This is a genomic window from Rhizobium sp. SRDI943 (genome assembly GCF_057653695.1).
Map to the genome: position 1 here is coordinate 568790 of NZ_JBYGKN010000002.1, position 114602 is coordinate 683391.

The 114602-nt window shown below is 61.6% G+C and carries 102 protein-coding genes and 2 pseudogenes (2 of these 104 running past the window's edge); 39 read left to right on the top strand and 65 right to left on the bottom strand.

The genetic code is table 11. The annotated features are described in order from the left end of the window. Positions 1-384, top strand: partial view of an ABC transporter ATP-binding protein gene (locus AC245Y_RS26790; RefSeq protein ID WP_012763210.1) — the 3' end only. The gene continues 750 nt to the left of window position 1, outside the view; only the last 384 of its 1134 coding nucleotides appear in the window; its start codon lies off the left edge, out of view; the stop codon is at positions 382-384. A gap of 305 nt (positions 385-689) precedes the next feature. On the opposite strand, the gene AC245Y_RS26795 is transcribed toward AC245Y_RS26790, so the two are convergent. The 4 genes from AC245Y_RS26795 to AC245Y_RS26810 all read right to left on the bottom strand — a co-directional run bounded on the left by AC245Y_RS26795 (position 690) and on the right by AC245Y_RS26810 (position 5984). Beyond that, positions 690-2396: an adenylate/guanylate cyclase domain-containing protein gene (locus AC245Y_RS26795; RefSeq protein ID WP_017996937.1), complete on the bottom strand. Its 1707-nt coding sequence runs from the start codon at positions 2394-2396 to the stop codon at positions 690-692. A 498-nt stretch (positions 2397-2894) separates the two neighbouring features. Next, positions 2895-3995: a D-TA family PLP-dependent enzyme gene (locus AC245Y_RS26800; RefSeq protein WP_017996936.1), complete on the bottom strand. Its 1101-nt coding sequence runs from the start codon at positions 3993-3995 to the stop codon at positions 2895-2897. Continuing rightward, a complete protein-coding gene (locus AC245Y_RS26805) occupies positions 3996-5471 on the bottom strand; it encodes a M81 family metallopeptidase (protein WP_017996935.1) in 1476 nt (491 codons plus the stop codon). Between the two features lie 30 nt (positions 5472-5501). Next, positions 5502-5984, bottom strand: a complete 483-nt coding sequence (locus AC245Y_RS26810; protein WP_017996934.1) for a hypothetical protein — start codon at positions 5982-5984, stop codon at positions 5502-5504. Between the two features lie 111 nt (positions 5985-6095). On the opposite strand from AC245Y_RS26810, the gene AC245Y_RS26815 reads away from it, so the two are divergent. The 5 genes from AC245Y_RS26815 (at position 6096) to AC245Y_RS26835 (ending at position 10732) form a co-directional block, all read left to right on the top strand. Further along, entirely contained in the window at positions 6096-6485 is a 390-nt protein-coding gene (locus tag AC245Y_RS26815; RefSeq protein ID WP_017996933.1) for a RidA family protein, read from the top strand. A gap of 21 nt (positions 6486-6506) precedes the next feature. Then, the gene (locus tag AC245Y_RS26820; RefSeq protein WP_012763204.1) at positions 6507-7370 is read left to right on the top strand and encodes a MurR/RpiR family transcriptional regulator; all 864 of its coding nucleotides are present in this window, start codon (positions 6507-6509) and stop codon (positions 7368-7370) included. A 25-nt stretch (positions 7371-7395) separates the two neighbouring features. After that, the gene (locus tag AC245Y_RS26825) at positions 7396-8172 is read left to right on the top strand and encodes an SDR family oxidoreductase (RefSeq protein ID WP_020487132.1); all 777 of its coding nucleotides are present in this window, start codon (positions 7396-7398) and stop codon (positions 8170-8172) included. Between the two features lie 61 nt (positions 8173-8233). Next, positions 8234-9433 carry an MFS transporter gene (locus AC245Y_RS26830; RefSeq protein WP_017996931.1) on the top strand — a complete coding sequence of 400 codons (1200 nt, stop codon included), beginning with the start codon at positions 8234-8236 and terminating at the stop codon, positions 9431-9433. A 96-nt stretch (positions 9434-9529) separates the two neighbouring features. After that, entirely contained in the window at positions 9530-10732 is a 1203-nt protein-coding gene (locus tag AC245Y_RS26835) for an ROK family transcriptional regulator (RefSeq protein WP_017996930.1), read from the top strand. Positions 10733-10767: 35 nt separating this feature from the next. Here the strand turns inward: AC245Y_RS26835 and AC245Y_RS26840 are convergent, their stop codons facing one another. Further along, positions 10768-11679, bottom strand: coding sequence for a DMT family transporter (locus tag AC245Y_RS26840; protein ID WP_017996929.1), 912 nt, complete (start codon positions 11677-11679; stop codon positions 10768-10770). 154 nt (positions 11680-11833) lie between these two features. Between AC245Y_RS26840 and AC245Y_RS26845 the strand changes: the two genes are divergently transcribed. Then, positions 11834-12697 carry a helix-turn-helix domain-containing protein gene (locus AC245Y_RS26845; RefSeq protein ID WP_012763199.1) on the top strand — a complete coding sequence of 288 codons (864 nt, stop codon included), beginning with the start codon at positions 11834-11836 and terminating at the stop codon, positions 12695-12697. Between the two features lie 105 nt (positions 12698-12802). On the opposite strand, the gene AC245Y_RS26850 is transcribed toward AC245Y_RS26845, so the two are convergent. Together AC245Y_RS26850 and AC245Y_RS26855 are read right to left on the bottom strand one after the other, a co-directional pair. Then, complete coding sequence (locus AC245Y_RS26850; RefSeq protein ID WP_017996927.1) at positions 12803-13804, bottom strand: NADP-dependent oxidoreductase; 1002 nt, start codon at positions 13802-13804, stop codon at positions 12803-12805. Positions 13805-13846: 42 nt separating this feature from the next. Continuing rightward, positions 13847-14662 (bottom strand): oxidoreductase, encoded by an 816-nt coding sequence (locus AC245Y_RS26855; RefSeq protein ID WP_017996926.1) that lies wholly within the window; start codon positions 14660-14662, stop codon positions 13847-13849. A gap of 90 nt (positions 14663-14752) precedes the next feature. Here AC245Y_RS26855 and AC245Y_RS26860 point away from each other — a divergent pair, with 90 nt between their 5' ends. Then, entirely contained in the window at positions 14753-15229 is a 477-nt protein-coding gene (locus AC245Y_RS26860) for a winged helix-turn-helix transcriptional regulator (protein WP_012763196.1), read from the top strand. Between the two features lie 85 nt (positions 15230-15314). Here the strand turns inward: AC245Y_RS26860 and AC245Y_RS26865 are convergent, their stop codons facing one another. After that, positions 15315-17336, bottom strand: a complete 2022-nt coding sequence (locus AC245Y_RS26865; RefSeq protein WP_017996925.1) for a beta-N-acetylhexosaminidase — start codon at positions 17334-17336, stop codon at positions 15315-15317. Positions 17337-17920: 584 nt separating this feature from the next. Between AC245Y_RS26865 and AC245Y_RS26870 the strand changes: the two are divergent. After that, positions 17921-18815, top strand: a pseudogene (locus tag AC245Y_RS26870) (flagellin N-terminal helical domain-containing protein). A 237-nt stretch (positions 18816-19052) separates the two neighbouring features. After that, on the top strand, positions 19053-20594 hold the full coding sequence (locus tag AC245Y_RS26875) for a DHA2 family efflux MFS transporter permease subunit (RefSeq protein WP_017996924.1): 1542 nt from the start codon (positions 19053-19055) through the stop codon (positions 20592-20594). 105 nt (positions 20595-20699) lie between these two features. Here AC245Y_RS26875 and AC245Y_RS26880 read toward each other — a convergent pair whose 3' ends face one another. The 4 genes from AC245Y_RS26880 to AC245Y_RS26895 all read right to left on the bottom strand — a co-directional run bounded on the left by AC245Y_RS26880 (position 20700) and on the right by AC245Y_RS26895 (position 23796). Beyond that, complete coding sequence (locus AC245Y_RS26880; RefSeq protein WP_012763192.1) at positions 20700-20996, bottom strand: PRC-barrel domain-containing protein; 297 nt, start codon at positions 20994-20996, stop codon at positions 20700-20702. A 222-nt stretch (positions 20997-21218) separates the two neighbouring features. Further along, positions 21219-21479: a hypothetical protein gene (locus tag AC245Y_RS26885; RefSeq protein ID WP_012763191.1), complete on the bottom strand. Its 261-nt coding sequence runs from the start codon at positions 21477-21479 to the stop codon at positions 21219-21221. 48 nt (positions 21480-21527) lie between these two features. After that, entirely contained in the window at positions 21528-22316 is a 789-nt protein-coding gene (locus tag AC245Y_RS26890; protein ID WP_012763190.1) for a DNA polymerase III subunit epsilon, read from the bottom strand. 811 nt (positions 22317-23127) lie between these two features. Next, the gene (locus AC245Y_RS26895; RefSeq protein ID WP_017996922.1) at positions 23128-23796 is read right to left on the bottom strand and encodes a hypothetical protein; all 669 of its coding nucleotides are present in this window, start codon (positions 23794-23796) and stop codon (positions 23128-23130) included. Positions 23797-24137: 341 nt separating this feature from the next. Here AC245Y_RS26895 and AC245Y_RS26900 point away from each other — a divergent pair, with 341 nt between their 5' ends. After that, positions 24138-27422 (top strand): GH36-type glycosyl hydrolase domain-containing protein, encoded by a 3285-nt coding sequence (locus AC245Y_RS26900; protein ID WP_017996921.1) that lies wholly within the window; start codon positions 24138-24140, stop codon positions 27420-27422. A gap of 27 nt (positions 27423-27449) precedes the next feature. Here the strand turns inward: AC245Y_RS26900 and AC245Y_RS26905 are convergent, their stop codons facing one another. From AC245Y_RS26905 to AC245Y_RS26945, 9 genes are all read right to left on the bottom strand, one after another. Beyond that, positions 27450-28190: a FadR/GntR family transcriptional regulator gene (locus AC245Y_RS26905; RefSeq protein ID WP_012763187.1), complete on the bottom strand. Its 741-nt coding sequence runs from the start codon at positions 28188-28190 to the stop codon at positions 27450-27452. A 213-nt stretch (positions 28191-28403) separates the two neighbouring features. Beyond that, a complete protein-coding gene (gene kduD / locus AC245Y_RS26910; RefSeq protein ID WP_017996920.1) occupies positions 28404-29168 on the bottom strand; it encodes a 2-dehydro-3-deoxy-D-gluconate 5-dehydrogenase KduD in 765 nt (254 codons plus the stop codon). Then, positions 29165-30001, bottom strand: a complete 837-nt coding sequence (gene kduI, locus AC245Y_RS26915) for a 5-dehydro-4-deoxy-D-glucuronate isomerase (protein WP_017996919.1) — start codon at positions 29999-30001, stop codon at positions 29165-29167. The genes kduD and kduI overlap by 4 nt, the downstream gene beginning before the upstream one ends. 631 nt (positions 30002-30632) lie before the next feature. After that, entirely contained in the window at positions 30633-30779 is a 147-nt protein-coding gene (locus AC245Y_RS26920; RefSeq protein ID WP_003594835.1) for a DUF1127 domain-containing protein, read from the bottom strand. A 180-nt stretch (positions 30780-30959) separates the two neighbouring features. Continuing rightward, positions 30960-31940, bottom strand: coding sequence for a 3'-5' exonuclease (locus AC245Y_RS26925; RefSeq protein WP_017996918.1), 981 nt, complete (start codon positions 31938-31940; stop codon positions 30960-30962). A gap of 197 nt (positions 31941-32137) precedes the next feature. Beyond that, positions 32138-33517 (bottom strand): ATP-binding protein, encoded by a 1380-nt coding sequence (locus AC245Y_RS26930; protein ID WP_017996917.1) that lies wholly within the window; start codon positions 33515-33517, stop codon positions 32138-32140. Further along, positions 33514-34188: a response regulator transcription factor gene (locus tag AC245Y_RS26935; RefSeq protein WP_017996916.1), complete on the bottom strand. Its 675-nt coding sequence runs from the start codon at positions 34186-34188 to the stop codon at positions 33514-33516. Before AC245Y_RS26935 ends, AC245Y_RS26930 begins: the two co-directional genes overlap by 4 nt. A gap of 135 nt (positions 34189-34323) precedes the next feature. Continuing rightward, the gene (locus AC245Y_RS26940) at positions 34324-34587 is read right to left on the bottom strand and encodes a hypothetical protein (protein WP_017996915.1); all 264 of its coding nucleotides are present in this window, start codon (positions 34585-34587) and stop codon (positions 34324-34326) included. A gap of 96 nt (positions 34588-34683) precedes the next feature. Beyond that, on the bottom strand, positions 34684-35574 hold the full coding sequence (locus tag AC245Y_RS26945) for a haloalkane dehalogenase (protein WP_017996914.1): 891 nt from the start codon (positions 35572-35574) through the stop codon (positions 34684-34686). Between the two features lie 90 nt (positions 35575-35664). On the opposite strand from AC245Y_RS26945, the gene AC245Y_RS26950 reads away from it, so the two are divergent. The 3 genes from AC245Y_RS26950 (at position 35665) to AC245Y_RS26960 (ending at position 38685) form a co-directional block, all read left to right on the top strand. Further along, the gene (locus tag AC245Y_RS26950; protein WP_017996913.1) at positions 35665-36087 is read left to right on the top strand and encodes a MarR family winged helix-turn-helix transcriptional regulator; all 423 of its coding nucleotides are present in this window, start codon (positions 35665-35667) and stop codon (positions 36085-36087) included. Positions 36088-36150: 63 nt separating this feature from the next. After that, the gene (locus AC245Y_RS26955) at positions 36151-37422 is read left to right on the top strand and encodes a flavin monoamine oxidase family protein (protein ID WP_017996912.1); all 1272 of its coding nucleotides are present in this window, start codon (positions 36151-36153) and stop codon (positions 37420-37422) included. Between the two features lie 231 nt (positions 37423-37653). After that, positions 37654-38685: an aldo/keto reductase gene (locus AC245Y_RS26960; protein ID WP_017996911.1), complete on the top strand. Its 1032-nt coding sequence runs from the start codon at positions 37654-37656 to the stop codon at positions 38683-38685. Between the two features lie 157 nt (positions 38686-38842). On the opposite strand, the gene AC245Y_RS26965 is transcribed toward AC245Y_RS26960, so the two are convergent. Next, on the bottom strand, positions 38843-40627 hold the full coding sequence (locus AC245Y_RS26965) for a trimethylamine N-oxide permease (protein WP_017996910.1): 1785 nt from the start codon (positions 40625-40627) through the stop codon (positions 38843-38845). Positions 40628-40877: 250 nt separating this feature from the next. Between AC245Y_RS26965 and AC245Y_RS26970 the strand changes: the two genes are divergently transcribed. The 4 genes from AC245Y_RS26970 (at position 40878) to AC245Y_RS26985 (ending at position 44608) form a co-directional block, all read left to right on the top strand. After that, on the top strand, positions 40878-43247 hold the full coding sequence (locus AC245Y_RS26970) for a trimethylamine N-oxide demethylase (protein ID WP_017996909.1): 2370 nt from the start codon (positions 40878-40880) through the stop codon (positions 43245-43247). Between the two features lie 281 nt (positions 43248-43528). Beyond that, positions 43529-43738: a cold-shock protein gene (locus AC245Y_RS26975; protein WP_003548109.1), complete on the top strand. Its 210-nt coding sequence runs from the start codon at positions 43529-43531 to the stop codon at positions 43736-43738. 129 nt (positions 43739-43867) lie between these two features. Next, positions 43868-44092 (top strand): hypothetical protein, encoded by a 225-nt coding sequence (locus tag AC245Y_RS26980; RefSeq protein ID WP_012763174.1) that lies wholly within the window; start codon positions 43868-43870, stop codon positions 44090-44092. Between the two features lie 135 nt (positions 44093-44227). Then, positions 44228-44608 carry a DUF6481 family protein gene (locus AC245Y_RS26985; RefSeq protein WP_012763173.1) on the top strand — a complete coding sequence of 127 codons (381 nt, stop codon included), beginning with the start codon at positions 44228-44230 and terminating at the stop codon, positions 44606-44608. Positions 44609-44649: 41 nt separating this feature from the next. On the opposite strand, the gene minE is transcribed toward AC245Y_RS26985, so the two are convergent. From minE to AC245Y_RS27065, 16 genes are all read right to left on the bottom strand, one after another. Beyond that, positions 44650-44910: a cell division topological specificity factor MinE gene (gene minE / locus AC245Y_RS26990; RefSeq protein ID WP_003574994.1), complete on the bottom strand. Its 261-nt coding sequence runs from the start codon at positions 44908-44910 to the stop codon at positions 44650-44652. Next, the gene (gene minD / locus AC245Y_RS26995; RefSeq protein WP_025397600.1) at positions 44907-45722 is read right to left on the bottom strand and encodes a septum site-determining protein MinD; all 816 of its coding nucleotides are present in this window, start codon (positions 45720-45722) and stop codon (positions 44907-44909) included. The genes minE and minD overlap by 4 nt, the downstream gene beginning before the upstream one ends. Before the next feature lie 85 nt (positions 45723-45807). Continuing rightward, positions 45808-46527, bottom strand: coding sequence for a septum site-determining protein MinC (minC, locus tag AC245Y_RS27000; protein ID WP_012763172.1), 720 nt, complete (start codon positions 46525-46527; stop codon positions 45808-45810). A 208-nt stretch (positions 46528-46735) separates the two neighbouring features. After that, positions 46736-47338: a methyl-accepting chemotaxis protein gene (locus AC245Y_RS27005; protein WP_012763171.1), complete on the bottom strand. Its 603-nt coding sequence runs from the start codon at positions 47336-47338 to the stop codon at positions 46736-46738. A gap of 112 nt (positions 47339-47450) precedes the next feature. Next, a complete protein-coding gene (locus AC245Y_RS27010; RefSeq protein ID WP_017996908.1) occupies positions 47451-48788 on the bottom strand; it encodes an NAD(P)-binding domain-containing protein in 1338 nt (445 codons plus the stop codon). 40 nt (positions 48789-48828) lie between these two features. Further along, a complete protein-coding gene (locus AC245Y_RS27015; RefSeq protein ID WP_012763169.1) occupies positions 48829-49869 on the bottom strand; it encodes a heme-dependent oxidative N-demethylase family protein in 1041 nt (346 codons plus the stop codon). A gap of 31 nt (positions 49870-49900) precedes the next feature. Further along, positions 49901-50866 carry a PDR/VanB family oxidoreductase gene (locus AC245Y_RS27020; protein WP_017996907.1) on the bottom strand — a complete coding sequence of 322 codons (966 nt, stop codon included), beginning with the start codon at positions 50864-50866 and terminating at the stop codon, positions 49901-49903. After that, positions 50863-51468, bottom strand: a complete 606-nt coding sequence (locus AC245Y_RS27025) for a dimethylamine monooxygenase subunit DmmA family protein (RefSeq protein WP_017996906.1) — start codon at positions 51466-51468, stop codon at positions 50863-50865. Before AC245Y_RS27025 ends, AC245Y_RS27020 begins: the two co-directional genes overlap by 4 nt. An 11-nt stretch (positions 51469-51479) precedes the next feature. Then, a complete protein-coding gene (locus AC245Y_RS27030; RefSeq protein WP_012763166.1) occupies positions 51480-52613 on the bottom strand; it encodes an aminomethyl transferase family protein in 1134 nt (377 codons plus the stop codon). A gap of 149 nt (positions 52614-52762) precedes the next feature. Continuing rightward, positions 52763-53647 (bottom strand): formyltetrahydrofolate deformylase, encoded by an 885-nt coding sequence (purU, locus tag AC245Y_RS27035; RefSeq protein ID WP_017996905.1) that lies wholly within the window; start codon positions 53645-53647, stop codon positions 52763-52765. A gap of 192 nt (positions 53648-53839) precedes the next feature. Then, on the bottom strand, positions 53840-55147 hold the full coding sequence (gene glnT, locus AC245Y_RS27040) for a type III glutamate--ammonia ligase (RefSeq protein WP_017996904.1): 1308 nt from the start codon (positions 55145-55147) through the stop codon (positions 53840-53842). Between the two features lie 83 nt (positions 55148-55230). Continuing rightward, the gene (locus AC245Y_RS27045; protein WP_003548137.1) at positions 55231-56559 is read right to left on the bottom strand and encodes an FMN-binding glutamate synthase family protein; all 1329 of its coding nucleotides are present in this window, start codon (positions 56557-56559) and stop codon (positions 55231-55233) included. A gap of 14 nt (positions 56560-56573) precedes the next feature. Continuing rightward, positions 56574-57260 carry a GltB/FmdC/FwdC-like GXGXG domain-containing protein gene (locus AC245Y_RS27050; protein WP_026157661.1) on the bottom strand — a complete coding sequence of 229 codons (687 nt, stop codon included), beginning with the start codon at positions 57258-57260 and terminating at the stop codon, positions 56574-56576. 38 nt (positions 57261-57298) lie between these two features. Beyond that, complete coding sequence (locus AC245Y_RS27055) at positions 57299-58207, bottom strand: class II glutamine amidotransferase (protein ID WP_012763162.1); 909 nt, start codon at positions 58205-58207, stop codon at positions 57299-57301. Positions 58208-58295: 88 nt separating this feature from the next. Beyond that, the gene (locus tag AC245Y_RS27060; RefSeq protein WP_017996902.1) at positions 58296-58979 is read right to left on the bottom strand and encodes a helix-turn-helix domain-containing protein; all 684 of its coding nucleotides are present in this window, start codon (positions 58977-58979) and stop codon (positions 58296-58298) included. A gap of 78 nt (positions 58980-59057) precedes the next feature. Next, the gene (locus AC245Y_RS27065; RefSeq protein WP_017996901.1) at positions 59058-60017 is read right to left on the bottom strand and encodes a GlxA family transcriptional regulator; all 960 of its coding nucleotides are present in this window, start codon (positions 60015-60017) and stop codon (positions 59058-59060) included. Positions 60018-60103: 86 nt separating this feature from the next. Between AC245Y_RS27065 and AC245Y_RS27070 the strand changes: the two genes are divergently transcribed. The 5 genes from AC245Y_RS27070 (at position 60104) to AC245Y_RS27090 (ending at position 65620) form a co-directional block, all read left to right on the top strand. Next, positions 60104-61354 (top strand): sarcosine oxidase subunit beta family protein, encoded by a 1251-nt coding sequence (locus tag AC245Y_RS27070; protein ID WP_017996900.1) that lies wholly within the window; start codon positions 60104-60106, stop codon positions 61352-61354. An 11-nt stretch (positions 61355-61365) separates the two neighbouring features. Continuing rightward, entirely contained in the window at positions 61366-61647 is a 282-nt protein-coding gene (locus AC245Y_RS27075; RefSeq protein ID WP_017996899.1) for a sarcosine oxidase subunit delta, read from the top strand. After that, positions 61644-64601, top strand: a complete 2958-nt coding sequence (locus AC245Y_RS27080; protein WP_017996898.1) for a sarcosine oxidase subunit alpha family protein — start codon at positions 61644-61646, stop codon at positions 64599-64601. The genes AC245Y_RS27075 and AC245Y_RS27080 overlap by 4 nt, the downstream gene beginning before the upstream one ends. Further along, positions 64594-65139, top strand: a complete 546-nt coding sequence (locus AC245Y_RS27085) for a sarcosine oxidase subunit gamma (protein ID WP_017996897.1) — start codon at positions 64594-64596, stop codon at positions 65137-65139. Before AC245Y_RS27080 ends, AC245Y_RS27085 begins: the two co-directional genes overlap by 8 nt. A 172-nt stretch (positions 65140-65311) precedes the next feature. Beyond that, complete coding sequence (locus AC245Y_RS27090) at positions 65312-65620, top strand: hypothetical protein (protein ID WP_172643742.1); 309 nt, start codon at positions 65312-65314, stop codon at positions 65618-65620. 108 nt (positions 65621-65728) lie between these two features. On the opposite strand, the gene AC245Y_RS27095 is transcribed toward AC245Y_RS27090, so the two are convergent. Beyond that, positions 65729-67042 (bottom strand): TadA family conjugal transfer-associated ATPase, encoded by a 1314-nt coding sequence (locus tag AC245Y_RS27095; RefSeq protein WP_245274060.1) that lies wholly within the window; start codon positions 67040-67042, stop codon positions 65729-65731. 468 nt (positions 67043-67510) lie between these two features. Here AC245Y_RS27095 and AC245Y_RS27100 point away from each other — a divergent pair, with 468 nt between their 5' ends. The 11 genes from AC245Y_RS27100 (at position 67511) to AC245Y_RS27150 (ending at position 77951) form a co-directional block, all read left to right on the top strand. Then, positions 67511-67714, top strand: a complete 204-nt coding sequence (locus AC245Y_RS27100) for a hypothetical protein (protein WP_003548168.1) — start codon at positions 67511-67513, stop codon at positions 67712-67714. 13 nt (positions 67715-67727) lie between these two features. Beyond that, complete coding sequence (locus tag AC245Y_RS27105; RefSeq protein WP_017996893.1) at positions 67728-68291, top strand: A24 family peptidase; 564 nt, start codon at positions 67728-67730, stop codon at positions 68289-68291. 5 nt (positions 68292-68296) lie between these two features. Beyond that, entirely contained in the window at positions 68297-69094 is a 798-nt protein-coding gene (locus AC245Y_RS27110; RefSeq protein ID WP_017996892.1) for a TadE/TadG family type IV pilus assembly protein, read from the top strand. Next, positions 69091-70728, top strand: coding sequence for a TadE/TadG family type IV pilus assembly protein (locus tag AC245Y_RS27115; RefSeq protein ID WP_017996891.1), 1638 nt, complete (start codon positions 69091-69093; stop codon positions 70726-70728). The genes AC245Y_RS27110 and AC245Y_RS27115 overlap by 4 nt, the downstream gene beginning before the upstream one ends. Then, a complete protein-coding gene (locus tag AC245Y_RS27120; RefSeq protein ID WP_017996890.1) occupies positions 70700-71380 on the top strand; it encodes a TadE/TadG family type IV pilus assembly protein in 681 nt (226 codons plus the stop codon). The genes AC245Y_RS27115 and AC245Y_RS27120 overlap by 29 nt, the downstream gene beginning before the upstream one ends. A 1-nt stretch (position 71381) precedes the next feature. Beyond that, a complete protein-coding gene (locus AC245Y_RS27125; RefSeq protein ID WP_017996889.1) occupies positions 71382-72320 on the top strand; it encodes a hypothetical protein in 939 nt (312 codons plus the stop codon). Next, complete coding sequence (gene cpaB / locus AC245Y_RS27130) at positions 72317-73273, top strand: Flp pilus assembly protein CpaB (protein ID WP_017996888.1); 957 nt, start codon at positions 72317-72319, stop codon at positions 73271-73273. Before AC245Y_RS27125 ends, cpaB begins: the two co-directional genes overlap by 4 nt. 20 nt (positions 73274-73293) lie before the next feature. After that, positions 73294-75192: a TadA family conjugal transfer-associated ATPase gene (locus AC245Y_RS27135; RefSeq protein ID WP_012763626.1), complete on the top strand. Its 1899-nt coding sequence runs from the start codon at positions 73294-73296 to the stop codon at positions 75190-75192. Between the two features lie 112 nt (positions 75193-75304). After that, entirely contained in the window at positions 75305-76168 is an 864-nt protein-coding gene (locus AC245Y_RS27140; protein ID WP_012763625.1) for a type II secretion system F family protein, read from the top strand. Continuing rightward, positions 76168-77070: a type II secretion system F family protein gene (locus AC245Y_RS27145; RefSeq protein WP_012763624.1), complete on the top strand. Its 903-nt coding sequence runs from the start codon at positions 76168-76170 to the stop codon at positions 77068-77070. The genes AC245Y_RS27140 and AC245Y_RS27145 overlap by 1 nt, the downstream gene beginning before the upstream one ends. Before the next feature lie 2 nt (positions 77071-77072). Further along, positions 77073-77951 carry an FHA domain-containing protein gene (locus AC245Y_RS27150; protein WP_017996887.1) on the top strand — a complete coding sequence of 293 codons (879 nt, stop codon included), beginning with the start codon at positions 77073-77075 and terminating at the stop codon, positions 77949-77951. Between the two features lie 267 nt (positions 77952-78218). Here AC245Y_RS27150 and AC245Y_RS27155 read toward each other — a convergent pair whose 3' ends face one another. The 10 genes and pseudogenes from AC245Y_RS27155 to AC245Y_RS27200 form a co-directional block, all read right to left on the bottom strand. Further along, entirely contained in the window at positions 78219-78530 is a 312-nt protein-coding gene (locus tag AC245Y_RS27155) for a type II toxin-antitoxin system RelE/ParE family toxin (RefSeq protein ID WP_017996886.1), read from the bottom strand. Beyond that, entirely contained in the window at positions 78520-78801 is a 282-nt protein-coding gene (locus AC245Y_RS27160) for a type II toxin-antitoxin system ParD family antitoxin (RefSeq protein ID WP_017996885.1), read from the bottom strand. The genes AC245Y_RS27155 and AC245Y_RS27160 overlap by 11 nt, the downstream gene beginning before the upstream one ends. Before the next feature lie 174 nt (positions 78802-78975). Then, a complete protein-coding gene (locus AC245Y_RS27165) occupies positions 78976-79287 on the bottom strand; it encodes a DUF982 domain-containing protein (protein ID WP_017996884.1) in 312 nt (103 codons plus the stop codon). 271 nt (positions 79288-79558) lie between these two features. After that, positions 79559-81964 (bottom strand): protein kinase domain-containing protein, encoded by a 2406-nt coding sequence (locus tag AC245Y_RS27170; protein ID WP_017996883.1) that lies wholly within the window; start codon positions 81962-81964, stop codon positions 79559-79561. 42 nt (positions 81965-82006) lie between these two features. Further along, the gene (locus AC245Y_RS27175; RefSeq protein WP_017996882.1) at positions 82007-83191 is read right to left on the bottom strand and encodes a serpin family protein; all 1185 of its coding nucleotides are present in this window, start codon (positions 83189-83191) and stop codon (positions 82007-82009) included. 13 nt (positions 83192-83204) lie between these two features. Then, positions 83205-85729: pseudogene (locus AC245Y_RS27180) on the bottom strand (trypsin-like serine protease). Then, positions 85726-87342, bottom strand: coding sequence for a caspase family protein (locus AC245Y_RS27185; RefSeq protein ID WP_017996880.1), 1617 nt, complete (start codon positions 87340-87342; stop codon positions 85726-85728). The pseudogene AC245Y_RS27180 and the gene AC245Y_RS27185 overlap by 4 nt, the downstream one beginning before the upstream one ends. A 23-nt stretch (positions 87343-87365) precedes the next feature. Then, positions 87366-89324, bottom strand: coding sequence for a DUF4384 domain-containing protein (locus AC245Y_RS27190; RefSeq protein WP_017996879.1), 1959 nt, complete (start codon positions 89322-89324; stop codon positions 87366-87368). A 210-nt stretch (positions 89325-89534) separates the two neighbouring features. After that, entirely contained in the window at positions 89535-89912 is a 378-nt protein-coding gene (locus tag AC245Y_RS27195) for a hypothetical protein (RefSeq protein WP_012763616.1), read from the bottom strand. Positions 89913-90204: 292 nt separating this feature from the next. Next, entirely contained in the window at positions 90205-90795 is a 591-nt protein-coding gene (locus AC245Y_RS27200; RefSeq protein WP_012763615.1) for a hypothetical protein, read from the bottom strand. 260 nt (positions 90796-91055) lie between these two features. Here AC245Y_RS27200 and AC245Y_RS27205 point away from each other — a divergent pair, with 260 nt between their 5' ends. After that, positions 91056-92666, top strand: a complete 1611-nt coding sequence (locus AC245Y_RS27205; RefSeq protein ID WP_012763614.1) for an NHL repeat-containing protein — start codon at positions 91056-91058, stop codon at positions 92664-92666. Between the two features lie 12 nt (positions 92667-92678). Here AC245Y_RS27205 and AC245Y_RS27210 read toward each other — a convergent pair whose 3' ends face one another. After that, positions 92679-93893 carry a methyltransferase family protein gene (locus AC245Y_RS27210; RefSeq protein WP_017996876.1) on the bottom strand — a complete coding sequence of 405 codons (1215 nt, stop codon included), beginning with the start codon at positions 93891-93893 and terminating at the stop codon, positions 92679-92681. Between AC245Y_RS27210 and AC245Y_RS27215 the strand changes: the two genes are divergently transcribed. After that, positions 93885-94235 (top strand): hypothetical protein, encoded by a 351-nt coding sequence (locus tag AC245Y_RS27215; protein ID WP_157628377.1) that lies wholly within the window; start codon positions 93885-93887, stop codon positions 94233-94235. The two genes, AC245Y_RS27210 and AC245Y_RS27215, sit on opposite strands and share 9 nt — an antisense overlap. A 20-nt stretch (positions 94236-94255) precedes the next feature. Here AC245Y_RS27215 and AC245Y_RS27220 read toward each other — a convergent pair whose 3' ends face one another. The 3 genes from AC245Y_RS27220 to AC245Y_RS27230 all read right to left on the bottom strand — a co-directional run bounded on the left by AC245Y_RS27220 (position 94256) and on the right by AC245Y_RS27230 (position 99184). Next, on the bottom strand, positions 94256-96835 hold the full coding sequence (locus AC245Y_RS27220) for a caspase family protein (protein ID WP_017996874.1): 2580 nt from the start codon (positions 96833-96835) through the stop codon (positions 94256-94258). A 244-nt stretch (positions 96836-97079) separates the two neighbouring features. Then, entirely contained in the window at positions 97080-98357 is a 1278-nt protein-coding gene (locus tag AC245Y_RS27225) for an L-fuconate dehydratase (RefSeq protein ID WP_012763610.1), read from the bottom strand. Between the two features lie 92 nt (positions 98358-98449). Then, positions 98450-99184: an SDR family oxidoreductase gene (locus AC245Y_RS27230; RefSeq protein ID WP_017996873.1), complete on the bottom strand. Its 735-nt coding sequence runs from the start codon at positions 99182-99184 to the stop codon at positions 98450-98452. A gap of 473 nt (positions 99185-99657) precedes the next feature. Here AC245Y_RS27230 and AC245Y_RS27235 point away from each other — a divergent pair, with 473 nt between their 5' ends. The 3 genes from AC245Y_RS27235 to AC245Y_RS27245 all read left to right on the top strand — a co-directional run bounded on the left by AC245Y_RS27235 (position 99658) and on the right by AC245Y_RS27245 (position 101979). Further along, entirely contained in the window at positions 99658-100443 is a 786-nt protein-coding gene (locus AC245Y_RS27235) for an IclR family transcriptional regulator (protein ID WP_012763608.1), read from the top strand. Between the two features lie 92 nt (positions 100444-100535). Further along, positions 100536-101372 (top strand): amidohydrolase family protein, encoded by an 837-nt coding sequence (locus AC245Y_RS27240; RefSeq protein ID WP_017996872.1) that lies wholly within the window; start codon positions 100536-100538, stop codon positions 101370-101372. Positions 101373-101574: 202 nt separating this feature from the next. After that, complete coding sequence (locus AC245Y_RS27245; protein WP_017996871.1) at positions 101575-101979, top strand: helix-turn-helix domain-containing protein; 405 nt, start codon at positions 101575-101577, stop codon at positions 101977-101979. Positions 101980-102060: 81 nt separating this feature from the next. Here AC245Y_RS27245 and AC245Y_RS27250 read toward each other — a convergent pair whose 3' ends face one another. From AC245Y_RS27250 to AC245Y_RS27305, 12 genes are all read right to left on the bottom strand, one after another. Beyond that, positions 102061-102327, bottom strand: coding sequence for a hypothetical protein (locus AC245Y_RS27250; RefSeq protein ID WP_012763605.1), 267 nt, complete (start codon positions 102325-102327; stop codon positions 102061-102063). Positions 102328-102393: 66 nt separating this feature from the next. Further along, positions 102394-103137: a TfuA-like protein gene (locus AC245Y_RS27255; protein ID WP_012763604.1), complete on the bottom strand. Its 744-nt coding sequence runs from the start codon at positions 103135-103137 to the stop codon at positions 102394-102396. Continuing rightward, the gene (locus AC245Y_RS27260; protein WP_017996870.1) at positions 103134-104396 is read right to left on the bottom strand and encodes a YcaO-like family protein; all 1263 of its coding nucleotides are present in this window, start codon (positions 104394-104396) and stop codon (positions 103134-103136) included. Before AC245Y_RS27260 ends, AC245Y_RS27255 begins: the two co-directional genes overlap by 4 nt. Positions 104397-104409: 13 nt before the next feature. Continuing rightward, positions 104410-104553: a hypothetical protein gene (locus tag AC245Y_RS27265; protein WP_012763602.1), complete on the bottom strand. Its 144-nt coding sequence runs from the start codon at positions 104551-104553 to the stop codon at positions 104410-104412. Between the two features lie 105 nt (positions 104554-104658). Continuing rightward, complete coding sequence (locus tag AC245Y_RS27270; RefSeq protein WP_050563551.1) at positions 104659-106584, bottom strand: AfsR/SARP family transcriptional regulator; 1926 nt, start codon at positions 106582-106584, stop codon at positions 104659-104661. Between the two features lie 404 nt (positions 106585-106988). Further along, positions 106989-107843 (bottom strand): NmrA family NAD(P)-binding protein, encoded by an 855-nt coding sequence (locus AC245Y_RS27275; RefSeq protein WP_017996868.1) that lies wholly within the window; start codon positions 107841-107843, stop codon positions 106989-106991. Positions 107844-108083: 240 nt separating this feature from the next. Then, the gene (gene nadC, locus AC245Y_RS27280) at positions 108084-109007 is read right to left on the bottom strand and encodes a carboxylating nicotinate-nucleotide diphosphorylase (RefSeq protein ID WP_017996867.1); all 924 of its coding nucleotides are present in this window, start codon (positions 109005-109007) and stop codon (positions 108084-108086) included. Then, a complete protein-coding gene (locus AC245Y_RS27285) occupies positions 108985-110526 on the bottom strand; it encodes an L-aspartate oxidase (RefSeq protein ID WP_017996866.1) in 1542 nt (513 codons plus the stop codon). Before AC245Y_RS27285 ends, nadC begins: the two co-directional genes overlap by 23 nt. Continuing rightward, positions 110523-111494, bottom strand: a complete 972-nt coding sequence (gene nadA, locus AC245Y_RS27290; protein ID WP_017996865.1) for a quinolinate synthase NadA — start codon at positions 111492-111494, stop codon at positions 110523-110525. Before nadA ends, AC245Y_RS27285 begins: the two co-directional genes overlap by 4 nt. A gap of 69 nt (positions 111495-111563) precedes the next feature. Further along, positions 111564-112562: an NUDIX hydrolase gene (locus AC245Y_RS27295; protein WP_017996864.1), complete on the bottom strand. Its 999-nt coding sequence runs from the start codon at positions 112560-112562 to the stop codon at positions 111564-111566. 29 nt (positions 112563-112591) lie between these two features. Beyond that, positions 112592-113407 (bottom strand): 3-methyl-2-oxobutanoate hydroxymethyltransferase, encoded by an 816-nt coding sequence (locus AC245Y_RS27300; protein WP_017996863.1) that lies wholly within the window; start codon positions 113405-113407, stop codon positions 112592-112594. Positions 113408-113446: 39 nt separating this feature from the next. Continuing rightward, positions 113447-114602 carry the 3' portion of an NAD(P)/FAD-dependent oxidoreductase gene (locus AC245Y_RS27305; protein WP_017996862.1) on the bottom strand. 71 nt of this gene lie beyond the right edge of the window, so the window shows 1156 of its 1227 coding nt (coding positions 72-1227); the start codon falls outside the window, past its right edge; it ends in the stop codon at positions 113447-113449.

Below are 114602 nucleotides of genomic sequence, written 5' to 3' on the forward strand. Positions count from 1 at the left end.
GCCAATGGTGTCGAAGTTGATTATCAGGGTCAGACAGCCGTTCTGCCCGTGACGCCGCGTGACGGTATGGTCGGCAAGGCTTTGACGCTCGGCATCCGGCCGGAACATATCCAGCTTGGCGGCGGCGATATCGTCTTTACCGTGACGCCGACGGTCATCGAGCGCCTTGGAGCAAATACGGTCGCTTACGCTTCGCTCAATGGAGAGTCCGAGAATTTCTGTGCCATGCTGCCAGGAAGCGTCGGCATCCGTGCGGACGCGCCGGTTGCAACCGGCATCAATGCCGCAGATTGCCATCTCTTCGACGAGGCGGGCATAGCCTTTGAGCGGCGGGTTGAACTGACCGAAATCGATATGAACGTGATCAACCCGACGGCGGCGTGAACCGGCGGCCAGGTCGGCGTTTTTCCTACCGGGGGCGGCACCGGATAGGGGCCAAACGACGCCCTAAGCAATTTTGGCTGCTCGCCGGTAGGGTTCGGGGTGATTTTCACCCCACGAACGTCGTTGGACAATCTCCTGCAGATGGCAGAGGCCGGCCTATTTGAAGTCATGCAAGACTCGGGCTGATTGACGCGTTTTGTGGAGCGTCTGAAGAAGCCGGGCACTGCGATCCAGACCGCCGTTCTCGCACAGCGCATATCCGTTGATCAAGTCCTCGAACGCGTCGGGATTGTGCCCACCCGCTGTCACATCTCCGGCAGGCCGGCCTTTCGGAAGCCGTCAACAAAGTGGTCTTGTACAGATGCATCGCGCAGCGGCTGGGAGCTGAGCCAATGGCCGATCGTGAAATGAGGGTGGGCGATCAGGAACAATTCTGCTTCTCGCCGCGCCTCCTCACGGTGGCCCAACTGCACAAGCGTAGCAGCCAGGAATTTGCGTGAGTTGGTACGATACGTGTCTTTCCTGCGGAGCGTAGCGGCTGCCGCCTCATAGTCATGCGCGGCGTATTGCGCCTGCCCAAGATGACAAAGATACCAGCAGGCTGGGTAGGGATTGAGCCGCAGAGCTTTTTCAATCTGCGCCAGTCCGTCGGCAACCCTGCCGTCCAGCACGGACATGTCCGACATGGCGGCCCAGGTGTCGGCGTGGTTGGGGTCCAGCTCCAGGGCCTTGGCGAAGGCGGCCTCCGATTCCTCCCATCGCCGCTCATAAGCCAAAATGGTCCCCAGAACGTAACGGCAGCCGGCATCGTTGGGATCCAGGCCGACCGCCTTCTGCGCGAACGTCGCCGCCATCCGACGATTAGGATCTTCGGGCTCGCCGAAATGAGTCCAGGCAAGCCAACGGTTATAGGCGAGCAGACCGAGCGCCTCGGCATATGATGGCTCGAGCTCAACCGCGCGTTGGAGCAGCATATAGGCCTCACGCTCAGTTTGCGGCGACTCTTCCGTCAGGAGGCGGGCGCGCACACACAGATCGTACGCCTCAAAGTTCTTCGGCCGATTGCGCGGCGTCGGGATGGTCAGCCGGCCGACGAGGGCTTCAACAATCTTGGCGTTAACTTCATCCTGTAGTTCGAAAACATCTTCCACCGTCCTGTCAAACCGGTCGGCCCACAAGTGCTGGCCGGCAAGCGTGTCGACCAATTGGGCATTGATGCGGACACGGCCCATTGCGCGTCTGGCGCTCCCCTCGAGGACATAGCGGACGCCGAGTTCCTGGGCGACCAGCCGTACGTCGACCGGTTTGCCCTTGTAGACGTACACGGAATTGCGCGCGATGACGAACAGACCAGCCGTACGGGAAAGGTCGGTGATCAGGTCTTCAGTCAAGCCGTCGACGAAAGGCGCGTCCGCATCATCCCCACTCATATTCGTGAACGGCAATACAGCAATCGAGGGACATTCGGGCAGCGGCAATATGCTCTGCAGCGCATCCGGCCAATGCCACACGTGGACCGGGCGAGTCAGGTTCTTCAGGTAGCGTTCGCCTGCATCAAAGAACCGGTCGCTAATCTTGCCGACGATCTCGCCGTGAACATTGGCTGAAATGCAGATACCTCCCGGTGCGGCCTGCGTCTGGAGGCGCGCCGCGACATTGACGTCGTCGCCGAGGACGTCTGAACCGTCGTCAATGACATCTCCCAGATTGACGCCTACACGCAAAAGCAGGCGCCGGTCTCCGGAAGCTTCAACAGCAGTGGTGGCCCGTTGCATTTCCAACGCTGCTGCGACCGCGTCCACTGCGCTACCGAATTCGATTAGGAACCCGTCGCCCATGACCTTGAAGATGCGACCGTGGTTGCGCATCACAGCCGGCTCGATAACGCCGGAACGGAGTTCCCTGAGGGTCGCCAGCGTTGCGACCTCATCAGCCTCCATCAGGCGTGAGTATCCCACCACATCGGCAACGACGATGGCGGCAAGGCGACGCTGAATAGATTGATCCGTCATGTGAGGACAAGCCTAACGACCGAATTAGCAAGTTATTGTTCAACCGCGGGTGAGTCAACAAGTGGTAAAGAGGTAATGCCCAGGCGATCTCCACCTCCATCGAGCCGTCATCCTTCTTTGTGACCGACGGCGTCGAGGTGGACGACACGGAAATGAGTATCCACGGAAAGCGGATGGTTCTTGAACGTCTGGTGATGGGCGGCGAGCGGGGGCCTCGGCGGAAGTGCCCAGTTCTGTCCCGGGGAGCCCGAACTGCAACTGCGCTAAGTCTGCATTTCTGGCTAACTCTCCAGATGCGGCCAGTCTCCTTCCGGCCCCAAATCGGTCACTCACTCAATCTCGCCAAATGTCAGCTCTTGGCGCAACCAGGTCATCCCTTTGCGCGCACGTCTCGCAACATCGGCTACTGTATTTTGCTGATACCGAGATCGCGAGCGATCCACCGATAACCGCAGCCTTCGGCAATCGGTATCATTTCGCTCCAACCGGAACCGCCCCCTACCAGACGAGACCGCGGGCGGCGACCTGCTCGACGCGGGTGACGACGCCGCCCCGATGGAAGACCATGGTGTCGAACAGGTTCGACACGACGCAGGTGTGGTTCGGGATGATGAACAGCTTCTGGCCGATCTGCGGCCGGGGGCCGGTACAATTCGACAGGTCGATCACGCCGTGTTCTTCCGAGAGGCTGCTGATCCGCGCCTCGGGATAGCCGACCACCAGGCCGTAATCGCTAAAACCCTGAAGATCCGATGTCAGAGCCTTCGACCCGGCATCGATGACGGCGCGGTCGGCGTTTGGCCGTGACACGACGGTCGCCAGCACGTGCATGGCGCAATTGTCCTCGGTGCAATGGCCCATGCGCACCATCTGGCGATCGTTGTAGATATAGGTGCCGGCGCGGTGTTCCGTGGCCGAGGTGACGAGATGCGCCTCGAAGAGGCTTGGCGTTCCGCCATTGCTGACGATCGGGCAGGTTATGCCCTCGGCTTTCAGCTGTGCCAGCGTTTCGGCAATGAAGGCTTCGACGGCGGCGGCCGATTGCGGTTTCGGATAGGTCACGATGCCGCCGAAGGTGAGGCCGTCGGAAGCGGCGATGCGCTTGGCGAGCGAGGCCGCCTCATCTGGTGTCTGCACGCCGCACCGACCGCCGCCGGTATCGCATTCGACCAGCACGTTCAGCGGCTTGTGGCCGGAGAAATGTGCCGCCAGCCCGTCGACCGTCACTTCACTGTCGGCGACGACCTTGAGGGCCGAAATCTTCTCGTTCAATTTGGCCAGGCGCTCGAGTTTCTGCGGTCCGAGGATATTGAAGGTGATGAGGATGTCCTCGAAGCCGGCTTCGGCAAAGACTTCGGCTTCCGTCACCTTCTGGCAATTGATGCCCTTGGCGCCGGCGGCAACCTGCGCGACAGCGAGAGCCGGAATCTTGTGCGTCTTGATATGCGGGCGGAAGTTCAGCCCGTGCTGATCCATATAGGATTGAACGCGGCCTATGTTTGCAGCCAGCCTATCTTCGTCGATAACAGGACGCGGCGTCGAGAGATCGGCGATCCTGTCGCCTGCCTTGGCGACGACGGCAAACCTGTTGTCATGCATCTAGGCGGCTCCGCGTTCTGGTCCGTGTGGATCGGCGACGATCGGCCATATGGCCTTCGGTGCCCGCTTGTACGGCGTCGTTGCCGGATTATTGGGATAGGGCGTTCCGGCGGAGCAGTAAAGGATCTCCGCCGCGATCTTCGAGAAGGACGCGAAGAAGTGGTTGGTGGATTTGATCACCAGGATCTTCTGCCTGGCGGGATCGATGCCCATCGCCGAAAAAAGGCTCGGATCGAAGCTTTGAGCGCGCGTCGAATTGAGGATGATATCGATGCCGCCAAGCACGATATGTGCGGCATCGCCGAAAGGTGCGAGGCTCTCGCCGAACTGCATCTCGGCATTCTTCACCAGCTTGACGACCTTGACGGTGCCGTCGACGGGATTGCCGGTGCCGGGCGCCGACTTGGCGCCGAAGCGCAGTGGAATTTCCGCCCCCTCGCCCGCCGCAAAACAAATCTGGACGGCCACCGGATCCCAGATGGTGCCGATCGCAGCACTGGTGACGCCGCGGGCGATCAGCTCCCCGAGGATGACGGTCGCGTCCCCTGCCGTGCCGCCACCCGGATTATCCCAGACATCGGCGATGACAACCGGCCATGCGGTGGCAGTCATCGCGCGTGAGACGGCTTCCTTCTCGTCGATCTGCGGGACCATGAAGGTGCCGCGCTTCGAAAATAGCTCAAGGCCGAGTTCGCGGGCCAACGCCGCGCCCTTCTCCGGCTTATTATCAGTCACGACAAGCAGCTTCGTTCCCATTTCGGGAACGTCGCCGACCATGAACCCATGGATCACCGAGATCGACAGGACGTCCGGATCATCCTTCTCGATCTGCATGATCTTGTCGACGAAGGAACGCATGGGCTCGCGCGATGTCGGGAAGACGTCGATCATCTTGCAGTCGAACACCGACATATCAGGCTTGATCCGGCCCTCGAGCGTCGCGACCGCAATGCGCCAGAGGTCCTCGGCGCGGTCGACGAAGTCCGTGTGCGGAAACTCTTTGAAATAGACGGCGAAATCGAGAGCGGCGACACGTTTTGCAGTGAGATGGCTGTGCGGATCGAGCTCGGCGCAGATGAGGACATCAGGCCCGACGATCTCGCGGATGCGCGAGAGAAGATCGCCTTCGGTATCCTCGTATCCGGCGGCCACCATGGCGCCGTGCAGGCCCATGACGACAGCGTCGACCGGCATTGCTGCGCGGAGTTGGCCGAGGATTTCGTCACGCAATTCTTCGTAGGTCGCCCGGTTGACGAGGCCTGCGGGGTCGGCCCAGGTGGCAGTTCCCTCAATCAGTTCCCAACCCTTTTCTCGGGTGACGCGCCTGCCAACGGTGATCGGCGCAGTGCAGAGCGTCGGTGTTTCGGGATGCTGGCCGGGCGGGGCATAAAGAGAGGCTTCGAATGCGCGACGATCCACGCAGATCGGGGAAAAGGTGTTGGTCTCGGTCGCCAATGCTGCGGTGAAAATGCGCAAGAAAGTGGCCTTCGTGTTGTCGGCCCCGCGTCAACCCATCGGGTTCGGCAGGTAGCCGGTGAAACCTGAGATCTTCCAGCGTCCTTGGTGAAGCCTGCAGTAATAGAGCGTCTGCCATTGCAGGACGTCCCGAGAATCGTCGCTCTTGGTAATGCCGCCGTCGAATTTCTTGCGAACAAGCGCCATGTCGCCCTCGATTTCGATATCCTCAAGCGTCGTCGTGGTGAAGATCGCCGTGCGCGCGTCTTCTGCGAAACTCTGCTCGGCGAAATCCTTTGCCTGCCTCAGCCATTCCTGGCGATAGGCCGACAGCGTCGGAAATGCGAGACGCCACCTGTCGGGGTTGACCTGCTTCTGGGCATCGATACCGATGAAGCCCTCCTCCACGAAGTCATGCTCCACCATCGACCAATCGGCGGCCAGAAACCCATCGATATCGCGCGGAACGAGCATTTCCCAGATGGCATGCCGGGCGCTGTCTGACGGGAAAGGATTCTGGAAAGGATCGCGCATATCAGCCCCGGATTGAAATTCTTTTCATAAATAGTGTTTTTCACTGGTCAAATTCTGCTTTCTATGGTCACTTGTCAACTTATCAAGAAAATAATTTGCAAGGACTTCAGCATGCCGATCAAGCGCTATGGCACTGTTCAAACGGGCGCCGGCGGCAAGGCGCTGCCTTTCGCACGTGCGGTCGAAGCCGACGGGTGGCTATATGTTTCCGGCCAGGTTGCGATGGAAGATGGCGAAATCATCGACGGCAACATCATTGCTCAGACCCACAAGACGATTGCCAATGTCCTTTCGATCCTCGATGAGGCCGGATATGGCGTCGAGGACGTCGTGCGTGTCGGCGTCTGGCTCGATGATCCGCGCGATTTCTGGACCTTCAATAAAATCTATCAGGAGTATTTCGGCGAACACCCGCCGGCACGCGCCTGTGTGCAATCGTCGATGATGGTTGATTGCAAGGTTGAGATCGACTGCGTGGCCTATAAGAAGAAGGATGGATAGAGAACCATCGGGGGGACGGGCTTGGATATCTTTTCAACGCTGCAGGAAGACAAGGGTCGGCTCTCTCCCTCCGAGAGCCGCATCGCGGAGATTATCGTCAACGACTTCGAGTTTGCCGTGAATGCCTCGATCATCGAGCTGGCGGAACGGGCGAAGGTATCGCCGCCGACCGTCACCCGCTTTTGCCGGCGGCTCGGTTGCGAAAGCTTTTCCGACTTCAAGGTGCAGCTTGCCCGCACCGCCCATATCGGCGTTCGCTATCTGAAACCGGAATCAAAAAGCACCGATCCGGCCGATGTCGCCCAGGATATCATCACCAAGGCCCAGAACGCGCTCTTTCTCCTGCATCGGTCGCTCGATCTTGCCGCGATCGAAGCCGCCGTTTCGCATATCGCCAAGGCCGATATGATCTATGCGTTCGGGTCGGGCGGCAATTCGTCAATGATCGCCGACGAACTTCAGAACCGGCTCTTCCGGCTCGGGCTTCGCATCACCGCAAGTTCCGACCACAGCATGCAGCTGATGATGGCTGCCGCGGCAAGGCCCGGCGACGTGTTGATCGGCTCGTCCTTCTCAGGGCGCAATATGGAGCTGGTGCGCGCCTTCGAGCTTGCCCGCCAGACCAAGGTGAAGACGATCGCGCTCACCCAGACGGACAGCCCGGTTGCCAAGGCCGCCGAAATCGTCGTGCCGATCGACCTTCCCGAGGGCCACAATATCTATCGCCCGACCTCGACGCGCATCGCCTACATCGCGACGATCGATATCCTGTCGAGCCTGGTCGCCTACGCCGTTCAGCCAAAGGCGACGACCACGCTTCGGCGCATCAAGCAGCAGCTGGTCATTCACCGCGACGGCGACGACCGGCAATTGCTTGGAGATTGAGGTTCATGAACGGGAGCGACAGAAAATGACGCAGTCGATAGCCATCGTTACCGGCGCTGCAGGTGATATCGGCGCGGCGATCGCCGCACGGCTCGCCGATGACCACGACGTCGTGTTGCTCGCCGATATCGATGCGGAGGCCGCGGCTGCCGTGGCGTCGAAGCTCGGGCCGGACGATCGCTTCGTCGCCGTCCAATGCGATGTGACCAGCGAGACGAGCATTGCGGAATTGGCAAGACGTGCCGCCGACGTCGGTGTGGTTCGAACCCTGGTCAACAATGCCGGTGCTGCCCGCGCCACCAGCCTGCACGACACGACGCCCGAGATCTGGCGGGCGGACGTTGCGCTTAATCTCGAAGCGGCATTCTTATGTTTCCGCGCATTCGAGCCCATGCTGACGATTTCGAAGGGTTCCGTCGTCAATATTGCCTCGGTCAATGGCTTGCATGTCTTCGGGCACCCTGCCTATAGCGTCGCCAAGGCAGGCCTTTTGCATTTCACCCGGCTGGTTGCGGTGGAATACGGCAAGTTCGGCATCCGGTCCAACGCCGTCGCACCCGGGACGGTAAAGACGCAGGCCTGGGAAGCGCGCGCGGCAGCCAATCCGAATGTTTTCGAGGAAGCACGCCGCTGGTATCCGCTGCAGCGCGTCGTCGATCCGAAAGATGTTGCCAATGCGGTGGCCTTCCTTGCCGGTCCCCTGGCCGCAGCCATCACCGGCGTCTGCCTGCCTGTCGATTGCGGCCTCACGGCAGGCCAGGCCGAGCTCGCGCGGACCTTCTCGCAATCGGAACATTACTGAAACCTAGAGGAAGACGAGAGGAGCAGGTTGTGAAGCCGGCTTACTTCTGATCGATCACCGCATGAGCCGACTTTTCCCTGACGTCTTCCGCAATCCGGCGATCCGCGCCAGCATGATCGCCATTTTCACCTTCGGCATGGCGGGAGCGATGACCGCACCCTACCGTTCGATCATCGGCATCCGCGAATTGGGGCTGAGCGACGGCCTCTATTCCTTCCTGAGTTTCGTCTCGGCGGCGGTGAATGTCGTCATCAGCATCCTGCTCGGCAATCTCGCCGACCGGCTTGGTGAATACCGTTCGACGATGATCGGCGCCTGCCTGTTCGGCATCGTCGGCTACGGCGTGGTCTACGCCTTTCCCAGCGCCGCCGTCTTCGTCATCAGCGGGTTGCTGCCCCTGCCGATCTACGGGGCGCTGAACTCGCTGCTGTTTGCCAATGCGCGCGCGGCTATGCACGGCATGAACCGAAGCGACATGGTGACGGCCAACTCCGGCGTGCGCGCCATGATCTCGCTGTCGTGGGTACTGATCCCAGGGATAACTGGCCTGCTGCTGTCTGGCGCATCGAGCATGCTGCCGGCCTACCTCTTTGCCAGCATCTCATGTCTGTTGTGCCAGGGGATCATCGTCTTCGCCTTGCCGAAGCGAGCGGCAACGGAAATGGCAGCAGTTCATCATCTCACTTACCTCGGCGCGCTTGGCCAAGTGGTTTCTCCGCGGATTTCGGCGCATATTTGCGGGGTCGCGCTGATCACCAGTACGCTGCATCTGAATGACGCCCTGCTGCCATTGATCGCCACTGGTGCTGCGCATGGCAAGCTGAGCGACGTCGGCATTCTCGTCGGCATCGTCGCATTGCTGGAAGTCGTCTTCATCATCGTCTGGTCGCGGATCGCGCGGAAGACCGGACAGATGACGGCGCTTGCCGCCGGTACCATCATCTATGCCGTCTTCCTCAGTCTGCTCGGCTTTGCCTCCGAGCCGTGGCACCTCTATGCGCTCACCTTGCTTGCCGGCATCGGAGCGTCGGCGATCATCACCATTCCGATCACCTATCTGCAGGATCTGATCGCCGACCGGCCGGGCCTCGGCAGCGCACTGATCTCCGTCAATATCTTTGCCAGTGCCGGGATCGGCGCGCTGGTCTTTGCCGCCGGCACCTATGTGACCGGCTATTCGGGAACCGCAATCCTCAGCGCTGTCACCGGATTGGCGGGGATAGCGATCATCGGCCTCCTGTATAGAGGCAAAGCCCGCTAGTCGACACCATTGGCAAATGGGACCAGACGAAGAATGCGGCTTTCATCGGTGTTCGTCTTGTGACAAGGGTGACGCACCATTTCCTTTGAAGGCGACATGAAGGCGATCTCCGGCACGAATCTCGAGCAGGCCAAGTCTCACAACCGGCGTGTGGTGATCGAGGCTGTCCGCACGAACGGTCCCTTGTCGCGCGCGGCGATCGCCCGGATGACGGCGCTGACTGCCCAGACCGTGTCGAATATCGTCGAGGAACTGGAGAGGTCGCACCTTCTCGTCCCATCCCAGGCACAGAAGCTATCGCGCGGCCAGCCGATCATCCCCTACTCCATCAATCCGCGCGGCGCTTATTCGATCGGTCTCGAACTTGGCCGCCAGCGCGCCAGCGGGGTTCTGACGGATCTCTCCGGCGCTGTCTGCGCGCGCATCGAGCGCCACGTCGAACATCCCGATCCGCAAAGGGCCATGCCGGCGCTCCAAGCAATAGTCGAGGATCTTCAGGAGGCCTTCGCATTCGACCGGAACCGGCTGCTGGGCGTCGGGATGGCCCTGCCCGGCCGTTATGCCGATGGCGGCACCACGTCGCTCAGTCCGCTGAACCTGCCCGGCTGGCAGGATTTTCCTGTCCGGCATGAGCTGGAACAGCGGATAAAAGTGCCGGTGCTGGTCGAGAATGATGCGACGGCAGCAGCGATCGGCGAGCGTCTTCATGGTGTCGCCCGCGGTTTGGGCAGCTTCGTCTATCTGTTTCTTGCGGGCGGCGGTGGCATCGGCGCCGGAATGTTCCTCGACGGCCACCTCTACAAGGGCAGCCGCAACAATGCCGGCGAGATCGGCCATATCATCGTCGAACCGCATGGCAAGCTCTGCAGCTGTGGCAAGCGCGGCTGTCTGGATCGCTACGTCTCGCCGGCCGTTGCATACGAATTCATGGGCATTGCCAATGCCGAGGAGCTGTCGTCCGACGATCTCGATGCGCTGATCGCCAAGGGCGGCGAAGGCCTCGATGTTTGGCTGGATCAAGCCGTCCAGCCGCTGCGACAGACCGTCGATTTTCTGGAGCTTGCCTTCGATCCGCAGACCATCGTGCTCGGCGGCAGCATATCGACCTCGCTGATGCTTCGGCTTGCAGAGCGGCTGGAGCCGCTGCACACCCCCATCGATCCCAACCAGAAGCGGGCGGTACCTCGGGTGATGATCGGCATGACCGGCAAGGATACGGCAATCCTCGGCGCCGCCGCCCTGCCGATCTTTTCCGAAACCAATCCGCGCTTCGACGTCCTGCAAAAGCCGCTCGGTTAGCTACCTCCGCCCCGGAGATTGCCGAGGCCGGCCCCTCATCCGCCAGCGGGCAGCCTCGCATCTGACTGCGGGCGACGGGCTAGAGGTGGCGCAAAGATGACCACGTTGCCGAGAAGCGTCAGCGCCAGGCCGAACAGGCCCAGACCGCTCCAGTGGTAGCCCTCGAAAACCGTCGACAACGACAGGGCGACGATCGGGAACAGGACGGTGGCATAGGCGGCGCGCGAGGAGCCGATGCGCGACACCAGCATGAGGTAGGTGGTGAAGCCGATCACCGATCCGATTGCCGCAAGATAGAGCATGGCGGCAAGATAGGTGATGTTAGGCGGTGCCACGATCGGCGTTCGCGTCACGGCAATCAGGAAGAGCAGGATAATCGCGCCATAGGTCATGCCCCAGGCGTTGGCGGTCAGCGGTGAGATTCCGACCGCGCTGTTTCGACGCGATGCCATATTGCCCAGCGAGAAGAACAGCGTGCCAAGCGCTGCGAGTCCGATCCCTTTCAACGTGGCCATATCGAAATCGACGACAACGTCCTGTCCGAAAAGAAGCAGAAGCCCGGTTGCTCCGAGCGCGGCTGCGAGAAGCGTGCGGCCGGTAATGCGGTCGCCGAAGAAGAGGCGCGCATTGACGGCGTTGTAGATCGTTGCGAGCGAGAAGATCACCGAGATCAGCCCGGACGGGATAGAGGCGGCGGCGTTGTAGAAACAGATGAAATTGAGGCTGAACAGGCAGAGCGCTTGCGCAAGGATGAAAGGTTGATCGCGCAAGGCAGGCAGCTTGAGCCGCCGCATGACAACCAGGATGGCGACGAGGATAGCTGCTGCAACCGCAAATCTGTAGAAGACCGAGACCAAGACCGGCACGGGACCGACCTGCATCGCAATGGCGATCCAGGTCGTGCCCCATATCAGGACGGTGGCGATGAAAAGAGCGGCATTTGCCATGGCGTGATCCTCGTTTTCCCGACCAATAGGCGAACCATGAGCAGGCCTCTTGCAGATTCTTGCTACGAAATCGATTTGCCCGGACTTCCGGCTCGCCATACTGGTCGTCCGCCGGTATTGTTCGCGCGGCATGATCAGGTGTGGGGAAGAATTGGTGAAATATAGTCACCCCTCGGTTTTCAGGTTTCTATCCGCATCTCCCACTGCGCAGATGTCACAGTCCATCGATCTGGGGTTCGGGCGATCAGCTGCCATCTGGAGCAATGCACACGACAGGATGAGCTATCAGCGGCCGAACGATCATACGTTCAGTCTTTATCTGAGAGGCGGCGCCGGAACGCGTCGTCTGGATGGCAGCCCCGCCGCTCGCGGCCGTCCGGGAGTGCTGTGCATCATGCCACAGGAGCACTCTTCCGAATGGGAAATCACCGATTTCTCCCAATTCGTCCATCTGTATGTTCCCGACGACCAGATGCGCCGGATGTTTGCCGAGACGTTTGACCGCGATGCTCGGCTCATGGCTCTTCCCGAATTAACCTTCGCAGATGCGCCCGTCTTGGCGCACACGCTTCGGCAGATGACGAAAGCGATGGTGACGGGCGGTCATCTGCTGGCTGAGGAAGCGATGACGCAGGCGATCAACGATTTCTTCGTTGATCCGCGTTATGGAGGGATGCGTCCCTGCGCGATCAGCGGCGGGCTCGCTCCTCATGTGCGGCGCCGGAGTCTGGAGTATATCGAGGCCCATCTCGGTGAGACGATCCGCTTGCAGGATCTGGCGACGATCGGGCAGCTCAGCGCCTTTCATTTTCAGCGGATGTTCCGGGCAAGCTATGGTGTGTCCCCGCATGGCTGGGTGGCTCACCGGCGTATCGAGCGCGCCAAATCGATGTTATCAGGCATGGACCCGATCGCGCAGATCGCTTCGGCCTGCGGCTTCAGCAGCCAGAGCCACATGACGCGGGCATTCAAGTCGGGCACAGGTGTTACACCCTCAGCCTACCGGCAACGACCGTGAAGCCGCTTCGCTCGAGCGCACTTTTCTTTTCCGAAATCAATCCGCGCTTCGACGTCCTGCAAAAGCCGCTCGGCTAAACCGAGCGCTCTTCGGCCTTCCCAAACCTCACTTCACCGCGATGACGACCTTTCCCTTGACGCGTCCGGTTTCCACATAATCCAGCGCCTCGTTGGTCTTCTCGAACGGGAAGGCCCGGTCGATGACGGGGCGGATGGCGCCCGCCTCGATGAGCGCGGTGATCTTGCCGAGTTGCGCGCCGTTTGCCGTCATGAAGAGGAAGGAATAGCCGATCCCCCGGCTTTTCGATTTCCGCCGGATGCCGAAGCTCAAGAAGCGCATGACCTGCTGCAGCAGAAAGCCGAAACCGTTTTGCCGGGCGAAATCGGGATCGGGCGGACCTGATATCGAGATCAGCTTGCCGCCGGGCTTCAGGACGGCGAGCGATTTCTCCAGCGTCTCCTTGCCGAGGCTGTTCAGCACCACGTCATAGCCCTTCAGCACCTTTTCGAAGTCGTCCTTCCTGTAATCGACCACCACATCGGCGCCGAGGCTTTTCACCAGATCGATATTTGCCGTGCTCACGGTCGTCGCCACATGGGCGCCGAGATGTTTGGCAAGCTGGATGGCGATGGTGCCGACGCCGCCGGAGCCCGCATGGATCAGCACCCTTTGGCCCTTCTGCAGCTTGGCGCGCTCCACCAGCGCCTGCCATGCGGTCAGTGCCACAAGCGGAATGGATGCGGCTTCTTCCATGCTGAGATTGGCGGGTTTCAGCGCAACATCGGCAGCGTCGATGGCGATATACTCGGCGAAGGTGCCGATGCGATCCTTGCCGGGACGCGCATAGACCGCGTCGCCGGGTTTGAATTGCCGGACATTGGCGCCCACCCGGACCACGACACCAGCGACATCATTGCCGAGAACCAAGGGAAGCCGGTAAGGCAGGATCAGCTTGAACTCTCCGTCCCGTATCTTGGCATCCAGCGGGTTCACGCTGGCGGCATGGATCTCGACCATGACGTCATTCTCGCGCAGCAGAGGTTCAAGGCTCTGGCCGAGCCTGAGGGCGCCGCCTTTCTTGTAGTGATCGATCAGGAATGCTTTCATAAGGGCGAACTTTCGTTTTTGTGATGAGGCGGCAAGCCAGGATCAATCGGGAAGTTTGTTGAATTTCCGGAGGTTCTTGTCGACGAAGGACTCGGGCAAGAAGCGGCGGATGAAACGGATCTGTCCTGCGGCCTTTCCGGCTGTGTAGCGTCTCCTGGGCGAGGCTGCATTGGCAGCCCGGATGACGGTTGCGGCGACCACCTCGGGCGCATCGCCTTTTGAGACGATCTCGCGCATCAGCCTCTCCGCGTCGGCGCGCACCGCATCATAGACGGCAAGCGGCCGGTCGGGGCGCGTGATGTTCTCCTCGAAGGAGGTGCGGGTGACACCCGGTTCGACGAGCACGACGCGGATGCCCTGTGTGCGCACTTCATGGTCGAGGGATTCCGAATAGCCTTCGATCGCGTGTTTGGTCGCTGCGTAAAGCGCGTTGAAGGGCGCCGGGATCAGCCCAAGGATCGAGCTCAGGTTGATGATCCGGCCGCTACGCTGCCGCCGCATCACTGGCAGCACTGCATTGGTCATGCGCATCGTGCCGAAGACGTTGACGTCGAACACGGCTTTGGCCTGCTCCGTCGTCGACTCCTCGGCGCCGCCGAGCAGGCCGATCCCGGCATTGTTGACCAGCAGATCGATCCGTCCCGTGCGCTTCAGAACCTCATCGACGACGCTCTGCACCGATTGATCGTCGATGACGTCGCAAACCAGCATGGTGATGCCGTCGGCGGTGTCGGCCAACGGCTTTCGGCTGGTGCCGAACACCTTGTAGCCGTCGCGTAGCAAGGCCTTCGCCGTTACCAGCCCGATGCCGGAAGAAGCCCCTGTGACCAGGGCAATGCCGCGTTCTCTTTTGCTCATCGACGTCTGCCTTCGTTTTTGTCGTGGAATATCCAGGCGCATTCTGTTACTATCAAATTGATAGCAAGTCACTACTAAAAAGATATCGACATGAAGAATCTTTCGAACCAGCCCTGCCTGATCGCCCGTAGCCTGGCACTCGTCGGCGATGCGTGGAGCATGTTGATCATGCGCGACGCCCATGCGGGGCTGACCCGCTTCGATGAATTTCGCAAAAGCCTCGGCATCGTCCCGACAATGCTGACGGGGCGGCTGTCATCGCTGACCGAGGAAGGATTGCTGGAAAAGCGTCGCTATTCCGAGCGTCCGCCGCGCGATGAATATGTGCTGACCGAAGCCGGCCGCGACTTTCTGCCGGTGCTGTTTGCGATCGGCGCCTGGGGCCGCAAGCATCGCAGCGGCGGTGCAGTCACCCGTTTCTTTGACGCTGCAACCGGAACGGAGATCGATCCCCTCACAATCGACCGCGCGACCGGCGCGGAGATTGGAACCCGTCCTATTCGTATCGCCGCACCCGAATGCGAGCTGCCCGCGGCAGATGGAGCGGCACCTGACAACGCCCTTTGAAAGCGATGTCAGTATCCTTGCCATCACCGCCTCCGGCAATGGCAAGGGTGATCCTTAAATCAAAACCGGCGGCCCAAACGGAGCGCTACGACTGTTGCAGCCCGTAGAGCAGCGGCATCAGTCCTGCGAGCGCCCTGAAGCGCTCCCACGACTTGGATGACGGCTTCGTCCAGCCCGTTTCGGCAAGTGCGGAAAGGCGGGGGAAGACGAGGCGGTCGAAAACGGCGCGATCCGTCATCGGCTCGGACCAGATGCAGGCCTGGATGCCGAGGAGTTTCTGTTTCTGGCTCGCCGTCCAGCCGCCGATGGGATCAAAATTGTAGAGCTTCTCGGCGTCCGAAGTCCCCGCCCAACTGGCGCCGGGCTCATCCCAGTCGGGCCTGAGCGCCATGTCGAGGTAGTAGACCTGTCCGGGGCAGACGACCATTTCGTAGCCGCGCTCGGCAAGTTCGGCAGAGACCTCGACATTGCGCCAGCTGCAGAGATAACTCTTCGATTTGTCGATGACATCGCCGTGGGCCGCCTCTTCCCAGCCGCCGGTGATGCAGCCCTTGCTCGCAAGGAAGCGCTGGACGCGGTTCAGGAACTCCGCCTGCAGGATGGCGGCGCCCGAGCCGTGGATGTCGTCGGCACCGTGGGTATTGGTCACGACGTTCAGCCGCTTGGCATGCGCATCGGCAACCTCGTCGCCCGCCACCGTGCGCAGGCGCTCGAGCGCTTCCGGCGAACCGGACCACGCGCCAAGCGGAACTTCGTCGGCGCCGAGATGGATGACCTTGAACGGAAAGAGCTCGATGAGTTCTAAGAGGATCGTTTCGATGATCTCATAGGTCTTCTCGCGGGCCGGATTGATGCAATTGTCGGGAAAGCCCTGAACCGAATAATAGCTGCCGGCCTCGGCCGGATCGCGCAGCTCCGGTATCGCCTGCAGCATGGCGTAGCAATGGCCGGGGACATCGATCTCCGGCACGATCTCCACGCCGAAGCTCTTGGCATGGGCGACGATCTCGCGGATCGAAGCCTTGGTGTAATAACCGCCGGTGCGGGCCGGGCTCGAACCGAGCAGCGGCGGAACGGCAAGACCGTGGCCGCGCCAGGCACCGACCGCGGTCAAATCAGGATAGGCGTCGATCTCGACGCGCCATGCTTCGTCGTCGGAAAGGTGCCAGTGGAAACGGTTGAGCTTGTTCCAGGCAAGCACCGCCAGCAGTTTCTTGACCTCAGCCGCACCGTAGAACTGGCGGGCGACGTCGAGATGCAGGCCGCGCCAGCCCATTGACGGCTCATCGACGATCTCGCCGGAAGCCGGAAACTGGAAGACCTCGGGATGCAGCCTTGCACCGCGCCAGATCTGGCCGAGCGTGACGAGGCCGTAGAGAAAGCCGGTCTGGCTGCTTGCCTCGATCGTGATCGCCTCACCCTCGAAGCTCAGCCGATAGGCCTCCGGCCCGAGCCCGGCGGCATCCTTCAGGGCAACTGGAACCGCGCCTTCCGCCTCGCTCCGCATAATGCCTTCGACGGCAAAGAGATGCTCGACCAGCGCTGCGAAACTTCTTGATGCCGCCTCCCCTGCAGCGCTCTGCGACTGCGGCGCAAAACCGGCCGGCAGCGGCCGGCGGGAAGTGACCGCCACATGGTTCGGCCAGGGGATGATCGACACCTGAACGGGCGCATTGACGGGCACCGGATAGATCTCGGCGCCACGCTTCAGCGGCGCATTGCTGACCGAAGATCGCGTCGGCTCTATGCTGAGCACGATCGTGCTTCCATCGGAAAGCGCGAGATAACCGCTTGTCGCGCCGTCCGTCCAGTGACGGAACTGCCAGCTCAGTGCATAGACCGATATCGTCCACGTCTCGCCGGCGCCGAGAACGAAATTGGCCGGTGGCTGGAATTCGGTGAAATTCGAGAGCCGCTGCGAAACCGTGGCGCCTTCGACACGACCGGCCGGATCGACACGGCCTGGGCCGCTCACGCAGAGGGAGAAATTCGAAAGCGGCTCGGTGCCGAGGTTCTTGAGACGCAGGACGTAGGAGAATTCCTTACCGTCAGCAGGCGGGTTCCAAAGGGTTTCAAGCCGCAGGGCTTTCGGTCGAGATGTGGACATGGTCGCTCTTTCTTCTTGGAGATCGGATCATGAGTATTCCGGCACACTACCGGAGCGGAATTGGTGATCGGCATGGGGCAAGCGGCCTTTTCGTGGCAGGCCGAGGGTGTGACGTTGCCGACGATCGCGTAGGCCCAGCCGGTCGGAGGCGGTTGCTGCCGCGAAGGTGGCTCCGATGGAAGTGGCGCGGTGCAGCCTTGCTCAACCTCATGCCCGCGAGCCCGTTGTTTTGAAGTCAATCAAATTGATTTAAGATTGATAGTCAGTTTCCCGCCGAGACGTCAATTGCCGGTTGGAAATTTCTGAAGCGCCTTTCGGACCGGCTCCCGGCAGACATTGTCTGGGCATGACCCTCACGAAAAACGACCGTCAAATCAAGCAGCCGAGCCTTCGCGGCGTATTCATGCAAAAAGTGTCGACTCGTCCTTCGCGTTAACTATTAAGGTACTTTTAAGTACCATAATTAACTCAACGATGGCGAATTGACCTTTCCGAACACGGGTCGATAAGCATGAGGCTGCTCGCCACGGCCCGGATTCACCCGGGATGCAACACATCCAACTCATGGACGGGTCGAACTTCCAATGACGAGCATCAATACGAACAATTCAGCGATGTCTGCCCTTCAGACGCTGCGCAGCATCAACTCCAACCTCGAAACGACGCAGAACAGCGTTTCTACCGGCTATCGGGTCGACACCGCATCCGACAACGCCGCCTACTGGTCGATCGCGACCACGATGCGGTCCGACAACAAGGCGCTTTCGGCCGTCTCCGACGCCCTTGGCCTCGGCGCAGCAAAGGTCGATACTGCCTATACGGCCATGGAAAATGCGATCGATGTCGTCGACGAGATCAAATCCAAGCTTGTGGCAGCGACGGAAGACGGTGTCGACAAATCCAAGGTCCAGGAAGAAATCACGCAGCTTCAGGAACAGCTGCTCAGCATCGCCCAGTCAGCGTCGTTCTCTGGTGAGAACTGGGTCGCGGGCGAAAGCGGCACGAAAAGCGTCGTGTCGTCCTTTGTTCGCGATGGCTCCGGCGCCGTTTCCGTTAAAGTGACGGATTATGCTCTGGATACCAGCTCCACGGGCAACGTGTTGTTCGGCATGAGCAGCGGGACGATCGATACCGCGTCCGGCATCCTCGGGACGGTGGACGCAAATGGCGATTCCGTCTATTCGCTCGACATTACCGACTTCACCACCGGTCAGATCCAGTCGGCGCTGTCAACCATCGAATCGGCGCTGTCGGCAATGACCTCTGCCGGTGCGCAGCTGGGTTCGATCTCGACGCGCATCGAACTGCAGGAAGACTTCGTCGGTGCGCTGTCCGATTCAATCGAGTCGGGCGTGGGACGGCTGGTCGACGCCGACATGGAGGAGGTCTGCCTTGCAAACGCAACAGCAGCTTGCGATCCAATCGCTATCGATCGCGAATTCGTCGTCGCAGAATATTCTGTCGCTCTTCCGCAGTTAAGCGCCTGACATATATTACGCCTGAACCAAATCCGTTGAAAAGACGATCGAGCCTGACCCACCTGGTCAGGCTCGATCGCAATTGGGGATGGAAATGCCAATAGCGCCGCGGTCTTTCAAACGCGGCGCTGTAGCACTTTGAATTGCCGCATATTTTACTCTCGATTGATTCCGATTTAAGAAATTATGCAGTAGTCTTCGCACCCTCGGCTGAGAATGCAGCGCGCCGGATCATCGCATGTCGGAACGACTTGAATCTGCCCGCCCTGATGAAACCCCCGCCATCGTCTGGCTCGGCTTCATGGCGATGTGCGTCGGCATGTTCATGGCGATCCTCGACGTTCAGGTGGTGGCGACATCGCTGCCGACCATTCAGTCGGCGCTGGGTATCGATCCCGATCAAATGAGCTGGATACAGACCGCTTATCTCATCGCCGAAGTGGTGGCGATTCCGCTCACCGGCCTCCTGACCCGACTGCTGACGATGCGATGGCTGTTCGTTACCGCCATCAGCCTGTTCGTCGCCGCCTCGGCCGGCTGTGCGGCGAGCGGCAGCTTCGGCGAGCTGGTAGCCTGGCGGGTGCTGCAGGGCTTTTCCGGCGGAACCCTGATCCCCTCGGTGTTTTCAGCCGTGTTCATTCTCTTCCCGAACGAGCGCCAGGCGCTTGCGACGACGATCGCCGGCGTTCTCGCGGTGTTGGCCCCGACCGTCGGACCGATCGTCGGCGGATGGCTGACTGAGACCTACTCCTGGCACTGGCTGTTCCTGATCAACGTTATTCCGGGCATCGTTTCGGCAATCGTCGCTGCGTGGTTCCTGCCGCGGCAGGCGCCCGATCCGTCTGAACTCGGGCATCTCGACACGCTCTCGCTTCTGCTGATGGCAACCGCATTGACGACCCTGGAACTCAGCCTGAAAGAGGCGCCGACGAGCGGCTGGACCTCGGCCTATGTGCTCAGTCTGCTGACGATCTGCCTCACATCGGGAGGCGCGTTCATATGGCGAACGCTGCGCCGACGCCGTCCGATCGTCGATCTCGGCAATTTCGGCGACCGGAACTTTCTGGTCGGCTCGGTTTTGAGCTTTGTGCTCGGCATCGGCCTGTTCGGCTCGGTCTATCTCATGCCGGTCTATCTCGCTTTCATCAGGGGACACGACGCCCTCGAAATTGGCATGACGATGCTGGTCACCGGCATCGCGCAATTGATCACGGCGCCGATCGCGGTGGCGCTGGAGAAGCGGATGGACGCGCGATTGCTGTCGGCGGCCGGTTTCGCTCTCTTTGCGATCGGTGTCGGGATGAGCGCTTTTCAGGATCCTCGTTCGGACTATGACGCGATGTTCTGGCCGCAGGTGGTGCGCGGCGTCGCTATCATGTTCTGCCTGCTGCCGCCGACGCGGCTGGCGCTCGGTACACTGCCGCCAGAGCGCATCCCCGATGCCAGCGGACTTTTCAACCTGATGCGCAATCTCGGCGGGGCCATCGGCATCGCTCTGATCGATACGATCATCTACACGCGCTCGGAGCCGCTGGGACAAGGCCTGTGGACCCGCCTTCAAGCCGGCGACGTCGAGGCTGCGTCATTCGTCGGCGCGCCTCTTCAGACGATAGCGGGGCATAATGGCAGCTTCGACGCGGATACCACGGCACTGCTCGATCCGCTGGTCCAGACCGCGGCAAGCGTCCAGGCCATCAACGAAGCCTGGATGGTGATTGCCGTCCTGACCGGCTGCGCCCTGCTCTCAGTGCCCTTTGCCAGGCGGCCAACGCCAACGTGAAAACTGGGGTTGACGAGGCCGCTCTGAACAGAATCAACCAAGCTGTTGAAAAACCTGGAGCCGAGACTGATGCTGAGATCGGGCTTTCAACTTCCTCGCCGCGAGTTAGTCTCGATGCTCAGGCATGTCTTTCAGCTGATCTTTTGTCCAGGACGTAACTGCGTGAACGTCACCATCTTCATCGCGCATGAAGTCCAGATCGCTGATCGGCACGGAAACAGGTTTCGCGCCAATGCCGAGAAACCCACCGACGTCGATGACGACATTTGCGCTGCTGCCTGAACCGTGCATGTGGTCCACGCTTCCAACCTTGTCGTCATCTGCGCCGTAGACAGTAGCGCCTTCAAGGACTGCGGGCGTTAGTTCGTCGGTGCCAAGTCTCACGTGCTTGCTGTGGTCCATTTTCAAACTCCTCCGTTCGAGCCCATGTGAAAGCCGCCGGGGTGCTGTTTGTTCCTGCGTGAGGCTAAAAGCTGACGCTCAAGAGCTATCGGCCTTTGGGAACCGTTGTCGCTCTTGGTTGTCTAAGCTCCTGTAGATGAACGGTTAACTTGGCGAATGGGTTGAAATCATCAGCCGTGCCGAGCCCCATGGCCCGATCGCGCATTTGGAGCGAAAACTGACCTATGATTTCGGCTTAAAGAACCTGTCGGCTTCCTTCATCGCGTTCTGCGCCGAGCCATACAGCGCGCTTACGGCATCGCGCATTTCGGCAAATGCCTGCATGGTTCGTGGCGAAATGTAATCGCCTCTTGCTTCAGCATTGAGCCGCAAAGCTCTCTCGCAATCGGCGGCAATTCTATCCAGCTCCGGGGAAACCCGATAGAGCCGTTCCAAAATGGCGTCGATGTCACCCTTGGCGCGTTCAGACATTCGTTCTGCCATCAAACCCTCACCGCTGTGTCCCTTTTCCCTGCAGGAGCCGAAGAACTCCTAAAACAGTGTTCCCTGCTCGGCTTCGTCAGCTACTTTCATGTCCGCGTCGCCTCGCCGGCGAAGTTCCGTCTCCGCGCTGAAGCGGAGGTCGGCATCCCGATCGCGAGCAAACGCCTGCAATGCCGCAATATCCAGCCGATCCCAGCTTTTGCCACGCTCTGGGCCAGAAGGTACTCGTGGCAAAAGACCGGGCTCGCTGCTCCATTTCACCAGTTGCTCGAAGGTGGATTCATTCAACATGTCCCGCAAATGGTGTGCGGTTACGTATGCATCGGGCATTGCGCGATGGGCGGGAAGGCCAATCGCGTGCACCAGTCCCTCGGGCATACGCAGATACCGGAGCATCTGGTTGGAGAACCTCGGCAGTTCAGGCCACAGCCGAAGTGCGCATTTCCACGTACATATCCAGGCCGCTCCGCCGGTAAATCTGGGGGTGCAGTAGCGCTGCTCGAAACTTGCCCGATGTGCAGCCAGTGCGATCACTCCACCTTCCGGCCGTAAGACGCTGGAGGCGATTTCTTTCCAAAAAGGTGCCGTCGCGACCTCCGCGTCCACGATGTGATGTATTGCCATCGTCTCAGGAGAGATCGGTCGCCCTGGATTTATAAGCAATGATCCGCGCTCTTCGTCAACCTGCCATCCCCCGTCATGGCCAAGCACGACGTCCTGCCATCCGACCTCGCAAACATCATTCAGGCCATTCCCGGCTGTTTCGAGGTCAACGACCCGGATGCGAGACTTATGATCTACCGGTTTTGATAGAATCCCACTGCTCTCGATCAACATATTTATCTATTTCGGCCGAATGCCGTAAAAGTCCAGATATCGCTCGGACACGATGCGACGGGCTTGCTAACGATTGTCGACAAGGTCGACGTGCTTAACCTGAGCGACATGGCTAAAAGAGGCCTGCTCCGCCACCAGCACTGATCAATTTGGAGAATGTTCCGAGCGGCAGGTCACTGTGCCCAATGTTCCGGAAAATAACCGGGACCACTTACCAGGCCTGAGAGATCGGGACTTTACGCGACGGCGTCACGCCTGTATTGCAGCGCCACTTCAAATCGCCTGCCGACTCGTTGGTTTTCGCGCTTTGAGCAACAAAAAGGGCGCTCCCCGGACACGGGTTGAGCGCCCTATAAGTTTTTCTCCATTGCAATCGCGGACCGAAGCCAGCGCCTGGGAATTGGGAGGCCGGTCGATCAAACCCGGCGGCAACGCGTGATTTTCGGAGACAAAAAAAGAGGGCCGACGGTAAACCGTGGCCCATTAATTGTGGAGATATAAACCTCCAGAGGGGAACAGCTGAAACGACGGAACTGGGAGGAAAGCCGTCGTGTTGCATCAGCTATGATCGTTATGCTCCTTTTTTGACCAGTTGGAAAACATTTTTTGTGCAACGCAGCTATGCAATGGCGGACCATCTAGCCGAAAGTAGTCCGTGTTTGAAGGCTGCTACCGCGCCTGGATCTTGAACTTTTTAGAAGGCGTCGATCTGGCGCCGGACTACGCCGCAATGGAACGAGCCATCCACTCGAGAAGAGGCCATGCGTGAGGATGCGATGCCTTTGATCGGGTTCGACGATTTCGCTCGATTTTACTCGGCGTCGTCGTTCGCCTTTGGGAACAGTTGCAGCACATTTGACCCGCTCGGGTGCGCGACAGTGCGAGCCTTTGGGCGCTGCGAGTTGTTTTCCCCAGCCTTTTGGACAGCTGAAACGAGACCTTCCCGCTGGCGATAATAATCTGGCTTGCCAGGCAGGGTGAGGTCAAACTCTTCAAGCATGCGCTCAATAATGTCCATCGCTTCAGCGGCCAGACCAGCATAACCTTCTTGGCGTCGTTCAAAGAAGCCATCGTATCCGGGCCTGGAAAGGTCGAGGCTATCCAACGCATAAGAAAGGGTCTTCACTCGGTTCGACAACCACAAAATTTCTTCTGAAAGCTCGGTATTAAAAAGCCCCCAGTTTGCGTCACGCGGAAGAGCAAGGGTTGGATCGGGAACGTGAAACGCGAATTGGCCTTCATCCATAGGATTGAATTCTGGCATGTCGTGAACGGCCGCATAGCTGGCTCCGACAAAATCGTCTAGGGCCAGCACCGTCAGCATCGCCAGATTTCTAACCTCGGCTTTCGGGCGCCGGTTGATCCCAGACTTCGCAAGTCGAATGACGATGGGAAGCAAGGAGCCAGCGGCTAAACCGCCAGCGCCGATCAACGCTCCCATTGCCATGATCCCTTGAGTGGTTTCGAAGAACTGCGTCAATAGTCACCTCGTTGAATAGGAGCTGCGAGTTGCATCAAGAAGCACGCACAGACGGAATCAGCGGTTTCCGTCCCAGTTTGCCTTGAACTTAAACGATAGGGAACTCCGTTCCCGCCGGTATGGCGCCATCGGGCAACCTGACGCCTCGTCACCGGCGACCACTGTTCCTTTGAGGCCTTGGCAATGACCTATCGCTGCAACTATCGAATTAGAACATCAAGTGATATCGACTGGCCTGGCTTTCAAGGACCAAATCGAGAACCGGCGATGTTGGTAAGATTTCTCTCAACCATTTTGCGTCATCCTCCAATTCCCCTCTGAAGCCAATCGACGAGATCTCAATGGCCACGGACCTTGACCGCAGTTTTCAAATGCCCCGACGCGACGAGCTTGGCCTCTTCACGATCAGCAACGGTTCCGGCCTGTCGATATCGGCGCTGCCGAACGGCACCCTGTTTGCCATCGAATATGCCGACGACAAGGGATCGGTGCAGATCAACCAGATCCAGGGCTCGCCGCTGACCGGCGGCGTCAGTCGCCTTTATCTGCGTATCGGTGGTGCGGCACCTGATGTCGTCGAGCTTGTCGGGTCTTTCGCCGATGGCAGCTTTGGGCACGATGCGACAAGTCTCTCCTGGAGCGGCAAGAGCGGCGATATCGGCTACAATGTCCGCCTCGAGCTTCATCCCTCCGAAACGGCCTGGTTCTGGCGTGTTTCCATCCGGCATCTGAAGGATGGCACGCTGCCGGTCGATCTGGTGCTGATCCAGGACGTCGGTCTTGGCGATCGCGGCTTCCTGATGAACAGCGAAGCCTATGCCTCGCAATATGTCGATCACCATATCGCCGATCACGAGACATTCGGTTCTGTCGTAATGAACCGGCAAAATCTCAAGCAGTCGGGTGTTCGCAACCCCTGGCTCGTGCAGGGCTGCCTCGATGGGGCGGCTGCCTATGCCACCGATGCGATCCAATTGGTACAGGCGAGTGACCGTCTCGGCGACTTGTTGGTCGGCCCCTTCGGCACCAACCTGCCGAGCAAACGGCGCCAGCAGGAGACGGCATGCCCCGCCATCCAGTCAAAATCGCTTTCCGTCCCGGCAAGCGGTGCGACCGCGACCTTCTTTGCCGTCTTCGCCGCGGATCATCCCGAGGCATCGAGCGATGCCGACCTTTCACGGCTTGACGAGCTTGCGGCGACAGAGGGGACGGCGGCCGATATTGCCGAGGCCGCGCCGGTCCGCAGCCTGCTCCAGGATGCTGCTTTGCTGAAGGCCGAGGCGCTGGATAAAAAAATGATCGGCCAGCTCTATCCGCAACGGAGCCTGGAAGAGCGCGTCGACGGAAAGCTTCTTTCGTTTTTCGTCTCCGACGGCGTTTTGAACCGCCATGTGGTCCTGCGCGACAAGGAGCTCTTGGTAGCGCGCCGTCACGGGGCGATCGTCAGAAGCGGTGAGAATATGCTGCTCGACGATAGGACGCTTGCCGCGACCTGCTGGATGCAGGGTATTTTCGCGGCCCAGCTGACGATCGGCAATACGTCCTTTCACAAGCTCTTTTCGGTCTCCCGCGACCCCTACAATCTGACCCGCGCCAGCGGGCTGCGCATCATGGCCGATGTCGGCGCCGGCTGGCAGCTTCTGGCGGTGCCGTCGGCTTTCGAAATGGGGCTCAGCGATTGCCGCTGGATCTATCGCCTCCCTGAATGCACGATCATCGTGTCGGCGGTCGCCTCCGGCGAGGATGCGGCGATGCAGTGGACCGTCTCCGTCGAGGGCGAGCCGTGCCGCTTCCTGGTGTTTGGTCATGTCGTGCTCGGCGAGCGCGAATATGATGCGGGCGGGCAGATCGAATTCGATACGTCGGGCAAACGCATTCTTTTCCGGCCGGACCCGGCCTGGCTCTGGGGCGAGCGTTATCCCGACGCCGGCTACTGGCTGGTGAGTTCGACGCCCGATGCCATCGAAGAGATCGGCGGCGACGAACTGCTCTACAGCGATGGGGTAACACGCAACGGCGCTTTCGTGGCACTACGATCACTGATGACGCAGGCGCTGTCGTTCGCTGTCGTCGGCTCGATGACAGATGCGGCGGAAGCCGAGCGCCTGGCGCAGCGTTATCAGGCCGGCGTCACCGATGAAGCCATGCTTGCCCCGGCATCGAAATTCTGGCGGAACACCGTGCGCGGCCTGACGGTCGCCAGCACGTCACCCGACCTTGCCGCGCAGACGACCCTGCTGCCCTGGCTCGCCCATGATGCAATCGTGCATCTAAGCGTGCCGCACGGCCTCGAGCAATATACGGGTGCGGCCTGGGGCACACGCGACGCCTGCCAGGGGCCGATAGAATTCCTGCTCGCCTACGAGCATGACCGCGAAGCCAAGCAGGTGCTGAAAACCGTCTTCAGCGAACAATACCTGGGAAAAGGCGACTGGCCGCAATGGTTCATGCTGGAGCCCTATGCCAACATCCGGGCGGGCGATAGTCACGGCGATATCGTCGTCTGGCCGCTGAAGGCGCTCTGCGACTATATCGAAGCGACCGGCGATCTCGCCATCCTCGACGAGAAAGTCTCCTGGCGCGATGAAAAGACGATGGCCAGGGCGGAGCTCGACACTATCGCAATCCATGTCGAGAAGCTGCTCGATACCGTTCGCGAAGCTTTCATCCCCGGAACGCATCTGATCCGCTATGGCGAGGGAGACTGGAACGATTCTCTGCAGCCGGCCGATCCGCATCTGCGCGACTGGATGGTCAGCAGCTGGACCGTTGCCCTGCTCTACGAGCAGATCGTGCGTTATTCGGCGATCCTGCGCCGCCTCGGCCATGGCGGCAAGGCGAAAGGCTTGAGGAAGATCGCAACGGCGATGCGCCGGGATTTCAACCGCCATCTCGTGCGCGACGGCGTCGTGGCCGGCTACGGTATCTTCGATCCCAGCCATGACGGCGTCGAATTGCTGCTGCACCCGAGCGACCGGCGCACCGGCCTGCATTTTTCGCTGATCTCGATGACGCAGGCGATGCTCGGCGGCCTCTTCACGCCGGCTCAAAGACAGGGTCATATGAAGCTGATCGAAGAGCATCTGCTCTTTCCCGACGGCGTACGACTGATGGAGAAGCCCGCGACCTATGCCGGCGGACCCGAGACGCTGTTTCGCCGCGCCGAATCCTCCTCTTTCTTCGGCCGCGAGATCGGGCTGATGTATGTGCATGCGCATCTGCGCTACTGCGAAACGCTGGCGCTTGATGCCGACGCGGAAGAGCTCTGGAAGGCGATCGCCGTCGTCAACGCGATTTCGGTCACATCGGCGTTGCCGCATGCATCACTGCGCCAGCGCAACACCTATTTCAGCAGCAGCGATGCGGCTTTCCATGACCGTTATCAGGCAGCGGCCGAATGGGAGCGCGTCAAGGCGGGAAAGATCGCCGTCGACGGCGGATGGCGGATCTATTCAAGCGGCCCCGGGCTTTACACCAGGAGCTTCGTCGAAAATATCCTCGGCTTCAAACGGCGCTTCGGCCGCCGCAAACGCAAGCCGCTTCTTCCCGCGGTCCACGCCTCTGCCGATCTGCAAACCGACCACGCCGTCTGGCGCCGGCTGATGAAGCCGAAGCCTGAGGTGTGAAGCGGGCGCGCCTCATACACCGCGGCATTATGCGGTAGCGTCACGCAACTCTTCGAAGCGCGCGGCGCTCTTCGACAGGTGGCTTCGGATGGCGCGGCGCGCGGCGGGCTCGTCGCGGTCGCGGATCGCCGCGAATATGGCATGGTGTTCCCTGCGCATGCGCGCCGCGTGGCGCTTGCGCTCGGCTGATGTCATCTTGTCCAGGCGCGCCCATTGCCGTGGCACCATGATGTTCCCGAACGTATCGAAGAGACGGCCGTAATAGGAGTTCTGCGTCGCGACCAGAATGGACCTGTGGAAGGCGTAGTCTTCTTGCGCGCCGTATCCACCCTCCTCAAGCGCCTTGTCGAGGGCATCGAGACGATCCTGCATGCGGTCGATATCCTCCTGGGTGCGCCGCAACGCGGCAAGACCGGCGGCTTCGTATTCGACCCCCATGCGCAGCTCCAGCACGCGCAGAACCTCGTCGATCGACTGCAGGTCGTTGGGAATGATGGAGAAGGATCGGGGCGTCGGATCGTTCGAGACGAAAGCCCCAAGGCCTTGCCGCGTGGTGATCAGCCCCTTCGCGCGCAGCGCTGCGAGCGCTTCGCGAACGATCGTCCGGCTGACGCCTGTCGCAATCATGATCGCCTGTTCGGTCGGCAGGCGCTGGCCGGGCTTCAGGTCGCCGGACTCGATTTGCGCCGTCAGCATATCGGCAAGGTTGCTACGCAGGTTCGGCGCCTGCTGAATGGTGTTGAAGACCGCGTTGTCCTTGTCTGCCATCCTGTTTCGAGATCCTGGTGTCGAGGCGGCTGCGCCGACCCGTTTCCTGTTCGCATTCCACATATAAGTCGAGAGCGTCGGCAGCGGCCCTCGCTCACAATCCCGAAAATCCGAAATCGATTTTCGGGGTTATGCGCAGATCAAGCGATAGAGCGTCCTGGCGCGTCTGAAAAGACGCGAGGCGCTCTCGGTGTGATCGGTTGGTGAGACCGATCAGCGCGCCAGCCAGCCGCCATCGACGGGCAGCACCGTTCCATGCACGTAGTCGGATGCCGACGATGCCAGGAATACCGCCGCACCGCCGAGTTCGGACGGCGTTCCCCAGCGCCCGGCCGGGATGCGGGAAAGGATGGCGGCATTGCGGTCGGCATCCTCGCGCAGCGCCGTGGTGTTGTTGGTGACGAAGTAGCCAGGGGCAATGGCGTTGACGTTGACGCCCTTGCCGGCCCATTCGCAGGCAAGCAGCTTGGTCAGTCCGGCGAGGCCGCTTTTCGAGGCGGTATAGGACGGAATCCGGATGCCGCCCTGGAAGGAGAGCAGCGAGGCGATGTTGATGATCTTGCCCCTGCCCTGGTCGACCATATGGCGGCCGGCTGCCTGCGACAGGAAGAAGGCGGTCTTCAGATTGACGTCGATCACCGCGTCCCAGTCTTCCTCGGTGAAATCGAGCGCATCGGCGCGGCGGATGATGCCGGCATTGTTGACGAGGATGTCGAGGCCGCCGAAGGTCTGGATGGCCTCAGTGACGATTCCCTTGACCGGTTCGATGCTGGCAAGGTCGGCCTTGACGACATGGAAGCGGCTTCCCGCTTCCTTCACCAGCGCCTCGGTTTCGTCCATCGAGGAGCGCCCGACGGCGACGATCGACGCACCGGCTCCTGCCAGTGCGGCCGCGATGGCCTGGCCGAGGCCAGTATTGGCGCCGGTGACGACGGCAGTCCTGCCGGAAAGGTCGAAGGGATTTGCCACGACGCTCACCTCAGATCCGCAATGGCGATATGGTCCATGTCGGTGAAGCTCTTATTGTCGCCGGCCATCGCCCAGATGAAGCTGTAATTCTTGGTGCCGGCGCCCGAATGGATCGACCAGGGCGGCGAGATGACCGCCTGTTCGTTGGCGACAAGCATATGCCGGGTCTGCTGCGGCTCGCCCATGAAGTGGAAGACGCGCTGCTCTGCTTCGAGATCGAAATAGAGATAGGCTTCCATGCGGCGGTCATGCGTGTGGGCCGGCATTGTGTTCCAGACGCTGCCCGGCTCGATCATGGTGAAGCCCAGAGTGAGTTGGCAGGACTGGCAGACCTCAGGATGGATGAACTGGTAGATCGACCTCTTGTTGGCCGTCGCGGCTTCGCCCGGCGTCAGGTGACGGGCCTTTTCGCGGGTGAGCAACACGGTCGGGTGCGCTTGATGGGCTGGCGTCGAGACCAGATAGAACTTTGCCGGATTGGCGGTATCCGTGCTCTCGAATCTGATGTCCTTGGAACCCTTGCCGACATAGAGGCAATCATATTTGGCAAGATCGTAATTCGTGCCGTCGACGATGATGCGGCCGGCACCGCCGATGTTCAGAGCGCCCAGTTCACGTTCGGCAAGGAAGGTTTCCTGTCCGATCGCTGTCGGCGCCGTCAGCGTCAGCCCGGGGCCGATCGGCGTCGCGCCGCCAATGACCATCCGGTCGTAATGCGAGTAGGTGAGCCGGATCTCGCCGCTCGCGAAGACGGTTTCCACCAGAAATTGACGCCTCAGCGTCTCCGTGTCGAAATCACGCACGGCCTCCGGATGGGAGGCGTGCCTCACGTCGATCTGCATGTCAATTTTCCTTCCGCTTCATTGTCGCCAGGGGTCGTCGCTATTGCGCAAGCCGGTCTTGTCCGGCGTATTCCGCTGCGGCGGTATCCATCCGGTTACATAGTTGTACGACAAGTTTGGTGTCAACAGCTTTGTCGGTGCGCGCTTTAGGAGATGCACGGGCCGGCAAGAGCACGAAAGCAAAATTGGGAATAAGAGCAAAACGCCGGAGGTGATGACACCATCGTCATGCGATGGATCGATCGCAGGCGGTCGCTCTTGGCGCGATCCGGCAATGCTATCGCCCAAAACGAAAAAGCCTGCCGCGGGAGGAGGTGCGGCAGGCTTTCGTAAAAAACCGAACGACAGCTGGGAGGAGGAGTGCTGTCATTCCACAGACGACCCTGGGAGGAGGATGGGGCGCCTGTATATCGAAGGGATGCGGGAGGAGGTGCATCGCTTCGATAGAAATAATCATACTTATTTGTTGCTCAGTTGGTAGGCATTTCTTTGCAGGGCAGCTATGCGTTATGCGAAAAGCGGGAGGCTCGATCGCCTTGATTCCACCTTGCCGGAAGCACAAAAGCAAAGCGCCCGCTCGGGAAGAAGCAGGCGCTGACATGGTCTTGAAAATGCTTGGTCTAAGCTGCCGTTAGCGGGCGATGGCTGCGCGCGCGACGTTGCGGATGTCGCCGCGGCCGATGCCGAGGTCGTCCAGTTCGCGTGCGGACATACGACCCAGTTCGGCGACCGTCTGACGGTACTTGCGCCAGTTGTTGAAAGAGCGTGCTACGTTCATGATGATCCCCTTTCGTGGGCTTTCGAAGCTTAGCTGCCAGTCCTTGGCGCTTTGTTCGCTTCGATGAGTTGTATATAGTATGGGGCATCCGATTATTGCAGCGCCAATGCATCACTGCACCTATGCGGCAGTTGCATGGGTCGCCATATCTAGCAGCCAATCAGGATCCGATCTTCGCGGTCAGAGTTTGAAACGATCGAAGGCCGTCAGCCGCACCATCGGCGGCTCCGCTTCGGCCCATCGGTAAATATCCGAGCGCAGATAGGAGAGCTCGTCGTTGAGATCCTCTTCGCCGACTTCGATCCACCAGGACTTCAGGCGGCCGTCGCTGCCGTCCGACCAGCGATAACCCCTCGCCTTCAGATGATCCTTCATCTCGAACGGGCTGTGTTCGGCAAAGACGCGGATGCGCGTGCGCTGGCTGGCGCGGTAAAGCTCGGTGAACGGGCTTTCCCCGTCGTGTTGCTCTCGATCGAGGATTTCCAGCAGCGCATGGCAGTCGTCTACGGCACGATGGCCTTCATGGAAATATCCGGCCTGGCCGACGAGATAGCCGAGCTTCGTGCCTTCGAAGCCGCGGGCGCTCCAGTCGATCTCCGAAACCGAGCATGCCCAGGCCTTGCCGGTGAAAATCTCTGAGAAGGCCTCGCAGAACGGCCGGTCGAATCCGGCATTATGGGCGATGATCAGATCCGCCGGCTCGATCAGAGTTCTCAGCGACTGGATATCGATGAGCTGCCCTTCGACCATCGCATCGGTGATACCCGTCAGCCGGGTGATCTCGGGCGGGATCGGCCGGGGCGGCTGTTGCAGGCCGCCGTAAATGCCGACGATATCGCCGATCGCCCCATCATCGTTGAAGGTGAAGGCGACGGCGCCGATTTCGATGATCTCGTCGCTGCGGTGGTTGAGACCGGTGGTCTCCGTATCGAGAATGACGCCAAGGCGCGAAAATCCGGGCCGTTTGACTGACGCAATCGGGCGGGCGACCAGCTTTCTCAAGATGCGATAGTTGCCGCTCTCTTCGAGCGCCCGCGCCATGTCCTCATCGGAGTGGACGACCGGCTGCGACGGCCGCCGGCGCGCTGGACCGCGCGCCTTAGCCGTCACGGGCGATGCCTTGGCAAACATGTCGAGTTGCGAATCTCTGTGCACGCTCATCGAATCTATATGTCACGCAGACGCGATTTAATCCATCGCACGCACAGCGCTGCGCCTCTTTTCGAGAGGCGCAAAGGACGCAACAAAGCATGTCGCGCAAAAGTGTGGAGCGGTTTTGCGACACGACATGCGCAAAACAAAGACCTAAAGCGTGGCAAGCGAATCTGAAAGATCGCGACGCGCTTTAGCGCGTTGAATTATGCAGTAGCCAGATGCGATGGGGTATAAACGCCTGCCGATTTGTCCGGCGGGAAGCGCAGCCGGCAGACCGCGCCAGGACTGCGGTTGTCGATCGTCACCTCGCCGCCGTGCATGCGCAGGATGTCGCGAACAAGGTTGAGGCCGAGGCCGGCACCGCGTCCGTCGTGATGGCGCTTGAAGAACGGCTCGAATATCCGATCCTCCATATCGGCGGGGATGCCCGGTCCCTCGTCGCTGACTTCGATCCAGTTGCAGCCTGATGTCAGCGAGATGATGCCTTTCCTGCCGCCGTGGTTGATCGCGTTCTGCAGGATGTTCATCAGGGCGCGCTGCAGCGCCAGGGGATCGCCCTCGATCTCGCCGGCGCCGTCGACATCGAACTGCACCGTGTAACCGGCGGCAAAGGCCAGTGGCGCCATCTCGATGATAACCTTCCTCGCCAGTTGGCCGAGATCGATCTTGATGAACTGGACCTTGCCCTGTTTCAGTCGCTGAAGATCGAGCATCTGCTCGGTGAGAACCGCAAGCCTTGCGGCATCTTCCAAAAGGTCGGTCTTGATCGAACTGTGCGGCAGGGATCCAATTCTCGTATTCAAAATGGCGATCGGTGTGCGCAGTTCATGGGCGGCATCGGTCAGAAACCGTTCCTGCCGCTCATAACCCTCGTCGAGACGGCCGAGCGCGCGGTTGACGGCATGCACCAGCGGCGCGATCTCTTCGGGAGTATCGTTTTCCGACAGCCGCCCGCCACGCTGGTCGATATCGATCGTATCGGCCTGGAGCGCGGCCTGGTCGATCCCGACCAGCGACCTTCGCACGACCAGCGGCGTCGCGATCAACGCACCCAACGCCATCACTGCGACGATCGGAATAACAATTTTCGCAAGGACCAGCGAAAGCTTGAGCAGGATGAAGGTGGACGAGTTTGGGCCGTCGGTGCCCGTCAGAAACTGCACCTGTCCCCCATCCGTGGCAATCCACTTCATTCGGGCAGCCGGACGGTCGTGGTCGTCGAGATTCGAGCCGAATTTGGCCTGGCCGACATGATCGAGCGTGTTGCCGATTGCGGCGTATTCTTCCGGAACCGGGCCCTCGGTCAAAACATGACCCTGCAGGTCGCGTATGGTGTACCAGAGATCGGGCGCGTCCTTGCGCAGCTGTCGCAGATCCTCGGTCTCCCTCAGGCTCAATTCTCCGGTGGGCTGGCGGAACACGGCCTGGCGCAGGACCTCGATCGTGCCCTCCGTCGACCTGAATTCGGATATCTTGCCAACCGAAATCAGCACGATCATCACCAGGATGAGGACGACCGATTGGACGGCAAGGAGCCGCCAGAACAGGCGCTTGCGCAGCGAATAGGAGCATCGTTTGCTCATGATGCTTCACGCAGGAGATAACCCACGCCCCGGATAACGTTGATGACGACACCTGCTTGCGATGCCGCCAGCTTGCGCCGCAACCGCGATATGTGGGAATCGAGCGCGTTCGACTGGATCTCGTCGTCGAAGCCGAAGACCGCTTCCATCAAGGCCGGTCGCGGCACCATACGACCGGCACGGCGCATGAGGCATTCGAGCACCAACGCCTCCCGGCGCGGCATTTCCAAACGCAGGCCGGAGACGATGATGTCGCAATAGGTCGGATCGAACGAAAGCCGCCCGATCGAGATCAGCGCCGGGCGCAAGGTTTCGGAGCGGCGCATCACGGCACGCAGCCGCGCCAGAAGTTCGTCGAAGACGAAGGGCTTGGCAAGGTAATCGTCGGCCCCGGTCTCAAGGCCGGTGATCTTGTCTGGAACCTCTCCCTTGGCGGTAATGACGATGATCGGCAACGTCAGCCCCTTCTTGCGGATCTTCGGAATGAGTTCGAGACCATCGCCGTCGGGCAATTGCCGATCCAGAAGCACGGCGTCGTAGGCGCCGTCGCCGATCACCATCTCGGCGTCGCACAGCGTCGAAACGTGATCCATCACCATGTCGTGCCTGGTCAGGGCGCCTCGGAGCGCCACGGCCATTTGAGGTTCATCCTCGATCAGTAGTATGCGCATCTCACATTCCTATCGGGGGTGCCTATCGGGGACTGCCGGTCCACAGGTGGAAACCAAATCACCATCAAGCAAGTCTGCGGTGCCTTCAGAGCATCGAATGGAAGATCGCCGCCTCGTAGCAAAGGATCCTATCCATCATGATGCACGGCGCTGCTCGATCAAAGCCATCGGTTGGTACCTGCGGCTGATGCGGTAGACTGCGGCCGGCGTGATATTGCGCAAGGTCCAGTCGATCCTCTTTGAGACAAGACCGAGGGAGTCGAGGATTTCGATGGGCACCGAGCATTTTGGGCCAAAGGTCAGGCCCGCAAGGCGCGGGCCTGATGGCGTGATCGAAGCGATGCACAGCGGCGCACGAAGCCAAGCAAGAAGAAAGCATCGTCGATCGAAACGTGGCATTGGACCTTCACAGTGGCTGATTGATTCCACCCATGAACCGGCTCAACATTGCAACAGTCTGTCATGTCGCAGTAACGGTGACGCAGACGCAGATTTTTATGTCTGAGACGCGACCTTCCGCTGCGCTGTTCTGAGCCCCTTCCTGTCGATCCAGCTTTTGATTTCGGCGGCAATCGCCTCGGGCTGGTCCTCGGGGGCAATGTGGCGCGCCGGCCCGCACCCCCTGATCTCCAGGCTGGCGATATTGTCGCGGCACCACGATATCATCTCGCTGCCGATCAACAGCGTTTCGGAGGGACCGTCGAAGGTCAGCAACAGCTTGGGAGTCTGAGGACTGGCGGAAAGCCAGCGGTCATAGGCCTCGATCCTGGCGACCACGTCGGCCGGCTCGCCGTTGATCGGCATGGCGCGCGGCCATTCCAGCAGCGGGCGCCGGCTGTTACGGTCCGGATAGGGTGCTCGGTAGACATCCCAGTCGGCATCGCTCAGCCCTTTCAGCGTGGTCGCGCGCAAGGCCTGTTCGATGAAGAAATTTTCGTCGAGGACCTTGGTCTCGCCGGTTCCCGCACCCCGCAACAGTTCATAACGCGCCTTTCCGCCGCCCGGCAGATCATACCAGCCCATCGGCCGCAGGATGGTTTCCATGAAGGCGATGCCGCGCACCCGCTCGACGTGGCGTGAAGCCCAGTCGAATGCCAGCGCGCCGCCCCAGTCGTGGCCGACGAGCACGACGTCGTCGAGGTCAAGCGCATCGAACCAGGCGTCGAGATAGGCGATGTGATCGCCATAGCGATAGCCGATATCGGGTTTGCCGGAGCGTCCCATGCCGATGAGATCGGGCGCTAGGTAGCGGCCAGGCCCGATACCGGGCATGATGTTCCGCCAGAGATGCGATGAGGTGGGATTGCCGTGAAGGAAGACGATCGGGTCGCCCTCCCCCAGCTCCTCGTAGGAGATGAACGAGTTGAGGATATCGATGGTCGGCATAGGGAGCTCCACGCTTTCGTGCTATATAGGCAGGCGACTGTCCATTTATCATGTAGACAGGTAACTGTCTATATCGCTGCGCGGGGTTTCATGTCGTCTTCTTCCCTTGGCCTGTTGTTGCGTCTGGTCCATCAGCATTGGACACAGGCCGTGGAAGCGGCACTCGATGAGGCCGGCTACGGCGATATCCGCCCGCCGCACGCCAATGTCTTTACCTTCGCGCGGCCGGAGGGCATCCAGGTCAGCGAGCTGACCAAGCTCGCCCGTGTTCGCAAGCAGACGATGACGCAGGCCGTGGAAGAACTCGAGCGCTTGGGTTATGTCGAGCGCCGGCCCGATCCGACTGACCGGCGTGGCCGGCTGGTGTTTCTGACGGAAAAAGGCCAGGGGGTCAGGCCGATAGCGATGGCGGCGGGCCGGCGCGTCGATGAAAGCTGGGCCGCCCTGACCAGCCAGCAGCAGATGGACGATTTGCGGACAGCACTCCGGCGGCTGCTGGAGCAGCTGCAATAGCGAAGCGGGGCTGGCTTGAGACGACCCTTTCCACTTAACCGTCGCACGACCGAAGGAAAATACATGCCTGGTGACAACAGCAAAGGTGCCGACGAGGACGTCGTCATCATCGGGGCCGGTGCCGCCGGCATTGCCGCCGCCCGTCGCCTACAGGCAATCCGCCCGGATCTTTCCATCCTCCTGCTTGAAGCTGGCGATCGTCTCGGCGGTCGCGCCTGGACGGTTGGACTGCCTGAGGCCGCCGATATCGGGCTCGATCTCGGCTGCGGCTGGCTGCATGGCGCGCGGACCAATGCCTGGACTGCGATCGCCGGAGAGGTCGGACTGACGGTCGACCACACACCTGCGCCCTGGAACGATGGCGGACGGCGGCTTCAGCGGGATGACGCAAAGGCGCGTGCGGCAAGGCAGGCGATCGGCGCCTATTTCGAGCGGCTGGAGAGCCACGCGGGCAATGATGCAGCCATGGCCGATATGCTCGAGCCCGGCAATCCCTGGAACGGCCAGATCCGGGCGGTCGGTACCTACATCACCGGCGCCGAACTGGAGCGGTCGTCGGTCGTCGATTACAACAGATATGATCCCGGCCCCGGCCCTGACTGGCGGGTGCGCGAGGGCTATGGGACGCTGGTCTCGCTTTACGGTAAGCCGGTTCGGGCAAGGCTCGGCACCGAAGTTACCCGCATCGACCATCGTCATGCCGGCCGTATCGGCATCGAGACGAACCAGGGTGTGCTCACTGCCCGCGCGGTGCTGGTGACCGTTTCGACGAATGTGCTTGTTGCCGGCAAGATCGCCTTCGACCCGCCTTTGCCTGACAAAATCGAGGCAGCAGCCCGTTTACCGCTCGGGCTCGCCGACAAGCTGTTCTTGAGGCTCACAAATCGGGAGGCGTTGCCGGCGGACACGCATATGCTCGGCTCCAACAGTCGCGGCGCAACCGGCACCTATCAGCTCCGGCCGTTCGGCGCGCCCGTCGTCGAGGCATATTTCGCCGGCGACCTCGCGCATCATCTGGAGGGGCAAGGCAGAGAGGCTGCCTTCTCCTTCGCGGCAGATGAACTGGCGGCACATTTCGGTGCCGACATCCGCAAGGAGCTGTCGGTCGCCGCGATGTCGGCCTGGGCAGCAGCGCCCCATATCGGCGGCTCCTATTCCTACGCCGAACCCGGCGCCTCCGATCAACGCGGCCGTCTCGCCGCGCCGCATGACGAGCGGATCTTCTTTGCCGGCGAGGCCTGCTCGACGTCGCGTTATTCGACGGCGCACGGCGCCTACGAGACCGGTGTCGCCGCAGCCGATCGGATCGCCGGTTCGTTTTGGCAAAATCCGTGATCCTCGCCGGGCACGACGGCAGGCAGGAATATTTTTTTCTCACTTGGTCGCGCGGGCGGGATTGGTTATGCTGCCCTCGCCCCTGAGCTCCCAGCCCAGGACGCTATACGTCATCCGGCGGCAAGCGGCCGCCCTCAAGCACAATATTGTCATTGTCATTGATTGCAGGAGCCCCGGCTTCTACCCCGACGTTTGCACGTCGGCTGCGGGTATCCGCATGAGGAGGAAAAGATGGATTATCGCAAGCTCGGTCCCAGCGGGACCGTCGTCACCGCCTATTGCCTCGGCACCATGACCTTTGGCGCGGAGGCCGACGAGGCCGCCTCGCACAAGCTGCTCGACGATTATTTCGCCTGGGGCGGCAATTTCATCGATACCGCCGATGTCTACAGCGCCGGCAAGTCGGAAGAGATCATCGGACGCTGGCTGAAGGCCCGCCCGACCGAGGCCCGCCAGGCGATCGTCGCCACCAAGGGACGCTTTCCGATGGGCAACGGACCCAATGATATCGGCCTGTCGCGCCGGCATCTTAGCCAGGCGCTCGACGATTCGCTCCGCCGCCTCGACCTCGAGCAGATCGACCTCTACCAGATGCATGCCTGGGACGCGCTGACCCCGATCGAAGAGACGCTGCGTTTCCTCGACGATGCGGTATCCTCCGGCAAGATCGGCTATTACGGCTTCTCCAATTATGTCGGCTGGCACATTGCCAAGGCCTCGGAGATCGCCAAGGCGCGCGGTTATACCCGTCCGGTGACGCTGCAGCCGCAATATAACCTGCTGGTGCGCGACATCGAACTCGAGATCGTCGCGGCCTGCCAGGATGCCGGCATGGGTCTGTTGCCGTGGTCACCGCTCGGCGGCGGCTGGCTGACCGGCAAGTACAAGCGCGACGAGATGCCGACCGGCGCCACCCGCCTCGGTGAAAACCCCAATCGCGGCGGCGAATCCTATGCGCCGCGCAATGCGCTGGAGAGAACCTGGGCGATCATCGCTGTCGTCGAAGAGATCGCCAAGGTGCATGGCGTCAGCATGGCGCAGGTGGCGCTCGCCTGGACAGCGGCGCAGCCGGCGATCACCTCCGTGATCCTCGGCGCCCGCACACCGGAACAGCTCGCCGACAATCTCGGCGCCATGAAGCTCAAACTCTCCGACGACGAGATGGCGAGACTGAACGATGTGAGCGCGCCTCAGCCGTTCGACTATCCCTACGGCAAGGGCGGCATCAACCAGCGCCATCGCAAGATCGAGGGTGGGCGCTGAGCCCTCCTTCCGCCTCCGAACGAACCCTGTCCGCTTCTCGCCGAGGCGGACAGGATGCCAGTCGATGGCGGCGAGACGATCAGGCGACGCCCGCTTCCATGAAAAAGCCGCCATGTTTCCATGGCGGCTTGACGGCCTGTCTGCTTGGGAGGCGATTTTAGGCCGGAAGCTGGAAGACCACGTTGGCGATCAGGACGATCGCCAGGCCGCCGGCGAGTGCGAGATAAGGCAGCATGCCGGCTTTCTTGACGCCGAGATCCTGGCCGACCAGGCCGAGATCCTCCATCGCGCCTGCCGGGAACTTGCCGCCGTCGCGCACATAGTGGCGATAGGCGAAGACCGGCAGGATCAGGGCGGCGAAGATGAAGCCAACCCAGAGCGCATTGGAATAACCCCAGACCTTGGCGCCGGCGCCGAGAAACAGCGCGTTGACGAAGGCCAGCACGGTGTTAAGGCCGATCAGCCAGGTCGGCGCCTTCCAGGGGCGTTCGATATGGCCGGAATCCATCCGGTGAATCCAGCCGGAATTGAGGTTCAGGAAGTTGAAGATGATGTAGCCGACATTCGAGACGGCGAGCACGAAGAAGTAGCCGCCGACATCCGAGGCGATCGCCAGCAGGAAGAGATTGAAGGCGAAATCGGTCCACATCGCCCTGGTCGGCGCGCCGTGCTCGTTGACGTGGTCGAGATATTTCGGCAGCCAGCCGTCCTTCGAGCCCTGGTAGAGCGTGCGCGAGGAGCCGGCCATCGCGGTCATGATGGCGAGGAAGAGTGCCATGATCATCAGTACGACGAGCAATTGAGTGACGATCCGGCCGGCGCCGATCAGGCCGCCGAGCGCTTCGGCAACACCTGTGCCGTCGACGATGCCGGGGGCCAGCATGCCTGCATGGCCGAGAACGCCCTGGAAGGCGAAGGGCACGAGGAAGAAAAACAGGCAGCAGGCAAGGCCGGAATAGAAGATCGCCTTGAAGGTGTCGGTCTTCGGGTTCTTGAGTTCGCGGGTGTAGCAGACGGCCGTCTCGAAGCCGTAGGTCGACCAGGCGGCGATATAGAGGCCGCCGAGGAACAGCGTCCAGCCGCCATTGCTCCAGGTGCCGTCGGCAGCGGCATAGGCCGCCGTCGGCGGCACGAGGCCGGTGACGTTGGTGGCGAGGATCTGACCGCTGACGATCGGATAGAGGCCGATGATGAGCAGCGGCACCAGCACGATGATTGCCAGCCACTTCTGCACGCTTGCCGTTTCCGAAATGCCGCGATGCTGAATCGCGAAGATGATCAGCATCAGCATGCCGCCGATGAAGAAGGTGGCGTTGATATTGGCGGTGGCGAGGAAGGGAATGTTGAAGCTCAAGAGCGACCAGCTGCGGATCGCCGGCGTCAGCGCTGCGATACCGTCGGTGCCGAGCAATGCCTTGACGGCGTCATCCGGCGTGGTGCCGGTATGGGCTGCGATATATTCGGCGACGCGGGGGCTGTCGGCCGTGATGGAAGCGGCATGCGCTGAGATCCAGTCGAGGACCATTTGCGAATCCGCTGCAGGAATCGGGTAGAATGCGTTGAGGATGTAACCGGCGGCGATGGCGCAGCCGAGCGACAGCACCGGCGACCAGGCAAACCAGTTGCACCAGACGGAGAGCGGCGCGATGAATTTCGAATAACGCAGCCAGGCGGTGGCGCCATAGACCGAAGCGCCGCCGGATTTGTTGGCGAACATGCCGGCGATTTCGGCATAGGTGAAGGATTGCAGAAAACCCATCACCATCGAGATGATCCAGACGACGAAGGCGAGCTTGCCCGTCGTGCCAGCGATGCCGCCAATGGAGAAAAGAACGAGCGGCGGCACGCCCGCAGCCACCCAGAATGCGCCCTTCCAGTCGAGCGCACGTACAAGCTTACCTTCGGTGCCGGATACAATCCCGGCCTCCACAACGTCTGTCATCGGTGAAATTCCCCATTCTATTTGTTCCGGACGTATCTTTGTACGTCTCCCTGAACGTGTCTCCCTGACGGTCTCAAGCCCGCTCGGATGATTTTGACGATCCGTGTTCCCGACGGATTCCCCGAGTCTCAACTCTTTATGCATAGTGAAGATATTTTCTTTTTAGTCAACATCACTTTACTTTCCCGGGGCATTTTGTAACCTGCATGGGTGGGTGTCCGAGGACGCCCGATCCTCCCATGAGGGCAGTATGCGAGAACTTCATCCTGCTACGACGGGCCTGCGGCCGGCCGCTCCGAGCCTCGTGCACTATCCCGGCATTTCCACCTTGCCGGAAGGAACCGAGCGCTACAGGGCAAAGGGCGGCGGATCGGTCGTTGTGCGCGTCGAGCCGGGCGATGGCGTCATCGTCATCGACAGCGAGGGCGGACAGGTCTGCGAAATCTCCTTCCTCGACGAGAAAGGGCGGTTCCTGGCGGCCGGTCTCGGAACGGCATTCAGCAATTCAGCCGATGGTTTGAAGGCCATTCTTCAAGCGGAAGATGAGGGTGCTGCCCGCACGCGTGCAGCGCTTCAGCGTCGCGGCGCCGATCTTGCAAAGGCCGGCGCGCTCAGCATTTTCGGGTCGGGATCGACCCCGGGCAGCAGGGCGGAATTCACGATTTCCATGAAGGGCCTGCTGATCGTCGCAGCACCGGCCAGCGCCATGTCGCCGGAGGCGCAGGATACAGCGACGCCGATCGAGATCAGGATCAAGCGCAGCCTGCTGATCCGCGATTATGCCTCCGCTTTGCCGGAACCGGCCGCCGATCCGGTCGAGGATATTCGCATCCGGGCGGCGACCGCGGCGGCCTATTTCGTGCGTGCCGGCGAATTCATCCAGATCATCGACGTCTATGGACGCCAGTGCACCGATTTCCAGGCGTTTGCCGCCCGCAAGGTCGACAAGGGCCTCGACCTGGCGCTCGATTCCACCGTCACCCGCACGCTGCTCGGCCGCAGCTATCCGATGCCGGGTCTCCCTTCGAAGGCCTTCGACCGCGACTTCGAGCCGCTGGTCGAAATCGTCCAGGATACGGTCGGCCGTCACGACGCTTTCGCGACCGCCTGCAATTCGCGCTACTACGACGACATGGGTTATCCCGGCCACGTCAACTGCACGGACAATTTCAATGCGGTGCTGGCGCCTTACGGCATTGCCGGCCGCAAGGGCTGGGAAGCGCTGAACTATTTCTACAACACCAATATCGACCACAATAACCAGCTCTATCTCGACGAGCCCTGGTCGCGTCCCGGCGATTATGTGCTGATGCGGGCGCTGACCGATCTCGTCTGCGTCTCCTCGTCCTGCCCTGACGATATCGACGCTGCGAACGGCTGGGATCCGACGGATATCCACGTCCGCACCTTTTCCGGAAAAGAGAAATTCTCACGAGCGGTGGCCTATCGCATGACCCCAGATGCCGACGCCGAACTGACGCGCGAAACCGCCTTCCATCCCCGCCTCTCCGCCTTGACACGCGACTACACCGAATATCGCGGCTACTGGCTGCCGAACCGCTTTTCCAGCGAAGGGCCGGTCGAGGAATACTGGGCCTGCCGCGAGCGCGCCGCCGTCATCGATCTCTCGCCCTTGCGGAAATTCGAGGTGACGGGGCCGGATGCCGAGGAACTGCTGCAATATTGCCTGACGCGCGACGTGCGCAAACTGTCGACCGGCCAGGTCGTCTATTCCGCCATGTGCTACGAAAACGGCGGCATGATCGATGACGGCACCCTGTTCCGGCTCGGCGACAAGAACTTCCGCTGGATCGGCGGCGATGATTTCAGCGGCATATGGCTGCGCCAGCAGGCGGAGAAGAAGGGCTTCAAGGCCTGGGTCCGCTCTTCGACCGACCAGATGCACAATATCGCCCTGCAGGGGCCGAAGAGCCGCGATATCCTGAAGGAGATCATCTGGACGGCGCCGCGCCAGCCGACGATCGGCGAACTCGAATGGTTCCGCTTCACCGTCGGCCGCATCGGCGGCTTCGAGGGTGCGCCAATCGTCGTCTCGCGCACCGGTTACACCGGCGAACTCGGCTACGAGATCTTCTGCCATCCGAAGGATGCGCTGACGGTGTTCGACGCCGTCTGGGAGGCCGGCCAGCCGCACGGGTTGAAGCCGATGGGATTGGAAGCGCTGAACATGGTCCGCATCGAGGCGGGCCTGATCTTCGCCCATCACGAATTCACCGACCAGACCGATCCGTTCGAGGCCGGGATCGGCTTCACGGTGCCGCTGAAATCCAAACAGGACGATTTCATCGGCCGCGAGGCGCTGATCCGGCGCAAGGAGCATCCGCGCCATCTGCTCGTCGGCCTCGACATCAAGTCCAACGAGGCCGTCGGCCATGGCGATTGCATTCATATCGGCCGGGCGCAGGTGGGCGTCGTCACCAGCGCCACGCGCTCGCCGGTCCTCGGCAAGACGATCGCGCTCGCCCGCATCGATGTGATGCATGCAAACCCGGGCACCGAGGTCGAGGTCGGCAAGCTCGACGGCCACCAGAAGCGCCTGCCGGCGACGATCGTGCCGCTTTCGCATTACGATCCGCAGAAGACGCTGCCGCGCTCGTAACGCCTGCTTTGGAGGTCGGGAAACGGCGATCGGTTGTTGATACTGTCGTTGACGCGCACGACCGGCGAGATGCAATCTTATGGCGATTTGGCGGCTCAAAAAAACTAAAAGTTGACATATCCGGCTTCGATGATTATATCTCGGTGGTCGATATTGCTTGTTTGACTTTTGTTATCGCACGCTGGCAACGTGCCCTGGACGAACTTCCCTCTTCAAAATCGAGATCATCATCCGTCGTGCTTTCGCACGTGCGGTCGTCAATTGCTATGAAAGGGTTTGTTATGACCACTGGCACAGTTAAATGGTTCAATTCCACCAAGGGCTTCGGCTTCATTCAGCCTGATGACGGCGGCGCTGACGCCTTCGTCCACATCTCTGCCGTCGAGCGTGCTGGAATGCGCGAAATCGTCGAAGGCCAGAAGATCGGCTACGAGCTTGAGCGCGATAACAAGTCGGGCAAAATGTCCGCTTGCAATCTCCAAGCCGCTTAAACTGAAATCTGCTTTCCTTTGACCGCGGATGTACCGGCACAGTTGAAAGTATGATACTATCAAGGTCAGGCAAGTTGCCTGGCCTTTTTGCTGCGTTCCGCCAAGCGGGCTGATAAATCCAGGATTGATATGACAGAGTCACACAGCAAATCACGCAAGCAGGCGGAGATTGCCTTCGGAAACGCGCAATCGCAGTTCCTGGCGCGAAGCCGCGCGGTCGAAGAGATCGATTCGACCATACGTGCCCGCGAGGAAAAAACCTTGCGGTTACGCGAAGCGCGTGAAGCCAAGGAATTGCAGGATCGCTTGACAGGGGGTACTGCTCCCAGCGCGAAGCGAAAAAAGAAAATCTGACCCAACGGCATAATTCCTTAAATCGGTCCGATTTCAGGATAAAGCGATGCAGCAGTTCAAGGTATTACAGCGCCCTTTGCGCGTCTCAAGACGTGCGGCGCCGTAGGGTCGAAGTCAAACAGTCAGGAAACAGATTTGAAAAACGCCAAAAACAACGAGCTTTCCGATCGCCGCAGCGCCGCTGCCGAAGCCAAGGCGGCTCTCCTCAACGCCTATCGTAGCGCCAAGGATTCAGCCGAACCGACAAGGCTGGCAAAGCAGGCGGAGCGTCAAGCCATTGCCGCGGCCAGGGAAGAACGTCGCGCTCAGCGAGAACGGGTCAAGCTCGAGGAACTGGAGCGGGCTCAGGCCGCCGAGGCCGAACGTCAGGCTGCCGCCGAGGCCGCAGCACGCGCCGATGCCGACGCGCGCGAAGCAGCTGATAAAGAGCGGATCGCCCGCGTGATTGCCGACGAAGCCGCCCGAAAGGCCGAACGCGACCTGCGTTACGCCAATCGCAAAGCCAGGAAGTCCTGATCGTCAGCGCCGCCTGTTGTCGCAACAGGCAGCGCTCTCTTTCAAGCAGCCTGAACGGCTGCGTTCAGCGGGATTTCGACGTCGATCTCAAGGGTCGAGACGTATTCGTTGCGATCGATCGTCACCTGCACCTTGTCGTGGTCGAGCTGCACATGCTTTGCGATCACCGCCAGGATTTCCTCGCGCAGCAGGGAGACCAGGTCCGACCCCGCCGAGGAACGTTCATGAGCGAGAAGGACCTGCAGCCGTTCGCGGGCGGCCGGTGCGGTTCTCTGCTTGTTGAATAGACGGAAAATATTCATGCTGCCCTCCGTCCGAAGATCTTGCCGAAAATGTTCCTCTTTTCCTCTGGGATGGCGATCGGCACAACTTCGCCGGCGAGCCGACGAGCGGCATCGAAATAGGCCATCGCAGCCGCGCTGCGGCTGTCTGCCAGCGTGACCGGCGCCCCGATATTGGATGCCCGCAGAACATCCATGCTTTCGGGTATGATGCCGAGCAGCGGGATGGACAGGATCTCCAGGACGTCGTCGACCTTGAGCATGTCGCCGCGTTCGGCGCGGTTGGCGTCATAGCGGGTGAGCAGCAGGTGCTTTTCCATCCGCTCGCCGCGTTCGGCCTTGGCGGTCTTGGCATCGAGCAAGCCGATGATACGATCCGAATCGCGCACCGAAGAGACCTCGGGATTGGTGACGACCACGGCCACATCGGCGTGGCGCATGGCAAGCGTTGCGCCGCGCTCGATGCCGGCGGGGCTGTCGCAGATGATCCAGTCGAAATAGCGCTTCAGGTCGTTGATGACGCGCTCGACGCCCTCGGCCGTCAGATTGTCCTTGTCACGCGTCTGCGAGGCCGGCAGCAGGAACAGCGTTTCCAGCCGCTTGTCGCGGATCAGCGCCTGGGTAAGCTTGGCGTCGCCCTGGATGACATTGATCAGGTCATAGACGACCCGGCGCTCGGCGCCCATGACGAGGTCGAGATTGCGTAAGCCCACGTCGAAATCGACGACGACGACCTTCTCATTGCGTTGCGCCAGCGCCGCTCCCAATGCGGCGGTCGAGGTTGTCTTGCCAACCCCGCCCTTGCCTGACGTGACGACGATCACTTTCCCCATCATTGTCTCTCCTTTGCCGTGGCCCCAGTAATTCAAAGTGTTAAAGCGTCCTGTGCGGCTCTCGAAGAGAGGCGCGGCGCTGCCGTCAGATCAGTTTCTCTGCCATGATCGCGTCGTCTTCGAGCCAGAGCTGAACAGCCTGTCCGCGAAGATTGGCGGCCATGTCTTCCGCCATTTTGTAGATGCCGTCGATTGCAACCAGCTCGGCCTCGAGCTTGCGGCAAAAGATCCGCGCCGATGCGTTTCCGATGGATCCCGCCATGGCTCGGCCACGCAAGGCGCCATAGATATGGACGGACCCGCCGGCGATGACCTCGGCACCCGAGGCGACCGATCCGATGACGGTGACGTCGCCTTCCGGAAAGATCACCGATTGCCCCGAGCGCACCGGTTCCCGGATGACGATCGATTGCATGGCCGGGCGGGCCTCCGCCGCTGCCGGTTTGCCGGGTAGATCGGCAGGCTCCTTTGCCTGAACTTCGATGTCGGAGACCGACCGACCGCCTTTGAGTGCCGGCGGCATTCCGGATCCGAGGATCGAAGGCCGCGCGCCCTCGATGCCCATGATGCTGACATTGCGCTTGGCAAGTTCGGCAATCAGGTCCTTCAGCTGTGGCCGGTCGATTTGCAGGTCCGTCAGATCGAGCACGACAGGCCGTCCGAGGAAGAAGCCGGCCGAACGCGCAGCCAGATCGTCCAGCCGGATCAACCAATCATCGATGGGAAGATCCGGAGACAGCATGACCGCGAGGAAAGAGCGGCCCTTGATGCGGATAGAGCGAGCGTCTGTTAGCACTTTGGTCATCTATGTGAAGAAATCGTTGACCATGTCTACCGCTGCTATGGTTAACAAAAAGTTAACGCGGCCTTAATTTCACCGACAATCACCTGAGATTCTTTAAGCGCAGAATTACCGCAAGCCATTGGAAAAGCGTTGCAATCTGCGGAAGGCTGCCCGGTTAATATTGCGGCTTTCGACTTGAGCCGCAAATCTGCCGCTGCTTGGGTAAAGCTCAGCCTTCCGCCTTGCGTTGTGCGTTGGAAATGGCGCGTGCGGCCTCTTCCGAGGAGTTGGCAAGCGTGCGCATTTCTGCGGCCAGCACGGCAAAGCCCGATCCGGCCGTGCCGGCGCGGGCGGCCTCGATGCCGGCATTGACGGCGAGCAGCTTCAGGTAACGCAGCGATTGCAGGATCTCATTGGTCTTCGAGGCGGTGACGCGCATGCCGGAGGTCTGTTCATCGATTCGCTGATAGAGCGATTCGATGTTGATGATGCTGCCTTCGAGATAGAGAAGCTCGCCCTTCTCGTTCCAGATACCGCCGCCTGTCTCGGTGACCCAGATGAGATGCCCCATGGCGTGGCGGATGCGATATTCCATCGTCCAGTCCGTGCGCTTCTCCAGCGCCCGTCCGACGATCTCATCCATCAAAGGCACGTCTTCCTCGTACATGATCGAGGTGAAGGTCCGCGTGCGGTTGCCGACGATTTCATCGACGGGATAACCGAAGATGCGCTCGATGCCGTTGGTCATCTCAAGCATCGTGTAGTTTTCATCGGCTCGGCAGCGGTAGAGAAAACCGCTCATGCGCCCGAGAATGCTCGTTTGAAAATCCATGAAGGCCACATCCGAAGAGAAGAGTTGCAATCGTCTCGCTCAAAGGCGCGGCTCACAATATGCCGGAGGAGAGTGCACGAACACCCTCCTCCGGCAATGCAGGCCCGCCTCATCAGTTGCGTAGATATTCCTCCATGGAATCGTCGAGCGCCTCGACCCAGGGGGTGTGGTGCGTCGGCGACATGTTGCCGGTCATCAGCGATCGGTAGGCATGATCGCGAAAGCCCATGATGTTGTGAGCCTTGTGATGTTCCCACTCCATGAAGGTCTGGTTGGTGCCCTCGATGTCGAACGAGGGATAATCGGTTTCGGCAAGCAGTTCCTTCACGTAATCGCCCTGATACCAGATCATCTGCTCGGCATCCTCGAGTGTTTCCTCGCGGGCGCGCCACATGTCGAAATTGGCTTTCAGCTGCTCTTCCGGCGGCAGCGTGATGCGGCCCATCATCACGTCGCGTGCCCACCAGGCCTGCACGTCGAACATGTTGAAGGTGTAAAACTGGTCCTGCATGCCGATATAGAAAAGCTGCGGGTTCTTGTCGAAGATCACCCCCTTGTAGAGGCTGTCGGCCCAGAGGCGGTTGGCGGTCTTCAGCCGGAGTTCGTCGGGCAGGAATGGGAAATGGTGCTGGTATCCGGTGCAGAGGATCACCGCATCGACCTCCTTGGTCGAGCCGTCGAGGAAATGCGCGGTGCGGTTTTCGAGCTTGATCAGCAATGGCCGCTCCTCGAAATTCTCCGGCCATTTGAAGCCCATCGGCTTCGAGCGATAGCTCGTCGTCACCGATTTCGCGCCGTATTTCCAGCATTGCGAGCCGATGTCTTCGGCCGAATAGCTGCGTCCGACGAGCAGGATGTCCTTGCCCTTGAACTCCAGCGCGTCACGGAAGTCGTGGGCATGCAGCACGCGGCCGTTGAAGGTCTTCACGCCTTCGAAATAGGGCACGTTCGGCGTCGAGAAATGACCTGATGCCACGACGACATAGTCGAATTCTTCGTCATACATCCGGTCCTCGACGCGGTTATGCGCCGTCACCGTGAACTTCTTCGTCTGATCGTCGAAGCGGACCATGCGTACCGGCGTGCTGAAGCGCACCCAGTGGCGGACGTTCGCCTTCTCGACGCGTCCCTTGATGTAATCCCAGAGCACAGCGCGCGGCGGATAGGAGGCGATCGGCTTGCCGAAATGCTCCTCGAAGGAATAGTCAGCGAATTCAAGGCATTCCTTCGGTCCGTTCGACCAGAGGTAACGATACATGCTGCCGTGGACCGGCTCGCCATATTCGTCGAGGCCGGTGCGCCAGGTATAGTTCCAGAGCCCGCCCCAGTCCGACTGTTTTTCGAAGCAGACGATCTCCGGGATCTCGGCGCCCTTTTGGGCGGCCGATTGAAAGGCGCGCAGCTGCGCCAGTCCGGAAGGACCGGCACCAATGACGGCTACTCTTGTCATGAAGCATTCCCCTCTTGATTATATCGCATTGTCCTGCGTGTCAGTCCGGATAGATGCCAGGGCTGGTCGGCGCCCCATCGTCATACTTGGAAAACCAGTCGATCGTCGTCTCGCGGAAGCGGGTGAGGCCTTTGTAGTCGATGAGCTCCGGCGGCAGTGTCTTCAGCACGCGCGGAAAGCGTCGCGCCCATTTCGGCACGGTCACGAGCTCTTCCATGTTCATCAGGTAGCAGCGGATGACGAAAAGGATGGCGTTCGAGCGTGGCAGGCGCCAAAGGCTCTGCAGCTCGACGCGCAGATGCACCTTCTCGCCGACATTATCAGGTGTCACCGTGGTGCGGTCAGGACCCCATTTGTGATAATTCTCCGGGCTGGTGTCGAGCCGCGGATTGATCGTCATCGTCCAGTTGAAGCGCCGTGTCGGCTTGCCCTGCTGCAGGTTCAACAGGAATTTCAGCGCTCGGTCGAAGACGCCGATCTGGTGGGCGAGCGGCACCGGCCCATGCCATTCCATGAAATTCATGCCGATGTCGAAATCGAGCGACCAGTCGGCTTGCGTCGTCACCATGCCGGCATCCATCCAGAGATTGCTGTCGCGCTGGTCGACGATGCAGAAATCGCCCTGGGCCTGGCGGGTGATATATTCGAAGGGCTCATAGGGCAGCGTCGAGGCATCGCCAAAGGTGAAGCTGTCGTCGATGCCGAGTGGGCGGTTGATCCAACGCCACTGGTCACCGTTGCGGATCAGCGTGAAATGGTCGGGGTACCCTGCCGCCTGCTCTTCCATCAAAAGTTCGAGCGTATCCCATTGCGCGCTCATCATGTGCGGCAGCGCCTGATAGCGTAGCGGATCTTCCTTCAGCACCAGCGCCCGGTCGTGCATCTCGGCGACATAATGCTCGTCGACGTCGATCAAGCTTTCGTAGACGGTTCCCGCCCGGCCGTGGACATGCGGCTCCATATTGACCGAATACATGTATTCGTCGCGGTCAAAGGGAAACGGGAAACGCCGGATATTCTCGGGGCTATTCCGATAGCTGAAATCGTTCCGGAAGGTTTCCTGCTTGAAGACGATTGCCATGTCCGGTCTCCTTGTTCCGCTTCCGATGCCGCTAGAGATCAAGATGCAGCGTGTTTCCCTCGAAGCGGGAAACGCAGATCATCACCTTGCGGCCGGATGCTTTTTCTTCGTTCGTCAGATAAACGTCATGGTGCAGCAGCTTGCCGTCGCAGGTGACGACGCCGGTCTCGCATTGACCGCAGGCGCCGCCGCGACAGAGGAAGGGCGCATCGACGCCCGCTGCCTCGATTGCCTCCAGCATGCTTTCGTGATGGCCGACCTTCACGGTCTTGCCGGACCGCAGGAGCTCGATCGCGAAGGGCTTGCCTGGTAGAGACGACAGGAACCGTTCCGAATGCAGGTTCTGTTCCGGCCAGCCGGCGTCCAGTCCCGACTTCAGCACGCCGTCGATCATCCCTGACGGGCCGCAGACATAAAGATGCGTGCCGAGCGGCTGGGTGCCGAGCAGGCGCGTCAGCGGCATGGCGCCGCCTTCGGCATCGCAATAGATCTTGATGCGATGTCCGCCATAGCGCTCGACGAGATGCTGCCAATAGGCGCCGCGGTCGCGCGTGCGGATGGCATAATGCAGCTCGAAATTGGCGCCCTCGCGGGAAAACTGCTCCATCATTGCGATGAAGGGGGTAATGCCGATGCCACCGGCGATCAGAAGATGCTTGCGCCCGCGCCAGTCCGGCTGGAAGAGGTTGACAGGATAACTGACCTTGAGCTCGTCGCCTTCGCTGACCTTCTCATGCATGAAGGTAGAGCCGCCGCGCGAATTCTCGACGTGCAGCACGCTGATCTCGTAGGCTGCGCAATCATGCGGCGGCGACATCAGCGAATAGGCGTTGCGGCGCATATGGCCGCCATCGTTCATCAAGACGATGACGTGGGCGCCGCCGGAGAAATAAGGCATCGGCTTGCCGTCAAGGCGCTCGAAACGGAAGCGCTTGACGCGCTCGGCAATCGGCGTGATCCGCACCACGCGGACGGGAATTTCAGTGCCACCGCTCAAAGGAACAACTCCTCCGGATCAGGCGCGCTGCCCGGTTCTTCCGCATCGATATTGACGCCCTGGAAGGCGGCGAGCCGGCGCGAATAGTGATCGCGCACCAGAAGCGGCAGCCCGCAATGGCTACAAGTGAAGGGGCTGGTGGTGACGTCGTCGGTAATGCCCTTGCAATGGACGCATTGCACCCGCCGGGCCAGCGAGCCGCGATGCTCGGTGATGACGGAGGCATGGTCCATGCCGTAATCGAGCGCCACGAGCATTGCCTGGCCGATGAAGCCTTCCGTGCCCGATAGATAAAGCCGCGTGCCCATATGGGCAGTGGCAAGCGACCCCTTCAATCGGAAGAGCAGCGTTGCGATCGTCGGGGCCGTGAAGAACATGTCGGCGCCGAGGTGGCGCAGCGTCTCGTCCAAGCCGGTGCCTTGAGAGCCGCGGGCGACATAGAGGATCTCGCTGCGGGCAAGAGCCGTTTCGTCAAGCGCCGGCTGCTGATCGAGCAGAGCCCTGGCGCCCTCCCCTTCGAGCGCGAAAATGTGCCGCCGGGCATTGGGCTGGATGGTCAGGCCCGTGTAGACGGGTCGGCTCTTGATGCCTGCAACGAGCATTCGCCTGCTCCTTAACCTACGGCAATCCTCTTTTTCTTCTCCGGATCGTCGAAGGGAAGCGTGTGGGCGGTGGCGCTTGCCTTTACTGTCTTGCCGCGGACTTCGAGTTTCGTCCCATGCACCGCCTTGTCAACGTCCAAGCGGGCAATCGCCATGGATTTCTTCGTCAGGGAGGAATAGCTCGGGCAGGTAATGACACCGACCTTTTTGCCGTCGGCAAAGACTTCGTCACCGAGATCGGCCGGTCCGTCGGCATCGATCAGCATGCCGAAGATCTTGAAGCGTTCCTTGCCCTTGAGGCGGGCATGCTCCTCGGCGCCACGGAAGCCCGTCTTGCCGGGGCTGACGGTGAAGTCGAGGCCGAGTTCCCAGAGGCTATCGCCGGGCGGCTGATCGGCGAAGGGATACATTTGCGAATTGTCGTAAGGGTAGAAGAGCAGGTAGCTTTCGACCCGCAGCATGTCGAGAACGGAGAAGCAGCAGGGGATGATGCCCATCTCCTTGCCTTCCTCGACGATCCGGTCCCAGACCATGACGGCGTCCTGGCCGCGCACGAAGATCTCGTAGCCGCGCTCGCCGGTATAACCGGTGCGCGAGATCATCACCGGCGCGCCGAACAGCGTCGTCTGCATGTGGTGGAAGTATTTGAGATCGCGAATGCCGGGCACATATTTGGCCAGATAGTCGACCGCGAGCGGTCCCTGCAGCGACAGGTCGTGCAGGTCGTCATCGAAGAGCACGGCGCAATTGCGGCCCGCGGCCTGCTTGACGAGTTCCTCGTGGCCGGAGCCGGAGCCATGCACCAGCATCCAGGAATTCGGGCCGGTGCGATAGACGATGCAGTCGTCGGTGAAGTGGCCGCGCTCGTTGAGCATCGTCGCATAGACCGACCGGCCGGGGTAGATCTTCGTCAGGTCGCGGCTGGTGATGGAGTCTAGCACGGCGATGGCGTGCGGGCCGACCAGATGCACCTTCTTCAGGCCCGAAACATCCATGATGCCGGCCTTGGTACGGACGGCGACATGCTCCTCCGACATATCCTTGTCATAGGTCCAGGCGGTGCCCATACCGCTCCAGTCCTCGAGCTTCGATCCCAGTGCGCGATGCCGATCCGCCAAGACGGAGAAACGCCATGATAAAGCCATTGTCCGTTCCCTCTTATTTCCTCTACGGAATATTTATTTCCTGACTATATAAGTCTTTCGCGTCGTGGCAAGCCCGCCCGGCATGCATTTCCCAAACTTTGATGGCATAGGCGCTCTGGCGCGATGGGTGCGATGACGCCAATCATCTCTCAGCCCATCCGCTCCGACGCGTAACTTCCCGGGCTTGCCGGGAAGACCACGGTGCGGTTGCCGTTGATGAAGGTGCGGTGATGGATATGGGCGTGGATGGCGCGCGCCAGCACCTGGCTTTCGACGTCGCGGCCGATCGAGACATAGTCGTCGGGCGACTGCGCATGGGTGATGCGCGCCGTGTCCTGCTCGATGATCGGGCCTTCGTCGAGATCGGCGGTGACGTAATGGGCCGTCGCCCCGATCAGCTTCACGCCGCGTTGATAGGCCTGTTTGTAAGGGTTGGCGCCCTTGAAGCTTGGCAGGAAGGAGTGGTGGATATTGATGATCTTCCCGGACATCTTCTGGCACATCTCGTCCGACAGGATCTGCATGTAGCGGGCGAGCACGATCAGCTCGGTGCCGGTCTGCTCGACCACGTCCATGATATGGCCCTCGGCCTGCACCTTGTTGGCCTTGGTGACCGGAATATGGTGGAAGGGGATGTCATGGTTGACCACGACCTTCTGGTAGTCGAAATGGTTGGAGACCACGCCAACGATATCGATTGGCAGGGCGCCGATCTTCCAGCGGTAAAGCAGGTCGTTCAGACAATGGCCGAAGCGCGACACCATCAAGAGCACCTTCATGCGCTTCTCGCTGTCGTGAAAATCGTAATCCATTTCGAAAGGAGCGGCGACGGTCGCAAAACCGGTGTCGATATCGGCGCCCGAAAGCCCCTCCTCCGAAATGAAGCTGACGCGCATGAAGAACTTGCCGGTGTCGAGATCGTCGAACTGCGAACTGTCGATGATGTTGCAGCCTTTGTCGGCCAGATAACTCGAAATCGCCGCGACGATGCCGCGCGTCGACTTGCAGGATACGGTGAGTACGAAACTCTTCATGCTGTTTCTTCCTTCGCTATCCCGAGCGCAGATGGCCTACTGCATAATTCCTTAAATCGGGTTCGACTTGATAATTACGCAGCAATTCAAAGTGTTAGCGTCGTTTTGGCGTCTGAAATACACGCGGCACTGCAACCACGCCGGAGCTTGTCTGCTCCGGCGCATCAGCGTGTCTTCAGAACGCCCGTCCGTTCAGATGTCGAGCGTGCTGTCGCGTTCCCACTGGGTGAAATGCGAGCAGAAAGCATTCCATTCCTGATGCTTGAGCTTGAGATAGGCGGCGGAAAACTCGGCCCCGATCGCCTGCTTCAAGCCCTCGTCTGCATCATAGGCGCGCAGCGCGTCGAGCAGGTTGAGCGGTAGGCGCGGCGCGTCCTTCACCAGGTACCCTTCGGCATACATGTCGATATCGTAATGCCGGCCGGGGTCTGCCTGGCTGCGGATGCCGTCGAGGCCGGCCGCGATGATGATCGCCTGCAGCAGGTACGGATTGACCGCACCATCAGGCAGGCGCAGCTCGAAACGTCCAGGTCCCGGCACGCGCACCATGTGGGTGCGGTTGTTGCCCGTCCAGGTCACGGTGTTCGGCGCCCAGGTCGCGCCCGATGTCGTGCGCGGCGCGTTGATGCGCTTATAGGAATTGACCGTCGGATTGGTGATCGCGGCGAGCGCGGAGGCGTGCTTCATGATGCCGCCGAGGAATGTTTTACCCTGAGCGGAGAGCCCAAAGGCCATTTCCTTGTCGGCAAAGGCGTTGACCTTGCCATCGATGTCCCAGACCGAAATATGGGCATGGCAGCCGTTTCCGGTCAGGCCCTTGAAGGGCTTCGGCATGAAGGTGGCGCGAAGGCCGTGTTTTTCGGCGACCGACTTGACCATGAACTTGAAGAAGGAGTGCTTGTCTGCCGTCTGAAGCGCGTCGTCATATTCCCAGTTCATCTCGAACTGGCCGTTCGCGTCCTCGTGGTCGTTCTGATAGGGCTTCCAGCCGAGCTCGAGCATGTAGTCGCAGATCTCGGCGATGACATCATAACGACGCATCACGGCCTGCTGATCGTAGCAAGGCTTCTCGGCGGTATCGAACTCGTCCGAAATCACCGAGCCGTCCGCAGAAATCAGAAAGAACTCGGGCTCCACGCCGGTTTTCACCCGGAGCCCTTCTTTCGCAGCTTCAGCGACCAGTCTTTTCAGCACCACGCGCGGTGCCTGTTCGACAGGCTGATCGTTCATGACGCAGTCGGCTGCAACCCATGCGACGTCTTTCTTCCAGGGCAACTGGATGACCGAGGACGCATCGGGAAGCGCGAACAGGTCGGGATGGGCTGGCGTCAAATCGAGCCAGGTTGCGAAGCCCGCAAAGCCGGCGCCATCCTTCTGCATATCGGCAATGGCTTCTGCCGGGACCAGCTTGGCGCGTTGGCCACCGAACAGGTCGGTATAGCTGATCATGAAATATTTGATGCCTTTGTCTTTGGCAAAAGCAGCAAGGTCCAGTGTCATTCTCGTTCCCCTTTGGATTTCTTGGAGACACTTTGCTTATGGATGCGAGACGGCCGGGACGTTTGCCCGGCCGGTAGTAGAAATCAGTAGCCTCCCTTGCCGGGATACCAGTTTGTGCCGGCGAGCGGGATCTGGGCCATGGCGGCCGCCTCCATCGTCAGCGCGCAAAGATCTTCCGGTTCCAGGTTGTGCAGGTGGTTCTTGCCGCAGGCGCGCGCGATGGTCTGGGCTTCCAGCGTCATAACCTTCAGATAGTTGGCGAGACGGCGGCCGGCGGCGATTGGATCAAGGCGCTTCATCAGTTCCGGGTCCTGCGTCGTGATGCCGGCCGGGTCTTTGCCTTCGTGCCAGTCGTCATAGGCGCCGGCCGTCGTGCCGAGCTTCTGGTATTCTTCTTCCCAATGCGGATCGTTGTCGCCGATCGCAACGAGTGCCGCCGTGCCGATGGCAACGGCATCGGCACCCAGCGCCAGTGCCTTGGCCACGTCGGCGCCCGATCGGATGCCGCCCGAGATGATCAGTTGCACCTTGCGATGCATGCCGAGATCCTGCAGCGCCTGGACGGCGGGGCGGATGCAGGCGAGCGTCGGCATGCCGACATTTTCGATGAAGACATCCTGCGTCGCGGCGGTTCCGCCCTGCATGCCATCGAGCACCACCACGTCGGCCCCAGCCTTCACCGCAAGTGCGGTATCGTAATAGGGACGCGCGCCACCGACCTTCACATAGATCGGCTTTTCCCAGTCGGTGATCTCACGCAGTTCCAGGATCTTGATTTCGAGGTCGTCCGGGCCGGTCCAATCCGGGTGGCGGCAGGCCGAGCGCTGGTCGATGCCCTTCGGCAGATTGCGCATGTTGGCGACGCGATCGGAGATCTTCTGGCCGAGCAGCATGCCACCGCCGCCGGGCTTTGCGCCTTGACCGACAACCACTTCGATCGCATCGGCGCGACGCAGGTCCTTGGGATTCATGCCGTATCGCGACGGCAGATACTGGTAGACCAGCGTCTGCGAATGGCCGCGCTCTTCATCGGTCATCCCGCCGTCGCCTGTCGTGGTGGAGGTTCCGGCAATCGTCGCGCCGCGTCCGAGCGCTTCCTTGGCATTGCCGGAGAGCGCACCGAAGCTCATGCCGGCAATGGTGATCGGCGTCTTCAGGTGAATGGGCTTTTTGGCGAAGCGCGCGCCGAGGACGACCGACGTGTCGCACTTCTCGCGGTAACCTTCGAGCGGATAGCGCGAGATCGATGCGCCGAGAAAAAGCAGGTCATCGAAATGCGGAACCTTGCGTTTGGTGCCGGCGCCACGGATGTCGTAAATGCCGGTCGCCGCCGCACGGCGGATTTCCGCCAGCGTGTAATCGTCGAAGGTCGCGGACTTGCGCGGCGGGGTATAGGGGTTGTGATAGCTCATGATGGTCCCTCGCCTTAATACGCGTCGGCGTTGTCGATATTGAAATTATAGAGCTTGCGGGCCGAGCCGTAACGCTTGAATTCCTCGGGCCTCACTTCGCTCACACCCGCCTTTTCGAGAAGTTCGGCCAGCTTCGTCAGATGCTCGGGACGCAGCTCCTTTTCGATGCAATCGGCACCCAGGCTCTTGACCGAACCGCGCACGAAGAGCTTCGCCTCGTAGAGCGAATCCCCAAGCGCATCGCCAGCATTGCCGAGCACCACGAGGTGGCCGGACTGGCCCATGAAGGCCGACATATGGCCGATATTGCCATGAACGACGATGTCGATGCCCTTCATCGAGATGCCGCAGCGCGATGCCGCATTGCCCTTGATGACAAGGAGGCCGCCGCGGCCGGTTGCGCCGGCATACTGGCTGGCATCACCCTCGATGACGACGGTTCCAGACATCATGTTTTCTGCAACACCCGGACCTGCCGAACCGTGAACCGTGACGGTCCCGCCGTCGTTCATCCCGGCGCAGTAATAGCCGACCGACCCCTTCACATCGACCGTGACGGGCGCATCGATGCCGACGGCAACCGAATGGCTGCCGCGCGGATTGACGACTTCGAAGGAAAGATCGTTCGAACCGTTCTGGATGTTGTGCAGGGCGCTGTTGAGTTCACGCAACGGCGTAGTGGCAAGATCAATGACAGGCATGTTTCGATAACCCTTGGAGAATATGCATGAGGCGCCGGTCAAGCGACCTTCTGGTGATCCCAGAAATAGACGGTTGCAGGCTCCGGCTCCCAGACCCGGGCATTCTCGATGCCGGGCAGATTGACGAGCGCCCGGTATTCGGAACCGAATGCGACATACTGCTCCGTTTCGGCCATGACGGCGGGCTTGCAGGCGATCGCATCGCGCACCACGCCGAAGCCGGACTTGGTGCCGACGACGAAGGTGAAGAAGCCGTCGAGGTCATCCACCGCGCCTTCCAGCGCCTGGCCGAGATTCTTGCCCTTGGCCATCTCTGCCGTCAGATAGGCGGCGGCGACCTCGGTGTCGTTTTCGGTTTCGAAGGTCATGCCTTCGCGCTTCAGCTCGCGGCGCAGATTGTTGTGGTTGGACAGGGAGCCATTATGCACAAGGCATTGGTCGGAGCCGGTGGAAAAAGGATGGGCGCCGAGCGTCGTGACGGCTGATTCCGTCGCCATGCGGGTATGGCCGATGCCGTGGGTGCCGGCCATTGAATTGACCGCGAAGCGGGAGACCACATCCTTCGGCAGGCCGGTTTCCTTGTAGATCTCGATGGCGTCGCCGCTGCTCATGATGCGGATGTTGGGACGCAATTCAGAAACGGCTGCCTTGCCCGCATCGAGCAGATCCTTCGCAAGCGTGATGACGGCATGGGTGCTCTTAACCTGGATGGCGACCGGTGCGCCGACCGCCTGGCCGAGCTCGGCCTCGAGGTCGGCGAAATCCTTCTTCGGATTGGCCGACTGGATGGTGATCTTGGCATTGCTGCCGCTGGCGTCGCCATAGATCGCGATGCCGGCGCTGTCCGGCCCGCGATCCGTCATCGTTATCAGCATCGAGGACAGCAGTGCCCCGAGCTCCGGTTCGAGACTTTTATCCTTGAGGAAGAGCCCCACAATTCCGCACATGACCAGACCTCCGTTCGTGTTGAGAAAGGACTAGCAGGTCTGTTTTGGGTTTTCAACTCGGAAGAAAGATTTTTTCTTTTAAGGCAAGTCAGCCTTTCGAGCTCCGCTGAGGATAGGTGATGATCGAGAGGTATTTGCTCGGGAGTTTGACCAACTGCTCCGGCCCATGTGGTGCATCGGCATCGAAGAACAGGCTGTCGCCCGGCTCCATCTGGAAAAGCTGGTCGCCATGGCGGTAAACGACTTCGCCTTCGAGCATGTAGAGAAATTCCATGCCCTCGTGCTGGAAGGTCGGGAAGGTGTCGGAATCGGCCGTCAATGTGATGAGGTAAGGCTCGACGATGACGCCGCTGGTATTGTTGTCGATATGGCCGAGCAGATTATATTGATGGCCGGCGCGCGTGCCGCGCCGTTCGAGTTCGATGCCCTGCCCCGCTTTGACGAAGACGGCATTGCGCGGTTCCTCGAAACGGCGGAAGAAGGCCGTCAGTGGTACGCCGAGCGCCCGCGACAGCGATTGCAGCGTCGTCAGCGACGGCGAGATGTTGCCGTTCTCGATCTTCGACAGCATGCCGAGTGAAATGCCGGTCGCGGCCGCCAGATCGGTGACCGTGATGCCGAGTTTCTTGCGGTAGGCGCGCACCTCATGGCCTATCGCCATTTCGAGGTTGTTTTCCTTCGGCTCGCGGACGGCGTGCGGATCCTGGGAAAAGGGAGCGCGTCCACTCTGCGCCTGTTCCGGTTGCTCTGCCGCTTCGCGCTTGGATTTCATAGGTTTTCTACCGCCGCCTTCTCTTTTGCCCAAGGCAACCCTATCGTCATAGTGAAAATTCCTCAACCGTGAAGAAAACTATTCCCGCCGCGCCGCGCGCGGAGCGATGCCGTAGACGGCACGGAACATCCGGGAAAAATGGCTCAGACTGGAGAAACCGGTGGCCACCGCGATTTCAGAGACGGAAAGCGGGCTCTGCTTCAGCAGGCGATGGGCATGCTGCAGCCTGATCCTGCGGTACTGATCGAGGAAGGTGGTGCCGAGATGAGCCGAAAAGAGCCGGTCGAGATGGCGGGTGGTGACGCCGGCGATGCGCGCCATGGCGGCACGCTCGAGCGGCATCTCGATCGTCTCTTCCATCCGTTCGAGAACGTTGAGCAGGCCGGAATGATGGACGCCGTAACGCTGCGCCAGCGAGGCGCGCTGGGGTGCCGCGGGCTCGTTGACCTCGGTGTGCAGATACCAGTCGCTGACCCGGCGGGCGAAATCCGGCCCCATGCGCTCGGCGATCAGCACATGCATCATGTCGAGCGGTGCGATGCCGCCGCCGCAGGTGATCCGGTTGCCGTCGATCACGAAGCGCGCCTGGCGCGGCGTCAGGTCCGGGAAGGCTTCGAGAAGGGCTGCGGCATGCTCCCAGTGGATGGTGAAGTCGCGGTGGCCAAGCAGTCCGGCGGCGGCCATCAGATAGGGGCCGCCCGAGATGCCGCCGATCCTCACCCCTTCGCGCGACAGCTGCCGCAAGCAGGCAAGTACGCTAGGATATCGCCAGTCGCGGGGCAAGCCGCCGGCGCAGACGAAGGCCGTTCCGAGCCCGGAGCCCCTGACCGGGAGAGGCTCGGCGGGGACGCTTGTGCCCGAGGAGGAGAGCGCCGGCGCGCCATCGGGCGAGAAGATCTGCAGTCGATAGATCTCGCGTCCGGCCAAAAGATTTGCCGCCCTGAGCGGTTCGGTCGCCGAAGCATAGGACATCAGCGCAAATCCCGGGATAAGGATGAAGCCGATTTTCTGGACATTTCTACTATCAACAGAGGACATGTCTCTTTCTTAGCGATTTGTGTCCCTTTTGTGCAAGTCAGCCCTTCTCTTTCTGGCATCATGCAGCTGTTCTTTCCGGAGTGACCATGCGCTATTCCGCTCTTTCGATTTTCCTGAACGGCCTTCGCGGCAACAAAGGCTGGGCGCCGGCCTGGCGCGAGCCGGCGCCGAAGCCGCATTACGACGTCATCATCGTCGGCGGCGGCGGGCATGGTCTTGCCACCGCCTACTACCTTGCCAAGGAGTTCGGCGTCACCAATGTCGCTGTCCTCGAAAAGGGCTATCTCGGCTCCGGCAATATCGGCAGGAACACGACGATCATCCGCTCGAACTACCTGCTGCCGGGTAATAATCCGTTCTACGAGCTGTCGATGAAACTTTGGGAGGGGCTGGAGCAGGACTTCAACTTCAACGCCATGGTCTCGCAGCGCGGCGTTCTCAACCTCTTCCATTCCGACGCGCAGCGCGACGCCTATACGCGCCGCGGCAACGCCATGCGGCTGCATGGCGTCGACGCCGAGCTTCTCGACCGGCAGGCGGTACGCAGGAAATTGCCCTTCCTCGATTTCGACAATGCCCGTTTCCCCATTATGGGCGGCCTGTTCCAGCCGCGCGGCGGCACGGTGCGCCACGATGCGGTCGCCTGGGGTTATGCGCGAGGCGCCGATCAGCGCGGCGTCGACATCATCACCCAGTGCGAGGTGACCGGCATCCGCAGCGAAAACGGTCAGATTACCGGCGTCGAGACCAGCAAGGGCTTCATCGGCTGCGGCAAGCTGGCGCTTGCGGCAGCCGGCAACTCCACCGTCGTCGCCGATATGGCCGGCCTTCGCCTGCCGATCGAAAGCCATGTGCTGCAGGCCTTCGTCTCCGAAGGGCTGAAACCGTTCATCGACACGGTCGTCACCTTCGGCGCCGGGCATTTCTACGCGTCCCAGTCGGACAAGGGCGGCCTGGTCTTCGGCGGCGACATCGACGGCTACAATTCCTATGCCCAGCGCGGCAATCTCGCCTCGGTCGAGCATGTCGCCGAAGCCGGGCTGGCGCTGATTCCGTCGCTGTCGCGCGTGCGTTATCTGCGCTCCTGGGGCGGCGTCATGGATATGAGCATGGACGGCTCGCCGATCATCGACCGCACCCATATCGACAATCTCTATCTCAACACCGGCTGGTGTTACGGCGGCTTCAAGGCCACACCCGCCTCCGGCTTCTGCTACGCCCATCTGATCGCCCGCAACGCGCCGCATCAGACCGCCCGCGCCTTCCGGCTCGACCGCTTCGCACGCGGCTATCCGATCGACGAAAAGGGCGTCGGCGCCCAGCCCAATCTGCACTGAGGACATTTAAGATGGCGAGCTTGATTTCCTGTCCCCATTGCGGCGCCCGACCGAAGGAGGAGTTCTCGATCCGCGGCGATGCCGGCCTTATCAGGCCGGCGCCGGATGCCGGTGCGGCGGCCTGGTTCGATTATGTCTATCTGCGCGACAATCCGAGAGGCCGGCACAGCGAATATTGGCACCACTCTTCCGGATGCCGCCGCTGGCTGATCGTCGAACGCGATACCGTCACCCATGTGGTCCACGGCGTCAGGGATGCCGCTCTTTCCAAGCTCGGCGGAGAACCGGCATGACGAGCTTCCGTCTTTCCTCCGGCGGCCGCATCGACCGCGCCACGACGCTCGGTTTTACTTTCGACGGCAGGCCACTCGAAGGCCATCCGGGCGATACACTCGCCTCGGCGCTGCTTGCCAACGGCGTCCAGCTCGTCGGCCGCAGCTTCAAATATCACCGCCCGCGCGGCATCCTGACGGCGGGCGCTGCCGAACCGAACGCGCTGGTAACGACGGGCAGCGGCGGGCGCACCGAGCCGAATACGCGCGCCACGATGATCGAGCTCTACCAGGGGCTGACGGCAAAAAGCCAGAACCGTTGGCCTTCGCTCGGCTTCGATGTCGGCGCGGTCAACGGGCTGCTGTCGCCCTTCCTCAGTGCCGGCTTCTACTACAAGACCTTCATGTGGCCGGCGGCCCTCTGGGAAAAGCTCTACGAGCCGGTGATCCGCAAGGCGGCGGGCCTCGGCAGGGCTTCCTACGAGGCCGATCCCGATAGCTACGAGAAATGCTGGGCGCATTGCGATCTGCTGGTGATCGGTGCCGGCCCGACCGGTCTTGCCGCAGCGCTGACCGCCGGCCGCGCCGGTGCGCGCGTCATCCTCGCCGACGAGGGGTCCGAACTTGGCGGCAGCCTGCTTTCCGACAGCGGTACCGTCGATGGCAAGCCGGCGGATGCGCTTCTCGGCGAGCTGCTTGCCGAACTGGCGAGCCTGGAGAACGTGCGCCGCCTGCCGCGCATGACGGTGTTCGGCTGGTATGACGACAATGTCTTTGGCGCCGTCGAACGGGTGCAGAAGCATGTGGCGATGCCGGATCCGGAACGCCCCGTGGAACGCTTGTGGCGCATCGTCGCCCGCCAGGCGATCCTTGCAACCGGCGTCGAGGAGCGTCCGCTGGTCTTCGGCGGCAACGATATTCCCGGTGTGATGATGGCAGGCGCGATGCGCAGCTATCTCAATCGGCAGGCGGTCGCGCCCGGCAGAAGCACGGTCATCTTCACCACCAACGATGCCGGATATCGAACCGCAGCCGATCTGGAGGCCGCCGGCCTCACCGTCGCGGCGATCGTCGACAGCCGCGCGGATGCGGCCGCGAGCTGGCAGGGCCGCGCCGAAGTGCTGAAGGGCGCCAGGGTCATCGATGCGCTTGGCGGCAAGCGCCTGCGCGGCGTCAGCGTCGAAACCGCAACCGGCACCCGCCGGATCGAAGCCGATGCGCTAGCCATGTCGGGCGGCTGGAGCCCGATCATTCATCTTGCCTGCCATCGCGGTGCGAAACCGCAATGGTCGGACGAGGCCTCGGCGTTTCTGGCGCCTGTCCAGCAGGAAGGTCTGACCGTTGCCGGCTCGGCTGCCGGCCTTGCGCAAACCGCGACCTGCCTCGGTGATGGCGCCGCAAAGGCAGTTGCCGCGTTGAAGGCGATCGGTTTCGCGGCGGCGGAGCCGGCCTTTGCACCGGCTTTCGAGACGGCTGCACAGGCAAAGCCGCTCTGGTCGGTCAAGGGCTCGAAGGGCAAGGCTTTCGTCGATTACCAGAACGACGTGCATCTCAAGGATCTCGGCCTCGCCGTCCGCGAAGGCTACGGCCACGTCGAGCTCGCCAAGCGTTACACCACATCAGGCATGGCGACCGATCAGGGCAAACTTTCCAACATCAACGCCATCGGCATCCTTGCCGAGGCGCGCGGTGTGTCGCCCGCCGAGGTGGGAACGACGACCTTCCGGCCCTTCTACACGCCGGTTTCCTTCGGCGCCTTGACCGGGGCGTCGCGCGGCAAACATTTCCAGCCGGCGCGCAAATCGCCGCTGCATGGCTGGGCTAAGAAGAATGGCGCGATCTTCGTCGAAACCGGCCTCTGGTACCGGTCCGCCTGGTTTCCGCGCGCCGGAGAGACGACATGGCGCGAAAGTGTCGACCGCGAGGTGCTGAACATCAGGAAGAATGCCGGCCTCTGCGACGTCTCGACCCTCGGCAAGATCGAAATCTTTGGCAAGGATGCCGCGACCTTCCTCGATCGCATCTACTGCAACGGCTTCGCCAAGCTCGCCGTCGGCAAGGCGCGTTACGGCATCATGCTGCGTGAGGACGGCTTCATCTATGATGACGGCACCACCAGCCGGTTCAGTGACGACCATTTCTTTATGACGACGACCACCGCACTTGCCGCCGGCGTACTGACCCATCTTGAATTCTGCGCCCAGACGCTCTGGCCGGAACTCGACGTCTGCTTCGCCTCCTCGACCGATCAATGGGCGCAGATGGCCGTCGCCGGGCCGAAGTCGCGTACCATTCTCCAGGAGATCGTCGACGAGGATTTGTCGAATGCAGCCTTCCCCTTCATGAGTGCCCGCAAGGTCTCCCTGTTCGGCGGCAGGCTCGAAGGCCGGCTCTTCCGGATTTCCTTCTCCGGTGAACTCGCCTACGAGCTGGCAGTACCATCAGGCTACGGCGAAGGCGTTGCGGACGCGATCATGGCGGCGGGCGAGAAACATGGCATCTGCGCCTATGGCGCCGAAGCGCTCGGTGTCATGCGCATCGAAAAGGGCCATGTCACCCATGCCGAAATCAACGGCACGGTGACGCCTGGCGACCTCGGTTTCCGCCGCATGGTTTCATCAACCAAGCCGGATTTCATCGGCAAGGCAATGCTTGCCCGCGAAGGGCTGCAGGATCCCGAGCGGCAGCGCCTTGTCGGCGTCAAGCCGCTTAATCCGGCGACCGGTTTCCGCACCGGCTCGCATATTCTCGCCGACGGCGTTGCGGCGACGCTCGAAAACGACCAAGGCTACGTCACTTCAAGCGCCTTTTCGCCAGGGCTCGGCCATACGATCGGCCTGGCGCTCGTCAGGCGTGGGCCGGAGCGCATCGGTGAAAAGGTGACGGTCTGGAACGGCCTGCGCAACGAATTCACCGATGCGGTGCTCTGCCATCCCGTCTTCATCGATCCCGAAAACGGGAAGCTCCATGCGTGATCTTCCGCAACACAAGCCGGTTCTGGCCGGGGCAGCATATAAAGGCATCTCAGGGGCGGGCGTCCGGCTGGAAGCCTTGCCGGAGGGCCATCTCCTGCATGTGCTCGGCGCAATCGAGCCCACCGCGCTCGCCGCAGAATTGGTGAAAGCAGGCTTTGCGAAAAGTTCGATCCGTAAGGCAGGCTTCCGGCAATGGTTCGTCGCCGGCGACGAGCCGCTCGTGCCCGCCAGCCTCCATGCTCTCGCGGCAGCACTTGCGGGAAAGGCTTTCGTCATGGACCAGAGCCACGGGCGTGTGCGCATCGGCGTTTCCGGCCGTTCTTCGCGCGCGCTTCTGTCACGAGGCACAGCCGTCGATCTCGATCCCTCCGTCTTTCCGGAAGGCCATTCTGTGATGACGATGATCGGCCATCTCTCCGTGCAGATCGTCCGCACCGGCGATGACAGCTTCGAGCTCACGGTCCTGCGCAGCTTTGCCGAAAGTCTCTGGGAGGATCTGACCCATATGGAGGCGAGCGCCGAAAAGGATAGCGTATGAGCGCCGTGCCGGCACAAAGATCGACAATTGACCGAAATTAGCTAGAATGTTCAACTTTCCGGCGCGGGTGGCACGTAGCCGTCAAGGGAAAATAAGCGTCCCGTAAACCAGTCGCATCTACAGGTACAGAATGAAGTTTCCGTCTGGTAAGGCTCTATATCGCTGGATAGTAGTGTTCTTCGTATTTGGTATGATGGCTATATACATATACGGAGAAACCCTCCAGTCTCATAAGAGCCCGGAAGAACAGACGACGGATATATTAAAAAAATACCTCGTTGAATCCGGAGAAGTCGATCGAATGCGTTTTGCGAACTGCTCCAGAATCGAAGAGTCAGAAATCGATCCAACTTCAAACGTGAGCTTCTTTGTTGGGTGCGAGATAAAGAAACCGCTTTCGGCAGAACCCATTGCTCTCTCGGTGGCGTTCGGTGTTCGCGGGCAGGTTGAATTTATGGATATGTCGAGAGGCGAGAAATAATGGGACCAAGGGATTGTAGAGGTCCCGCTCCGAGATCGCGATCTCCGGGCCTTTTACCAAGCTTCGAAAGTCGAGCAGACAGCCCCAGGTAGCGCCCGCCAATAGGTTTCAAGCCGTATGCAGCGCGGCGGCACCGACCCATTCAGGGCGCTCGGCGCCTTGCAGCTCCTCCAGCGCATCGGCGGCAAAGCTCGGTACTACACCGGTCCACAGCAGTGCGCCGTCGGGATTGGAATGGCCGTCGCCCTCGAGCTTGTAGATGCTTTCGACGATATACTGGCCGTCATTGTTCAGGCCCTTGATTTCGGAAATCTCGACCACCCGGCGCCTTCCTGTGCGCTTGAAGCGGGCGATCTGCACGACGACGTCGACCGCCGAGGCGATCTGGGCGCGCAGCGGCCGAAGCGGCATGTCGATATCAGACATCAGCGCCAGCGTTTCAAGCCGGTGCAGGGAGTCATAGGGCGTGTTCGCATGCACCGTCGAAAGGCTGCCGCTGTGGCCTGATGTCATCGCCTGGATCATATCGAGCGCCTCACCGCCGCGGCACTCGCCGACGATGACCCGGTCGGGCCGCATGCGCAGCGACGAGCGGAACAGGTCGCGGATGCTGGCGCCGCCGCGGCCGAACCGATCGGGCTTCGTCACTTCGAGATAGACCACGTGTTCCTTACGGATCTGCAGTTCGGACGTGTCTTCAATGACGATGATGCGCTCGTGGTCGGCAAAGGCTTCTGACAGTGCGTTCAGCATCGTCGTCTTGCCGGTGCCGGTGCCGCCCGAGATGATGACGTTCTTTTGCAGCCCAACGGCCGCCTGCAGCAGCGTCAGCGACTCGTCGGTCAGGCTGCCCTGGGTGACGAGATCATGGATGCTGCGATGTTCTTTCAAAAAACGGCGGATGGAGATGCAGAGCCCGGTGCGCGACGCGGGCGGCTGGATCATCTGCACGCGCGAACCATCCGGCAGACGCGCCTCGATGCTCGGTTCCTCCGGCGTCAGCCGCTTGCCTGAGAACTGCGCGATGCTGCGCGCGGCCGATTCCAGATCCTCACGACTGGCGAAACGCGTATCGGCGCGTTCGAGCTTGCCTCGCCTTTCGACGAAAATGTCGGATGTGCCGTTGATCAGGATTTCGGACACGCTCGGATCATCGAGGAGAAAACGGATCGGCCCAAGCAGCTTGTCCAGCGCCCGGGTCAGGACCTGGAAGGTGGCCTGTTCGGCAGCGTCGTCGGATACGGCCTTCATCAGAGCGGCATCCCGACCAGGACCGTGCTCATGCCGAACAGCGTCGCCATCATCTGAACCGCGGTCGGAAAGAACATCATCAATGGAATGAGGACCAATCCAAGTATTAAGATGCTGCTCATCGTTTCCATCGTTCTCTCTCCGGATCGACTGGCGGGCGATACCCACCATTTCAGGAAAGCTTAATCCAGATCATCAAACAACGCCATGGTCGGGTGCCGTGCGGGCGGTGATTCTGCCCGCGGTACGCCTTCTCTTCTATCGCTTTGAAAGAATTGGCCAATTATGGAGCAGTAGACGAAGCCGCGAAGGACCATCAAAAACTTCTTCTCCACAGGTAAAACTTCAGCCTGTTCAAAAGGTTAGTTAAAAAAACCCGGCGTCAACTGCGACTTTGTCGCTGATGCCTCCAAGACAATTGGAACCCTTCGTTTCGTTTGCTTGACGGAGGGCTGGCCTTGGGCGCACTCTTGGGTCTTAATGGTGTTGCTCAACAAACGTTGGCCGCCGGGGAAGATAAGCTGAAGCAGAAAGTATCATTGGATCGAGCAACATGCTCGTTCGGATCGATAGCGTATGCTTGGTTCATCTTCACCAAGGCTTCGAACCGAAACAAACCTGGGAATGAGGAGTACTCACATGTTTGGTAAACTCAAGACTCTCGCAATTGCACTTCACAAGGACGAACGCGGCGACATGGCCCAGATCGTCCTGGCCGTCGCCCTGATCGTCATCCCGCTGATGCTGATCCTGCTCGCATTCGGCAAGCAGATCGGCGAATGGTTCAACGAAAAGAACACGGCGCTCTCGGATGCCGAGAGAATTCCTGAGCCGGGTCAATAAGCGGGTCGGGATCATGGATACGACCTATGATCTGACCCTGATGCCTGCAGCGGCGGCTCTTGCCGTCGCCTGCACCATGACCGCGGCGGTGCTCGACCATCGCCACGGTCATATCCCGAACGCCGTCACCTATCCCTGCCTGCTTGGCGGGTTCATGTTGGCGGCAGTCAGCGGCGGTCTCGCAGGAATAGGGCTTGCCTTCGCAGGCCTCCTTGCAGCCGGCCTGATCTTTTTCATCGCCTTCGCAGCCGGAAGCTGCGGCGGCGGTGACGTCAAGCTGATGGCGGCGCTCGGCGCCATTCTCGGCCTCTGGCCCGCCATCGACGTCACCCTTGCATCGCTCATGGTCGGCGGCTTGATCGCCGTTTTCTCCATGGCGCGGCGTGTTCAGTGGAGCGTGCTGGCCCGAACGGTCGGACTGTTTGCGCTTCTCCTGCCCGCCGGTTTCCGCGACGCCGCTTCGGTGCTGAAGCCGCGCGAGACACATCATACCGTGCGCTTCGGCGTTGCCGCCGCTCTCGGACTTCTCTGGTGCCTTTTCATGCCCGATTTCACCCCTCTTTCATTCGTGAGGTAACGGCAATGCGCGCGGAACTCGAACGCCCCATCTTCGACGGTGCCTTCTGGAGTTCGATCCTGCACTCGCGGACCTTCTGGGTCCCTCAGGATCACGGCGCGCTCCTCGGTACCTTTGCGATCGCCATGCTGCTGCTTGCCTCGATGCTGCTGCTGCCGCGGCTTTCCGCCCGCCGGCGCCGGATATCGGAGCTGCACGGCGATATCTCCGGCAGCACGACGATGATGGATTTCGTCCTCGTGACGCCGGTCTTCGTCTTCTTCATGTTCGTGGTCTTCCAGTTCACCATCCTGGCGAAAAACCACCTTTTCACCCATTATGCCGCTTATGCGGCGGCCCGCAGCGCCCGCGTCTATTTCTGCCCGGCCCTGCCGATCACGCTGCGAAGCCTAATCGACGTCAAGACCTGCGATGACGACGCTGCCGCCGGCAAGGCCGATCTTGCCGCCCGTCTGGCGCTGATCCCGGCCGCACCCTATGACCAGCTGAAATGCGTCGGCGCCTGCCAGCCGCCGGAGGATGCGCTGAAAAGCCTGGCCGATGCCTCGGGCCTTTCGAAGAACTGGCGCGCAATGCGCAACCAGGCCCGCTATATGTTCGACCCGCAGAATGTCACCGTGACCGTCGACCGCGCGCCGATGGCGCTCTATGCCGCCATCAACCGCTCGCCGCATGTGCCGGTCACCGCCAAGGTGGAAGCGCGCTTCCTGCTGCTCGAATATGCCGGCTGGGTCTTTGCCCGCGGCCAGAGGAAAGACGGCCGCTACTACACGATCTCGACGGCGGAGGTGAACCTGCTATGACACCGACCCTGATCAAGCGCCTGCACCGCGACGAACGCGGTTTCCTGTCACCGATCATTCTCTACATGACGATCGCGCTCGCCCTGATGATCGTCTGGATCCTGAATACGGGACAGATGATCTACGACAAGCAGCGCACGCAAGACACGGCCGACGCTGCTGCTCTCGTCCACGCCGACTGGGAAGCCCGCTATCTCAACATCATGGCGATGAACAACGTCGCCTCCTCGCAGGCAACCGTGGTCATGGCGACCTCGGTCGCCTTCCAGCTGACGACGGCGGAACTGGCCCTGCGCTCGACCGCCATTCTGGCGAAACTCGCCCAATATTCTTTCACTGAAGGCTTGGGCCCGGCGTCGCTCCTGCCGCCGATGCCGCCGATGCCCCATTGCCCGGGCTGGCAGAAGGTCCCGGTCGTCGGGGGCATCATCTACGGTGCTTGCCTGGCGTTCCAGGGGGTCCGGGCGATAGGAGCCACCAAGGCGATTGCATATACAGTAAAAGCACAGATCGATTATGATCCCTGGGGCCTCATCGTGAAGTCCAGCGACATCATCGACGCCATGAATGATCTCAACGACTACCTCGTCGAGAGCTTTCCTCAGCGGGTCGGCAACGAAGCCCTGCATCTGGTGCGCCTGAACAAGTCGGATCATGTCGTCTTCCATCCGCCGTGCGAGTCCTGCAACAACGCCGGAGAGGGCGCCGGGGGTAACCTGCCGGTCGATCGCGACGGCATCAACCCCGCCTCAGCCTATGCTGAAATGTGCCTCGCCATGACCTATGGCACCCAGGGGCAGGACCCGCTCCTCATGCGCGGCGAGTTTGCCAATCGCGGCTTCCCCAACGGCAAGGGTCCGTTGACCGCAGGCGGCGTCGACGGCAGCCATATCCGCGACTGGGTCAATCACGAGAGCGGCATCGACGATGCTTTAGTGGACTTCTACATCTTTTATGAAGCCTTCGGCCCGGCCTATTTGAGCAAGATCCCGTTCAAGGCGATCATCGAGCAATTTGGCGATCTCAGCTGGTGGCAGGAACTGCTGCTCGATGGCAGCTTCTTTATCGCCGAGGAATTCTTCGGCATCGAATTCGGCATCGTGAACCCCTTTCAGCTGCCGATCGACAAGCCACCGCGCTATTCCGACAAGCAGACAAAGGACGAGAACGATTTCACCCGCAAGTTCGACACGATCTGGGATGGGGTGTGCAGCCCGGCGGGTGCTGCGATTTCGATGGCAGGCGCACTGCCCGTCGTCTCCTTCCCGAAGCCTTACTGGCTGAAGGGACGCACACCTTTCAACTTCACGCCTTTCGGCGGCGAGCAACTCGACGACTACCAGACGCTGGCGATCGTTTCGCGCGCCCCGCGCGCCAGGCTGCAGATCCGCATCTTCAAGGACAAGACACCTTCGGCCTATGCGCTCGCACAGAGCTGGGTCCACAATTACACGGCCTTCGACCTCTACACACAGGATTGGCTGGCATCGCTTGCGCCCGCCACGCTCGCCGACGATATCGGCGAGGTTTCGAACACCATCAAGCAGAGCCCGGCGGCCGACAGTTTTACCGGCCTGACCCGCGTCTTCGACCGAGGAGGAGCCAATGCCTGGGCTGCCGTCAACACACACTAAGCCTATGGGCGGTCTTCCGGGCCGCGGGCTGCTGATGCGGTTGCACCGCGACAGGCGCGGTCTCGCCTCGATCGAATTCGTGCTCGCCGCGCCGGTTATCCTGCTGATCGTGATTTTCGTCATCCACGCCAACAAGATTTCCACCAAGAAGGTAGGAACCATGCTTGCGATGCGCAACGCCGCCTTCGCCGAGGCGAATGGGCTGGACTGCACGTCGGATTTCTCGAACGTCTTCCCGATCCCGGCCTTGCCGGCACTGCCCGGGGGCGACGCCATGAGCTGCGCGCGCACGCCATCGCATGAAGGCGACGGCGACCCGCAACGCACCTTTGTCTGGGACGACGTGCAAAATACCTTGAAGAGCGACGGCCGCGATTTCGGCGACATGGTCGGCGACCTCGCCAATGAGAAGCCGCAGCTCGTCACCGCGACGGCCGACCGGGTCTACAAGTTCAGGGATTCCGACGATCTCGATACGATCAGAAGCCTCCGCTGGAAGGACGCGTTCACGGTGGACGATTCGACGCTGTTTGCCTCCCACAACAACGATACCACGCGCCGTGGCTACGATCCGACGCTGCGCCGGGAAATCCGCGATGTGGCCGACGATTCCGGCGATCTGTTCGACGGCGTCTTCCCGGGAGCGAAATAAGATGATGCAGGGCGCGCGCATCTCCTTTCGTCTCGCCGGTCACCTTGCCGGCCATCTCACTGGTTTGGTGCTGGTGATCGGGCTCGCCGCCGCCGTGGCCACACCGGTCCGTGCCGAAATCTACAAGGATTTCAAAGTGACGCTGAATTCGATGCTGGCCGGCATCCTCGGCGCGCCGGAGCGGGCGCCGCGCGATCTCGTCATCAACGGCCAGCCGCTTGAATTCACGCCCTACCAGAGCGATCGCAGCATTTCCGATATCACCGATGAATGGTTGCGGGTGCTGGCCGCCAATACAAGGCCGGCCTTGCCCAGGAGCGATAACAAGGAAGAACTGACCGCGGTCATTGCCGCCAACATGCTGATCGTCCCGAAGACGAGCCGCATCCGCGACGATCTCGCCGTGGTGGTGCGGTTCTTCGACGGCGACGGCGAGGCGGCCCTCGACTATCTCCGCCGGCAGGATCCTAAAAATCCTTCGGCAAGAGCGCCGATCCCGGGCGTCTCGATCATGATCCGCCGTCCCGCCGATGCGCCGAGGACCGAGGTGCTGATGAGCCGCTTCGAGGATGTTGCCTCGACGCTGCCGGCCTTTGCGGCCCCCGCCGATGTCAGCAAGCTGCCGATGTCGCTGCGTCCGCCGGCCGGTGTCGAGGTGCTGAGCGATATCGGCGATCGCGACCAAAGCCACACGTCGCGCACGGTCGTGTCGAAAGGCACGCTGTCGGCCGTGCGCTGGTCCGATCAACGCGCCGATCTGCTTGCCCGTGACGGTTTTACCATCGAGACGCCGCCGGCACAGCGCGGCGGGGTCACAGCACTTTATGGCCGGCGCGGCAGCGTCGAGGCCAATGTCTTGTACACTCGCAGCAAAACCGACGGCCGGACCGTCGAAGTCATTCAAATCAGGCAACCCTTCGTCGAAGGAATAACACCATGAACTGGAAGCTCATCGCGGCTGTCATCGTCGGGCTCATCACCGGCGTTCTGCTCTACTTCTGGACCGAGAGCGTCAAGAACGAGCAGGTGGCCTATGCCTTCATGCGGCTCCAGCCCGACAGGAAGGTCACGCGAGGACAGGCGATCACGCCCGACATGCTCGCCGAACCGGTGATGCTGCCGGAAAGCTTCGGCGCGCTGGCCAAACTCGCGGTTCCCGCCGCCAGCGCCTATCAGGAATGGCTGAAGGACAGGACGGCTGCGAGCGATATTCCGGCCGGCTCCGTGTTGCTCTTCCAGTATTTCGACGATACCGACGGCGGACGCCTGACGACGATGATCGCGCCCGGCAAGCGGGCGCTCACCCTTCCCGTCAACGCGGCCGCGGCCGTCGGCCATTTCGTCGAGCCGGGCAGCTATGTCGACATCCTCGGCACGGTCGACGAACCGGTCGAGCCCGTGGCGCCGGCCGCCGCGACCCAGCCGGGAGCTCCCGGCCAGCCCGCTGCCGTGCCAGGTCAGCCTGCCGTGCCGGGCCAGGCGCCGCCCGCAGCCGGACAGCCGCAGGCTCCAGCCCAGCCGCAGTCGCCGGTCGAACAGATGCTGAAGAACTATCTCACCCAGTATCCCGGTGCCGACGAGAACGACGTCAACGCCTACCGCAAGCAGGCGCAGGATTATAAACTCGGCATCAGCTCGCGTACCCGCGTCGTCACCCGCACCTTCCTGCAAAATGTCAAGGTTCTGGCCGTCGGCGCGGCGACGACGGCGGAGGGTGCGGTCACCAAGGCCAACAGCACCTACAACAATGTGACCGTCGAAGTGACGCCGTCGGAAGCCGAAATGCTGATTTTTGCCATGGGCCAGTCGAACGGCAGCCTAAACCTCGTGCTGCGCAATCCGGCCGACAATACCGTCGAGGACCTGCCGAGCATCAACTGGACGCGCATGTGACCGTCGCGGGGGAATAAGCCATGCTGTTGAAGATTTCCTATGAGGACGGCAGCGGTCGAGAGGTCATCCCGCTCTCGGCGAACGAAACCTATTTCGTCGGCGAGAGCAGCACGCTGACGCTGCCCGCCGGCGCGGGGGTCGTGCGGTTGCGGGGCAGCCACGTCTCTTCGCCGCAATTCGTGCTGCGGAAGTCCGGCCAGGGATGGTCGGTGCAGCATCACGGACGCAACCCGACGCGGGTCGACGATCAGCCGCTTCGGGCCGGCACCCCGGTTGCAGTCTCGGCCGGCATGTCGATCTGGGTGCCGAATGTCACGATCGAGCTCGTCGAGCCGGCCGCGGCCGCCGAGGTGGTGACGCAATTTCCCGATCAGGAACGCGTGCTCGCCCTGCAGATGGAAATCCACGAACGTCTGCTGAAGGACACGCAATATGACCGGCTGGTGAAATCCGCCGATTTCGGCCGCGAGGACACGCGAAACCGCATCCGCGAACGCCTCGACATGTTCATCAAGGAGGCGCTCGATGCAGCACAGCAGGATCTCGTCATCCTTGTCATCAAGAACGCCGTCTATCGGTGGCTGGCCAAACGCATTGCCCGAACGGGGCGGCGCGACGCATCGTCGAATGCCGCAAGCCTGTCGCGCGAGGAGCAGGACAATCGCCGCCTCTTCGACGTCGGCAAGGCGCTGATTTCGGCGCTGCAGCTCAAGCTCAACTTCGAATCCACCCGCGCGGACTTTGCCCAGCTCGACACCCGTTTCAGCGCAGCTTTCCAGTCTCGGCAAGCGCTTTTTAACGCCGGTGACCGCTATGAGATCGCCCATATGCACCTGCGCTCCAGCATCGAGGAGCTGATGTATCGCTGGGGAACGATCTCCGAGCTGATGGATCTCGACGTGATCTCGGAAATCATGGTGACGCGCTACGACGAGATCTACGTCGAAAAATTCGGCCTGCTGGAGCGCTATCCCTTCGCCTTCGCCAATGAGCGGCAGCTGATGAAGGTGATCGAGCGCATCGCCGTCGATTCCAACCGCTCGATCAACGAGAGCGAGGCGATGGCCGACTTCCGCATGCCGGATGGCTCTCGCGTCAACGCCGTCATTCCGCCGCTGGCGGTCAAGGGCGCCTGCCTCACCATCCGCAAGTTCGGCGGCAAGTCGCGGCTCGATATCAGCAAACTGGTGACCGCCGGCGCGCTCAGCGAGCCGATGCGCGCCTTCCTCGAGGCGGCCGTCCGCTCCCGCAAGAACATCGTTGTCTCAGGCGGCACCGGCTCCGGCAAGACGACGCTCTTGAACAGCCTGTCGCAGTTCATTCCGGTGGGCGAGCGCGTCGTTGCCGTCGAAGACACGTCGGAACTGCAGCTCGACGGCATTCATGTCGTCTATCTTCAATCGCGGCCGAAGACGGCGGAGTCGGAGACCAGCGTCACCATCCGCGACCTCGTGCGCAACGCGCTGCGCATGCGTCCTGACCGCATCATCGTCGGCGAGTGCCGCGGCGCCGAGGCGATCGACATGCTGCAGGCGATGAACACCGGCCATGCCGGCTCGATGACGACGGCGCATGCCAATACGCCGCAGGACATGATGACCCGCCTGGAGGTGATGGTGCTGCAGGGGCAGAGCTCGCTGCCTGTCATGGCGATCCGCCAGCAGATCGTTGCCGCGGTCGAACTTGTCGTGCAGCTGAACCGCCTGGCAAATGGTCGGCGCGCCGTCACCGAAATATCGGAGGTGATCGGTATCGATCCGGATACCGGCCTCATCATCGTCGAGCCGATCTTCAATCTCGTCGGCCGCGCCGGCGGCCAGGCCGTGCATGCCTTCACCGGCTACCTGCCAAGCTTCGTCGCCGAGCTCGTCGAGTTCAACGACGACGGCGAGATCGAAAAACTGGACATGTTCGTCTAGAGCGGTTCAGGTTTCGCGGAAACGCAGAACCGCTCTAAGCTTTTGTTTTTACGCAATTCCGGACGGAAAAACCGCTTCGCACTTTTTCTGGAATTGCTCTGAGGGGGAAACGATGAATATCAGCATTCTGCAGATTTTTACGGTCGCCCTCGGCGCTGTGACGGCGGGGCTGCTCGTCTGGGGCGCGCCGGTGCGATGGCCGGCGCCGCTGCTGCGCGCCACCGAACGCGACATTGCGCTGGCCAGCGAGGCGGCGCAGGTCTTCGGGCGCGATGCCGTTCCACCCTATACGATGATCCTTGCCTACGGCATCACGGCGATCGTCGTCTTCATCGTGATTTCGCTGATCTTCGGGCCGATCTTCGGCATCGTCATCGCCATCCCGGTCGCCATCTTCCTCCCCAAGGGCATGATCCGTTATTTTCTGCAGCGTCGCTGGCTGCAGATCGAATCGCAGCTTCCCTATGCCGTCGACCAGATCGTCTCGGCGGTGCGCACCGGCAAGCCGCTCGCCATCGCCGTCAATGCGGTGGCCGATACCGGCCAGATGCCGGCCTCGCGCGAGTTCGAGCGCATCGCCCGCGAACAGAAGCTCGGCATCGGCCTGGTCGAGGCGCTCGACCGCCACGGCCGCAACGTGCCGAGCCTGCACTTCAAGATGGTCGATGCAGCCCTCGGTCTCTTTGCCCGCCAGGGCGGCGACATCTCCGAGCCGCTGACCGAAATGTCGAAATCCTTCAAGGAAATCTGGAAGCTCGATCAGAAGATCACGACCTCGTCGTCGCAGGCGCGCATGAACTTTCGCGTCGTCAATGGCGGCGCGCTGTTCATGATGCTGATGATCTTCTTCGGCCAGCCGGAACTGATCGACAAGGTGTTCGGCAACGCCATCGGCATCGTCATCGCGATCGTCGGCGCCATTCTCTACGCGACCGGTTTCTTCTGGATGCGCTCGATGATGAAGGTGTCGGTCTGATGTCTCAGATACCCCTCGCCCCGATCGCCATCGTCTTTGCCGGGATCACCGCTGCGCTGTTCGTCTGGTGGATCGGCGATATGCTCGGCAGCATTCAGGTGGTGCGCCGGTCCGCAGGCGGCGATGGTCCGCCGCCGAATATCGTCGATAGCATCGGCATGCGCACGCCGGTCGAATTCGTGCTGACGCATTTCGAGACCCTCCTGGCTGATTACGGCGCGCAGCTGGAGCAGAAGCTGATCTATGGCGGCCGGCCCTTCGGCGGCGTCACGGGGCGGGAATATATCGCGCTTCTCGTGGTCTTAAGCCTTTTCGGTTTCGTCGTGCTCGGCCTGCTGTTCGGTATTGCCAGCGGCAGCGTGATCGGCGGGCTTGTGGCGGGGCTGATCCTCGGCCTGATCCCCGCGATCTATTTCTGGGTCGTCGCCGACGACAAGGCGCAGGACCGCAAGGAACGCATTTCGCGCGAATTTCCCTATTTCCTCGATCTGGTCGTCATGACGCAGCAGGCGCAGGCGACGCTGCCGGAAAGCCTGAGGCTTTATGCCGAAGCCGCACCCGGCACTGTCATGAGCGAGGAGATCGAACAGACGCTGAAGGACGTGGCGCTCGGCACCGGCATGATCGAGGCGTTGCAGCGTCTGGAGCGCCGCATGACCGCCGAGGAGGTCATCCGCGTCATCCGCGCCGTCATTCAGGGCGAAGTCGAGGGCAGCAACCGCGTCGAGCTGTTGCGCGAACATGCGCGCGACCTACGCTTCCGGCGCTGGGAAAAGGCCGACAGGGCCAGTGAAAAGCTGAAGGCCAAGATCGTCATGCCGGCGATGATGATCGTCGTGTCGATCCTGCTTCTGGTACTGGCGCCTGCAATTGTCGAGATGATGTCGAGTGGGATGTTCTGATCATGGCCTTTTTTTCCTTCTTTCGCGGAAACAAACCAAGCCTTCTGCAGACCGGTCCCGGTGGCCAGAGCCGCAGCCATGTGCTCGACCGGCCGGAAATGTCGATCGGCAGGGCTGCTAATGCCGATATCGTCGTCGACGATCCGTTCCTTGCGCCGATCCATGCGCGCATCGAGCGGCAGAGCGACGGCGGCTTCATCATTCGCCGCATGGGGCTGAACCCGATCATGCTGCGCGGCGAAGCCCTGCTGCAGACGGCCTCGCTGAAAGCCGGCGACAGCTTCCGCCTCGGCAAGGACGTCGAATTCCAGTTCGTCGTCAAGGCCGCCGCCAAGGAGGCGCCGAAGAAGGAGGCTTCCAAGGCAGGTGACGACAAGCCGAAAAAGTCGCTCCTCAAGCAGCCGGCCTTCCTCGCCGGCATGGGTGTCGCCTATCTCGCCATCGTCGGCATCATCGGTTACGTAATCCTCTCCGACAGCGGCAGCGCGGAGGGTGGCCCAACGGCAGAACGCATCAATGCGGAAGCCGGCCGCATTCCGACATGCATCAAGAATGCCCGGCGCATGCGCCAGGTTTCGGAGGCGAGCTTCAACGGGGCAGTCGGCGGCCGTGTCGGCAGGGATGGCGACGCAACCTATGCCGCCCTTTCGCTTGCCGCCGAACCGTCTGATGACGCCGCGCTGGCGAAGGCCGCCGAGCCGATCGTCGAGGCCTACAAGCGCACGGCACTCGCAGCCCTTGCCTCGGAAAACCGCGGCAACAAAACGCTGGCGCTGACCCTCTACCAACAGACCTACGATCTCGTTCCCGATGTCAACTGCTCGGCAGCGCGCTTCGCGCTGCAGCGGCGGGCCGCGGTGAAGCCTCCGGCGCGCCGTTGACCGCCAGTCTTGCGGCTGCTCGCTGACATACAAATGTGGCTTGTTCATCATCGATGCCGCGCGAGCCGGGTAGCGATGTCAAGGACTTGCCGGAATACTGGCGATGACCTTTATCTCAAAGTCAGTTGCATCATGCGATATCATATTGAATTTATTTAGTTATTGCATAGAGATTCCCGGTGTGTGTGGACCTGTGCGTGCGTGTGAACGGATTTTAAGCCGCCTTTGAGGGTGTGCGACAGCCTCTATCCTCGTCCACCTCAATTCCTAGAAAAGCGCCGCCAGATCGCGCCGGCCATCCACCACGCGGATGATCTCGACCGCATCAACCTCGCCCACGTCCGTGTCGGGGTGCGTCTCGTACAGGATCACATACGGCGCTTCGACTAGCATCCGCGCGGTGCGGAAGATCTCGGGGTGGCGCTCGCCAAGACGCGGATGATCGATAAGCAAGCCGGCCTTGTAGCGGAACTGCTGGAAATACCGCTCGGCCGCCTGGGGCTGCTCTTTGCCTATGTCGACGAAGACTTGCTTGACGTCGACTCTCGCCCTCGGCGTCCAGAGAAGCTTAACCGCCATGTCCGCGGGCAGCCTTCAGTTCCTGCCGCGCTTCCGCAAGCATCTCATCGAAATCGACTGGCGAGGCAGTTCCGCTCGCCTTGCCCTCGGCCCACATTTCGCGCAGCTTTTCGATATCGCCGCTGCGTTGCTGCCATTTGGCGGACCAGTCGCGCATCGCTTCGCGGATGACCTCGCTGGCGCTGGCGTAGGCACCGCTTCCAACAGCGTCACGCAGCAAGTCGGCATGTTGCGGCGTCACTGAGACGCTGATCTTCTCAACATTGGCCATAACTCACCTCCATACACTTATGGTAGGAATTATTACCACCGCCAGACACCCCTGCCAAGAAATTTCGAGGCGGGCAATAAAGCAACGAGGGTCGATCAAATCGTCGGAGACGCCACGATGTTTGCAACTGGCGCAAACGTGACGGCGAAAGGCGGTTGGCCCTCGAAGCTCGGACTATCTTTGCGCGCATGAGGGAAGGTCCGGTCGTCGCTCTCCCACTCCCTGCCGCACGAGCGATAGGGCAGCGATACCGGCCTCATCGGCCGCACGCAGAAGCGCTTCCCGGAATTGTTCCGGGGCAATCTTGCCGCTCAATGCGTCGACGCAGGCTTTGACTGCAGCCACATATTCCTCGCCGTCATCGCAAGGCCAGTCGTTGATCAGGAGACGCGCCGCGTCGCCCAGCGTCCATACGATCTTGCGAGATGCCGGGCCTCGCAAAGCAAACCCTACCGGCGTGAATGCTGATGATGTGTTCCAGCACATTGTCCTCGACCCCTCAAGGCACGGATATTGCAGTCCCAATTTCAATATACGCGCGTATTCTGAAATGTGGAATTGAAAACTTGCGAGTGGCACCCCTTGAGCGCGAGCTGTCGAATGATGAAGAAAGGGCGCCTACGACCTTATGTTGATCCGCCCCGCGCTGCGTCGACAAGTGTCGCCTTGATGGACGCATTCTGGGTTTGCAACAGATTACCCTGCCCCGTGTCAGCGGCACACCGCTCCCCTTATCAGTCTCAACGTTTCGACCCGCTCACCGCAATTCGGCGGTAACGCGGAAAATGCCGCCGGCCGACGCATCGGAGCAGACGACGAAGGTCGAACCTTCCTGCGCCATGAAGGCGACATTGCCGCCGGCTTCGCAGGGGGTGGCGCTCCACTGCAGGATGATATCACCGTTATCGGGCAGCTTTTCCTGGGTGATCTTCGCCGCACTTGCCATCCACTCCGTCGCCGACGGCAGGTGGACGGGGGCGTTCAGCTGCTTCGACAGCCAGGCCGTATAGTTCTGCGCCACGGCAAGCGGCACGTCGTCGGCCGGCTGCTGCGGATTGTCGCCATAGGCCTGTGCGGCGGCGGGATCGGAATTGGCGGTGTAATATTCCGCCATCTCGGCACGGGTGACGGCCTTCGTCTGCATGCAGAAGGACTTGTCGATCTTCACGGCGTCGTTGGCAACGCCGAGCATGCCGCCGATTTCCTTCATCGACGAGGTCATCAGCCGGACATTCTCCAGCGAATAACTTCCGGCCGGGACGGTCTCGAAGGCAAGCGTCTGCGAAACCGGGCAGAAGCCGCGCGCCGACAGCGCCTCGAGATCGGCAAGGATCGGCTGATAGGCGACGACCGCGAGCTTATAGGCCTCGGCGGTGTAGCGGCCGTCGGCCTCGCCGATCTTCGGAGCGAGTGCGGCAAGCGCCTGATCGGCAGCACCTGCACGGGTCGCGATCGAGGCGCTGAGATCGGTCACTTTCTGCTTCAGCGCCGTCGCCTCGTCCTTTGCCGCCATGACATCGGCAATGACGGCATCGAAAAGCTTGGCAGCGTCGCCATAGCCAGATGTCGCGGCCGGCATCTGCCATTGCTCTGCCTTGGCCTTGGCATCGGTCATCAGCCCGGTCGCCTTGGCGACATCGGGACTATCGCCGGCGCCGATGCGATTGACGGTTTCGCGTTTGCCCGCCGCGTCCTTTTCGGCTGCCGTCAGCGCGCTTAGCGCCTTGGCGAGCTCGTCAAACGTCGTTTTCGACGCGTCATAGGCATCGACGGCGGCATGCATCTGCTTTGCGGTGGCGGCATCGGCGGCAGTCTTCATCTTGGCGTCAGCCTCGGCAAAACCTGGCGCCTTGTCGCCGCCGGCGGCCGAAGCGGCAGCTTTCGCCTTCTCGGCGTTCTCCTTCGAGATGCCGATCAGCGCATTGCCGAGATTGATGGCTGCCGTCTGGAAGCCCGGAAGCGCCTTTTCGTAATCTTCATCCTTGAGCAGGGCATCGGCCGATGTCAGCGCCGCGGCGCCGGTATCATAGGCGAGCTTTGCCTGATCGCCGGAAGGACGCTCCGGCGCCTTGGCGGCGATCGCCTTCTGCTTGCGGCTTTCTGCCTCCTTCTTCCAGGTGCCGACATCGGCGACGAGTTTCGGATCCGGGGCGAGCAGCTTCGGGATGGTGAAGGCGCCGACGCCGATGCAGATCAAGAGCAGTGCGGCGATCATGGAGATCTTGAGAGGCGTCCATTTTTTCGGCTTCGGGGCGTCCTGCTGCTGTTGCATGCCGCCGCGCGGATCCCATGACATCGGCTGGATGCCTGTCGTCACCCGGGCGAATTCGCCCAACGCATCGGCGCCCGTGCGCGGTCGCGCGCTTGGATCGCGGCTCAGCATCCTTTCCACCAGACTTGCAAGACCCTCGGGAAAGCCTGGGATCAGCACGTCGAGGCGGGGAAAGATATTGGAAGGGTCGAGATGGATGTTCTTCCAGCTCTGCTCGCGCTGATGCTCGTCTTCCCAGACCATGACGCTGTCGAAGACGCTGGCATAGGTCTGCCGCGGCAGGAAGAGCTTGTAGGCGATCATGCCCATTGCGTAGATATCGAGTGCCGACGAGGCGGAGAAGGTGCCGCTTGCATAGATTTCCGGCGCCCCGAATTCCGGCACATAGGGCGGGATGATGTGTTCGCCGATCTTCGAGATCAGATGCAGGTTGCCGATCCGCACCGACAGGCCGGAATAATCCTCGGAGACGTAGATGCACTGGTCCGTCAGCGCATTGTGGGCGTAGCCGGCGCCGTGCAGCGTTGCCAGCCCCTCGAGGATGTGGCGGCCGATCTCAACGGCGCGCTCGTAAGCTACCATTTCCGTTTCATCGAGATATTGGTGCAGCGTTTTCGACGGCCGCTTCTCGACGATGTAGAAATTGTCGTCTTCCGGCGACGGCGGGATGAGGTCCTCGATCTCGACGAAGCGCCGTGCCGTCAGCGATTTGGCCTCGTTGATGGAGGTCCAGACCCGCTCGAAACGAGCCTTGTCCAGTTTCAGCGCCATATCGGGCGCGACGATGAAGACCGCATGGTCCATCCGCTTGTCCTGGGCCGGATAGACGATGAACTCGTTCTCGTAGACCGGCTCGCCGATCGTGTAGCGGGCGATCAGATCACTTCTCATGCACGTGTCCCCCTGCATTCATTACATTCATGAAACCGAACTCTATTCGCCTGCCAGCAATGGATCGCCGATAAGGCCTGCGGCGAGCAGCAGGCCGGTCTTTGTATCGCGAAGCGCGAAGGCAAAACGGGCATCGGCCACGACGCGGACAAGCTTCGGATCGATGCTGCGTTCCGTGATAACAGCCGTGGCTGCCGCCGCCTCCGTGCCGTTTTCGTCAACCTTGATCATCGTCTTCTGAAGGACGCGCGACAAGCGGATGTTTTCTTTGGTGAAACCCGGGAAACCCGCATCCTTGGCCTTCTCGGGCGTCACGCCCATCGCATTGAGTATCGGCATCAAATCACGCCCGTCGTTCAGGGAAAAGCGGGGCAGGAAGATTTCGCCCTTGGCGGCTTCGAATTTTTCTCCCTGCAGCCAGGAAGTGAGCGTCTTCAGGTCCGCGCCGCCCACACCCTTGCCGGAGCGCGCCGCCACCACGACCATGCTGTAGCTCTCGCCGGCATAGGCAAGATCGACGGCAGTGAATTTCTCGTCGACGCGGAATTTCTGACCATCGCCGGCAAGATGCATCATCGGCACCGAAATCGTCGATCCATCCGGCCTCTGAAAGGGGCTTGCCGGGCTTTCCTTCTCGAAAGACGTCTTCCAGCGCGCCTTGAAGGAGAGCGCGCCAAGACTGACGAAGCCGCCGCCGGGTGGAGAGTCCAGGATGACAGGAATGGCGCCCCGCGTTGCCTGGCTTACCCAGCCGTTGATGTGCTCGACCGATTTCGGTCCGTCGAGATCCTCGATCGAGGGCTTGATCCGGTGGCCGGCGAGCATGGAAAGCGCATCGGGGACGAGCACCAGCTTGTCGTCGAAGACGATCGCGACCGCCGCAGTCAATGGCGCATCCGCAGCCGCCGGCTTCTCGGGGGTCATTGCGTCAAGCGCCGTCTCCGGTCCCTTGACCTCGCCACCGAAGCCGAGGCCCTTGGCGATCGAGGCTTTGCCCTCGTCGGAAGCGCCGAGGCTTGCAAGACCGAGTGCCGCGGCAAGGCTTGCCGGCGACACCATGATATTGGCAGCACCCTCCTTTGCCAGGGTGCGATCGATGAGTTCGGCGGCAAGCCCTGCTTGTGCTGCAAGCATCGCCTTGCTGTCACCGGAGTTGCCGGCATGAGCGGCCGGGGCAAGCGCCATCAGAAAAGCGGCAAGACCCGCTAACAGAGTGGATTTCGGCATGGTTCGCTCCTGTTCAGCGGATGCGATAGAATTTGGAATCGAACGACCATTTGCCTTGGGCGCCGGTTTCGTCGTCGCCGACGATCCTGAGGCTTCGGGCGAGATCATAGACATAGTTGAAGGCGGCGCGCTGGCCGACGAGCGGCGTCGGCACGTCGGGCAGGTCGAGCACTTCGATCGGCTTGTCGCTGAGGATGGCAACGACCATGCCGACGCCGGCCGGTCCCTCCACTACATATTCGAAGCCGGTATAGGGATTGCGCGCATCGGGCACGACGACCGGCCGGGCCGGATCGAGCCGGTTGTCGCCGCTTTTGGCTGATGGTTTCAGCCCCATCGAGCGCTTGTTAGGAAAAAGCTGTGTCAGCTTGCCGGAGGCATCGATATCGACCAGGATCAGGTAACCGGACTTCTTGGTGGAGACACGCATCGCCACCTTGTCGCCGATGCTGACCGCAGTGCCGGGCAGCACGTCGACGGCGACGCCCGCCTCATTGTCGCTCTTCAGCGTATTCTCGACGGCGGCGACCGCCGTCTTCGCCTCGTCGCCGGTGATGACATCCCGGCCGAGCGCATCCGGCTGGCCATAAAATTGCGGCACCGGCGTGAAGCGGCAATCTCCCGCATGCGTCCGGCAATATTCGTCGGATTTACGCCGGACATAATCGAGCAAAGCGGCATTGCTGACATTCGGCTTGTCGGCTGCGCGCGCCACGCCATCCTGCACGCCTTCGATGAAGCGGCGGGTGAAGACGCCAAGCGGTGGCTTGGCCTCGCTATCGACCAGCGCCCACTGCCCTGCGTTGACAGCCGACCAGACCATGGCGTTTTCGCCGCCGAAGGAGAATTTCGCTTCCTTGCCTGATTTGTTCGGCGGTTCGAGCCCTGCCAGCGCCGGGCCGAGGCAACGCACGGTGCCGGATGGTGCGGCCACCGCGCTGCGGCTGCCGGGCCCGACATGGCAGGCATCGATCAGCAGCGTGACGCGGCGATCCTTGAGGCTGTTCAGCCTTGCGGCGATCTCGGTTTCGCGGATCTGGTTGGTGACCGTCACCTTGCCGCCCTCGCGCACCAGCTTGGCATCGACGGCCACCAGCGTCGGGCTCGTCGTTTCCTCGGCGCCCATTTCTTCAGAGCCCTGGCCGCTGAAATAGAGGAAGACGCGGCTTCCGGGCGTCGACTGACGCACCAGCCAGTCGTCGATTTCGGCAAGGATCGCCTCGCGGGTCGCCTTGCGGTTGGTCAGCGTGTGGATCTGCTCCGGGCGGTAGGCGAGCGTCTTGGCGAGGAAGACCTGCATCGCTTTTACGTCAGTCGCAGAACCGGTCAGCTTCGCCTCGCGCATCTCGTAGTCGTCGATGCCGATCAACAGCGCGCGGTCACCGGGCTTGCTTTCGATCACCGGCGTCTGGACGACTGCTGGCCGCACGGCGGGTTCGTCGGCGACGGGCTTGTCAACTGGCGCGGTATCGTTGGCGGGCGCGTCTGGCGTTTCGGTCGTCCCAGCCGGCGCGGTATCGCCGGCGGGTGGGGTGGTGATGGCGAGGTTGGCCTCTTCCTGTCCGGACTTCCTGTGCTTCATCCCGCCACTGGTGGTGGTGGACGCGACCTGATCATTGGCAGCAGGCCCTTCAACATCAGGCACGTCGCCGTCGGTCTTGGCGGCGATCCAGTCGCGGAACGCGGCAACACGTGATAGACGCCGTAGTGCTCGGCCTCAGCGCAGCCGGCGCCCCAGCTGACGATACCGAGCTGGATCCAGCGCTTGTCAGGACGCTGGGCGACCAGCGGCCCGCCGCTGTCGCCCTGGCAGGCGTCCTTGCCGCCTTCGGCATAACCGGCGCAGACATTGCGCTCGTCGATCGGGTTCATGCGCATCGAACTGTCGCGATAGGCGGCGCGGCAGTCCTCGCGCGGGACGATCGGCAGTTCCACTTCCTGCAGCTCGGTCGGCAGGTATTTGTCGTCCCAGCCGTGATCGGCCTTGGTGTAGCCCCAGCCGGTGACGACGGCGGGGTGGCCGGCTGCCTCCACTTCGTCGTCCGAGGCCGAGGCAAGGATCGCCGGCTTCGATTTGGCGGGCTCGCTCAGCTTGATGAGGGCGATGTCGTTGGCGAAGACCTTGCGGTCGAAGTCCTCGTGAATGATCACGTCTTCCACGGCCAGTCCCGGCTTATCGGGCCCATCGACGGCGATCACCTTATCGATCTTCGATTTACCCTCGACGATCAGCAGGTCGCGGGCGAAGAGATCCTGCTTGCCGGAGCGGCCGCTGGTGACGCAATGGGCGGCCGTCAATATCCAGCGCGGCGAAATCAGCGAGCCGCCGCAATGGCCGCCGAAGCGGCCGCGCTGTTCGGGATCGGGCGCCAGGATTTTCACCTGCCAGGGCCATTCGCCCTTCTTGGCCGCCTGGCCGCCGATGACCCGCCCGCCATCCTCGCCGGCGAAATCAGTATCCTGCTGCGCCAGCACGGGAGTAGCCAGAAGCAGCATGACGGACGCAATATTGAGGAGCCTGCTGATCGACGTGCTCATAGCTTGGCTCCAGCGGAGGTATAGAGGACCGTAAATCCGACGCGCGCGCCCTCGGGCAGGAATTCGCCGAGGCGCTTGGCGATATTGCCGGCGGTGCGGCGCCTGTCGTTCTGCTTCAGGAACTCCAGAAGTTCGGGCATCGGCGTTTCAGAGGTAACGGCGACGAGCAGGTCCGTGCCGAATGGGGCGACGACGGACAGGTCGAGATCGAAGGTGGCAGACATCTCGGCATCGACCTCCTTCTCGCCCGGATACAGGAACTGTACGGTCCCATCGCCGGTGACGTCGAAGAGCACGAGCTTGCGGCCTGATAGATCCGAAACGGTGACGCCGACGCGTTCACCCTCACGATGGACGGTATCGGAAGGCATCACGCGCACGGTCTGCGGGTTGGTCTCGGAGAGCCGCTTCAGCGCATCGAGCGCGGCCATCCGGTCGACGACGAAAGGCATGTCGCCGGCGCCGATGGCGGAGGCGACGACATCGCCGCCGGCAATCGCCTCGTGTTTTGCGGGATCGAAGACAAGTTCGGCATCGGCACCTTCCGTCAGCTTGAACGGCGTGACGGCGGCGTCGATCCCCTGCAGCACCGGATCGGAGCCGAGGGCGGCAACGCTGATCGGTGCGGGCTCGGCGAGCAGCGGAGTGTTTGATTTCTCCGCCGCCGCCTGGGCCCCCGCCCCTTCGTAATGATAGACGACCGCGCGGTCGAGATCGGTTCCGGGCGGGCTTTCGGTAAAGATGTTCTGCCGCTGGTTGGTGAACTGGTAGACCGCCTGGCGCACATATTCGAACAGTTCGCGGCGGCTGACGGCGCCGTCGCCGTTGCGGTCGGCCGCCCCTTCGAAGGCGCGGGCGGTGGCATAGCTCAGCGCGCCGCGTTTTTGCGGAATGCCGGGAATTGATATCTCGGGCGACTTGGTGTTTTCGTCGACGGCGGCGAGAAAGGTCAGCCGCTTGAAATCGAAGCCGGTGGACAGCGCATCCGCCGTGGTCGAAATCGGCGCGAGGTCGTCCTCCTCGATCGTATAGGAAGGCGCCTGACGCCAGGTGATCTCGGCGCCGCGCGGATCGACGTCGCGGGTCATGCCGCCGGCATGGCAGGTATCGGCGATGAAGACGACATCGGCGCCTTTGGTCTCTAGATTGCGGATCAGCGCCTTGAATTCGTCGCCGAAGATGCGCTCGCGCGAACCCGGTAGCCGGGTGTCGAAGCCGGCAAGCACATAGACCTCGTCGCGGCCGCTCGGTTTGGAACCCTTGACTCGTTCCGGCTCGCTTGACCCGTGACCGGCGATGCCGAGCACGACGAGATCGCCAGGCCCTGCCCTTTCGGTCACGGCCTCGATCGCGTGGAAGATGCCCTCGCGGTCGGCAGCACCATTCTTCAAGAGCGTCATGTCCTCGACGCCGACCGAACGCAGCGAAAGCGAAAGATCCTCGGCATCGGCGACGGCCCCGTGCAGCGGCGGAACGTTGCGGTAGAGGTCGATGCCGATCAGCACGGCCCTGACTGCACCACGCTCGGGCGCCTCGATGACCCTTGCCAGGCTATCGGTGGCCGCCATGGTGAGGAGGGCAAGTGCTGCGGCCATGGAAACGAATGCGGTCATGGCCAAGCTCCTCCCCGCCTCAGCTACTCGCGGCGCCATTCGACGCGGCGGTTCAGCGCATCGACATCGTCTTCGGTGAGGTTTGCGGTTGCGGTGACGTCCACCGGCTCGGATGCACCGCGGCCTTCGGCGTCGATTGTCGCGTCGAGGCCATTGCTCTTCAGGAAGTCGGCGACGGCCTGGGCGCGGCGTTCGGAAAGCTTCTGATTATAGTCGTCACCGCCGCGCCGGTCGGTATGGCCGATGAGGATGATGCGGCCGGGCTTCTGCTCTTTCAGCGCCTCCAGCAGCTCCTCAGCAGCTTCGGTGCCGATCGAGGTGAAGCTCGACTTGTTGAAGTCGAAGGTGATCGGAACCGGAATGGAGACCGGCACGATGCCGCGCACATTCTCGGAATAGATGCCGCCGAGCACGCCGCTGCGGTGATCCTTCTCGGCCGGCACGAAACTGCCTTGCGGATTGTCGCTCGTCGGGTTGGCGGCAAGGATGCGGGCCTGGGCGGCGCGCTGGATGAGATCGGAGATCGTCTCGGCCGGTGGCGCCTTCGGCGTGCGGGTCTCGTTCTTGATGATCTCGATCGCCTGCTGGTAATCGGCGGCAGCATCGGCGAATCTGCGTGAGGAGAAATAGATTTCGCCGAGTGTGGCGGAGGCCTGCCAGAGCACCTGCGGGCTGTCGGCGGCGACAAGCAACGGCTCGTAATCGGCGACCGGCTGGTTGGCGGCCATCATCTCCTGGGCAGCCGAAAGCCTGAGGGCCGCGACGCGGCGCTGGGCATTCACCTGGAACTGGCCGCAATCGGCGCTGACGGCGATCGCATCAGCCTCAGACGCGGCAGCACTGATATCCTTGGCGGCAACGGCGGTGTTCAGCTTATCAAGAAGAGCCGTGCAAACAGGCGTATCGGCGTTTGCTACCTCGATCTCTTCCCCTGCCTGGCCAGGTTCGGCCGAACGGCCGAGGTTTAGCTGCGGCATCTTGATGCTGAAGCCGCCGGGAAGCTTGAATTGAGGCATCTTGATCTGTGGCATCGGCAGTTTCGGCATCTTCGTCTGGGACGTCTGGGCCGGCTGCTTATACTGCGTCGTCGGTTGCTTATATTGGGTCGGCTTGGTGGATGAAGTCGTATCGGCGGGCCCGATCAGCTCCAGTTCGTCGGCGGCAAGCTCCTGGCCGGGCGCCAGGTTGGTGACGATCTTGTATTTCTTCGGCGGCTGCTGTGCTGCCTGCTCGACGGGCTTCGGCGCGACCTTTTTCGGAGCTGCAGGCTTCGGTTTTTCCACCACCGTTTCCGGCTTCTTGGCGACTTCCTGTTTCGTCACCGGCTTTGGCTTCGGAGCGACTGCAGGTTTCGGCGCAACGGGCGGCTTTGCAGCCTGCTCGACTGGCGCGGGTTTTGCTGCGGGGGCGGCTGCGACGGGCGGGACAGCGGCCGGACTATCGACCGTCGTCAGCATCAGCGTCTTGCTGCTGATCTTGGTGCCGAGGCTTCGGGCCTCTTCAAGGCTTCGGGAGACGGCATCCATGCCGCCGTCAACCGAGCGGAACATGCCGCCGCCGCTGCCGCCGAGATCGGCGAAAATGTTCAGCGGCTTGGAGGAATAGAAGACTTTGATCTGCTCCTGACCGACCGGGCCTGAAACCTGCAGCTTGGCGCCGCTTGCCGGATCCGGCACCTGCACGCGCTTGCCGGCGCCGACAAGGGCGTCGGTCTGGTACTTGTTCGGGAAAAGCTTCACGACTGCGCCATTCGGCGAGACATTCAGCACCGTGACATAGGCGTTCTCGGTCGACTGGATGAAGAGGCCGACAACTTCGCCGATGGCGTATTTGGCTTCAGCGCGATCGAAGGTGACGCTGACAGGCCCGGTCTGCGCCGGCGCTTCGGTCAATGTGCGTTCGTTCTGCGCCTCGACGGCGGGAACCACCGAGAAGAACGAAAGAAAGGTGGCTGCTGCCAAGATGGCTTTGCGGTTCGGCATTGGAAAACCTCCTCTTCGAACATCTCACACTGTGTTGAAGATGAGAATAGCACTGACTGGCGAAATTGGGATGGCTTTGCCTGTCTTGCTTGAGGGAGGGTTACAAATTATTTGGAGCCGCCAAGAATCCGACAAGGCAAAGACGTGAGCAAGACTCACGCTCTGGCATAACCGGGGCCTGTTATAGTCCATTCAACTGCAGGGAGATGGTTAGTTCTTGGGTTTCTGCCCGGCTGATTTCAAAATCGAGATCAGGTCGCTCATTCCTTCGGGTGAGGAATTGTAGAGCCAAAGAATATCCGGATTGTCGACCGTGAATTCCTTGCCGGGGCCTGAGCCCATGTCGCGGCCGGGAGAGGTCGCATCGGGCAGCTTCGCCTCGCCGGGCGCCAGCCCCTTGGCGCGTTCTTGTTCGGCGATGATTGCAGCCGCCGCAGCAAAGGCCTTTTCGTCATGCTGGCGCAGCGCCGCAAGTGAGGGGTTCCGCGACGCAAGCGCGTCCTCGGCAGGGCCGGAATAGGCAAGCCGCGGCGTCTGCAGCGTCAGCAGAAGGCCGATCGACAAGGTTATGAGCCAGGATTTCGTCATCGTCGTCAAATCCGTCCTATTGGCGCCACTGCGCGACAAAAGCACGTCGCATTAAACTTGATTCATGCGACGTGCTTTCGCTCTTTGTTTTTTGCATGTCGTTCTCCCGGAACCGCTGCACCCTTCCGGGCGACATGCATAGGCGCCCCGAGAATAGGGAGAGGCCGAAAGGAAGGCAACGGCGCACAGTGCCAATCGATTGGGAGGGTTGAAATCGGCTGGCAGCGGCGCTTTCGCTCTTTGTTTTATGCATGTCGTTGACCTACCGCCGCACACTTCCGGGCGACATGCATCAGAGGATCTTCAATTGCTGCAAGCCGAGGCGCAGATCGCGCAGCATCTCGCCGAAGATCTCCTCGATCATTCCGGTCGACCAGACGACCATGGTGCCGTAGGGCGAGCGCTTGCGCTGCATGAAGCCTGCCGTTTCGAAATCGATCAACGTCTTGCGGCAGGTCTCGCTCGACATCACCGCAACAAGGAAACGGGCGAGATTGGACTGGTCGATCGCGCCTGATTTGTCAGCCCAGTTCTGGATCAGCCGCGGCTTGGTGTCGGCGGTGAACATCGAGGCGAGCGCACGATCCTGTGAAAGCCCCAGACGCTGCAGCTTGGCCGGATCGCGGGTCAGCGAAACCACGTAATCATTGTGCAGATCGGCGAAGCGCTCGATGTCCTCGGCGGTGCTGATGCCGAAGACCTTCATCGAATAGAGGAACTCGGCCATCAGGTAGGTCGGCTCCGAGCGCAGTTGCGCCAGATGCTTGTCGTCCTTGCTGGCTGAGGCAGCGCAGACGCGGTCTGAGAAATCTATCCTCGCCGCGCGAACCTGCTCCAGCAAGCTTATATCGAGCGCCAGTTCGTCACCGTTCCATTCCAGCATAAGCATTCCCTGCCGACGAATCTTCGAGACGATGATCTTGTACTATCGCCCGCGCAGATCTCCAAATCGTTTGGAAAGCAACGGCTTGCTGAGAAGTCATATCTAGCCTACCATTTTTGAAAAGCGTGACGGTAACAGTGCATGATGCCGAAAAGTGTGATCGGTTTTCGGACGACATCATGCACTAACCTTAATTGAGAACAGGATTCAGATTTTTAGCCGGATCGGACTAAAATCATCCTGTTCTGGGGGTCGAGGCAATGCGTAGTTTTGGGTCGCATATTTTGTTTGCCGCGGCACTTGCGGTCGCCTCGCCGGTTTTTGCCAAAGACACGACGATCATCGAGCTTCGCGGCGGCGACGGCGCGCGTTCGGTCGGCATCATTTCTTCCAACGAGGAAGCGGAGGCATCCGGGCCGGCGGCGATCACCGTCGGTGACGACGGCACCATTTACATCCTCGACCAGAACAACGGCCGCGTGCTCGCCGTCGACGCCGAACGCTCGCAGGCCGAGCCTGCGGTCCTGCCGCTGCCGGAAAATGCCACGGCGGAGGATCTCGCCGTCGTTCACAACGAACTCTACCTCTGGTCCGACGGCGTCGTGCCGCTCGAGCGCTCCACCGATGCCGACGGCCGGTCGCAGACGCTGCGCGCCGTCGACGGCGGCGCTGATGCCGACGACTACACCCGCTCGGTCTTCGCCTCAATGGGCTCGGTATCACCGGGGCCACTGAACAGCATCATCGACGAGATCGGTCGCAGCACCAGCCGGCCCGAGGCCCGCCCGCCGGTCATTCAATACGTGCCGAGCCGCGGGCTCGGCGATATCGTCGCCGAGGTCTCGGCTGCTGCAAACGACAAGGCGGAGATCCTGCTGCGGCGCAGCAGCTCGGAGGAGAATTTCCTCTCGCTGCAACTCGCCTCGGAAGGGCGGATCGGCACCGTCGAACTTCTCGACATCGACACGACAGGCAGGCCTTATGCGCTGGTCGAGCTCGTACCCGCCGACCGGCCCGAGCGCACCGGCATGCTGGTGGTGCGATTCACGCCGAACGGCGCGATGGACCGGGTCTACGACCTGCCGATCGAACCGGGTACGGTATTCTCCAGACGCTTCGTGGCGATCGGTCCGCGCGGTGACGTGCTCTATCTCCGCTCGCAGGAAAGCCGGGCGCAGGTGCTGCGGCTCGACGGCCGGGAGCCCGGCCGCAAGCTTGCCGTCGCTCGGCCCACCAAGCAGCCGGCTGCCGGCAAGCCCGGCAAGACGCCGAAGGTGGCGATCGTGCCGAAATCGCGCAGCGACGTCATCGAGCGGGCAATCGGCTTCGAGACGATGAACTGGCTGGTGACACCAACCGCCTATGGCAGGGATCCGGGACCGGGCTGCGTCAACATGAACCGGCTGCGCCGCCCGATCTACCTGATCGGCAAACGCGGCCAGACGGTCAAAGGTGTTCCCTACTGCTGGGGCTGCAAGACGCCGCTCGAGAATTTCATCGGCGGCGTGGAAAAGGGCCAGACCGCCGGCAACGTCTGCACCAAGAGCGCGCCGCAATCCAACATCCTCGGCGTCGATTGCTCCGGTTTCGTCAGCGACGCCTGGGGCCTGAAGATGCACGTCTCGACGCGCGCCATCCCCGGGATCACCAAGCGCCTCTCCGACCCCTGGTCAATGCGGCCGGGCGATGCACTGAACAAGCCGGGCTCGCATGTGCTGCTGTTCATGCGCTTCACCGCCGACAAGAAGGTGGAGGTAATGGAGGCCTCGCCGAATGCCTGCAAGGGTCGCGTCTGCCGCAATACCTATTCGCTCGGCAGCCTGTTGATGCGCGGCTACCAGCCGGTGCGCTTTAAGGGGCTCGATGGCTGAACGGCGGGAAACTCACGCCGCTGGTCTTGATGTCAGCCGCCGCTTCGCCATCGCCAGAAGTCCATGCGCCGCGACGCTGTCGGCATAGTCCCGATAGGCGGGGTCCCGGCTTAACATGCGTTCTTCGGCGCGGGCGCGCAGCAGGTAGATAAGACTGACGATCGCCAGCATGCCGGCCCGGGCAAGTCCTTCCGTAAGGCCGCTGGCGAGGAAGCCTGGGATCGCAACCAGCCACCAGGCGATGTTCTTCGAGACATAAGCCGGATGCTTCATGAAGCGATAGGGGCCTGATGTGATGATGCCGCGATGCGTGAGGTTTGAAAATCGCGGCCCGAAAGCGACGGTCGCCCAGACATAGATGAGGGTGCAGAACAGCGTCGCGACGCTCCAGAGGATAAAGACGGCCGAACCTTCCTGGATCACGGTCTCCCAGCCCGGCCCCTCGCCATAGGGCACGAAAGCATGCGAGATCGCAGGGAAGAACGGCTCGTAACAGATGAGACAGACGAGCCAGCCGAGTGCCGTCGTCTCCGTTGCCCTGACATGCCATCCGAAGAGCTTGAAAGTCGCGACATAGCCGCCGGCGGCAAGCACGATGTCGACAAGAAAGGCAAGCTGCAACAGGCCTTCGAACCAGGCCGCCGAAAGCGGCGGAAACGTCCACGCCGGCTTCTCGGCAAGATTGGAAAGAGCCGCCATGCCGCCCGAAAACATCAGGACGAGAAAGAAGCACTTGATCGCGAGCAGGCGCAATGCAAACAGCACGTCCTGCTCGCGAAAATCCTGCATCAACACCGCACGCCCGACCTGGTTGAGATAATCGTCGGGCTCCTCCGCGACCAGATCGGTGACCGCGACGTAAAGAATGGTGGCACCGGCAAGTGCGATGGAAATGGGGATAGTGGTCTGCCCAGCCTCGATGATCCATCGGACGGCCGACGACTGTGTGAAAAACGGAAAGACCGAACAGGCGATGACGACCACGCCAAGCAGCGCGGCGAGGCCGACAAGCTTGGTCCCTATGCGACGCCAGAAGATGGCGGGACCCTCGTCTCGTCTCTTTCGCGATGCCCAGGCCGAACGAGCAGCGGATGTGCCGTCGATGGCGATCCACGCCAGGAGAAGGCAGCATACAGCAAGGGTCATCGCCAAGCCGGACTCAAGCCGGAGATATGTGGAAAGTGCGATGCCGGTAACTGCTCCGATGAACGTCGCAGCTTGGATCATGAAGGACCCTGTCTTTACCAGGAAGGACCGCCGCTCGAAGAGTTGCCGGAGCTCGACGACCCGCTAGAGCTTGAACCACCGCCCATGCCGCCGCCAGAGCCACCGCCGCCTGAATTTCCACTGGAACTGTTCTCTGAGCGGGCGAAAGCCGGTTGTGCGGCCACTTTTCTAACCGTGGGCGTGGTTTTCCTGGTCGGCGTGGCGCTCCTGGCCGCCGGCTCTTCGCTGGCAAACAGCGTCCTGGCGCCAGGATCGAAGATGCAGCTCTGCAGGATTGCGCCGGAACCTGTGATGAATGTCGAGCACAATAGGATGCGGATGATTAGCTTGCTTTTCATGTAGGGCGCCCCCGGACCGCCGTTTCAGAAGAGATCGTACCTCGGATTTCGCTTGACCCATGTCGCTTTGGCGAGCTTGACCAGCCTGTCATCGAGCGACTTGGATTTGGAGATTGCCTTTTGCTCCTGAGCGGTCAGCTCGGCGGCAAAGACGGCCTCCGCTTTCTTCTTTGCAGCGCCTGGCATCCTCTTGAGTTCCGCCAGCGCCTGGTTCTTCGGATCGCCGCTGCCCGGCATGTTGATGGCGGTCGCCAGTGCAAAATAACGCGCCGCGATTGCAAGGCTGTCAGCGTCCGCGCCATCTTCCTTCGCGAGCATCGCGCGGTCGAGTGCACCCCAATAGTCGCCGCGTTCCGCGCCCATCTCCAGCCACTTCACCGCTTCTGCCTTGTCCGCGGCAACGCCGATACCGTCGCGGTACATGCGTCCGAGATTTGTCGGAGCATGGGGCTGTCCGCCCTCCGCCGCCCGCGTGAAAAGATCGAGCGCTTTCGGGAGGTCCTCCGGAGCGCCTTTTCCGAAACGGTAGACGAGCGCAAGATTGTTCAGCGAATAGATGTCGTTGCGCTGGACGCCGGCTTCGTAGAAGCGGATACCCCGCTCGGGGTCGGCCGGAACGTTGACGCCGTTCAGGAAAATATAGCCGAGCTCGTTCATCGCATAGGTATGGCCGAGATCGGCGGCCTGCAGCATCAACCGCAACCCGAGCTGCTGATCGGCCTTGGTGCCGCGGCCGTGGTAGAGGGCCTTGCCGTAGCTGTGCAGGGCAAAGGGATCGCCCTTGGACGCACCATCCTTGGCGATCTGGCTTGCCTTGGCCGCGTCGCGCGGGACGGAGGCGCCGAACTCGTAAAGCCTCGATAGTTCCTGGATCGCCCGGACATGCCCGGCATCCATCGCCTTCTTGATCGTGGCGAACGCCGTTTTGGTATCGCGGTTGGCAAGCTGGGCGCGGCCAAGTTGATAGACGAAGCGCGCCACTTCGGGATAGGCCTTCACTGCGTCCATGCAGGCGGGCAGTGCTTCATCGGCGACGATCTCGTTCGGCAACTTGCCTGCCGTCACGCCCTGCAGGTCGAGCGGAGCTGCGGCTGATGTATCGCAGGCGTCGAGCGTCGGCTTGAAAGTGACGGTCGCCGGCGGCAAGTCGTCATTGGCGGCCTGCAGCGTCACGGCGAAAGGCTGGTTTTCAGTGCCGATCTGCGGCTCGTAGGAAAGCGCCGGGATATCGGCGGCTTCAAGCACATGGCCGAGACCGATCACCCGGTCTCCGGCGCGCAGCGTGCCCTTGTCGGGCAGGGCCGCGACCTTGAAGGTCATCTCCGCGGCCGATGCCGGCACGACCGGCAGGCTGGCTTCTACAGGGCCGACGCCGATCGTCGTGTCGACGTCGCGCGGCAGCGTCTTCAGGTAGGCGTCGGCATCGGCAAGCCGCACCTGTTTTTCCTGCTCGAGCTGGGCGAGCTTGGCGCCGGCGTCGGCCGAGACGGTGATTGCGACGACGCCCTGCGCCGCCTGGCCGTAAGGATCGCTCACGGTATAGCCAATCAGGCCGACGGTTCCGGCAGCAACACCTGATGAATCATAGGTCAGCGCCGTCAGTGCCGCGGCAGGCATCTTTGCGCCCTGCTCGACCGGCTTGCCGTCGAAGCTGAGCTTGCCGGTCTTAGGCAGCTGGTTGACGGTGACGAGCAGCGCCGAGCCGGTCTCGTCATGCGGCGGAGCGATCGGCAATTTGGTCGTGGCCGCACCCTCCGGCACGCTCACCTGCTGCATCGATTCGACGCTCGGCGGCGGCGGCGCCGGAATGAAATAGAAGCTGTCCATCAGCGAGGAGTTTTCCCAGGGGACCTGCTTGCCGCCGGTCATGGCCATCACGTCGCGGCGCACATCGGTCAGGACCTGCCGGATTTCCTTGTTGGGTTCGCTCGCCCGCTTGATGAAGGATTCGGAATAGGGGCTGAGCGCGCCGGTGCCATCGAGCGCCACCTGGCCGGGTTCTGTGGAAAAGGCGATCAGGCTGCCGAGGTCGCTGTCGATGCGCGCAAGTCCGCGCGTGGCGCCGACCGGCTCCAGTTTCTCCGCCATCCAGAATTTCTGGGCATTGAAGGGATTGTTGCGGCAGGCGTCGAGGAAGATCAGTTGCACCCGCGAATTCTGCTTGAGATGGTTGAGAATGAGGTCGAGCGGCATGGTCTGCGTCTCGACGTCATAGGGCGTCTCCAGCGTCGCATCGACCGGCACGATGAAATTCTGACCGCCGACCTGGATGCCATGGCCTGAATAATAGATCAGGCCGGCCTCGGCATTGCTGGTCGAACGCAGGAAGCGGCGCACCGTATCTTCGAGCCCGATGCGGTCGACATTGACGCCGATCGTCACATCGAAACCGGCCGCGCGCAACGTGGTCGCGACCTCTTCGACATCATTGGCAGGATTGGGAAGCGAGGGCAGCGTCTTGTAAACGGAGTTGCCGATGACGAGAGCGACGCGGCGTCCGCTCTCTTCTGTACCGGCGGCAAATGCCGTGTTAATCGACAGCAGCATTCCTGCAACAATCAGCAGATAAGCGCACAGTCTCTTGGCGTGACGAAACTTGGGCATGGCTCGATCGCAAACATTCTATTGTCTAAGTTCAATAAAATTTGCTGGCCTGCTGGTGCTAGGCCCCCTCCGCATTCACACTGCAAAGCTATTCCTCGGCGCTCTAAAAAGCAAGCTTCGCCGCCTCCAAGTGAATTGGAGCAGTCCCGGCAGATTGGAAGCCCATCGGTAGTAGGAAAGACTATTGAAATCAGGAAATTATCATGCGGCCGGAATTGGATACGTCATCCCCGGCGCAGTTTCCTTAACCTCCAAACGTATAGTTGCCGATCGAGGCCGGTTTCATCTCGATGGAGAAGCCCGGCAGGGTGGGCGGCATGTAGGCGGCGTTCTCGATCAGGCAGGGATCGAGGAAGTGTTCGTGCAGGTGATCGACATATTCGATGACGCGACCTTCCTTGGTGCCCGACACCGCGACGTAATCGATCATTGACAGATGCTGCACATATTCGCAGAGCCCGACGCCGCCGGCATGCGGCCAGACCGGCAGGTCGAACTTGGCGGCGATCAACAGCACGGAGAGAACTTCGTTCAGTCCGCCCATGCGGCAGGAATCGATCTGTACGATGTCGATCGCACCCTCGGCGATGAACTGCTTGAACATGATGCGGTTCTGGCACATCTCGCCGGTCGCGACCTTCACCGGGCTGATCGCCTGGCGGATCTTGCGGTGGCCGGCGACATCGTCCGGGCTTGTGGGTTCCTCGATGAAGAACGGCTTGGCGAAGGAGAGCGCTTTGACCCAGTCGATCGCCTGGCCGACATCCCACACCTGGTTGGCGTCGATCATCAGATAGCGGTCGGGACCGATCACCTCGCGGGCAATCCTGAGGCGGCGGATATCGTCTTCGAGATCGCGGCCGACCTTCATCTTGATATGGTTGAAGCCGGCATCGATCGCCTCCTGGCAGAGGCGGCGCAGCTTTTCGTCGCCGTAGCCAAGCCAGCCGGCCGAGGTCGTGTAGCAGGCGTAGCCCTCTTTTTCGAGGATGGCGATGCGTTCCGCCTTGCCCGCCTCGGCACGCTTCAGGATCTCGACCGCCTCATCGCGCGTCAGAACGTCAGTGAGATAGCGGTAATCGACGATATCGGCGATCTCTTCCGGCGACATCTCGGCGACGAGCCGCCAGACGGGCTTGCCGGCCTGTTTGGCGAGCAGATCCCAGACGGCATTGACGACCGCGCCGGTCGCCAGATGAATGGCGCCCTTCTCCGGCCCGATCCAGCGCAGCTGGCTATCGCTGGTCAGATGCCGCCAGAAAGTGCCAGGATGGGCGAGAACTTCGGCGAGGTCGGCGCCGACGACGAGGTGGCGCATCGCTTCGATCGCCATGCAGCAGATATCGTTGCCGCGGCCGATGGTGAAGGTCAGGCCATGGCCGGCAAGGCCGGGCGCGTCCGTATCGAGAATGACGTAGGCCGCCGAATAATCCGGATCGGGATTCATCGCATCCGATCCATCCAGGCTTTGCGACGTGGGAAAGCGGAGATCGAAGACACGAAGGTCGGTGATGCGGGTCATGATGTTACTCCCGATTGGTAGGCCGACCACATGGGGTCGGCTGCTGGGGCCGGACCGGCCGACGGGACCGCCGGCCGCATCGTCGGCTGAAATCAGATCGTCCAGCCGCCGTCGATGGCGATCGCCTGGCCCGACGTGTAGGTCGCGCCGGCGAGATAGACGGCGAGATCGGCAATCTCTTCCGGCGAGCCGAGCCGGCCCATCGGCTGGCGGGCGATGAAGGCGGCACGCGCCGCGTCGTAATCGCCCTGCGCCCGCATCCGGTCCTGCAGCGACGGGCTTTCCACCGTGCCGGGGCAGATGGCGTTGCAGCGGATGCCCTGACCGACATAATCGGCGGCAACGGCTTTGGTGAGCCCGATCACCGCCGCCTTGGTGACACCATAGGCGAAGCGGTTCGGCACGCCCTTGATGCTGGAGGCGACGGAGGCCATGTTGATGATTGCCCCGTCCTTGCGCTCGATCATGCCGGGCAGCACGGCGCGGATGGTGCGGATCATCGCCTTGACGTTGAGGTCGAAGGCGAATTCGAGATCGGAATCCTTCATTTCGAGGATCGAGCCGGCATGGACGAAGCCGGCGCAGTTGAAGAGCACGTCGACGGCTCCGATCTCGGCGACGAGAGCCTTGACCGCATCGGCATCGAGCACGTTCAGCTTATGGGTGGAAACCCCGGTCTCCGCGGCAAGCGTCGTTAAGGCCTCGGTGTTGATGTCGGTCGCGTGGACCTTGGCGCCGATCGCGGCAAAGGCTGCCGCCGTCGCCCGGCCGATGCCCTGGCCGGCGGCGGTGATGAGAACGGTCTTGCCGGAAAGTCTGTTTGTCATATCACGGGCCTTTTCTGAAATTGTCTAAGCTGGACGATGGAATGCGGTTCATGTCTTGGCGAAGCTCGGTCGTGATGGCGTCTTGTCCATCGTCGTCCACCATTCGCACTCTTTGCGCGTTTCAAGCGGGTTCTGGCAAGGCATCCAGGCGGCCATTGCGTGGGCCTGGCTTCGGATGCGCGGGGCTCTCGGTATTAAATGGAGGACTTGCCACTGTTGCAAAGGCAGATCAGCGCCGGATCCCGCTGACCGGCTGAATGCGGAGGCTTGACGACGGCAACCGTCGCCGGCTCCAGGGCCGATGGCCATTCCCATGCGCTGCATGGTCGTTCCTCCCTGTCCTCGGCATGTTCTTCAGTGATGATTTGTCTGTTTATAGACAAACAAACGATTGGCCAAGGGTCAAGTGCGAAGTTTTGCTTTTCCGGCTGCGGTTCTGCGTATATGCAGACTGATATTCACAGGAGGAAGCAATGGAGACTGACGAGTCCGACCGCTACCGCGCTCCTGCCCTCGACAAGGGCCTCGATATCCTGGAATTGCTCGCCGGCGTCGACAGCGGCCTCACCCAGGCCGACATCGCCAAGCGGCTCGACCGCAGCCCCAACGAATTCTACCGCATGCTCGATCGCTTGGTGCGCCGCGGTTACGTCACCCGGCTGGATGGCGACCGCTACTCGCTGACGCTGAAGCTCTTCGGCCTTGCGCAGCTGCACGCTCCGGTGCGCCGGCTCGCCTCCTATGCCACGCCGCTGATGCGCGATCTCGCCCAGCGCACGCGCCAGGCCAATCATCTCGCCGTCTTCGATCGGGGTGCTGCCGTCGTCATCGCCCAACAGGAGGCGCCGGACTATTGGGGGTTTTCGATCCGCATCGGCGCCCATATCAGCCTCTTCGACACCGGGTCGGGGCATGTGCTGCTCGCCTTCCGCAGCGAGGAGGAGCGGGAGATGATGATCTTAGAACATGTGCGCAGTCGTGCGGAGGTCGAACTCGGGCCAGAATTCTACGATCGTCTCGACCAGATCCGCGAGCGCGGCTACGAGATGATGGCGAGCGCCCAGACATCTGGCGTCTACAATCTTTCAGCTCCCGTTCTCGGACCGGACCACCGCTCCATCGCCGCCCTCACCTGCCCCTTCATCGCGCTCGTCAACGCGCCGTCGGCTCCCGATATCACCCAGGCGATCACGCTGGTGCAGAAGACCGCTGCCCAGCTTTCGCTGCTTGCCGGCGCCAGTGTCGTCAATTCCGGCTGACGGGTGGCATCGGCGCGAAGCGGGAATTTCTATTTGAACAATCCATTCACCATGGATAGGTTGCGGCAAAGTCACGCCCTGAGGAGAGACGCGTGTTCATCGACACCCATCTGCATATCATTGATCGGTCGGCGCTGCCCTATCCCTGGCTCTCCGGCGCGCCTGATCTCGATCATGATTTCCTCTACGAGACCTATGCGACGGAGGCCAGGCGCTGCGGTATCACCACGGTGTTGCACATGGAGGTCGATGTCGATCCCACTGCGATGCAGACCGAGACCGATCACGTCGCCAAGATCGCCAAAAAGGAAGGCAGTCTGATTGCCGGCGCCATCGTCTCCTGCCGGCCGGAAGCGGAAGGCTTTGCCGCCTATCTCGAGCGGCAAAAGGCCGATCCTTTCGTCAAGGGGTTTCGCCGCGTGCTCCATGTCGTGCCCGATAATGTCTCCGAAGGCGCCCTGTTTCGCGAAAACATCAGGCGTATCGGCGGCCGCGGCCTGACTTTCGACCTCTGCACATTGCCGCATCAGGCGAGCAGTGTGACCGCCCTCGCCGATCTTGCGCCCGACGTACAGTTCGTTCTCGACCATTGCGGCGTGCCGGATATCCGCTCGGACGCCTTTGAGCCCTGGAAGGCCGGCATATCAGAGATTGCCCGGCGGCCGAATGTCGTCTGCAAGGTCTCCGGCGTCGTCGCCTATGCCGATGGGAAGACCTGGACGGCAGAAACGCTGCAGCCCTATATCGAACATGTGATCGCGAGTTTCGGCTGGGACCGCGTCGTCTGGGGCAGCGACTGGCCGGTCTGTACCCTCGGCGGCGGCCTCTCGACCTGGGTTGCGGCGACCCATGCCATGCTTTCCGGCGTGAGCGAGACGGAGCGCTCGAAGTTGCTTTTCGCCAACGCACAGCGCCTCTGGTCGCTCTGACGTCACAATATAAAGCGACCGGTCTCCTGGGCGTGTCATTTTGGCGCGTTTTTTGTACCATTCCGGGACAAAAAAGGCCAGATATTCGGGCTTAACGCTATCTACATGCAAGCAATTGCTAGCCTTAATTATCTCGGCTAAAAGTTGTTGACACGGATATGGCGAATAACCCCCTGTCCGCTGCCTTCAGAAGGGAAATAAGATGAAAGAAGAACCGCATTCCGTCGATGTTCACGTCGGAAAGACGATCCGCATCCAGCGTCTGTTGAGGAAAGTTTCTCAGACGGAACTGGGCGATCGTGTTGGCGTAACGTTCCAGCAGATCCAGAAATACGAAAAGGGCTCCAACCGCGTTTCCGCCAGCATGCTGGTCGAAATCGCCGGCGCGCTGAAGGTTGATGTCAGGACGTTCTTCGACGACCTGTCGACCCCTGATAGTGCCAACGACAACCCCGCTCCCAGCGAGGAATTCGTTATTTCGCGCGAAGGCGTCCTTCTCAACGCGGCGTTCTTTTCGATCAAGAACGAAGCGCTTCGCAAGAAGATTCTGAAGCTCGTCCAGGCGATTGCCAACACCGAACAGCTGGATACCGACGCGGCCGAATAGACCGGTTGTCCTTCACGCGAACCCAACGGACCGCATGAGGATCAACAAGGATCTATGAGGATCGATAGCGATTGATCGGGATCAATGGCGATCGATCAGGATTAGATTCTCGCTGGCATCCTTCATTGCGATCTTGGCTTTGCTGCCGACCAGCTTCTCGAGATTGACGTCAAGCTCCCTGTCGGGATCTATGCCGTCCCAATCGATGACGACCTGCAGCAGCGCCATGTTCGTCAGGTGCATCAGATTGCGCAGCTGAAGCTTTTCAGCCTCCTCCTTGGCTGCCGACAGCAGCCGGAAGATCCTTGCGTATTCGCTGCCGGTAGCTTCGTTGTGTTGTTCAAACATCGTTCCCGCCCTCTTTGGTCGTGGAACCCTACGATTCCATCATTACCGCATCTTCCGCCGCGACCGTTATTCAAGCGTTACAGGAACCGCATTGCGCGTGACTTCGGCGTGCAGGAGTTCCCAGTGTGAGGTCGCGGCAAAGCGCCAGTCACGGTTGATAGGGCGGAATTTGTCCAGGCACAGCCATTCCAGCACCAATAACGCGTCGCCCCGCTTGCGCTCGACGCGGTTCCCCCGGATGGCGGCGAGGATGTGGTCGCGGCGCGGCTTGCGGAAATGGCACTCGTCGGCCACCTTCGCATAGGTGCGCTCGGAGAAATGCAGGAAACGGCCGGCAAGCAGGAGTTTCTTGCGCTCGGCGAGCGAAATTTCGCCAACGGCGTGAAGCGCATCGATGGTCGGCTCGAAATCGACCCAGGGTACGGAAAGCGGCAGCCAGCCGAGCTCCTGCGGCGCATGCACAAGCGCGACGGCCTCGTCGTCGAGCAGCCGCCCTGACTCGTAATCTTCGAAGATCGAGCCGAGCCCGACCATGCCGAAGGGGGCGCATTCGGCTGCCCGCAGCGCGCCCATGCTGGCGCCGCCGGCAACGGCGACATCATGTTCGAGTGCGTAAAGTATTTCCTTGTGCCAGACCGAGGGCAGATCGCCGAAATAGCCGTCGACGAGACCGATCGCGGTGGCGCCGTCCTGAACGGCCTTCAGGATGTCGCCGGCAGCCGCCGGCGGCCGGAAATCGATGCGGGAGGACATGGCTCTTGCTGCGGCAAGATCGCTGCCGAGGCTCGGGCCGACGAACAGCACCTTCATGATTCGGCTCCTCTCATGGTGTTGACGGCGCGCAGGCCGAGCTGGATATATTGGCCTGAGATATCGACCTCCAGTCCCGGCACGATCACCCTGACGACGGAGACCGGCAGGGCCGGGTGCGGAAACGGCAAGACGACGATCTGCTCGATGCCGGTTGCCGCCAGCCGGTCGGCAATATGGCCGATGGTGTCCTGGATCGTCGCCGGGCGGCGATCGCGGGCGTGGAACGAGCGCATCCGGCCGTCGCCCTCGCACAGTTCGACCACCTGCTGCATCGCCGCACTCCTGTCGAGCCGCTGATAGATGCGCGGCGAGAAATCGTCGCGGCTGCCGGCAATCGCGGTCAGCCGGCTCTGCGCCGCTTCGGTGATGGCGCGCAGCGCGGCGCGCACCGGATCGGGGTGGCAGCCGCAGCCACCGCAGACATGCGACCAGCGCGCGTCGACACGGTCTGAAATGTTGCCTGGCATGATGACGGCCAGAAAAGCGGGAACGCCGATATCCGTCGTCATGTCGAGCAGCAGCAGTTTCATGCCGGCACGGGTGATCCGGTCGGTCATGACATCTATGACCGCATCGCCGAAGGAGGCGGGGTTGATGCGGCTCTCCTTCAGGCGCTCGGGCGACTTCAGCTGGGTCAGGGCCCAGGCGTCGCGCTCCACCAGCTCGCAAAGCCCATGCAGGACCGCTTCGGACGGGGTGTTGCCGGAGGCGAGCCCATCGCTCGACTGCTCGAAGCCGGGCGGCCTCTCGCCGCGATGGTCGAGACCGACGAGCCACCAGGGCACGAAGACGCTGCTGCCCGAAAGAATGTCGAGCCCGGAGCACCAGGGGATGGGAGCTCGTCCGATTTCGTCGGGAGCGCAGCGTGCGACATTGTCGAGATCGATCATCGCGGCATGCTCCGCCCGCATGTTCTCGATCGTTGCCTGCGTCATGTCGGTGGGGGCAATTTCGGCGATCCGCGTCTCGACCGCCTCCATCGCCGCCGAGGCCATGGCGGCATCGTTATCGATACCCTTGCCCTGAAAGACCGAGAGCGTATGGCTGTTCGGCCTCGTTGCGAAGGCGACGGGGATGTTCAAAACGTCGAGTGCAGTCAGGAGGCCGACGCGCGTAATGCCGAATTCGCGCAGATGCGGCCTGATGGCTGCCAAGGTCTGCGCCGGCGTGACGGCGCGGTCATGGTAGTCGCTGACGCCGGCCGATGATCGTTTAAGGTCACCGGCAAGCGTTTCAAGGTCGGTGAAAGCAGACATACCGATCTGTTCCCTAGCGGAACCTCAGCGCATGCGTCAGGCTCTCGAGCGCATTGGCGGAAACGTTGAGCTCGTCCTGCTTCATGGCTGCCTTGGCGGCTGCAGAGAAGCGCAGTGACTGTGTCTGAGCTGCGGTGGTGTCAGCATTCGTCTTCATGTTTCATCTCCGATTGGTTAGACAGCGCCTTGCTGCCGTTAACCATCGGAGGGAAACATTGCCTGCGTCATTTAAGCGTTACAGGCTTCGTTAAAAGGCGGTGCATCAGGGAAGTCCGGCAAGTTGCAGGCCTTGTATGAGCGGTTCCGTATAGGCGGGATCGCGATCGGGGACGAAATGACGGATGTCCTCACTGCGGAAATCGGGGAAGTTTTCCAGTACCACCCTGGCGTAGTTCCTGGCCTTGCCCGTCTCGCCCGCCATGGCATGCGAGGCAGCGAGCAGGCGGGCTGTCGCCTGCTTCGTCTTCACCGGTTCCAGCGCCTCGATCGCCATTTCATACTCTTCGCGCATGAAGTGGATGCCGCCGAGGTTCCAGTAATAATAGTCCGGCGGCAGCGGATTGAGTTTGAAGGCAGCGCGGCTGAGCTCCAGCGCTCGATCGAAATCGCCATCATGGGAAAGCGCGTCGGCATAGTCGGCGAGGATGTCGGCATCGTTGGGATTGAGATCCTGGGCCTGCTGAAAATATTCCAGGCTTTCGTCGAAACGACGGCGATAAAGCGCCACGAAGCCGAGCTCGCGGTAAGCCCGGCCGCTGTTCGGGTCGGACTGCTGCGCCTGCCGGGCAGCGCCGTTCGCCTCGTCGAGCAGTTCCTTGTCGCGCATGCCGCGGATCAGCCATTCCATGCCGAGCGCGCGCGACATGCCGGCATGGGCGGCAGAGAAATGTTCATAACGATTGAGCGAGGATTTGAACCATTTGCGTGCCTGGCGCAGATGCTGCAGGTCGGTGTGGGCGATCAGCCGCTTGCCTTCCAGGTAGAGACGGTAGGCTGACGGCGGCGCGTCGCCGATCGGCATCGCCAGTTCGTGACGCTCGATCGTGTCGGCGAGCGAGGAGACGATCCGCCGCGTCAGATGCGCGAAGGATTCGCTGATCTTCTGCATGACCAGCGGCAGTTCGACGGCCCAGATCACCTCCGACGTCGTCGTCCGCGTCAGACGGCAAGTGGCATAGACATCCTCGTCGCGGCCCTGGATCGTGACGTAGACCGCATAGTCGAAGCGCAGGTCGAGCGGACCGGGCACAGCACGCGACGGATCGATCGAACGGCTGAGGATCTCCAGGCTGGTATGCGCCGCGATCACCTTGAAGCCCCGCTGCTGGCTGAGGCCGATGGTGACGTCTTCAAGAAGCGCCCTGCCGACGCGCTCCATCAGCGGATCGGTGAAGATGCTTTCCGGCGGCAGGATGATGATGCGTGGTTGGCCGACCGAATTGATGGACAGATCAGGCGCCGGCTGGGCTGACGTCACCTGTGCCGCCGGCACCAGGTTGAGCTCGCGGGCAAGAGCGGTGGTGCTTTCTTCCGGCTCGGTGTCGAAGTCGTCCTTCAGCTGGCTTTTGCACTTCAGATAGGCCTGACGCGCCGCTGCCGGATCGTTCATCCGGACATAGGTGCGCATTAAGGCGCGATAGGCCGTCTCGCTGGCAGGGTCGAGTTCCAGCAGGCGCCTGGCGAGCGTGACCTGCTCGTCATCCGATCTGTCTTCCGGTGTCTCGATCAGCCGGGTGAGATGGGCGGAGCGCAATTCGTCGACACGCTGGCGCTCAAAGGTCAGCCAGTCCTCGGCGCCCTGCGTCGGCGATTTGACGCCGTCGAGAAATTCGCCGTTCAGCAGGCCGCCGTCTTCGGGTGCGAGTGGCCCTTTCTGTTTCAGGATATGAACGTCGACCTCCCAGCCATCGGCAAGGCCGATATGGGTTCGGGTCGCGGCAAGCAGCGGTGGAAGGCCGGCGGGAATGCTCAGTTCGATGCGCGCCAGCAGCTGGCGCAGGCTGCCGGCCCGTTTTTCCGGCAGCTCCGATTGCCAGAGCTGCCGCCTGACGGTTTCGCGGTCGAGTTCGACATTGGGTTCGGCGGCGAGCATGGCAAGGAGAAAATACGACTTCTCCGGCAAGGGGAGCTCCCTCCCCGCCGCCAGCAATCGCGGTCTTCCGAGCAGGCATAGCCTGTTCGTCAGCATCTGCCGGATGTCCGTTGCATCTCGGTTCTCACCCCTGAAAGCCGAGGCGCGCAAGCGCGCCGGCCAATCAAAAACATGTTAGGGCCATAAGAGCCAGACGCATAGCGGTTTTGCTTTAAAAAGAAGAAGTTTCATCGAATATTTGCATATTCGCGCGCCACACGGGGAGGAAATGCTTTGCCAACACTTCCGTGAGGATGCGAGTTGCGTGTCGTGGGGGCAGGTTATTAGCGGCGTGAGCCTGAGTGCCCGTCCGAGTATGGGTTGAGTGATCGGGTCGATGGGGGTTCCAAGAAAGTGTCTTAGGCCTGATTGGAAGCGCCTTCTGCGGACGACCGGACCCGGCAACCAAGTGGCTTTTGGCGGTCTAGCCTTCTCTGTTCGTCCATCCCGACGCGTTAGGATCAGTCGCGAACAAGCTTGTCTATGTAGGCCTGCAGCGAGGTCGATCCTCGAATAGCATCCTCGGGATATTCGGGACCATCGACGGTGAGAGCCGTCATCCTTGCATATGAGTGAGCCGCCGCGTCGGAAAAGCCCAAACCGCGGTATGCGTCTTCCCAGTTTTCGCGCGGGATCACGTCGACGCGAACGGCCCGGCCAAGGGTGGCAGCGAAGGCTGCGGCGACATCGTTGGGGGAGTACCGTTGCGGCCCCTCGACGGGGTATATGCCGATCCGTTCGATCGGCTCCTGCAGGATCCGCGCCGCCACCTTTCCTAGATCCTCCGGCGCGACCATTGGGAGCTTGAGGTCTGCAGGGAGCATGGTCGCTAGCACCCCGTCCCTCGTGACGGCCCCCAGCATCGTACCCCAGTTACTGAAGTAGTAGGCTGCGCGGATGACACTGGCAGGAACCGGCTGGTTCCTCAGGCCGACTTCCAGTTCGTAAAGAACGCTGAGATCGCCGCATTTCTCGCCTGGCTGCGCGCCCATGGTTGATTGCGCCACCACCTTCTCCAGCCCAGATCCTTCGATCGCCTCGAGCATGCAGCGCACGGTCTCGCGTTCCTCCCGATCCGTATCGCTCGATATGTCAGCGCTCGGGTTCAGGAGGAAGGCCCGCTTCCCACGACGGAACACCTCACGCAGCGACGTCACGTCGTGGACGTCGACGACGGCGACCTCCGCGCCCCGCTGTCGCCATGCACCGGCCTTGTCAGAATTTCGAGTAACGATCGTGACGGCTTCGCCTTCGTCGAGCAGCGTCTGCGCCACGGCGGAGCCGACGTGGCCCGTCCCGCCAACAACGATGTACATTTGCCATGTCTCCAGCAGTGATGTGGCGCATAACCCCTCGTCCTTTCAAAGGTTCCCTTTCGTTGCAGAGGCGGTTCAGCGACGCACAGCGCTTCTTCGCCTGGATCAGCCAAAGCCGCCGGCTGAGGAAAGACCGGAAGCGACCAACTCCGCCAAGGCCTTGGCTTTACGCCGCATCCATCATGGATCCTCGTCATGCATTTGCCCGAGCTTCCTGAATTGTCGGACGGACACTGAGGGTCACAGCACCTGTGCAATCCGTTTTGGGCTAACCTCCGTTGCCGTCGCGGCTTCGACGAAATCGAGCCCGATGTCCAGCACCGGGGCGCTGTGCGTCAACCAGCCGACCGAAATGAGGTCGACACCGGATGCCGCGATTGCGGCGGCCGCTGTCGGCGTGACGCGGCCGGATGCCTCGGTGATCGCCCGGCCGGCGACGATGGCGACGGCCTCGCGCAGCTGATCAGGTGTCATATTGTCGAGCAGCACGGCGTCGACGCCGGTCTCCATCGCTTCACGCAGCTGATCGAGCGTGTCCACTTCGACCTCGATCTTCACCATATGGCCGACGCCTGCCCGCGCCCGGCGGATCGCCTCCGTGACCCCACCGGCGATGGCGACGTGATTATCCTTGATCAGCACCGCGTCATAAAGCGCGAAACGATGGTTCATGCCACCGCCGGCCCGCACCGCATATTTCTCCAGTGCCCTCAGGCCGGGCGTCGTCTTGCGCGTGCAGGCGACTGATGCCTTGGTGCCGCGGATGGCGGCGGCGATCCCTGCCGTCACTGTGGCGATGCCAGAGAGGTGACCGAGGAAATTCAGCGCGGTGCGCTCGGCGCTCAGCAGGCCACGCGAGGGGCCTTCGATGGTGGCGATCACATCGCCAGGCTTGACCGCGTCGCCATCTTGACGATGGCGGCGCATGACGATCTCGGGATCGACGAGGGAAAAGGCGAGTTCGGCGGCATCGAGACCGGCGATCACGCCCGGCTGACGCGCCGCCATCACCACCGTCGAACGGTGATCGTGGGGGATGACGGAGGCCGAGGTGATATCGCCCGCAAGACCCAGATCTTCGAGCAAAGCTGCCCGCACCAAAGGCTCGACGATCAGGCGCGGAAGGGGAACGAGGCTCATCTCAGGCACTCCTTGCAAGGGCATAGGGCGGCGTCGCGCGGGCGATCTCCAGAACGTCGGAAAGGCACATCTGGCGCCGGTTGGCATTGGCGAGCTTCAGCGGAAAATCGGTGCGGGCATGGGCGCCGCGCGATTCCATCCGCAGGCTGGCAAAGACGGCGATCAGCAGCGCGACGATGGCCGGATCGGCGGCCGGGCCGCTGCCTTCGGCAAGCGGCAGCAGGGCGGCGATGGCGCCATGAATGGCACCGGCATTGCGTAGCACGCCAAGATGGCGCGAGACGATCGGCCGGACGAGCGATGCATCGGCCAGCGCCGGCAGTCTCTCGGCGAAGATCGCGCTGGCGGGACTTGCGGGCACGCCTGATATGTCGCGCGCCGCCCGCATGCCCATGACAGCCGCTTCCAGCAGCGAGTTGCTGGCAAGCCGGTTTGCCCCGTGCAGACCGGTCGAGGCCGCCTCTCCGGCGACCCAGAGGCCGGGAACCGAGCTGCGGCCATTTGCATCCGTGGCAACCCCGCCCATGTGATAGTGAACGGCCGGGCGCACAGGAATGGGGTCTTTCGCCGGATCGATGCCGGCCTCGCCGCAAAGGGTCGAGATGACAGGAAAGCGCGTGGCAAATCGGCTGCCGAGAGCATCGCGGGCATCGAGAAAGACCCGTCCGCCGCGGGCGATTTCGGCGCTGATCGCCCGCGCCACCACGTCGCGCGGCGCAAGTTCGGCACCTGGAATGCGGGCCATGAACCGTTCGCCTCGTTCGTTGACGAGCAAAGCCCCCTCCCCGCGCACCGCCTCGCTGATCAGCGCCAGCGGGCGGCGGCGCGAATCGAGTGCGGTTGGATGGAACTGGACGAACTCCATATCGGCGAGCGCGGCACCGGCCCTTGCTGCAAGCGCGATCCCCTGGCCGAAATTGCCGATCGGATTGGTGGTCGCGTCGTAAAGCCCGCCGATGCCGCCGGTGGCGAGCACCACCCTTGACGTCGGCAGAATGGCGGCGCCATTCGCGGTCGCGCAGAGCAGGCCGGCGACCTTTTCGCCGTCCATCAAAATTCGCCGCGCCTCGAAACCTTCGAGCACGGATATAGCCGGTGTTTTCATCACTGCATTGATCAGCGCGCCGATGATCGCCGCACCCGAGCCGTCACCTTCGGCATGGACGATGCGGCGGCGATTATGGGCCGCCTCCAGCCCCAGCGAAAGTTCGCCGGCGGCATTCCGGTCGAAGCGGACGCCGGCTTTTTCCAGCGCGGCGATCGCCGCCGGCGCCTCGGCAATGATGCTAGCGGCAATGCCCGGATCGCAGAGCCCGTCGCCGGCCGCAAGCGTATCGGCAAGATGCAGTGCCGCGCTATCGTCGGCGCCCATGCTGGCGGCGATGCCGCCCTGCGCCCAGGCGCTCGACGTCTCCGCGCCAAGAGCCGCGCGAGTGACGATCACGGAAGGTTCTGGCGCCAGTGTCAGCGCGGTCATCAATCCCGCAAGCCCACTGCCGACGATCACCGTGCGTCCTGATAGCTGCTCGAGAAGCTCGGTCATATCGCCAGCATCCTCTCGACGGCGCGGCGCGCGGCCGCCGCAATTGCCGGATCGACGGTGACCTCGTGGCGGTTTTCCTCGAGTGCGGCGCGGATATTGGCCAGCGTGATGCGCTTCATATGCGGGCAGAGATTGCAGGGTCGAATAAACTCGACGTCGGGATGGTGCACGGCGACATTGTCGCTCATCGAGCATTCGGTGAGCAGCACGACGCGCGCCGGCTTCTGCCGGCCGACATAGTCCGACATCACGGCGGTGGAGCCGGCGAAATCGGCTTCGGCCACCACCTCGGGCGGGCATTCGGGATGGGCGAGCACGATGACGCCCGGATGGTTTTCGCGCAGCTGGCGCACGTCCTCGGCGGTGAAGAGTTCGTGCACCTCGCAATGGCCATGCCAGGCGATGATCTCGACATCGGTCTCGCGGGCGACGTTGCGCGCCAGATATTCGTCCGGGATCATCAGCACCTTCGGTACGCCGAGCGATTCCACCACCTGCTTGGCATTGCCCGAGGTGCAGCAGATGTCGGAGGCAGCCTTCACCGCGGCCGAGGTGTTGACATAGGTGACGATGGGCAGGCCGGGATGGGCCTGGCGCAGCAGCGCGATATCTTCGGGCGTGATCGAATCCGCCAGCGAACAGCCGGCGCCGAGATCCGGGATCAGCACGGTTTTCTCCGGGTTCAGCAGCTTGGCGGTCTCGGCCATGAAATGCACGCCGGCAAGCACGATGACATCGGCGTCGACCTCGATCGCCTTGCGGGCGAGCGCCAGGCTGTCGCCGACGATATCGGCCACGCCGTGGAAGATCTCCGGTGTCTGATAGTTGTGCGCGAGAATGACGGCGTTGCGGCGGCGCTTGAGCTCGAGAATAGCGTCGACGTCATTTTCGAACGTCATCCATTCGGCTTTGGGAATGACGCGACTGACGCGCTCGTAGAGCGAGGATGCGGAAACAGGGTAATTCATGACCGGCTCCTAATTATGCTCTATATGAGCATATCATAGGCAAAGAGATATTCTCACCGTGAGCATATGTCAATTGCGGGAGAGCGGTAATTTCGTTCCGGCCAGCGCCCGTTCTTCGAGCACGGTGTGGCGAAAGCGGAAAAGCTTGGCCGGCCGGCCGCCGGTTTCGCTTTCGGTTCCGCCGGTTTCCTCGACGAGATCCTGCTGTTCGATGAGGCGTCGGAAATTCTGCTTGTGCAGCGTCAGCCCCGCCAGCGCCTCGATGGTGCGCTGCAGCCTGAGCAGCGTGAAGCTTTCCGGCATCAGTTCGAAGACGACAGGGCGGTATTTGATCTTGGCGCGCAGCCGGGCGATCCCGGTTGCGAGAATACGGCGGTGATCGGCAAACATCGCGTGGCCGAGATTGGCCTCCGCCCCGCATCCGGCTTCCAAGACGAGCCCCGCCTCATAAAGCAGTTCGTAACGCTGCAGGGCCAGATCCTCGTTCCAGCCGCCGCCATCAAGGCCGAAGGTGAAATCGGCCCGGCGATGGCGATGGTCACGCCTTGCCGGATCGGCATCTGCCCAGCTCCTCAGACGCGCCATAATCTCGTCGAGCACGGCTGGCCGGCCCTGCCGGTGGTCTTCCCAGGGGAAATATTCGTACCAGCCGTGCCATCCCGGCCGGCCGGCGCCCGACTGCTCGTTGACGAGGCCGAGATAGCTGATCGAGATCGTCCGTCCGCCTGGGATGTCGTTGTTCCGGTCACGGTCGGCGAAGGTATAGAGCTGTTCGAGGTAGCCGACGGGATGTTCCGTCTGCTCCTGCACCCATTCGCGCAGGCCCGATTGCAGGGTTCGATGCCCCATTTCGAAAGGTCCCGACGGCAGCGCGTTGCCGGAGCGGATGGTCATCACGCGCGGTTCGTCCCCCGTCACCGCGACGAGCACCGCAATCAATTCCGCATGCGCAAAGCCGATCGTCACAGGGGACCGAATACTCCGTTCCGAATGAATCGAACCGATAATTCCTGACACAGGCCGGGACGGAAGCCAATGGAGAGGAAGCACCTTTGCGGCGCTTCCCACATCATCGAGGCAAGAGAGCTCGTTTGCCCTCAGCTCTTGCCCGTCTCGCTTTTCAGCCGCTGCAGGAAGATCTCCAGTTCAGCGTCGTCGATACCGACGAGATGGCGCTTTTCCGGATAGGCGCCGGTTCTGACGTCTTCGGCAAATTCCGTGAAGGCGGCGATGCGCTCGCGCTGCAGCCGGTCGTGTTCGGCGGCGAAGTCGCGATAGATCTTGGCATGACGCGGATAGTGGTCGCGATTGGCGCCTAGCACGTCGTCGGCGAAGAGATATTGGGCGTCGCAACCGCTGCCTGCCCCCATGGAGATCATCAGCATCGAGGTGTTGGGGCTGATGGCGGCAGCGACATCCCCTGGGACGACTTCGATTTCGGCGGCGAAGGCGCCGGCCTCTTCCAGCGCCTTGGTCTGCCGCCAGATCTCGGCCGCACTCGCTGCCGTCTTGCCGACGGCGCGGAAGCCGCCGGTCCAGGTGGCCTTCGAAGGGATCAGCCCGAGATGGCCGCAGACGGGGATACCTTCATCGCGCATGCGCCGGATCGTCTGCAGGCTTGCAGCGCAATAGACCGCATCGCCGCCCGCCTTCAGCGCCGCGAAGGCCGCACGCAGATAGTCCTCGGCCGAAACATGGTCGCCATATTCGAGCCCCGGAATGGCAAAGAGAGTGGGGGCGGCTTCGCGAAAGACCGGCCCGAGCAGCGAGGGCGGCACCGAGACGATGTCGATCCCCGCTTTTTCGGCGGCGTCCGCCTCCTCCAGCGAGGTGACGCGCAGCATGGTGAGCTGGCGCTTGCCTTTTTCCGCAAGCAGATCGGCAACGGTTGCGCGTCTATGTTTTTTCATCATCAATTCCTTTGAAAATATCGGGTGAAAATATCGGGCGGCTCAGGCGGCCAGCAGGGATTTCAGCTTGATGTCGCTGGCTGCGAGTGCTGCCGGGTTCGGATGGGCGTGCGCTGCGATCAGCATTTCGGCGAGCCGGATGTCGCGTGCCACCGCATTGCCCGTTCCGATGCCGCTTGCGGCGATCAATCGTCCGTCGGCGTCGAGATGGAAAAGAATGAAGGCGCCTGCGCCGAGCTCGCGGCGCTGATGCGTGGCAGCCCCTTCGGCAAGGCCTGATATTTGCAGCGTCATGTCGTACTGATCCGACCAGAACCACGGCACCGCCGAAACGGCCTCGTTAAGGCCGAGCATGTTGGCCGCGGCCAATGTGCCCTGCTCCTGGGCATTGCGCCAGGATTCGAGCCGCACCCGCCGGCCGCCATAGATCGACAGCGGAAAGGAGCAGCAGTCGCCGGCCGCAAAGACATCGGGTGCGGAGGTCTGGAGATGGATATCGACGGCAATACCATTGTCGATTGCGAGGCCTGCTTTTTCGGCGATCTCGACATTCGGCCGTGCACCGATGCCGACAAGGACGAGATCGGCTTCGATCGCCTCGCCGGTCGACAATCTAATCAGGGCTTGTCCGTTGTCCGCAGTCAGCGCCTCGATGGAGACGCCGCAGCGGATATCGACGCCCTCGGCGCGGTGGCGCTCGGTGAGGAGATGGGCGATCTCCTCCGGCACGCCACGCTTCAGCACGCGCTCCAGCCCCTCGATGACGGTGACCTCGGCGCCAAGCAGCCGCGCCGTTGCCGCAAGTTCCAGTCCGATGAACCCGCCCCCGATGATGGCGATATGCCGTCCCGGTTTCATGGCATCGCGCAATGCCGCCGCATCGTGATGCGTCCGCAGCGAACGAATCTGTCGGCTGCCTACCGGTGCGCCGGGGAACGACCGCGCGGCGGCACCCGTCGCAAGCAGAAGCTTGTCGTAGGAAAGCACGCTACTGTCCGAAAGCGTAACGGTCCTGGATGGGGTATCGAGATCCCTTGCCTCGAGGCCGGTCAGCAACCGGATACCGTTTTCGACGTATTTTTCCGCCGCAGCGATAAATTTCGGATCACTTGCATCGGTGGAGCCGGCCTTCGAAAGTGGCGGCCGTTCATAGGGCGGAAGCGGCTCGGCCCCAACCAGCGTTATCTCGCCGGCAAAA

Coding starts and splice junctions, on each gene's coding strand:
- AC245Y_RS27015 (WP_012763169.1), bottom strand. CDS start 49,869: ATGGCAATCGTCTTCAAGCAGGAAACCTTCCGGAACGATTTCAGCTAT.
- AC245Y_RS26865 (WP_017996925.1), bottom strand. CDS start 17,336: ATGTCCACATCTCGACCGAAAGCCCTGCGGCTTGAAACCCTTTGGAAC.
- AC245Y_RS27120 (WP_017996890.1), top strand. CDS start 70,700: ATGCCTGGGCTGCCGTCAACACACACTAAGCCTATGGGCGGTCTTCCG.
- AC245Y_RS27185 (WP_017996880.1), bottom strand. CDS start 87,342: ATGACCGCATTCGTTTCCATGGCCGCAGCACTTGCCCTCCTCACCATG.
- AC245Y_RS27260 (WP_017996870.1), bottom strand. CDS start 104,396: ATGTCTGCTTTCACCGACCTTGAAACGCTTGCCGGTGACCTTAAACGA.
- AC245Y_RS26880 (WP_012763192.1), bottom strand. CDS start 20,996: ATGGACCACAGCAAGCACGTGAGACTTGGCACCGACGAACTAACGCCC.
- minC (WP_012763172.1), bottom strand. CDS start 46,527: ATGACCAAAGTGCTAACAGACGCTCGCTCTATCCGCATCAAGGGCCGC.
- AC245Y_RS27100 (WP_003548168.1), top strand. CDS start 67,511: ATGTTTGGTAAACTCAAGACTCTCGCAATTGCACTTCACAAGGACGAA.
- AC245Y_RS27150 (WP_017996887.1), top strand. CDS start 77,073: ATGGCCTTTTTTTCCTTCTTTCGCGGAAACAAACCAAGCCTTCTGCAG.
- AC245Y_RS27080 (WP_017996898.1), top strand. CDS start 61,644: ATGACGAGCTTCCGTCTTTCCTCCGGCGGCCGCATCGACCGCGCCACG.
- AC245Y_RS27140 (WP_012763625.1), top strand. CDS start 75,305: ATGAATATCAGCATTCTGCAGATTTTTACGGTCGCCCTCGGCGCTGTG.
- AC245Y_RS26810 (WP_017996934.1), bottom strand. CDS start 5,984: ATGCGCGATCCTTTCCAGAATCCTTTCCCGTCAGACAGCGCCCGGCAT.
- AC245Y_RS26835 (WP_017996930.1), top strand. CDS start 9,530: ATGAAGGCGATCTCCGGCACGAATCTCGAGCAGGCCAAGTCTCACAAC.
- AC245Y_RS26940 (WP_017996915.1), bottom strand. CDS start 34,587: ATGCCACGTTTCGATCGACGATGCTTTCTTCTTGCTTGGCTTCGTGCG.
- AC245Y_RS26965 (WP_017996910.1), bottom strand. CDS start 40,627: ATGACAGACGTTGTGGAGGCCGGGATTGTATCCGGCACCGAAGGTAAG.
- AC245Y_RS26900 (WP_017996921.1), top strand. CDS start 24,138: ATGGCCACGGACCTTGACCGCAGTTTTCAAATGCCCCGACGCGACGAG.
- AC245Y_RS27195 (WP_012763616.1), bottom strand. CDS start 89,912: ATGACGAAATCCTGGCTCATAACCTTGTCGATCGGCCTTCTGCTGACG.
- AC245Y_RS26925 (WP_017996918.1), bottom strand. CDS start 31,940: ATGAGCGTGCACAGAGATTCGCAACTCGACATGTTTGCCAAGGCATCG.
- cpaB (WP_017996888.1), top strand. CDS start 72,317: ATGAACTGGAAGCTCATCGCGGCTGTCATCGTCGGGCTCATCACCGGC.
- minD (WP_025397600.1), bottom strand. CDS start 45,722: ATGGGGAAAGTGATCGTCGTCACGTCAGGCAAGGGCGGGGTTGGCAAG.
- AC245Y_RS26855 (WP_017996926.1), bottom strand. CDS start 14,662: ATGAGCAAAAGAGAACGCGGCATTGCCCTGGTCACAGGGGCTTCTTCC.
- AC245Y_RS27220 (WP_017996874.1), bottom strand. CDS start 96,835: ATGCCCAAGTTTCGTCACGCCAAGAGACTGTGCGCTTATCTGCTGATT.
- AC245Y_RS26920 (WP_003594835.1), bottom strand. CDS start 30,779: ATGAACGTAGCACGCTCTTTCAACAACTGGCGCAAGTACCGTCAGACG.
- AC245Y_RS26825 (WP_020487132.1), top strand. CDS start 7,396: ATGACGCAGTCGATAGCCATCGTTACCGGCGCTGCAGGTGATATCGGC.
- AC245Y_RS26840 (WP_017996929.1), bottom strand. CDS start 11,679: ATGGCAAATGCCGCTCTTTTCATCGCCACCGTCCTGATATGGGGCACG.
- AC245Y_RS26980 (WP_012763174.1), top strand. CDS start 43,868: ATGACAGAGTCACACAGCAAATCACGCAAGCAGGCGGAGATTGCCTTC.
- AC245Y_RS26830 (WP_017996931.1), top strand. CDS start 8,234: ATGAGCCGACTTTTCCCTGACGTCTTCCGCAATCCGGCGATCCGCGCC.
- AC245Y_RS26935 (WP_017996916.1), bottom strand. CDS start 34,188: ATGCGCATACTACTGATCGAGGATGAACCTCAAATGGCCGTGGCGCTC.
- AC245Y_RS27275 (WP_017996868.1), bottom strand. CDS start 107,843: ATGTACATCGTTGTTGGCGGGACGGGCCACGTCGGCTCCGCCGTGGCG.
- AC245Y_RS27210 (WP_017996876.1), bottom strand. CDS start 93,893: ATGATCCAAGCTGCGACGTTCATCGGAGCAGTTACCGGCATCGCACTT.
- AC245Y_RS27265 (WP_012763602.1), bottom strand. CDS start 104,553: ATGAAGACGAATGCTGACACCACCGCAGCTCAGACACAGTCACTGCGC.
- AC245Y_RS26950 (WP_017996913.1), top strand. CDS start 35,665: ATGTCGTCTTCTTCCCTTGGCCTGTTGTTGCGTCTGGTCCATCAGCAT.
- AC245Y_RS27005 (WP_012763171.1), bottom strand. CDS start 47,338: ATGGATTTTCAAACGAGCATTCTCGGGCGCATGAGCGGTTTTCTCTAC.
- AC245Y_RS26800 (WP_017996936.1), bottom strand. CDS start 3,995: ATGCATGACAACAGGTTTGCCGTCGTCGCCAAGGCAGGCGACAGGATC.
- AC245Y_RS27050 (WP_026157661.1), bottom strand. CDS start 57,260: ATGCCTGTCATTGATCTTGCCACTACGCCGTTGCGTGAACTCAACAGC.
- AC245Y_RS26960 (WP_017996911.1), top strand. CDS start 37,654: ATGGATTATCGCAAGCTCGGTCCCAGCGGGACCGTCGTCACCGCCTAT.
- AC245Y_RS27105 (WP_017996893.1), top strand. CDS start 67,728: ATGGATACGACCTATGATCTGACCCTGATGCCTGCAGCGGCGGCTCTT.
- AC245Y_RS26905 (WP_012763187.1), bottom strand. CDS start 28,190: ATGGCAGACAAGGACAACGCGGTCTTCAACACCATTCAGCAGGCGCCG.
- AC245Y_RS27065 (WP_017996901.1), bottom strand. CDS start 60,017: ATGTCCTCTGTTGATAGTAGAAATGTCCAGAAAATCGGCTTCATCCTT.
- AC245Y_RS26955 (WP_017996912.1), top strand. CDS start 36,151: ATGCCTGGTGACAACAGCAAAGGTGCCGACGAGGACGTCGTCATCATC.
- AC245Y_RS27070 (WP_017996900.1), top strand. CDS start 60,104: ATGCGCTATTCCGCTCTTTCGATTTTCCTGAACGGCCTTCGCGGCAAC.
- AC245Y_RS27135 (WP_012763626.1), top strand. CDS start 73,294: ATGCTGTTGAAGATTTCCTATGAGGACGGCAGCGGTCGAGAGGTCATC.
- AC245Y_RS27110 (WP_017996892.1), top strand. CDS start 68,297: ATGCGCGCGGAACTCGAACGCCCCATCTTCGACGGTGCCTTCTGGAGT.
- AC245Y_RS27225 (WP_012763610.1), bottom strand. CDS start 98,357: ATGACCCGCATCACCGACCTTCGTGTCTTCGATCTCCGCTTTCCCACG.
- purU (WP_017996905.1), bottom strand. CDS start 53,647: ATGAAGAGTTTCGTACTCACCGTATCCTGCAAGTCGACGCGCGGCATC.
- kduI (WP_017996919.1), bottom strand. CDS start 30,001: ATGCAGATCGACGTGAGGCACGCCTCCCATCCGGAGGCCGTGCGTGAT.
- AC245Y_RS27030 (WP_012763166.1), bottom strand. CDS start 52,613: ATGGCTTTATCATGGCGTTTCTCCGTCTTGGCGGATCGGCATCGCGCA.
- minE (WP_003574994.1), bottom strand. CDS start 44,910: ATGAATATTTTCCGTCTATTCAACAAGCAGAGAACCGCACCGGCCGCC.
- AC245Y_RS27045 (WP_003548137.1), bottom strand. CDS start 56,559: ATGAGCTATCACAACCCCTATACCCCGCCGCGCAAGTCCGCGACCTTC.
- AC245Y_RS27155 (WP_017996886.1), bottom strand. CDS start 78,530: ATGGCGGTTAAGCTTCTCTGGACGCCGAGGGCGAGAGTCGACGTCAAG.
- AC245Y_RS26945 (WP_017996914.1), bottom strand. CDS start 35,574: ATGCCGACCATCGATATCCTCAACTCGTTCATCTCCTACGAGGAGCTG.
- AC245Y_RS27125 (WP_017996889.1), top strand. CDS start 71,382: ATGATGCAGGGCGCGCGCATCTCCTTTCGTCTCGCCGGTCACCTTGCC.
- AC245Y_RS26885 (WP_012763191.1), bottom strand. CDS start 21,479: ATGGCAGAACGAATGTCTGAACGCGCCAAGGGTGACATCGACGCCATT.
- AC245Y_RS27145 (WP_012763624.1), top strand. CDS start 76,168: ATGTCTCAGATACCCCTCGCCCCGATCGCCATCGTCTTTGCCGGGATC.
- AC245Y_RS27115 (WP_017996891.1), top strand. CDS start 69,091: ATGACACCGACCCTGATCAAGCGCCTGCACCGCGACGAACGCGGTTTC.
- AC245Y_RS27060 (WP_017996902.1), bottom strand. CDS start 58,979: ATGAAATCCAAGCGCGAAGCGGCAGAGCAACCGGAACAGGCGCAGAGT.
- AC245Y_RS27235 (WP_012763608.1), top strand. CDS start 99,658: ATGGAGACTGACGAGTCCGACCGCTACCGCGCTCCTGCCCTCGACAAG.
- AC245Y_RS27165 (WP_017996884.1), bottom strand. CDS start 79,287: ATGTGCTGGAACACATCATCAGCATTCACGCCGGTAGGGTTTGCTTTG.
- AC245Y_RS27160 (WP_017996885.1), bottom strand. CDS start 78,801: ATGGCCAATGTTGAGAAGATCAGCGTCTCAGTGACGCCGCAACATGCC.
- AC245Y_RS27075 (WP_017996899.1), top strand. CDS start 61,366: ATGGCGAGCTTGATTTCCTGTCCCCATTGCGGCGCCCGACCGAAGGAG.
- AC245Y_RS27255 (WP_012763604.1), bottom strand. CDS start 103,137: ATGAAGGTGCTGTTCGTCGGCCCGAGCCTCGGCAGCGATCTTGCCGCA.
- AC245Y_RS26975 (WP_003548109.1), top strand. CDS start 43,529: ATGACCACTGGCACAGTTAAATGGTTCAATTCCACCAAGGGCTTCGGC.
- AC245Y_RS27085 (WP_017996897.1), top strand. CDS start 64,594: ATGCGTGATCTTCCGCAACACAAGCCGGTTCTGGCCGGGGCAGCATAT.
- AC245Y_RS27205 (WP_012763614.1), top strand. CDS start 91,056: ATGCGTAGTTTTGGGTCGCATATTTTGTTTGCCGCGGCACTTGCGGTC.
- AC245Y_RS27285 (WP_017996866.1), bottom strand. CDS start 110,526: ATGACCGAGCTTCTCGAGCAGCTATCAGGACGCACGGTGATCGTCGGC.
- AC245Y_RS27230 (WP_017996873.1), bottom strand. CDS start 99,184: ATGACAAACAGACTTTCCGGCAAGACCGTTCTCATCACCGCCGCCGGC.
- AC245Y_RS26875 (WP_017996924.1), top strand. CDS start 19,053: ATGTCGGAACGACTTGAATCTGCCCGCCCTGATGAAACCCCCGCCATC.
- AC245Y_RS27095 (WP_245274060.1), bottom strand. CDS start 67,042: ATGGTGGGTATCGCCCGCCAGTCGATCCGGAGAGAGAACGATGGAAAC.
- AC245Y_RS27025 (WP_017996906.1), bottom strand. CDS start 51,468: ATGCTCGTTGCAGGCATCAAGAGCCGACCCGTCTACACGGGCCTGACC.
- AC245Y_RS26795 (WP_017996937.1), bottom strand. CDS start 2,396: ATGACGGATCAATCTATTCAGCGTCGCCTTGCCGCCATCGTCGTTGCC.
- AC245Y_RS27250 (WP_012763605.1), bottom strand. CDS start 102,327: ATGTTTGAACAACACAACGAAGCTACCGGCAGCGAATACGCAAGGATC.
- AC245Y_RS27175 (WP_017996882.1), bottom strand. CDS start 83,191: ATGCCGAAATCCACTCTGTTAGCGGGTCTTGCCGCTTTTCTGATGGCG.
- AC245Y_RS27170 (WP_017996883.1), bottom strand. CDS start 81,964: ATGAGAAGTGATCTGATCGCCCGCTACACGATCGGCGAGCCGGTCTAC.
- AC245Y_RS26890 (WP_012763190.1), bottom strand. CDS start 22,316: ATGTTGATCGAGAGCAGTGGGATTCTATCAAAACCGGTAGATCATAAG.
- AC245Y_RS27010 (WP_017996908.1), bottom strand. CDS start 48,788: ATGACAAGAGTAGCCGTCATTGGTGCCGGTCCTTCCGGACTGGCGCAG.
- AC245Y_RS27190 (WP_017996879.1), bottom strand. CDS start 89,324: ATGCCGAACCGCAAAGCCATCTTGGCAGCAGCCACCTTTCTTTCGTTC.
- AC245Y_RS26930 (WP_017996917.1), bottom strand. CDS start 33,517: ATGAGCAAACGATGCTCCTATTCGCTGCGCAAGCGCCTGTTCTGGCGG.
- AC245Y_RS26970 (WP_017996909.1), top strand. CDS start 40,878: ATGCGAGAACTTCATCCTGCTACGACGGGCCTGCGGCCGGCCGCTCCG.
- AC245Y_RS27055 (WP_012763162.1), bottom strand. CDS start 58,207: ATGTGCGGAATTGTGGGGCTCTTCCTCAAGGATAAAAGTCTCGAACCG.
- glnT (WP_017996904.1), bottom strand. CDS start 55,147: ATGACACTGGACCTTGCTGCTTTTGCCAAAGACAAAGGCATCAAATAT.
- AC245Y_RS27245 (WP_017996871.1), top strand. CDS start 101,575: ATGAAAGAAGAACCGCATTCCGTCGATGTTCACGTCGGAAAGACGATC.
- AC245Y_RS26815 (WP_017996933.1), top strand. CDS start 6,096: ATGCCGATCAAGCGCTATGGCACTGTTCAAACGGGCGCCGGCGGCAAG.
- AC245Y_RS26850 (WP_017996927.1), bottom strand. CDS start 13,804: ATGAAAGCATTCCTGATCGATCACTACAAGAAAGGCGGCGCCCTCAGG.
- nadA (WP_017996865.1), bottom strand. CDS start 111,494: ATGAATTACCCTGTTTCCGCATCCTCGCTCTACGAGCGCGTCAGTCGC.
- AC245Y_RS27300 (WP_017996863.1), bottom strand. CDS start 113,407: ATGATGAAAAAACATAGACGCGCAACCGTTGCCGATCTGCTTGCGGAA.
- AC245Y_RS27200 (WP_012763615.1), bottom strand. CDS start 90,795: ATGCTGGAATGGAACGGTGACGAACTGGCGCTCGATATAAGCTTGCTG.
- nadC (WP_017996867.1), bottom strand. CDS start 109,007: ATGCCCTTGCAAGGAGTGCCTGAGATGAGCCTCGTTCCCCTTCCGCGC.
- AC245Y_RS27270 (WP_050563551.1), bottom strand. CDS start 106,584: ATGCTGACGAACAGGCTATGCCTGCTCGGAAGACCGCGATTGCTGGCG.
- AC245Y_RS26860 (WP_012763196.1), top strand. CDS start 14,753: ATGAAGAATCTTTCGAACCAGCCCTGCCTGATCGCCCGTAGCCTGGCA.